Origin of the sequence: Amycolatopsis thermophila (genome assembly GCF_030814215.1) — a bacterium.
GTDB classification, from domain to species: domain Bacteria; phylum Actinomycetota; class Actinomycetes; order Mycobacteriales; family Pseudonocardiaceae; genus Amycolatopsis_E; species Amycolatopsis_E thermophila.
Window position 1 is genome coordinate 2,873,289 of the sequence record NZ_JAUSUT010000001.1, and the last position, 110,847, is coordinate 2,984,135.

Below are 110,847 nucleotides of genomic sequence, written 5' to 3' on the forward strand. Positions count from 1 at the left end.
AGGAGGAACCGTCCGGCGCGTCCGAAACCGCCACGACGGCGCCGAGCAGCCCCTGAGAGCACGACCGTGGAACGGGCCCTTCGCAAGATCGCGGAGGGCCCGTTGTCTTGGGATCGGGCGAGCACTTCCGGCGGCTGCCGCGCGTCGAGCGCGGGTCGGGCTTCGCTGGTGGCCTGCCGGCGGTGGAGGGCTGGCGTCGCGGTCCAGCCCGGTGAGACAGCTGGGTCACGCGCCGCTGCCCGGGATCGCTCGTAGCGGCCACTGCTTCCGGCGGCCGGCCCGCGGCGGTCGCGGGCGGCGCCGCCCTGCCGCGGGCGCCGGCGGGCGCGGGTCGGGGGTCGGCCAGCTCGCGCCGCCGGGCACCTCGGGCGGCCACTCCGCACGTGGGGCGTGGGTGCTGGTCAGGGCAGCTGCGCCCGCAGCGCCCGGGCGGCCGCCCCGGGGTCTTCGGCCTCGCTGATCGCCCGCACCACCACCACGCGCGACGCGCCGGCCGGGGCCTGCGGCGGTTGTTGCGGGTCGGGCTTCGCTGGTGGCCTGCCGGCGGGTAGAGGGCCGGCGTCGCGGTCCAGTCCGGTGAGGCAGCTGGGTCACGCGCCGCCGCGCGGGGCGTGGGCGCCGGTCAGGGCAGCTGCGCCCGCAGCGCCCAGGCTGCCGTCCCGGCGGCTTTGGCCGCGGTGATCGCTCGCACCACGACCCCGCGCGACGCGCCGGCCGCCGGGCCTGCGGCGGTTGTTGCGGGTCGGGCTTCGCTGGTGGCCTGCCGGCGGGTGGAGGGCCGGCGTCGCGGTCCAGTCCGGTGAGGCAGCTGGGTCACACGCCGCCGCGCGGGGATCGCTCGTAGCGGCCAAGGCTTCCGGCAGCCGCTCGGCGGGGGGGCGCGTCCGGCAACCGCCCCGCAGGGGCGCGGCCGCCAGCCGCCCCGCGGCGGGGGCGGGCCCGGCGGGCGCCCTGCGGCGGGCGCTGGGTCAGCAGCGGCCTCCGGTGGGCGCGGGTCGGCGGGCGCGGGTCGGGGGTCGGCCAGCTCGCGCCGCCGGGCGCTCGGCCACCCACTCCGCGCGTGGGGCGTGGGTGCTGGTCAGGGCAGCTGCGCCCGCAGCGCCCGGGCGGCCGCCCCGGGGTCTTCGGCCTCGGTGATCGCCCGCACCACCACCACGCGCGACGCGCCGGCCGCCAGGACCTCCGGCAGCCGCTCCGCGTCGATGCCGCCGATCGCGAACCAGGGCCGCTCGGCGCCGGACCCCGCTGTCGCCCGCACCAGGTCCAGGCCGGGCGCCGGGCGTCCCGGCTTGGTGGGCGTCGGCCAGCAGGGGCCGGTGCAGAAGTAGTCCACGCCGTCCTCCACGGCCGCCGCCCGGGCCTGGGGGACGTCGTGCGTCGAGCGGCCGATCACCGGCTCGTCGCCGATGATCCGCCGCGCCAGCGGCACCGGCAGGTCGTCCTGCCCCAGGTGCAGCACATCCGCGTCCACCACCGACGCGATGTCCGCCCGGTCGTTCACCGCCAGCAGCGCGCCGTGCCGCGCGCACGCCTCGGCCAGGACCTCCAGCGCCGCGAGCTCCTGCCGGGCCTCCAACGGCGCCCCGCCGCGCTTGTCCCGCAGCTGGATGATGTCCACCCCGCCGCCCAGCGCGGCATCCGCGAACTCGGCCAGATCCGGCCGGTCCCCGGTGCACAGGTACAGCCGCGCCCCGTCGAGGCGCTTCCTGATCTCGTCACCACTCAGCCCTGGCATGGCCCGAACCCTATCTCGCGCGTTAGGGTGGTGATGTCCGCACGGGAGCCCGAGCCACGGGCTGAGAGGGAGCTGCCAGCGCTCCGACCGTGGAACCTGATCCGGATCATGCCGGCGCAGGGAGCGTGAAAGCACTCATGACCCACCACCACGTAGCCGTCGTCGGCGGCGGCGTCATCGGCCTGTCAGTGGCCTGGCGTGCCGCGGCGGCCGGGCACCGCGTCACCGTCGTCGACCCCGCGCCCGGCCGCGGCGCGTCCTGGGTGGCCGGCGGCATGCTGGCCCCGGTCACCGAAGCCTGGCCCGGCGAGGAAGACGCCCTCGCCCTGGGCGAGGCGTCCCTGCGGCGCTGGCCGGAGTTCGCGCAAGCGCTTGCCCTGGACGCCGGCGACCCCGGCCTGTCGGACGCCGGCACCGTCGTCGTCGCGCTCGACCGTGGCGACGCCGACCAGCTGGAGGTCGTCGCCGGGTACCTGCGGTCCGTCGGCCGCGAGGTCGAGCAGGTCACCGGACGGCGGCTCCGTTCGCTCGAACCCGGGCTCGGCCCGGTCCGCGGCGGCCTGCTCGTACCCGGCGACCTCGCCGTCGACAACCGGAAGCTCCTGCGCGCACTGGAGGCCGCCGCCCTGCGGCACGGCGCCGAGTTCACCGGTGACCAGGCCATCGCCGTCCAACCCGGCCGCGTCCGGACCGCGCACTGCGAGGTGCCCTGCGACGTCGTGGTGATCACCGCCGGTGCCGCCAGCGCGAAACTCCACCCCGTGCTCGCGCGAGGTGTCCGCCCGCTCAAGGGCGAGATCCTGCGCCTGCGCGCCCGCCGCACGAGCCTGCCACCTCCCACGCGCACGGTGCGCGCGGTCGTCGAGGGGCGACCGGTGTACCTCGTGCCGCGCGCGGACGGCGAACTCGTCCTGGGCGCCACCCAGTACGAGGCCGGTTTCGACGAGACGGTCACCGCGAAGGGCGTCCGCGAACTCCTGGAGAGCGCCGAGCGCATCTTCCCGAGTGTCGGGGAGTACGAGCTGGCCGAGGTCGCGGCGGGTCTGCGCGCGGCGAGCGTCGACACGCTGCCGTTCATCGGTGACCTGGGCGACGGTGTCCTGGCCGCGACCGGTCACCACCGCAACGGGCTGCTGATGGCGCCGGTCACCGCCGACGCGGTGCTGGCGTTGCTGGCCGGGGAGAAGCCGCCCGAGGAGGCGCTCGCGGCGGACCCGGCACGGCTGGGAACAGGAGGGGTCTGATGGAAGTGCAGGTCAACGGAGAGTGGCGCGCGTTCGACGACGGCGCCACGGTCGCCGAGGTGTTGCGGGCGATCGACGCGCCGGAGCGCGGGGTGGCGGTCGCCCTCGACGGACAGGTCGTGCGCCGCGGCGAGTGGGCCGCCAAGCCCGTGCCGCCCGGCGCCCGGCTGGAGATCCTGACGGCGGTGCAAGGTGGGTGAGGTCATGTTCGACGGCGACCAGCTGGTGATCGGCGAGCACAAGTTCGGCTCCCGGCTGATCATCGGGACCGGTGGTGCGGGGAACCTGTCCGTGCTGGAACGGGCGCTGGTGGCGTCCGGCACCGAACTGACCACGGTGGCGCTGCGCCGCGCCGACGCCGAGGGCGGTTCGGGTGTCCTGGATCTGCTGCGCCGCCTGGGCATCCGGCTCCTGCCGAACACCGCGGGCTGCCGCAGCGCCGCCGAAGCGGTGCTGACCGCGCGCCTGGCCCGTGAGGCGCTGGAGACCGACCTGATCAAGCTCGAGGTGCACGCCGACGAGCGCACCCTGCTGCCCGATCCGGTGGAGACCCTGGACGCGGCCGAGCAGCTCGTCGCGGACGGGTTCACGGTGTTCGCCTACACCAACGACGACCCGGTGCTGGCCCTGCGGCTGGAGGAGGCCGGGTGCGCGGCGGTGATGCCGCTGGGCGCGCCGATCGGCACCGGGCTGGGCATCCGCAACCCGCACAACATCGAGCTGATCGTGGCCCGCGCGGGCGTGCCGATCATCCTCGACGCGGGCATCGGCACGGCGTCGGACGCCGCGCTGGCGATGGAGCTGGGCTGCGACGCGGTGCTGCTGTCCACCGCGGTGACCCGCGCCCAGGACCCGGAACGGATGGCGTACGCGATGCGCTCGGCGGTGGTCGCGGGGCGGCTGGCACGCGCGGCGGGGCGCATTCCGCAGCGCTTCTGGGCGCAGGCGTCCAGTCCGCCGCGCTGAATTCCCCGCCTTCACCTCGGTTCGCCCCGTGGAGCACGTATGGTTTAGCGCACCCCGAGCGGTCGGCGAGGTGAAGGAGCTCGAGAGTGGTTGAGTCAACCGAGGACGTCGCTGGGCGGCTGTTCCTGGCTGTCGGCCGGCTGTCCCGGTCGTTGCGGCAGGCGGGCACACCCGGTCCGGGCCACGGCTCCATCTCGGCGCTGTCGACGCTGGTCGCCACCGGGCCGATGCGGCTGGGCGACCTGGCGGCGAAGGAAGGCGTGGCGGCCGCGACGATGTCGCGCATCGTCGCCTCGCTGGTCGACGCGGGCTGGGCGAGCCGCGAGCCGGACCCGGTCGACCGCCGTGCCTGGCTGGCCACGGCCACCCCGGAGGGCGAGCGCATGCTGCTCGACCTGCGGTCCACGCGGGTGCACGAGCTGCAGAAGCGGATCGACCGGCTGTCGCCGGAGCACCAGGCCGCGCTCGGCCAGTCGCTGCCGGCGCTGGAAGCGCTGCTGGCCGGCGAGGAGAACTGACCAGGAGCGGACTTCTAGCGGTCCTCCGGCGCAAGGCGCCAGAAGGCGGACACCGGGCCGACCTTCGCGCCCATCGGGTAGGAGTTCGCGACCGCGTTGCTGACGAACCACTTCCCGAACCGCGCGGCCTCGGGCATCGACATGCCCCGCGCCAGGCCCGCGGTCAGCGCCGACGCCATCGCGTCCCCGGCGCCGTGTGTGTGCGGGGTGGAGAACCGCGGCCCGGGCAGCTCGATGAAGTCCCGGCCGTCGTAGAGCAGGTCGACGCACTCCGGGTCACTGGTCAGGTGCCCGCTCTTGACCAGCACGTACTTCGGCCCCAGCTCCTTCAGGGCCACGGCCGCGTCGTGCATGCCCGCGCGGTCGGTCACCTCGAGCCCGGTCAGCAGGCGCACCTCGTCGAGGTTCGGTGTGATCACCGCGGCCCGCGGCAGCAGCAGGTCCCGCAGCGCGGCCAGCCCGGCCGAGTCGAACAGCGGGTGCCCGTGCATCGACGCCGCCACCGGGTCGACCACGAACGGCACCTTCGCGTCGCGCCCGATCTCCGCCCGGTCGCACGCGGCCGCGACCGCTTCGATGATCTCCGCTGAGGCCAGCATGCCGGTCTTCGCCGCCTGCATGCCCATGTCCGCGGCGACGGCCTCGATCTGCCCGGCCACGATCCGCGCCGGGATGTCGGACCGGTCGTGCACGCCCAGCGTGTTCTGCACCGTCACGGCCGTCACCGCGACCAGGCCGTGCACCCCGCAGGTCAGGAACGTGCGCAGGTCCGCCTGCAGCCCCGCCGCACCACCGGAGTCGGATCCGGCGATGGTCAGGGCGGCGGGCGGACTCGCGTTCTGGCTCATGCCTCCAGTGTCGCAAACGGGCCGATCACGCCAGCCGCCAGAACGGGGACACCGGGCCGACGCCCTCGCCCAGCGGGTACGCCTCCGCCACGCAGCGTTCGATGAACCGCTTGCCCTCGTCGACCGCGTCCGGCACGCCCAGGCCCTTGGCGAGGAACGCGGTGATCGACGACGCGAGCGTGTCGCCGCCGCCGTGCGTGTGCTTGGTGTCCACGCGCCGCCCGGTCAGTTCGATGTGCTGGACGCCGTCGGAAAGCAGGTCCACGCACTCCGGGTCGTCGTAGAGGTGCCCGCCCTTGACGAGCACCCACATCGGACCCAGGTCGAGCAGCGCTCGCGCGGCGTCGCGCTGGCTGTCCCGGTCGGTCACCTCGACGCCGGTGAGCAGCCGGACCTCGTCGAGGTTCGGCGTCACCAGCGTCGCGCGCGGGAACAGCTCGGTGCGGATGGCCTCCAGCGCCTCGTCGCGCAGCAGCGCGTCGCCGGTCATCGAGGCCGCCACCGGGTCCACGACGAACGGCACGGACGCGTTCCGTCCGATGTGGACCTCGTCGAGGGTCTTCGCGACCGCGGCGATGATCTCGGCGGTGGCGAGCATGCCGGTTTTGGCCGCGTTGACGCCCATGTCGCCGGCGACCGCCTTGATCTGGGCGGACACGACCTCCGGTGGGATCTCGGTGAACCCCTGCACGCCCAGCGAGTTCTGCACCGTCACCGCGGTGATCGCGGTCATCCCGTGCACGCCGCAGGCGAAGAACGTGCGCAGGTCGGCCTGGATGCCCGCACCACCGCCGGAATCGCTTCCGGCGATGGTCAGGGCGGTCTTCGGGGTCGCGCTCATTACGGCTGGACCACCGGCAGGTAGACCTGGTTGCCGCTCTTGGCGAACTCCGCCGACTTCTCCTGCATACCCGCCTCGATCGCGTCCACAGTGGACAGGCCGTGCTCCTCGGCGTACTTGCGCACGTCCTGGGTGATGCGCATGGAGCAGAACTTCGGCCCGCACATCGAGCAGAAGTGCGCGGTCTTGGCCGGCTCGGCGGGCAGGGTCTCGTCGTGGAACGACCGTGCGGTGTCCGGGTCGAGCGACAGGTTGAACTGGTCGGTCCACCGGAACTCGAAGCGCGCCTTGGACAGCTCGTCGTCCCAGTCCTGGGCGTACTGGTGGCCCTTGGCCAGGTCGGCGGCGTGCGCGGCGATCTTGTAGGCGATCACGCCGGCCTTCACGTCGTCCCGGTTGGGCAGGCCCAGGTGCTCCTTCGGCGTGACGTAGCACAGCATCGCCGTGCCGTACCAGCCGATCTGGGCGGCGCCGATGGCCGAGGTGATGTGGTCGTAGGCCGGCGCGATGTCCGTCGTGAGTGGACCGAGCGTGTAGAACGGGGCCTCGCCGCAGAGCCGTTCCTCCAGCTCCACGTTCTCCTTGATCTTGTGCATCGGCACGTGGCCGGGGCCCTCGATCATCACCTGGACGTCGTGCTCGCGCGCGATGTGCGTCAGCTCGCCCAGTGTTTCCAGCTCCGCGAACTGGGCGCGGTCGTTGGCATCCGCGATCGAGCCCGGGCGCAGGCCGTCGCCGAGGGAGAACGTGACGTCGTAGTCGCGCAGGATCTCGCACAGCTCCGCGAAGTGCGTGTAGAGGAACGACTCGCGGTGGTGCGCCAGGCACCACGCGGCCATGATCGAACCGCCGCGCGAGACGATGCCGGTGACGCGGTTCGCGGTCAGCGGGATGTAGCGCAGCAGGACGCCGGCGTGCACGGTCATGTAGTCCACGCCCTGCTCGCACTGCTCGATCACGGTGTCCCGGTAGACCTCCCAGGACAGTTTTTCCGGGTCGCCGTCGACCTTCTCCAGCGCCTGGTAGATCGGCACGGTCCCGACCGGGACGGGCGAGTTGCGCAGGATCCACTCGCGGGTTTCGTGGATCCGCTTGCCGGTGGAGAGGTCCATGATCGTGTCGGCGCCCCAGCGGGTCGCCCACACCATCTTGTCGACCTCCTCCTCGACCGAGGACCACACGGCCGAGTTACCCATGTTCGCGTTGACCTTCACCAGGAAGTTCTTCCCGATGATCATCGGTTCGCTCTCCGGGTGCCTGCGGTTGACCGGGATCACCGCGCGCCCGGCGGCGACCTCGTCGCGCACGAACTCGGGCGTCACGCGTTCCCGCGCCGCGATGAACTCCATCTCGCGGGTGATCACGCCGGCCTTCGCGAAACCCAGCTGTGTGTTGTGCTCGCGGCCGTCCAGCCAGCCGGAGCGGGTCGGGAACAGTCCCTTGTGGACGTCGATGGTGACGTCGGGGTCGGTGTACGGGCCGGAGGTGTCGTAGACGTCGAAGTGGCCGCCGTTGGTCAGTTCGATGCGGCGGGCCGGGACGCGGAGCCCGTTCTCGGTGTGGTGGTAGACCTTCGTCGAGCCGGTGATCGGCCCGGTGGTCACGGTCGGCGCGACGGTCTTGCCGTTGTCCAGCGTCGTCACTGAAGAGTTCACTCCCTACGCCGGCATTACCCGGTCAGGTTCAGCGGTCGGCGGCACCGGGTCCCAATGGACACCAGCCGCCCTCTCAGCCCGCCAAGGCGCGAGCTCCCGCGTTGTTCGGTTGTCGGTCCGACCATGCCACGCCGGAGGGCAGACCTCAAGAGCGCGGCGGTGAGACCGCTCACCCGGGGCCGGGTCCGGCACCGGTGTGAGACCGGGGTCCTGCCTCTTCGTCGTCGGCCGGACGGTTTCGAGCGGCGGCCCGTGCCCGTGGTGCAGCCCCACGGGACGCCGTCGGAGGTGCGGGAACTGGCGACGGGGCACGGCTGCGTGATCACGGCGCCGGGTTGACCTCGCCGAGCTCCTGCTCGAGCTCGGCCGACCGCCGCGGAATGACGTGCTGGGCCGTGGCTGACCACGGCAAACGCTGTTCTACGGTGCTGTTCCCACGACGGATGCCGCTTCCTGACGAAGCCGAGCGAGGAGGTAGGGCAGATGAGCAGCGCCACGACGAGCTACGGCTGGGAGTGGGAAGGCCTGTTGCGTGCCTGGCAGGAGCTCGACGTGCCCGAAGGGTGGCGTGCGGAGATCACCGAGGGCGGAGTGACGATGACGCCGCCGCCCGGGAACGGGCGCAACAGGATCGCGCACCTGGTCCACCGCGCCCTGGGGCGTGCGGTCGCGGATGACCGGGACATTCTGCAGACGCTCGGCATCGCCATTCGCGGAGCGAGCAGGCTCTACCAGCCCGACCTGGTGGTGGTTCCGGACCGGGAGCTGTCCGCGCGCCCGGACAACGTTCCCGTTCCGGCGAAGAGGGCCGAGCTGGTGGTGGAGATCGTTTCGCAGGGCAACGCGCGCACGGACCGCGTCGAGAAGCTGTGGGCTTACGCCCAGGCGCCGGTGCCGCTGTACCTCCTGATCGACCGGTACGCCGAACCCAAGCCCTCCGTCACGTTGTTCTCCGATCCGGTCGACGGCCACTACCGCCGCTTCGAGCAGGTCGCGTTCGGGGAAGAGATCCGCCTGCCCCCACCGTTCGACCTCACGCTCGAGACCGCCGGCTTCTAGCCCACCAGCTCGCTCGGCGTGGCGTACACGTCGACCATCGCGCCGTTGCGCAACACCGTGACGGCCAGCCGGGTCCCGATCACCTCGGCGAACAGCTGCCGCTGGATGTCCTGCGCGTCGGCGATCCGTTCGCGGCCCACGGTCAGCACCAGGTCACCCGGCCGCAGTCCGGCGCGCTCGGCCGGCCCGCCGCGCACCACCTCCACGATCCGCAGCCCCGCGCGCTGCCCGGTGTGCTCGGCGACCTCGTCCGGCAGCGGCGCGGGCACCCCGACCACCCCCAGGTAGGCCCGCCGCACGCGGCCCTCCACCAGGAGCGTGTCGATGATCCGCCGGGTCGTCTCGTTGATCGGCACCGCCAGGCCGAGCCCGAACCCGGCCACCGCGGTGTTCACGCCCACCACCCGCCCGGCCGAGTCCGCCAGCGCGCCACCCGAGTTGCCGGGGTTGAGCGCCGCGTCGGTCTGGATCACGTTCTCGATCACCCGCCCGGCGCTGCGCGTCTGCACCGGCAGCGACCGGCCGAGCGCGCTGACCACCCCGGCCGTCACCGATCCGGCGAGCCCGAGCGGGCTGCCGATCGCCACCACCAGCTGCCCGACGACCAGCTTGTCCGCGTCCCCCATCCGGGCGGCGGGCGGCGCCTCCGACGCGCGCAGCACCGCCAGGTCGGACAGCGGATCCGCGCCGACCACCGTGAACCGCGCCTCGGTGCCGTCCGAGTACCTCGCCACCCCGCGCGAGCCGTCGCCCACCACGTGCGCGTTCGTCACCAGGTGGCCGTCGTCGGCGAACACGACCGCCGAGCCGCTGCCCCGGGACATCCGCACGCTCGCCACGTGCGGGGTCACCTCGGCGGCCACCGAACTGACCGCGCGCGAGTAGGCGTCGAGGGCATCCGTGTCGTCCACCGCGACCACCACCCACCGATCACACCGTTGCGCCCACCCGCCGGGCCGGCCACCACCCCCGGTGGAAGCCGCGCGGCTGCCGTGCTGTCACCAGTGTGCGCTCGCGCGGCCGCGAAGGCCGCCCCGTTCACCGAGGGCGAAAGCTCACTCGGAGCCGGGCAGCCAGGACAGTCCCGGCACACCCCACTTGTTCCGCTTGAGCATGCGCTTGGCGTCGCGGGCGTGGCGGCCGACCAGGCGGTCGAGGTAGAGGTAGCCGTCCAGGTGATCGGTCTCGTGCTGCAGGCACCGCGCGAAGTAGCCGGTGCCCTCGACCTCGATCGGCTTGCCGTCCAGGTCGAAACCGGTGACCTTCGCCCAGCTCGCGCGCCCGGTCGGGTACGACTCGCCGGGCGCGGACAGGCAGCCCTCCCAGTCGTCGTCCGGGTCGGGCATGGTCTCCGGGATCTCGGAGGTCTCCAGCCGGGGGTTGACCATCAGGCCCTTGTGCCGCTCGCCCTGGTCGTCGGGGCAGTCGTAGACGAAGACCCGCAGGTCGATCCCGATCTGGTTGGCCGCGAGCCCCACCCCTTCGGCCGCGTACATCGTCTCGAACATGTCCTCGGTGAGCGTGCGCAGCTCGTCGTCGAACTTCTCCACCGGGCGGGTGGGCTGGTGCAGCACGGGGTCGCCGGCGATCCGGATGGGGTGGATGGTCACAACCGGCGATCGTACCCAGCGGACCACCCGTGACGCGCCGGGCCGTGATCCCACAACCAGACCCTCGACCCGTGGTTGAATGGCGCCCGCGGGATCACAACCGTGTGGTTTGCGATTTGAGGAGTCAGATGGACGCCGCGGAGTCGATGGCCGAGGGCGACCGGCCGTCGCCCGAGCCCACCGGCGACGAGGGTGGGCTCACGCCCCGCGAGCTCAAGGTACTGGCGTTCGAACGCCAGTGGTGGCGGTACGCGGGTGCCAAGGAGCAGGCCGTCCGCGAGGAGTTCGGCCTCTCGCCCACCCGGTACTACCAGCTGCTCAACCAGCTCCTCGACAAAGAGGAAGCGATGCGCGCCGACCCGATGCTGGTCAAGCGGCTGCGCAAGATGCGCAGCACGCGCCAGCGCAAACGGGTCGCCCGGCGACTGGGGATCGAGGGGGCGCTATGAACTTCCTGCAGGGCCTGTCCCGCCCGCTGCGCCTGGCCGGAGTGGTGCTGATCGGGGTCGCTCTCGTGGCGGTCGTGATCGGCGGCATCACCGCCCTCGACAACACCGGCGAGAACGGCAACACCGCGGCGCCGCCCCCGGCCACCACGGGTGAGACGGCCGCGCCGACCGAGACCACCGGCGTGAGCCCCACCGAGCCGGCTCCTCCGTCGGGCCCCGCGGCGCCACCCACCGGCACGCCCGCGCCCGGCCAGCCCACCGGAACCGCCGAGCCGGGCGGTCCGGGCGGCACGGCGACCCAGCCCGGCGGCACCCCCGGCGCGCCGGGAGGGCCGGGCGGCGGCGTGCCGGCCGACCAGGCGGCGGCCAAGTGGGTCCCGGTGCGGGTCTACAACAACAGCACGATCCACGGCCTGGCCGCGCGCGCCGCCGACGAGCTGCGCGCCAACGGCTGGAACGTCGTCAAGGTCGACAACTACTCGCAGGGCGTCATCCCGACCACCACGGTCTACTACACGCCGGGCACGGACGAGGAGACCGCGGCGCGCGCCCTGGCCGACGCGTTCGGCATGAAGGTCGAGCCGCGGTTCCCGGGCATCCAGGACGCCAGCCCCGGCGTCATCGTCATCGTCACCAACGACTACCAGGGCTCCCAGGTCAAGGGTTCCTGATCAGGCGCGGTTCTTCGCGTAGGCCTCCAGCGCGGCGAGCTGCGCCGGGTCCAGGGACGGGCGCACCGTCTTCCGGGCCGCGTCCAGGTGGGCCGAGGTGACCTCGGTGGCTTCGATCGACTCGCGCATCGCGGTCAGCGCCGCCTCGCGGATCAGCGCCGCGCAGTCCGCGGCCGAGTAGCCGTCCAGGCTCACCGCGACGGCGTCCAGGTCCACATCGGACGCCAGCGGTGTGTGCCGGGCGGTCGAGCGGAGGATGTCGGCGCGGGCCTCGGCGTCCGGCGGCGGCACGTACACCAGCCGCTCCAGGCGCCCCGGCCGCAGCAGTGCGGGGTCGACCAGCTCCGGGCGGTTCGTCGCACCGAGCACGACCACGTCGCGCATCGGCTCGACTCCGTCCAGTTCGGTCAGCAGCGCGGCGACCACGCGGTCGGACACGCCCGAGTCGCCGGACTGCCCGCGGCGGGGCGCCAGCGCGTCGATCTCGTCGAGGAACACCAGCGACGGCGCCGCGTCGGCCGCCTTGCGGAACAGCTCCCGCACCGCGCGCTCGGATTCGCCGACCCACTTGTCCAGCAGCTCGGCGCCCTTGACCGCGAACACGTTCAGCGCGCCGGTGCCGGCCAGCGCGCGGACCAGGAACGTCTTGCCGCCGCCGGGCGGGCCGTAGAGCAGCACCCCGCGCGGCGGGGCGATGCCCAGCCGCGAGAACGAGTCCGGGTAGCGCAGCGGCCACAGCACCGCCTCGGTCAGCGACTGCTTGACCTCGGTCATGTCGCCCACGTCGTCCAGCGTCAGCCCGCCGGTCGCCAGGTTGTCCGAAGTGGACATCGAGATGGGGCGGACGGACTGCAGCGCGTCGAGCAGGTCCTGCTGCGAGATCCGCGGCTCGGCGACCTCGCGCTGGCGCAGCGCGGCGCGCACCGCGGCGTCCCGGCGCAGCGCCAGCAGATCGGCGGCGACGAAACCCGGTGTGCGGTCGGCGATCGCGCCGAGATCCACGGTGGACTCCAGCGGCACGTCGCGGAGCAGGACGCGCAGCAGCTCGGTGCGCGTCCGGGCGTCCGGCTGCGGGATCGCCAGCTCGCGGTCGAGCAGGTCGGCGGCGCGCAGTCGCGGATCGCACGCCTCCGGGCGCGCCGTCGTGGCGACGACCGCGAGGCCCGGCCGGGCCAGCGCGCCGCGCAGCTCGTCCAGCACGACGGTGGCGACCGGGGGCGGCTGGGTGGCCGGGAGGAGCGTGTCGACGTCGGTGAGCAGCAGCACTGCCGGGCCGCCGGACGAGGCCGCCTCGACCGCCTCGCGGAGGCGGGTGGCGATCGCGTTCGGCTCCAGCACCGCGATGGACGGCGCGGCCAGCGTGACCAGCCGCAGGTTCTCGGCGGCGGCGACCGAGCGGACGAGCGTCGTCTTGCCGACGCCCTCCGCGCCGGACAGCAGCACCCCGAGCCGGGCCGACGTGCCCAGCCGGGCGAGCAGGTCCGGGCGCCGGAACGCCAGGTCGGCCCATTCGGCGAGCTTGCCGGCCTGGTCCTGGGCGCCGCACAGGTCGCTGACCGGCGGGGCGGGTTCCTCCGGCGCTGCCACGACCCCGGGCTCCACGCGCGGGGCCGCCGGGACGGCCGGTGCCGGCGCCGCCGCACTCGCCCCGTCCCGCCAGCCGACCACAGTGGACGGACCGATCACGACCGGGCCGCCGGGTTCGGTGGCGGTGACGGTGAGCAGTTCCGTGGTCCAGCCCGCGCCGATCGCCCGGGACAGCTGGCCGCGCACGGACGTGACGTCGGAGCCGGGCGCGGGTGCCAGGTCCTGCGGGAGCAGCGACACGGCGTCGCCGACGGTGAGCACCTTGCCGGTCAGCGCGAGCCGCAGCGTGTTCGGCGACAGCGACGCGCTGGCCAGCCGCGACCCCGCGACGGTGACCGAGCGGGCCTGGGTGACGTCCGCGGGCGCGACGACGACCTCCGACCCCTCGGTGATCCCCAGGTTGGACAGGGTCACATCGTCGGCGTACACGACGCCCGGTGTCCCGCCCGCGTCGCCGGGCGCGGCGAGCGCGGCGCTCGCGCGGGCGCCGGTCAGGTGCACCGCGTCCCAGGCGCGCAGGCCGAGCGCGTCGAGGACCTCCGGGTGCAGGCGCACGATGCCGCGGCGCGTGTCGAGGGCGGACGGCGTGTGCCGGATGGTCAGCGTGATCTGCGGTGCGCTCACGCCCTCACTCTAGGGTGAGACCGGCCGGGAGAACGGCGAAGGCGCGCTCGACCAGAACCGGGAGCTGGGTCCGGTTCGGCGGACGGGCCGGAAGTCCTTCTGGGTCGTGTCGGCGACCGGCGGTAGGGCCACCTGCGTGACGTCCGCGGTGATGCCCTGGACGTAGGCGATCTCCTCCTTGTGGCCGATGAGGTGGCAGCCGAGCAGGCGGAGCGGGTGGCCTGGCCGCCGAACGCGACGAGTCACCCGCGGAGTGGTTCCGCCGCGCGGTGACCCCGGAGCGGCACCTCCAGCCTGCACCGCGTCCTGCCGTCCCTGTCCGGGATCGGCTGCGTCCTGGACTTCCGCTACCAGCTCGAGCTGCTGATCAAGGGCCCGCTAACGGTTGCGCTGCCGCAGCCCGATGCGGCGCCAGCTGCGCCGCCGCGAGCGGTCCTGGCCGTCCGACGAGTAGGTGCGCACCCCGCGCACCACGTGGTCCTGCGTGCTGCGCCGGACCGCGAGCCGCTGGTTGCCCGCCACCCGGGGGAACCGGGGCCGCCGCAGGCGCAGGCGGCTCGTGCTGCGCCGGATCGCCCGGCGTTCGCGCAACGGCACGCCCCACGCCTCCGGGTGGTTGGCCAGCCACTGGTAGCGCCGGATCGCGTACGGGATGTGCACCAGGTACAGCAGCAGCGCCACGGCCAGTGCGATCAGCGGGTACTGGATGATCGCCGCCGCCGCGAGGCCGACCCCGACCAGCAGCGGCGCGGCCGCCTTCGCCGGGACCCGCACCGACTTCAGCGACAGCGTCGGCAGCCGGCTGATCAGCAGCAGCGCGATGGCCACCGTCCAGACGTAGACGACCGGCGCGCTGCCCCACCAGCCGTCGCCGAACTCCAGCGTCAGGATCACCGGCATCAGCGCGCACAGCCCGCCCGCCGGTGCCGGCACGCCGACGAAGAACTCCTTGGCGTACGGCGGTTGTTCGACGTCCAGCAGCGTGTTGAACCGGGCCAGCCGCAGCACGATGCACACCGCGAACGTCAGGGACACGATCCAGCCGATGCCGGACGTGTCGCCGAACCAGATGTAGAGCACGAGGGCCGGTGAGACACCGAAGGAGATGGCGTCGGACAGCGAGTCCAGCTCCGCGCCCATCTTCGAGGTCGCGTCGAGCAGCCTGGCGATCCGGCCGTCCAGGCTGTCCAGCACGGCCGCCACGCCGATCGCGCCGATCGCCAGCACGAAGTTGTGGTTGAGCGCGAACTGCGCCGCCGACAACCCCGCGCACAGGGCGAGGACCGTGATCGCGTTCGGCAGCAACCGCACCGACGGTGTCATCACGCGGACCATGGTCAGGCTCCTCGCTCCGGCAGCGCCGCCAGCGGCGTCTCGCCGCCGATCGTCCGCTGTCCCCTGCGCACCAGCACCGCACTGCCCGGCGGCAGGTAGATGTCGACGCGCGAGCCGAACCGGATCAGCCCGTAGGTGTCGCCCGCGCGGACCTTCTCGCCGTCGGCGACCTGGCACAGGATGCGGCGCGCGACCAGGCCCGCGATCTGCACGACCACGAGCTCGTGCCCGTCCTCGGTGCGCAGCAGGACCGAGTTGCGCTCGTTGTCGTCGCTGGCCTTGTCCAGGTCCGCGGACAGGAACTTGCCCGGCCGGTAGGCGACGCGCTCGACCACGCCGGTGGCCGGTACGCGCTGCACGTGCACGTCGAAGACCGACAGGAACACGCTGACCCGCATCCGCGGTTCGGCGGGCAGGCCGAGCTCCGGCGGCGGGGCGGCCTCCTCGATCAGCGACACGAGCCCGTCGGCCGCGGCCAGCACCAGGCCCTCCCGCTGCGGTGGCACCCGCTTGGGCTCGCGGAAGAACGCGGCGGTGGCCAGGGTTGCCAGCGCGCCGACGCCGCCCAGCGGCTTCCACAGCCGCCGCAGCAGCAGCGTCGCCGCGACACCGCCGGCGACGAAGGGCCGCCCGGCGGGGTGCATCGGCGGCAGCGTCTCGCGCGCCAGGTTCAGCGCATGGGTGATCGGATTGCTCGCCTTGTCCGGCGTGGAGCTGCTCATCGAATCGGAGTCCCGGGTATTTCGTGTCCAAGGTGTGACCGGTCCGTGACGCCAGGCCAGGCGTGGCGAATCACCGATCCGGGTATCCACGCTACCGCCAGGTCCGTCCGGGCCGTTCCGCGTCCCGCCCAACGGCGTGCCGGTCGCTCACCGAGCGTGGCGGCAACCGGACGCGGACCGTAGTAACAGCAGAGAGGAACCGGCATGTCGGCGGCCCCGGAGCGCATCCGCGAAGAGCGCCTGTCCGAGCTGTTGGACGCCTGGCGCGACGACGTGAACAGTGTTCCCATTCCCCGTTTGGTCTCGCCCGAAACAGCGGTCGCGCTGGTGCGGTGCGCGATGGCGCTCGACGCCTCGCACCGGGCCGCTGAACCCCCCGACGGCCCAGCGGCCCGGTGCGGACGGGTGCCGCAAGAGGACGAATTTTAGCTTCCACAAGCGAATTTGTAACCAGCCGTAGGGCAACTGTTACACGAAGTCACGCGGTAGGACCATCGGGCAACAGGAGCACCTCGACCTCGCTGCCCTCCGGCGCGTCGACGACGTCCTCCGGGAGTTCGATCAGACAGTTGGCCTGCGCGAACGCGGCCAGCAGGTGCGAACCGGGCCCGCCGCGCGGGCCGACCTGACCGGTCACCTCGCCGTCGGCCTGCGAGTAGAAGCCGCGCCGGAACTGGCGCCGGCCCGCGGGGGAGCGCAGGCCCTCGGTCAGCCGGGCGCGCACCCGCTGCCGGTCGACGTCGCGGTGGCCGAGCGCGGTGAGGATCGCGGGGCGCAGGAACACCTCGAACGACACCAGCACGCTGACCGGGTTGCCGGGCAGGGTCACCACCGGCACGCCGTTCCACCGGCCGTTGCCCTGTGGCCCGCCCGGCTGCATCGCGACCTTCACGAACTCGACCCCGGCCCCGGTCAGCGAGTCCTTCACCACCTCGTAGGCCCCCGCGCTGACGCCGCCGGAGGTCACCACGAGGTCGGTCTCGGCGAGCCGCGGCTCGATGATCGAGCGGAACTCGGCGACGTCGTCGACGACGCTGCGCACGACCTCGACGCGGCAGCCCAGGGCGCGCAGGCCCGCGGCGAGCATGATGCTGTTCGACTCGTAGATCTGCCCGTGGCGCAGCTCGGCGGGCGGGGTCACCAGCTCCGAGCCGGTCGAGACCACCAGCACCCGCAGCGGGGCGTGCACGGTCAGCCGGTCCAGGCCGACCGCGGCGGCCAGCCCGAGCTGGGCCGGGCCGAGCACGGTGCCGGCCGGCAGCGCGATCGTGCCCGCGGCGACGTCTTCACCGGTGCGGCGCAGGTGCGTGCCGACCGGGGCGGGCTCGCGGATCGACACCTTCCGGGTGCCGCCGTCGGTGTCCTCGACCTTGACCACCGCGTCCGCGCCCGGCGGCATCGGGGCGCCGGTCATGATGCGGTGCGCGGTGCCCGGCAGCAGCGGCGGCACGTCCGTCCGCCCCGCCGGGATGTCCTCCGCCACCGGCAGCTCCACCGGCGTCGTCGCGGTCGCCGACGCGACGTCGACCGCACGCACGGCGTAGCCGTCCATCGCCGAGTTGTCGAACGGCGGCAGCGACACGCCCGCGGGGACGTCCTCGGCCAGCACCAGCCCGGCGCACCCGGCCAGCGGCAGGGCGGTGGGCGGGGCGACGCCGAGCAGTTCGGTGACGGTCGCGCGGTAGCTGTCCACGGAAATCACGCGGACCATCCTGCCTGGCCGGGGTGTCCGTGCAACACTTCCCCCGCTTGTCGATCTGGAGGGGAAGCATGCAGGTCCGCACCCGGCACACGCCCGCGTTCGGCGTGGCCCGAGTGATCCTGGGTCCCGGCGAGGCGGTGCAGGCCCCGGGTGAGTCGATGTTCGCCAGCAGCTTCGGGCTCACCGAGGTGACCAACGGCCGGAGGTCGCCGTCGGTGTTCACGGCGCCGAAGGAGGGCGGGTGGCTGGACCTCGCGCCGTCCGGGGCGGGCGACGTCTACCCGCTGGAGTTCGACGGCCGCACCGGCTGGTGCGTGGCCCGGCACGCCGTGCTCGCCCGCCCGGCGAGCGTCCGCAGCGACCCCTGGCCCGGCCTGCAGGCGATGTTCGGCGCCGAGCGCGGCTTCCTCGAGCACTACGCCGGGACCGGCCCGCTCGTGCTCGCCTGCGCCGGCCCGGTGGACCAGTTCCAGCTCGCCGCGGGGGAGCTGATCTCCGTGCGGCCGGGCCACTTGCTGGCCTACCCGGACACCGTCCAGTGCCGTCTGCGGGCGTTGGACCCTTCGGGGCAGCAGTCGATCCGGACGGGTGAAGGACTCATGCTCGACTTCGCCGGACCGGGAACGCTATTGGTGCAAGCGCGTAAATCTCGCTGAAAATTGTTGATCCCGCGCGTTTCTCCGGTACCGTGACATCCACTTCGGGAGCCGGGCGGGCACGGCTCCCGGTGTTTTCCGCAAGGAGGAAGCCGTGGCTGTTGGCACGGTCAAGTGGTTCAATTCCGAAAAAGGCTACGGGTTCATCGCGTCCCCCGAGGGGCCCGATGTGTTCGTGCATTACTCGGCGATCCAGTCGGACGGATTCCGCACCCTCGACGAGGGGGATCAGGTCGAGTTCGAGATCGAGGCCGGCCGTGACGGCCGGACGCAGGCAGCGGACGTCCGCAAGGTGTCGTAGTACGGCCGGCCGCCCCGCCACCACACGCAACGGAGACGCTTCGCGTCGCTGTGTATGCCGGCAGTAGGCTGCGCTGTGTGACAGGCGATGTGTCGGGGGACCTCACCGGTCGCCGGCTGGGCAACTACCGCATAGACGGGGTGCTCGGCAAGGGTGGCATGAGCGTCATGTACAAGGCCACCGACGTGCGGCTTGGTCGCAAGGTGGCCTTGAAGGTGATCGGCGAGCACCTGGGTGCCGACGCCGAGTTCCGCGAGCGGTTCGTGGACGAGGCGCGCAACACCTCCGCCGTGGATCACGCGAACGTCGTGCCGTTGTACGACTTCGGTGAGCTCGACGGGATGCTCTACATCGCCATGCGCCTGGTCGACGGTGCCGATCTGGCGAGCCTCATCGCCGGCGGGCCCATCGCGCCCGAGCGTGCGCTGAGGCTGCTCGACCAGGTCGCCGACGCACTCGACTGCCTGCACGAACGCGGCCTCGTCCACCTCGACGTCAAACCGGCCAACGTGCTGGTCACCAGCCGGGAGTCGGCGCGTGAGCACGTCTACGTCGCCGACTTCGGGCTGACCCGGCGCGGCGCGACCGGGCACCGCACCCGCGGCGGGGACTTCCTCGGGTCGCCGACCTACGCCGCGCCGGAACACCTGCGCGGGGAGCCGCTGGACGGGCGCACCGACCAGTACGCGCTGGCGTGCGTGCTGTACGCGTGCCTGACCGGGCAGCCCCCGTTCAGCGGCGACGTGCCGACGGTCATCAAGGGGCACCTGGCGGTCGAGCCTCCCGCGGTGTCGGGCGCCGTCGGCCTGCCGGCGGGTGTCGACGAGGTTGTGCGCAAGGGCATGGCCAAGAACCCAGCGGACCGCTACGACAACTGCGTCGAACTGATCACCGCGGCGCGCAAGGCGCTCGGCCCGGCCGCCGCCTCGACGGAGCCGCCCGGCCCCCCGCGGACCGAGGCGTCCCGGGAGGCCGGGATGGAGCCGCACCCGCCGCAGGGTCAGCCGGGCCACGGCTCGCCGGGTCAACACGGCGGGCCGGGTCAGCCGGGCCAGCCGGGGCAACCCGGCCAGGCCGGTTCCCCGGGCCAGCCGGGCCAGACCGGCCAGGCCGCGTGGCAGGGCCAGGCGGGTCAGCAGGGGCGACCGGGTCCGCACGGCGCCGGCCAGCCTGGCCACGGGCCGGGCGGGCAGCCGGTCGCACCCGGCCCGCAGGGCCAGCCCGGCGCAGCGGGCCAGCCCGGTCCCTACGCACCGGCCGGTCCCCAGAGCCACCAACCCGGACAGGCCCCACTCCCGCCCGGCGGCGCGCCGGGCCTCTCGCCGTACGGCCACCCCGGCCTGCAGAGCCACCCGGGCATGCCGGTGCCGCCCCGGTTCCACCCGAACCCGCCTCCGCAGGGGCAGCCGTGGCACCACCAGCCCGGCTGGCCGCAGCAGCCGGCCTACCAGCCGTACGGCCCCTACGGCGCCCAGCAGCCCCAGCAGAAGAGCGGCGGGCTCAAGTGGTTGTGGGCCGGTCTCGCGGGGCTCGTCGTCGTGGCGGCGGTCGTGGTGACGCTCGTTCTGGTGAATCGCGACAGCGGCACCTCACCCGCGCCGACGACGGCGCCCAACATCCCGGTCGGCCCGACCGGCGGCCCGGCCTCGCAGTCCACCGGCAACAACCCGCCGCCCCCGACGATCTCGATCAAACCGAGCCCCTGACGTGCGGTTCTTGCACTCTCGGCCGGAGAGTGCTAAACACGGCGTTGGCACTCGACACTGCCGAGTGCCAACCATGGTCGGGACGGTGAGGCCGGCTCGGGGCTCCGAGCAGGTCGTCCGTCGCGGGCACCGAGCCTGGCCGAGCTAAGTGTCCTGCTGCCAGTCCTGAAGCAGGTCATGGCAGCGACCACTACCGGAGGACAACACCCCAATGGCCAAACTGATCGCGTTCGACGAGGACGCCCGCCGCGGGCTTGAGCGCGGACTCAACACCCTGGCCGACGCCGTCAAGGTGACGCTTGGCCCCCGTGGCCGCAACGTCGTGCTCGAAAAGAAGTGGGGCGCGCCCACGATCACCAACGACGGTGTCTCCATCGCCAAGGAGATCGAGCTCGAGGACCCGTGGGAGAAGATCGGGGCGGAGCTCGTCAAGGAAGTTGCCAAGAAGACCGACGACGTAGCCGGTGACGGCACCACCACGGCGACCGTGCTGGCCCAGGCGCTCGTGCGCGAGGGTCTGCGCAACGTGGCCGCCGGTGCCGACCCGATCGCCCTGAAGCGCGGCATCGAGCAGGCCGTCGAGGCCGTCGTCGAGCAGCTGCACAAGGCCGCCAAGGAGGTCGAGACCAAGGAGCAGATCGCTGCCACCGCCTCGATCTCGGCCGCGGACCGCACCATCGGCGAGCTGATCGCCGAGGCGCTGGACAAGGTCGGCAAGGAAGGCGTCGTCACCGTCGAGGAGTCGAACACCTTCGGCCTCGAGCTCGAGCTCACCGAGGGTATGCGCTTCGACAAGGGCTACATCTCGGGCTACTTCGTCACCGACGCGGAGCGCCAGGAAGCCGTCCTGGAGGACCCCTACATCCTCCTGTTCGGCTCGAAGGTCTCCAACGTCAAGGACCTGCTGCCGGTCCTGGAGAAGGTCATGCAGTCGGGCAAGCCGCTGCTGATCATCGCCGAGGACGTCGAGGGCGAGGCCCTGGCCACCCTGGTGGTCAACAAGATCCGCGGCACCTTCAAGTCCGTCGCCGTCAAGGCTCCGGGCTTCGGTGACCGCCGCAAGGCCATCCTGCAGGACATCGCGATCCTGACCGGTGGCCAGGTCATCTCCGAGGACGTGGGCCTCAAGCTGGAGAACGCGGACCTCAACCTGCTGGGCAAGGCCCGCAAGGCCGTCATCACCAAGGACGAGACGACCATCGTCGAGGGTGCCGGCGACGCGGACCAGATCCAGGGCCGCGTGAACCAGATCCGCGCCGAGATCGAGAAGTCGGACTCCGACTACGACCGCGAGAAGCTGCAGGAGCGGCTGGCCAAGCTGGCCGGCGGCGTGGCCGTCATCAAGGCCGGTGCCGCCACCGAGGTCGAGCTCAAGGAGCGCAAGCACCGCATCGAGGACGCCGTTCGCAACGCGAAGGCCGCCGTCGAGGAGGGCATCGTCGCCGGTGGTGGCGTGGCCCTGCTGCAGGCGTCCAAGGCTGCCTTCGAGGGCCTGCGCCTGACGGGCGACGAGGCGACCGGCGCGAACATCGTCAAGGTCGCCGTCGAGGCTCCGCTCAAGCAGATCGCGGTCAACAGCGGTCTCGAGGGCGGCGTCGTGGCGGAGAAGGTCAAGGGCCTGCCCGAGGGTCACGGCCTCAACGCCGCGACCGGCGAGTACGAGGACCTGGTCTCGGTCGGCGTCATCGACCCGGCCAAGGTGACCCGTTCGGCGCTGCAGAACGCGGCTTCGATCGCGGGCCTGTTCCTGACCACCGAGGCCGTCGTCGCCGACAAGCCGGAGAAGGCCGCCGCCGCTCCGGCCGGTGACCCGACCGGTGGCATGGGCGGCATGGACTTCTGATCCATCGAGTCCGGCGGAAGCCCGGGTGCGCCTCGCGCGCATCCGGGCTTTTTGCTGTCTACTCCGACGGCATGAGGAACCAGCAGATGGCGTAGAGCAGGATCGGGGCGCCGAACCCGAGCAGGGTGGCGGCGACCAGGACGATCCGGATGATCGCCGCGTCGACGCCGAGCAGCCGGGCCCAGCCGCCGCAGACACCGGCGATCCACTTGTCGGTCGTGCTGCGGCGGAGCTTGCTGGTGGTCACATCGTTCGTCATGGGTTCATCGTCGGCCGCGACGGGGCCCGGCACATCGGGGACGAACCCGGAGCGGACCCGGAAAACCTGGTTCCGGGTCCCGGGGTGTGTATAGGGTCGATCACATGGCGGGATCGTTGCTCGGAACCGAGGTCCGGCGGGTCGAGGACCCGGATCTGGTTCGTGGTCGTGGAACCTTCGTGGACAACCTGAAGTTCGACGGCGTCTGTTACGTCGCTTTTGTACGGTCGCCGTTCGCGCACGCGCTGATCAACGGCATCGACACCACCGAGGCCGCGGCGGCGCCCGGGGTGCTCGCGGTGTTCACCGCCGCCGACCTGGACCTGCCCGAGCTGCCGGTGTTCCTGGAGCTGAACCCGCGGGCTAAGCGGCACGCGCTGGCCGTCGACCGCGTGCGGTTCGCCGGTGAACCGGTGGCCGCGGTGGTGGCCGAGAGTGCGACGGCCGCGGCGGACGCGCTCGAACTGGTCGACGTGGACTACGAACCGCTGCCGGCGGCGGTCGACCCGGAGCAGGCGCTGGAGCCGGATGCCCCGGTGCAGTTCCCCGAGATCGGCTCGAACATCGCGGCCGGGGAACGGGACGAGGCCGGTGCGGAGGTCCTCGACGGCGCCGACGTGGTGGTGCGGGCGCGGATCGAGAACCAGCGGCTGGCCGTGGCGCCGATGGAGGGCAACGCGATCGTCGCCCTGCCCGGTGACGACGAGTTCGACCTGACGGTCTACGTCTCGACCCAGATGCCGCACGGTTTCCAGGCCGCGGCGGCCAAGTTGTTCGGCCTGGACGGTGACCGGATCCGCGTGGTGGCCCCGCACGTGGGCGGTGCGTTCGGCGGCAAGGTCGGCGTGACGGCCGAGCACGCGGTCGTGATCGAGACGGCACGCCGGTTCGGGCGGCCGGCGAAGTGGACGGAGACGCGCTCGGAGAACCTGCAGGCGTCGCCGCAGGGCCGGGCGCAGGTGCAGTACGCCGAGCTGGGCGTGCGGTCGGACGGCACGATCGTCGGCCTGCGGTGCCGGGTGATCGGTGACGCGGGCGCCTACGGCGGCTTCGGCGGTGGGCTCGCGCTCGGCCCGACGCGGACGATGGCGCAGGGCGTGTACCGGATCCCGAAGATCAGCTACGCGGCGATCGCGGCGCTGACGAACACGGCGCCGGTCGGCGCGTTCCGCGGGGCGGGGCGCCCGGAGGCGGCGGCGATGCTGGAGCGGCTGATGGACCTGGCGGCCGCCGAGCTGGGCATGGACCCCGCGGAGATCCGGCGGCGCAACTTCCTGCGCCCCGACGAGTTCCCGTACACGACGATCAGCGGGGCGAGCTACGACAGCGGCGATTACGACCTGCCGCTGCGGAAGGCGCTGGAGGTCGCCGGGTACGAGGAACTGCGGGCCGAGCAGGCGCGGCGCATCGAGGCCGGCGAGCCGCGGTTGCTGGGCATCGGGGTGAGTGCGTACGTCGAGATCACCGGCGGTGGCAGCGGCGAGTTCGCCTCGGTGGAGGTCCGGGCGGACGGCACGGCCGCGATCAAGGTGGGCACGTCCGGGCACGGGCAAGGGCACGCGACGTCGTTCTCGATGCTGGTGGCCGACGCACTGGAGATCCCGCTGGAGTCCGTCGAGTTCGTGCAGTCGGACACGGCCGCGGTGCCGCGCGGCGCCGGGACGGGCGGTTCGCGGTCGCTGCAGATCGGCGGCAGCGCGGTGCGGCAGGCGGCGGAGGCGGTGCTGGAGCGGGCCCGCGCGCTGGCCGCGTCGCGCCTGGAGGCCGGTGTGGACGACATCGTGCTGGCCGACGGCAGGCTCGGTGTGGCGGGCGTGCCGCAGGCGACGATCGGCTGGGCGGAGCTGGCCGCGGCGGCCGAGGAGGAGGGGCGTCCGCTGCTGGAGACGACCGATTTCAAGCCGGGCGGGGCGACGTTCCCGTTCGGGGCGCACGTGTCGGTGGTCGAGGTCGACGTCGAGACGGGTTTCGTGAGACCGTTGCGGCACGTCGCGGTGGACGACTGCGGGCGCGTGCTGAACCCGATGATCGTGCGCGGGCAGCAGCACGGCGGGGCGGTGCAGGGGATCGCGCAGGCGTTGTGGGAGCAGGTGTCCTACGACGAGGACGGCAACCCGGTGACCGCCACGTTCGCCGACTACCACCTCCCCTCGGCGGCTGACGTGCCGGCGCTGGAGGTCAGCAACACGGAGACGCTGACCACGCGGAACCCGTTGGGTGCGAAGGGAATCGGCGAATCCGCAACGGTCGGCTCGACGCCGGCGGTGCAGAACGCGGTGGTCGACGCGCTCGCCCACCTGGGCGTGCGGCACATCGACATGCCGGCCACGCCGCAGCGCGTGTGGCGCGCCGTGCAGGGCCGGGGACCATCCCCGTGGCGCGAGCCGCCCGCGGCGTTCGAGACACTGCCCGTACGGGCGTCGGGAACCACCTCCGACGCCGACGAGGCAGTCGCCTAGCCAGGACGCTCGCGCCCGGGCTGTTGCCCGGGACACGCCCTGGGCACGGTTGCCCGCGGGGCGCGTCCGCCGCGCGCTGCTGGCCGGCTGCCCCGGGGTGCGGCTGTCCACGGCGTGCGGCTGGGCTGTTGCTCGCCCCGCGCTCCCGCCTGCCGCGCGTCGCTCGGCGGCTGCCGGCGCTGCTCGGCGGCTGCCGGGCGGCTGCCCGCCGTGTTCTGCTGGTCTCCTGCCCGCCGCGGGTTGCGACCTGCCCACGGCGCGTTTCGTCCGCCGCGCACTGCTGGCCGGCTGCCCCCAGGGTGCGGTTGCCCACGGCGTGCGGCTGGGCTGCTGCCGGCCACGCGCTGCTTGGCGTCTGCTGGCCGGCTGCCCGGCGTGTTGCTGGGCAGCCGCCCGCCGCGCTCCCGCCCGCCGCGTTCCCGCCCGCCGCGCGCCGCTCGGCGGCTGCCGGGGGGGGGGGGGGGGGGGGGCTGGTCTCCTGCCCGCCGCGGGTTGCTCGGCGGCTGCCGGCGGGGTGCTGCTGGGCTGTTTCCCGCGGTGTGCGGCTGGGCTGCTGCCCGCCCCGCGCTCCCGCCCGCTGCGCGCCGCTGGCCGCCCCCCGGGGGGCGGCTGCCCGCCGCGCTGCTGGCTGGCTGCCACGGTGTGCGGCTGGCTGTTGCTCGCCCGCGCTCCCGCCCGCCCGGGCTGCTCGGCGGCTGCCCGGGCGCGTTGCTCGCCCGCGCTCCCGCCCGCCCGGGCTGCTCGGCGGCTGCCCGGGCGTGTTGCTCGACAGCCGCCCGCCGCGCGCCGCTCGGCGGCTGCCCGTCCCGCGTGGCGGTCCAGCCGCTACGCCCACGTGTGCGCGGCGGACCGGGGCGGCACCGAGGGCGCGCCGGGCGGCACCTCATCCACTCGCCGGCCCCCGGTACTCACCCGGCACCTGGTCGGGCCGGCCTAACCGCCCACGCGCTTGAGCCGCTCCAGCCATGCCCGGGTCGTGACCTCGTCCGCGGCATGCTCATGGGCCAGGTCGGGCTCCGGCGCGGCGGTCAGCACCGGCAGGTAACCGTCCACAGGCGACAGCGTCCGGCTCGAGATGTCCTTGACCAGCAACGACATCGTGCCCAGGCCGCACGCGAAATCGAGCTCGGGGAGCGCCCCCGCGAGTGCCAGTCCCGCCGCCAGCCCCACGCTCGTCTCGACCGCCGACGACACCACGCACGGCAACCCGCAGGCCTCGGCCACCTCGAGCGCCCGCCGGACGCCGCCGAGGGGGGCGACCTTGATGACGGCGACGTCCGCGGCGCCCGCGACCGCCACCTTGAGCGGGTCCTCGGCCCGCCGGATCGATTCGTCCGCCGCGACGCGCACCTCGACCTTCTTTCGCACGGCGGCCAGTTCCTCGATGCTCGGGCACGGTTGCTCGACGTACTCGAGCCCGTTCGCGGCCCGGTCGAGTTCGCGGATGGCGGCGACGGCGGTGTCGACATCCCACGCGGCGTTCGCGTCCACCCGGACAGCGCCCCGCGGACCGAGCGCGTCCCGCACCGCCGCGACGCGCTCGCAATCGTCCTGAATGGACGTTCGCGGGTCCGCGACCTTCACCTTGGCGGTGCGGCAGCCCGACTCCGCGACCATCCGGTGGGCCTTCTCGGGCTCCACGACCGGGACGGTGGTGTTGACCTCGACCCGCCGCCGCACCGGCGCCGGCCATCCGCGGTGAGCGGCTTCCAGTGCCGCTTCAAGCCATGGCGCGCTCTCGCGGTCGTCGTAATCGGCAAAGGGGCAGAACTCGCCCCAGCCGGCAGGGCCCCGTAGGAGCACCCCTTCGCGCACGGTGATTCCGCGGAACCGGTTGCGCAGGGGGATCGCGTAGACCAGGGGTTCATCCACGCCCCCATCGTCGCACGGCCGCTGCGTCCGGCAGATCGACGTGACGAGGTGCTACCGGAGCCGTACGCCCAACTAATGGACTAAATGGTTAATTAGCGGCTAGCATGCAGGTGCGGACACGTGGAGGTACCTGATGAAGGCCGTTGTGCTGGCCGAGCCCGAGGTGATGCGGCTCGTCGACCTGCCCGAACCCGATCCCGGGCCGCGCGAGGTGCTCGTGCGGATGCGGGGCCTCGGCCTGTGCGGGTCGGACCTCGGCGTCTACCGGGGCGCCCGGGAGGTGCCCGAGCGGCCGTGGCTCATGGGCCACGAGGGTGTCGGCGAAATCGTGGCCGTCGGCGCCGACGTCGAGAACCGTACCGTCGGGCAGCAGGTCGCGATCGAGCCGAACTACTGCTGTGGCCGGTGCGCCGCGTGCACCAGCGGATTCACCTCCGCCTGCACCGAGCGCGTCATCGTCGGCATGAACCATCCGGGCCTGCTGGCCGAGTACGTTGCCGTCCCGGCCGAGTTCGCCTGGCCGGCGGACGAGACGGTCGCGCTCGAGGACCTCGTCTGCACAGAGGCCCTGACCGTCGCGCGTTCGGCGATCCGCCGCTCGGGTGTTGTGCCTGGTCAGCGCGTGCTCGTGGTCGGTGCGGGTTCCCAGGGGCTGCTGCTGTGCCTGGCGTTGCGCGCGCTCGGCGCCACGGTCGTCGTGCAGGAACCACACGAGGGTCGCGCGGAACTGGCCCACTCGTTCGGTGCCGAGACCGCCGTCGAGGGCGAGTTCGACCTCGTCTTCGAGACGTCCGGCGTGCCGCAGGCGCTGCGTGCCGGGCTGGACCGCCTGCGTCGCGGCGGCACCGCCCTGCTTGTGGGCATCGACCCGCGCTCGCTCGACCTGTCCACCGCCGACCTCGTGTACCGCCAGCACACCCTGAAGGGTTCGCTGATCTACGACCACCCGGTCGATTTCGAGACGACCGTGGACCTGCTCAACCGGGACGAGGTCCGCCCGGGCAAGGTGCTGCAGGCCCGCTTCTCGCTCGAGGAGGCCGCGCAGGCGTTCGCCTCGGTGCAGTCGGTGGCCGGCAAGTCCTGGATCAGTTTCGACTGACGCTCACTCCGGCAGGTTCGCCAGGTCCGCCTCGATCGACCAGGCCGCACGCAACAGCTCGGGCACGTAGTCCCGTTCCACCACGCCGTGCTCGAGCCGGTCCGGGTGAACCGACGCGTTCACGGCCGCGACGACGCGGCTGTGCCGATGCCGCAGTGGCGCCGCGATCGCCCGCAGGCCCTCGCCGAGGTCGTAGTCCGTCAGCGACCATCCCCGCTCGCGGACGCGGTCGATCTCCGCGACGAGGTCGGCGTCCGCCCCGAGCTCGTCCACCCGCCTGCGCAGCTCGTCCTCGGGCAGCCCGGCGAGCAGGACCTGACCGCCGGACGTGGTGCGCGCCGGCTGCCGCGCACCGACCGTCAAGGTCGGTGGGGCGTGCCGATGTCCCGGCACGACGGCCACGTACACCACGTCAGCCCGGTCGAGCAGGGTCAGCGAAGCCGTCTCGTCCAGCTTGTGCGCCAGGTCGTGCAGGTGCGGGTGCGCGACCTCGGGCAGCGCGAGAGCCGACAGGTACCCGTAACCGAGGTCCAGTGTGCGTGGCGTCAACCGGAACGCCTGGCCGTCGTGCCAGACGTAACCCAGGTCCGCGAGCGTGAGCAGCAACCGTCGCGCGGTGGCGCGGTCCAGCCCCGTCTGCTTGGCCGCGGCGCTCGCCGTCAGAGCGGGACGCTCGGCGCCGAAACACCGCAGGATCGCGAACGCGCGCCCGACGGCCTGCACGAAATGTGGGCCGTGACCAGGACCTTCGCCGGGAGTCGTGCTCGTCATCGAACCCTCCGACTGCCACCCGATCGGCTCGTCCCCATCGTACGTCCGGATGTTTCGGTCCCGCCGCCGCGCGGGTAGTTCACCCTCTGAACCCCTGAACGGAAGGAGTGCAATCGTGGCGAACACACTCTCCGGTAAGCGAGTGGCTTTCGTCGTCGCACCCGAGGGCGCCGAGCAGGTCGAGCTGACCGAGCCCTGGAAGGCGGTCCAGGACGCGGGCGGCCAGCCGGAGCTGGTGTCCACTTCGCCGGGCAGCATCCAGGCGTTCAACCACCTCGACAAGGCCGACACCTTCCCGGTCGACAAAGTGGTCTCCGACGTCTCGCCGGACGACTTCGACGCACTCGTCCTGCCGGGCGGCGTGGCGAACCCCGATTTCCTGCGCACCGTCCCGGACGCCGTGCGCTTCGTCCGCGGGTTCTTCTCTCAGCAGAAGCCCGTCGCGGCGATCTGCCACGCGCCGTGGACCCTCATCGAGGCCGACGTGGTCCGGGGTCGCCGCATGACGTCCTGGCCGAGCCTGCAGACCGATCTGCGCAATGCCGGCGCCGAGTGGGTGGACGAGGAGGTCGTCACCGACTCCGGTTTCGTCACCAGCCGCAAGCCCGATGACCTGCCCGCCTTCTGCAGCAAGCTCGTCGAGGAGTTCGCGGAGGGCAAGCACCGCGCCCAGGCGAAGAGCGCCTGACCCTGTTTTCAGGACGCCCGGTCGGCTTGTCAGGACGGCAGGTCGATCGGGCGGCTCGTGACCCCCAGCCGGGTCGCGAGCGCGATGGCGTCGCCGGGCGCCTTCACCTTGATGTCGTTGTCGAAGTAGACGTAGACATCACGGGTCTTCCCGCCGCCGCCACGCCAGCGGCGGATCTTCTCGGCCCAGCGGTCCAGGGCCTCGTCGGTGTAGCCGCTCGCGTAGAGCTCCTCGTCGCCGTGCAGCCGGACGTAGACGAAGTCCGCTGTCACCTCCTCGAAACTGGGCCAGGTTCCGGCCGAGTCAGCCGCCACCAGGGCGATGTCGTTGTCCCGCAACACCTTCCGGCACTCGTCCGAGTGAAAACTCGGATGACGTGGCTCGAGCGCGTAGCGCAGCCGCCGGTTCTTCCCGGCTTCGGTGTGGGCCTCTCCCTTCAGTTTGTCGTCGTGTTTCCCGGCCAGAGCCGCGGCCGCCCGGGTGTCCCGCGGGAGGCTCCGGAAGAACATCTCGAACCGGTCGGGTTCGAACGCGAAGTTCGCCGGCAGCTGCCAGAGGATGGGGCCGAGCTTGTGGCCCAGCGCCAGCACCCCGGAGGCGAAGAAGTTCGCCAGCGCGGTCTCCGTGTCCGTCAGCCGCTTCATGTGGGTGATGAAGCGACCACCCTTGACGGCGAACACGAAGTCGTCCGGCGTCTGCTCCGCCCAGGCCCGGTACCGCTCCGGCCGCTGGAGTGAGTAGAACGAGCCGTTGATCTCCACGGAGTTCACCTGCCGCGAGATGTACTCCAGCTCGCGGCGCTGCACCAGGCCCTTCGGGTAGAACGTGCCCCGCCACGGCGGGTAGCGCCAGCCCGAAGTGCCGACCCGGATCTCGGCGATGGTGACCTCCTTCGTCCGTCGGTCAGTCCCAGGAGAACCTCCAGTGGCGCCGGTGCACCAGGCCCGCGGCGTACTCCCGCAGCGTGCCCGGCTGCCCGGAGAAACTGCGGATGCTGAACGCCCGGTGCTCGGCGGCGAGGATGAGGGAGCGGCCCTGGTTGCGGGGCGGCGCGGCGACCGAGAGCTCCAGCTCGTCGAAGCCGAGCACGATGAGCGTGGCCCCGAAGCGGTCCTCCCAGCTGCGCAACACCGCGGAGATGGCGGCGACGTCCTCGGTCGACTTGATCATCCCGGTCCAGCCCAGCGCGGCGGGGACGTCGGCAGGCCGCTCGACGGGCACGAGCCCCAGCCGGTAGGGCGCCCGCCGGGCGAGGATCGAACCGGTGTTGCCCGCCTCGGCGAGCGGATCCACCCGCAGCGGGGATTTCTTCGCCAGGCCGGGGAAAGCCGCGCCGTAGGGCCGCAGGCAGCCGGTGCCGTCCGGGCAGCAGAACGGGTCCCACCACCGGGCCAGGGTCGCGCTCACGTCCACGTCGGCAACGTGCTCGACGGCGGGCGCGAGGCGGCCCCGGTCGGTGAGCCAGTCCTCGCCGTTCGTCGCGAAGCGGGCGTCGTGCGGGACGAGCACGGGCCACAGGCCGGAGCGCTCGAACCCGGCGATGCAGGACCGGTACAGGCCGGGGTCGGCGAGTGGGCCGGCGGAGACCCACATCGGGCCGACCCGGTGTCCGGGCGGCAGGTCGATGCCGGCGAGGGCCTCGCTGACGAGGCTTTCCTCGGAAACGGCGGTGGTGGTCACGGGACCTCCTCGGGATGGACTGCGTCGATGAGGTCGAACAGTAGTTCGAGGGTATGACAGTTTCCGGTCCCGAGGACGAGTTTTCGCGGCTTCACCCGAACGGTCGAACGGCTGTTCGAGGTTTGTGGTAGCTTCGGTCACGAGGAGGTCTCATTCCGCCTCTGAACTGGGGTTTCCCGCCGCTCGCCGGCGCCGTCGGCCCGCGTCGAGCGCAGGTGCAGGACCAGAGCCAGCAGCCAGACCCCGGTCAACGCCAGCGACAGCGGCAGCAGCATCACCAGGCGGTCCCACGCGACCGCGATCGAGAGCGAAACCAGGAGGCAGAGGGCCAATGACACCGGCACCAGACGCGGGAACCGGTACCCGGCGAGCACGGGCGCCGCGGACAACACCAGGCCGCCGAGCCCTGCGAGCGCCTTGGCTTGCCCACCGGACAGCCAGAGGACCAGCCACACCGTGCTGGGCACGGCGGCGAGCACGAAACCCGTCCACGACCACAGGCGCGACAGGTGCCGCAGGACGGCCGGAGCCGCGCCGCGGGCACGCCGCAGCATCGCCGCGGCGGCCACGAGGAACGCCACGACGACGAAGACCACCCCTGCCGTCACCACGCGTCCGGGGTTCCACGAGTCGAGCCGGACTATGCCTGGCGCTCGCCGGTGGGCGGCTCGGCCACGCGGTGCTACAGGTAGGCGTCCGCGTCGTGGATCGTGTACGCGTAGCCCTGCTCGGCGAGGAACCGCTGCCGGTGCGCGGCGTACTCGGTGTCCAGGGTGTCCCGCGAGACGACCGAGTAGAAGTGCGCCTGCCTGCCGTCGGCCTTGGGGCGCAGGAGCCTGCCGAGCCGCTGCGCCTCCTCCTGCCGGGACCCGAACGTGCCGGAGACCTGGATGGCGACGGTCGCTTCCGGCAGGTCGATCGAGAAGTTCGCGACCTTCGACACCACGAGCTTGTCGATCTCGCCGCGGCGGAACGCGTCGAACAGCGCCTCGCGTTCCTTGTTCCGCGTGGAGCCCTGGATGATCGGCGCGTCCAGCTCGGCGCCCAGTTCCTCGAGCTGCTCGAGGTAGGCGCCGATGACGAGCGTCTGGTCGCCGGCGTGCTTGTCCAGAATGGACTTCACGACGGGGATCTTCGTGCGCGCGGTCGCGGCGAGCTTGTACTTGTCCTCGGCCTCGGCCGTCGCGTACAGCAGGCGTTCGTTGTCGGTCAGGGTCACCCGCACCTCGATGCACTCGGCGGGGGCGATCCAGCCCTGTGCCTCGATGTCGCGCCAGGGTGCGTCGTACCGCTTCGGGCCGATGAGCGAGAACACGTCGCCCTCCCGGCCGTCCTCCCGCACGAGGGTCGCGGTCAGGCCGAGGCGCCGGCGCGACTGCAGATCGGCGGTCATGCGGAACACGGGCGCGGGCAGCAGGTGCACCTCGTCGTAGACGATCAGGCCCCAGTCCCGCGAGTCGAACAGCTCCAGGTGCTTGTACTCGCCCTTGGACTTGCGCGTGATCACCTGGTACGTGGCGATCGTGACCGGCCGGATCTCCTTCTTCTCCCCGGAGTACTCGCCGATCTCGTCCTCGGTCAGGGACGTGCGCGCCACCAGCTCGCGCTTCCACTGACGCCCGGCCACGGTGTTGGTGACCAGGATGAGGGTGGTCGCCTGTGCCCGGGCCATCGCCGCCGCTCCGACAAGGGTCTTGCCCGCACCACAGGGCAGCACGACCACGCCGGAACCGCCGGCCCAGAACGCTTCCGCGGCCTGCCGCTGGTAGTCGCGCAGTCCCCAGCCCGTTTCGGCCAGGTGCATCGGGTGCGCTTCGCCGTCCACGTAGCCGGCGAGGTCCTCGGCCGGCCACCCGACCTTGAGCAGCGCCTGCTTGAGCCGTCCCCGCTCGGACGGGTGCACCACGACGGTGTCGTCGTCGATGCGCGCGCCCAGCATCGGGCTGATCTTCTTGTTGCGCAGCACCTCTTCCAGCACCGCGCGGTCGGTGGTGGTCATCACCAGGCCGTGGGCGGGATTGTTGGCGATCTGCAGCCGGCCGAACCGCGCCATCGTGTCGACGATGTCGATCAGCAGGGGCTGCGGCACCGGGAACCGGGAGTAGGTGGTCAGCGCGTCGACCACCTGCTCGGCGTCGTGGCCCGCCGCACGGGCGTTCCACAAGGCGAGCGGGGTGATCCGGTAGGTGTGCACGTGCTCGGGGGCCCGTTCCAGTTCGGCGAACGGGGCGATCGCGATCCGGGCGTCGTCGGCCATGGCGTGGTCGACTTCGAGCAGCACGGTCTTGTCGGATTGGACGATCAACGGGCCATCGGTCACGTACTCCTTTATACGGCGTCGCCGGTGGCCGCGACGCCGAACCAACGGGAGAGCGCGGCTTCGAGGGGGCCGCCCACGGGGGACCAGCACCGGTAACCGTCCGGGCGGAGGAGGAGGGCGGCCTCGGTGAGCTGGTGGTCCGGCTTGGCGTGAACGCGGTCCACGCGGTCCGACCAGCCCGGCGGCAGTGGGTGGCCGCCGGTGAGGTCGAGCAGCAGGCCGCGTCCCGAGCGCAACAGGGCGGACAGGCGGGTGGTGCCTTCGTCGGTGACGAGTTCGGCGTCCGGCACGCGGCCGGGGGCGTCCAAACCGGACATCATCCCGGCCAGGCGGTGATTGGTGTCGGGCAGGCTCAGGAGGTCGGTGAAGATGTCGCGCAGCGCGGCGACGTCTTCGGCCGGGTTCGGGCCGGCGAGCACGCGCTGGGCCGACGTGTGGTGCAGCACGCGAGCCGCCGCGGGATGCCGTTCCTCCTGGTAGGTGTCGAGCAGACCGTCCGGGGCCCAGCCGTGCAGGGTCGCCGCCAGCTTCCAGCCAAGGTTGATGGCGTTCTGCACACCGAGGTTCAGTCCCTGGCCGCCGAGCGGCGGGTGGATGTGCGCGGCGTCGCCCGCGAACAGGATCCGGCCGTGACGGTAGTGGTCGAGTTGCCGGGTCGCGTCGCTCCAGCGGGACGCGGCGAGGACATGCGCCAGCCGGGTGTCCTCGCCGTAGACAACGGTCAGCGCGTCGACGATCTCGCTTTCCGTGACGGGGCCGCTGAGGGCGGCGGCCTCGTCCTCGGGAGCGAACGTGAGCCGGTAGCGGTCGCCGCCGACGGGCACCAGCATCGACCAGTAGCCGCCGGCGGCCCGGGTCAGTCCGCTGATGTGGCCGGCCCGCTCGGGCACCAGCGCGGACACCGACGCGAGCCGGATCTCGGCGAGCACGGCCTGGAACGTGCCAGGGCGTCCGGGGAACGGCAGCCGGAGCAGCTTGCGGACGGTGCTGTGCCCGCCGTCGCAGGCGACGAGGTAGCGGGCGCGGAACGTGCGTTCGGTGGTCGTGACCGTGACGCCTTCGGTATCCTGCTCGGCGTCCGTGACCGGGTGGCCGCGCCGCAGCCCGGCACCGCGCGCGAGAGCGGCGTGCTCGAGCACCTCTTCGACGAGGTCCTGACGAATGGACAGGGGGTAGGGGTGCCGGGTCTGCCAGCGTGAGCAGTCCAGTGGCACCGGCAGCGTCGCGAAGTGGCCGCCGACGGGTTCGCGGTCGACTGCCCGTGCGTGCATGGCCTCCAGCAGACCGCGGAGTTCGAGGAGTTCGGCGGTGCGGGGCTGGATGGTGCCGCCTTTGGTCTGCTCGACGCGTTCGGCCAGGGATTCCACGACCACGGTCCGCACGCCGGCCAGCGCCAGTTCGTGGGCGAGCGCGAGACCGGTGGGGCCCGCCCCGGCGATGACCGTGACCGAACCCGCCGGACTCCGCGAACGGAAGAAGCAGCGCACCCGGGAGGCGATCTCGAACGCGGCGATCGACCTCTTCTTCGAGCACGGGTTCGACCAGGTGTCGATCGCGCAGATCGCCGAGGCCGCGGAGGTCTCGCGACGCACCCTCTTCTCCTACTTCCCGACGAAGGAGTCGCTGGTCGTGCACCGGTTCGCCGACCACGAGACGGAAAGCGCGCGGGTGGTCCGCGGCCGGCCGGACGGGCAGACGCCACTGCAGGCGCTCCGGCAGCACTTCCTGGACGGGCTCGGCCGGCGGGACCCGATCACCGGTCTCAACGACGGGCCGGAGGTCCTCGCGCTGTACCGGATGATCTTCGCCACCTCGGGCCTGCGCGCCCGCATGCTGGAGTTCAACCAGACGGCGGCGCAGGCGCTGGCCGAGGCCCTCGTCGAGACGGCCGGGGTGAGGGCCGCCCAGGCGCGGGCCGCCGCGGCGGCGATCGTCGCGGTGCTCTCGACCCTCGCGCAGGACAACCACGCGGCGGTCGCCGCGGGGAAGTCCGCCGACGAGGTCCATGCGCAGGCCAGGTCGGAGGCCGAGGAGGCGTTCGCGCTGCTGGCGGACGGCTTCGGCGGGCTCGGCGCTCGCTGAACCGTGGTGAACGACACAACCGGGAACGCCACGCGGCGTGTGTGGCGTCTTGCCCAGCGAAAGATTTCGGGCGGCGGGTAGAACCCGCGGTCCGCGGCCAATACGATCGCCGACGGACTGCATCACGAGCAGCGCGGGCGGGGCGTGTGTGTCCGGGGTCGCTACCCTCTCCGGGGTTGGCGACTCCGCCGGTGCCGATCCGAGTCCGGCAAGGCGGCTAGAGAAGGAAGTCAGGTGGCCCGGCGGCACAAGCGTCCCGAAAGCGGTGAGGCGCTGGACCGGCGGCCGGACACCCGGGCAGGAAGCCGGTGGCGGCTGCGGAACTGGCGGCTGCGCACCAAGCTGATCGCCGTCCTGCTGATCCCGATGCTGACCGTGCTGGCGCTCATCAGCCTGCACGTGCGCGCCGACCTGCAACACGCCGACCAGCTCGCCGAACTCGCCGCGCACAGCCGGGTCGACGCGGGCGTCAACGCGGTGGTCAACGAGCTGCAGCGCGAGCGCGACCTGACCGTCCGTTACGTCGCGGGGCAGCGCCGGAACGGCCTGGCGGAGCTGCGCGATCAGCGCGCCCGCGTGGACGAAGCCGCCGGGGCCTTCGCCCGGAATCTGGCCGACCAGCAGTCGATGCTGTCCGCGTCGAGCGCCGCGGAGCTGAAGGAGGCCCAGTCGCGGCTGGAAGCGTTGCCGGGCCTGCGCTACTCGGGCGAGTTCTCGAACTCGTCGGCGGATTCGATCCTGACCTCCTACAGCGATCTCATCTCGGGCATCCTCGACCTGTCCGACCAGGCCGTCGCCGAGATCGCAGACGCCGACGTGGCCCGCCTCCGGCTCGCCGCCAACGCGCTCGCCCGGGTCAAGGACCAGATGTCGGTCAAGCGGGCCGTCCTCGGGCAGGCGTTCGCCGAAGGCGAGGTGTCCGACGACCGGTTGCGCGCGCTCCTCGGCGCCGACGCACAGGTGATCGCCGCGCAGAACGACTACCGCAAGTTCACCACCGCCGCCGAGCAGCGGTCCTACGAGCAGACGGTGTCCGGGCCGGCCGTGCAGACCGCGAACACCCTGTTCGAGCTCGCGATCACGAGGGCGGAGAACGGGCAGAGCCTGTCCGGGCTGGACTCCCGGCAGTGGGACCAGGCGATCAGCGGCACCATCGACCTCGCCTACCAGTCCCAGCAGGCGTTGCAGGTCCAGACACAACACCGCTGCGACGCGCTGGCCACCGATGCCCGCCGCTCCGCGATAGTCAACGCCGCGGTCGTGTTCGGCGCGCTGCTGTTGTGCGCGGTGCTTGCCGTGGTCATCGGCCGGTCGTTGCTGCGGCCCCTGCGGGTCCTGCGCAACACCGCGTTCGACGTCGCCGAGCACCGGCTGCCCGCGGCGGTCGACGAGATCCTCGCCGACCCGCATCCCGACTTCATGGCCGCCCACCGCGGGGTCGCCCCCGTCCCGGTGTTCACACGCGAAGAAGTCGGCCAGGTCGCGCGCGCGTTCGACGCGGTGCACGGCCAGGCGGTGCGGCTGGCCGGTGAGCAGGCGCTGCTGCGGGAGAACATCAACGCGATGTTCGTCAACCTGTCCAAGCGCACCCAGGACCTGGTGGAACGCCAGCTCGGCGTGCTGGACCGGATGGAGGCCGGCGAGCAGGACCCGGAGACCCTCGGTGGCCTGTTCGAACTCGACCACCTGGCCACCCGCATGCGCCGCAACAGCGAAAACCTCCTCGTGCTGTCCGGGCACGACTTCGGCGACGCGCAGTCCGAACCGGTCGCGGCCGAGGAGATCATCGGCGCGGCGTTGTCGGAGGTCGAGCACTACCAGCGCATCGAACTGACCGAGATGCCGGAGATCGCCATCCGCGGCGAAGCGTGCAACGACCTCGTGCACGTCATCTCCGAGTTGCTGGAGAACGCGACCCTGTACTCGCCGTCGGAGAAGACCGTGACGGTGGTCAGCTCGCTCGCCGAGGACGGCGCCTGGCACGTGCACATCACCGACCAGGGCGCGGGCATGCCGCAACCGGAGATCGACCGGGCCAACAAGCGACTGGCGAACCCACCCGAGGTGGACGTCGAGGTGTCCCGGCGGATGGGCCTGTTCGTGGTGGCGACGCTCGCCAAGCGGCACGACATCCAGGTGCGGCTGCGGTCCGCCGACGGCGGCGGGCTCGTCGCGACCGTCAGCGTCCCGGCCGCGCTGGTGATCGAGCACGTCGCGCCGGTGCCGGAGCCACTCCCCGCGCCGGCCGCCGCCCCGGAGCCGCCGCCGGTGCCGGTCGCCCTGCCGTCGTTGAAGCCGATCCCGCTGCCGGAACCGGAGCCGGCACCGGAGCCCGAACTGGACGACACCGTTTCGATCCCGGTGGTGCGCGACGAGCCGCGCCGGGCGCCGGTCGAGTCCGAGGACGGTGTGGACTGGCCGACCGCCGACAACGACACCTTCCCGCCCGAGGACGAGGAGCCGACCGAGCGGATGCCGGCGTACCAGGCTGTGTTGTCGCGGTGGTTCACCACCGGCGAGCACTGGCCGGTGAGCCGGGCCTCGGAACCGGCGGAGGTGCCGGAGTGGCCGGCGGAGCCGCAGTGGCCGTCGGCCGACGACGACGTCGCGGTCGACGGGCGTCCGCCGAGGTTCCCGCAGCAGGTGCGGCGCCACGCGGAGTCGTTCGACCCGCCTACGCTTTCACTCGACCCCGACGAGGTGCGTCACCGGATGTCGCGGTTGCAGAACGGATTCGCCCGAGCCCGCGACGTGCGGGGGACGGAGAGCTGACCGGCTCGTACCGGCCGCTCTGGCGCTGACGGGCGTCGATGGTGCGGGCCAGGCGGGACAGCGCGTAGTTGATCGCGAAGTAGAGCAGCGCGATGATCAGGTAGGTCTGGATCAGGAGCCGGTTGTAGCCGGCGAGGACCTTGGCGCTCTGCAGCAGTTCGGCGTAGCTGACGACGATGCCGAGCGAGGTGTCCTTGACGACGCCCGCGGTCTGGCTGATGAGCGCCGGGACCACGCGGCGGACGGCCTGCGGGAAGATGACGTGCCGCATGGACTGGGAGGGCCGCATCCCGAGCGCGGCGGCCGCCTCGCCCTGGCCGGCCTCGAGTGAGCGGAAGCCGCTGCGGAAGATCTCGGCGAACTGGGCCGAGCGCGACACCGCGATCGGCAGGACGAGTTTCCACAGCAGGGGCAGGTCCAGGCCGTACCGGGGCAGCGCGAACATCGCGAAGTAGATGAGCAGCAGCAGCGGGATGACGCGGATGACCTCGACGTACGCGCGGGCCGGCGCACGGAGGACGAGGTGCCGCGAGACCCGCCCGAACGCCACGAGGAGACCGGCAGCCATCGCGAGCGCCACGGCCAGCACCGCGGCCAGGGCGGTGCCGCCGAGGCCGCCGAGGAGGTAACGCCACATCGGCCAGGAGCCGTAGGGAGCCCACCGCTGCGCGGCGAGTTCCCCGTTGACCGCGAACTGCCGCACCGCCAGCGCGAGGAGCACGAGCCCAGCCGCGATGGCGACGACGGTCGCGACGCGGACACGGCGCCTCGCCCGTGGGCCGGGAACGTCGAAGAGCACGGAGGTCATGGCAAGCCTGCCTGGTTCGGTACGGGGTTGCGGTTCGTGGGGTGTTGGGTCGGGGTGGCGAGCGGCGGTCTGTTGGCGGCGCGACGGTCACGAAGGGCGCGTTTCGTGTTGGTTGGGCTGGGGACTGAGCGCGGATCCGGGGTTGGGTTGGCGAGCCGGTGCGCGTTTCCGGGGCGGGGGCTTGAGCTCGTGGGTGCGGGGCCGGTTTGGTGCGGGTCTCGGTCGGCTCGTGATCAGAGGCCCGTTCGCGGGCGGCGATCAGGCGGTGGCACGACTGGTCATCGCGGGATCACCAGTTTCCGCTCCAGGACCCCGGCCCCCGAGGAGATCACCATCGCCAGGACGGCGTAACAGACTCCCGCCCCCACGTACAGCGGCAAGGGCTCGGCGAGAACGAGGTTCACCCGGTTCGTCGCCTCGGTCAGTTCGACCACACCGACCGCCGCGGCGAGCGCGGTGTTCATCAGCAGCTGGATGGTCACGTTCCCGAGCGGCTGGATGATCGTCCGCAGCGCCTGCGGCAGGATCACCGCTCGCAGTGACTGTCCGAAGCCGAGTCCCAGTGCGCGGGCCGCCTCGGCTTGGCCGCTGCTCACCGCGTTGATGCCAGACCGCAGCGTTTCCGCGTAATACGAGGCCATGTACAGAGCCGTCGCGAGCACCGCGGTCGGGAACAGCTCGAAACTGATTCCGACCATCGGCAAACCGAAAACGAACAGCACCAGCCACACGGCGAGCGGAATGTTCTGGAACAACTCGACATAACCGGTCCCGAACGCGCGCAGCGGGCGAACCGGGCAAATCCGGAACGCGGTGATCACCAGGGCGACCAGCACCGCGCCGAGGGTGCTGAACACGGTCAGCAACACCGTGTTCAGCACCCCCTCGGCGAACTCCCCGAGGTGATCGGTCCACCCGCTCACGAGCCGGGCACGAAACCCGTCGCCGGCGGCGTCGGTGCGTCGCCCGGGATGACGGTCCCCAGCGTCTGCTTGTACGCCTCCTGCCACAGCCCCGCGGCCTGGATCTTCTTCAACCAGTCGTTGATGAACTGCTTGAACGTCTCGTCCCCGTGGTGGATCCCGATGCCGTACGGGTCCTGCCCGAACGTCCCGCTGTTGACCTGCACCTTGTCGTTCGTCTGGGCGTTGCCGGCCAGTTGCGTCAGGTCGTTCACGTAGGCGTCCGCCCGGCCCTGCTCCAGCGCGGTCACGCACTCCGAGTTCGTGCCCAGCGTGATCACCTGCGCCGGCTCGTACTGCTGCACCAGCGCGGCCCCGGTCGAGTTCGTCACCGCCAGCACCTTCTTGCCCTTCAGGTCCTGCGGCTTCGTGATGCTCGAATCACCCTTGCGCGCCATGATCGCCGGTCCGGACACGAAGTACGGCCCCGCGAACGACACCTTCTCCGCGCGCGGCAACGTGATCGAATATGTGTGCAACACCACATCGACGGTGTTGTTCTGCAGCAGCGCCTCGCGGATCTGCGACGTCGAGTTCACGATCTTGACGTTCGGCCGGCCCAGGATGTACTTCGCCAGCAGCCGGCCGAGGATCGCGTCGAACCCCTCGGTCTGCCCGGTCGTCGGGTTCTGCTGGGACAGCAGCGGCGTGTCCAGCTGGCTGCCGATGAGGATCTGCCCGCGCTGCTTGATCGCCTGCGCGGTCGGGCTCGCCGCGAGGTCCGCGTCCGAAGCCACCGGCGCCCGGTCGAGCAGGCTCTGCTCCTGTCCGGCGCCGCCGGCGGGCGGGACCGCGGTCCCGCCCGAGGTGCAGGCCGTCACCGTGCCCAGCGCGACCGCGGTGAGCAGCGCCGCGAGGCGTCGTCGTCGTAGTGATGCCGTCATGGTGTGCGGGGATCCCTCCTGAACGTCCACCGTGCCGCGTTCATCTACTCTCGGTAACGCAAGGGGCACCCGATCGGGTGGGAGTAGATCACGGGTTACGGCGCAGGATTGTGCAGCTCCAACGCCCGCGTCAAGACCTCGTAAAGGTGAGCGCCCGGCTTGTGAGACATTCACCAGTTGGTTGTCACGCGTCTGTTCGCGGCGTTCGCGAGTGAGATGGGTAACACTGGACAACGCGTGGTTCGATACACGCAGCGCGACGCGGGTGGGCCGTCCCATGGGGACAGTTGGTGAGATTTCGCCGCCAGGGTGACCGGCAAAGTTCGTGGTGAGAGCCATCTGCCCGGCTTCCTTTTCGTCCCGGTAGCCGATAGCCTCTACCCCCAATCGGGTGGCCCGTGTTAACCATTCACGTCCTGGTTCTCCTGGCGCGGGCCCCCGGAGCGGAAACGCGGAAACTGGACAGCTCGAACCGGGAAGGAAGTCCCTCGGTGCCCCAGCCCACGAGCGGGGAGCGCGGTCGCAAGGCAGTGTCCCCGGCGGAGTCGCCTGTCGCGCAGAGTAACGACGTCAGCGCGCAGGACAACGCGATCGGAGCATCGACCGGTGGTGACCGCGGACGTCGCGCCCGCGGCCTGGCGAACTGGCGCGTCACCGCCAAGATCGCGGCGGTGGTCGCCGTGCCGACGGCGGCCGCGCTGTCGCTGGCCGGCCTGCGCGTGTACGACAGCTTCGCGACGATGACCGTTTACCAGCACGCCGAACAGCGCATCGAACTCAGCGAGAAGGTCGCGGCCGAGATCGACGCGCTCCAGCGCGAGCGGGACGCGATGTCGGCCTGGATCGCCTCTGGCCGCCCGGCCGACCGCAGCGAGCTCGACAACGCGATCAGTACCTCCGAAACCGCCGCCGACGTGGTGCGCGGAGCCGTCACCGAGGTCTCCTCCATCAGCGACGAGGCCACCTCCGCGCGCTACCACCAGGGCGTCGCGCGGCTCGACGGCCTGAGCCAGCTGCGCTCCTCGGCCGGCGCCGCGGACTTCCCGAGCCTGGCCGCCCAGGCCGGGTACACCGGTGTCGTCGACGCGCTGCAGCTGATCGCCGACGAGTTCGACGCCGACATCACCGACCAGGGCCTGCAGGACCGCCACGAGGCGCTCGGCTTCCTCGCCGACGCCAAGGAGTACTCCGCCCAGCAGAACTCCTACCTGCGCAGTGCCGCGATCCGCGGCAAGTTCGACCCGGCCGAGCTGAAGAACCTGACCACGGCCCAATCCAACCTGGTCGCCGCGATCGACCGGTTCAACGCGGTCGCCACGCCGCAGGCCCAGCTGGACTACTCGACCACGCTGTCCGGCCCGCAGGTCTCGCAGCGGTTCACGCTGCAGCAGCTGGCGTTGCTGCGCGCGCAGGCCAACCCGCCGCTCCCGCTGGCCATCGACCCCGCCGCGGTGGTGCAGTCCTCTTCGGACACCCTCGGCCTGATCAGCCAGGTGCAGAACCGCCTGCTGGCCGACGCCTCGAGCTACACCGACGGTCTGATCAGCGCGCAGCAGAAGAGCCTGCTGGTCACCATCGCGATCATCCTCGCCGGGCTGCTGATCGTGCTCGCACTGATGTACGTGGTGGCTCGCTCGCTGATCCGCCCGCTGCGCACGTTGCGGACGAACGCGCTGCAGGTCGCCGAAGTGCACCTGCCCAACGCCGTGGAGCGGATCATGCGCGAGGCCGACCCGGCCGCGGCCGCGAAGGCGATCGAACCGGTCCCGGTCCACACCACCGAGGAGATCGGCCAGGTCGCCCGGTCCTTCGACGTCGTGCACGGGCAGGCCGTCCGGCTCGCCGCCGAGCAGGCGCTGCTCCGCGAGAACGTCAACGGCATCTTCGTCAACCTCTCGCGCCGGTCGCAGCGCCTGGTGGAGCGCCAGCTCGCGGTGATCGACCTGCTGGAGGCCGACGAGCAGGACCCGGACCACCTCGCGAGCCTGTTCGAGCTGGACCACCTGGCCACCCGGCTGCGCCGCAACGGCGAGAGCCTGCTGGTGCTCTCCGGCGCGGGGCTGAGCAAGTCGGTGCCCAAGCCGGTCTCCGCTGCCGACGTCATCGGCGCCGCGGTGTCCGAGATCGAGCAGTACGCGCGGGTCGACGTGGGCGCGATCCCGGAGGTCGCGGTGCGCGGGCCGTCCGTGCACGACCTCGTCCACCTGCTCGCCGAGCTGCTGGACAACGCCACCTACTTCTCCGAGCCGGAGACGAAGGTCAGCGTGCGCGCGGTGGTGACCCGCAAGAAGGCGCTGGCCATCCAGATCACCGACCGCGGTGTCGGCATGTCGCCCGAGCAGATCACCGAGGCCAACGCCCGCCTCGCCGATCCGCCCGACCTGGACGTGTCGGTGACCCGGCGGATGGGCCTGTACGTGGTCGCGCGACTGGCCCAGCGGCAGGGCATCGAGGTGCGGCTGCGGGAGAACGAGGACATCGACGGCGGTGTGATCGCCCGTGTCGTCGTGCCGCCGGACCTGCTCGGTGCGGTCGCCCGGGAACCACTGCCGCGGCCTGCGGAAACGTCGTCGCCGAGCCTGCCGCCGGTCCCGGCGCAGCGCACGCCCGCCAACCTGGCGCGCCGCGAACCGGCCGAGCCACCCCGGCCGCAGGAGCAGGCGCAGACCGGCGTCCTGCGCCCGCTCGACCAGCCGATCAGCCTCGACGACCTGGTCGCCGGCTCCTCGGACGCGGCGTTCCTCAGCCGGGGCAAACCGCGCTCCGAGGAGCCGCCCGCCAACGGTGCCACCGCGCCCCAAGAGGAGGAGCCGGACCGGTTCGGCCCGCTGGCCCTGCCCAAACGCGAGCCGCAGTACGTGCCGGTGACCGAACAGCCCGCCGAGGAGCCGCTGCCGCCGACCGAGAGCATGTTCGACGACGACGTCCCCACCAAGCGCCTGCCGATCTACCAGTCGGTTGTGTCGCGGTGGTTCAGCGCGGAAGGGGAGGAGCCCGGCGTGGTGGCCGGTGACCTCGAACGGGAACCCGCACCGGCCGTCGACGAAGCTCCCCCGGCCGAGGACAAATCCGGCGATGTTTGGCACAGTGTGTCCGACGACGGCTGGCGCGCGGCGCAGTCCCTGCTCGAGTCGCGGGAGGAGGAGATCACCCCGGCCGGATTGCCCAAGCGGGTGCCCAACGCCCACCTCGTCCCCGGTTCGATCCCGGTGGGCGACACCGACGCCTTCACCGACACCACGGTCGGCCGGCCCGGGCAGGGGGCACTGGCCCGCTCCGCGGAGGCGGCGCGCGAACGGATGGCGAGCTTCCAGCGCGGCTACACCAGTGGTCGTCATGCGCTGCAGGAGAGCACGCCGGGCCCCTCTGACCAGGGAGCTCCGGTGAGCGGCGGGGGAACCACCCCGCCGGACACGGCAGTGAGGAGTGAGGAGTGACACGGGCGGGATCGCTGCAGCCGGGAGGCTCGACGCCGCCGGCGCCGCGAAACGGGTTCGCGTGGCTGATCACGGACTTCGTGCACCGGGTGCCAGGCGCGGCGCACGCCGTCGTGGTGTCGGCGGACGGTCTGCTGCTGGCCGCGTCGCGGGGGCTGCCCAAGGACAGAGCCGACCAGCTCGCCGCGGTGGCGTCGGGGCTGACCAGCCTGGCGCGGGGCGCGTCGAAGGTCTTCGAGGGCGGGCCCGTCGCGCAGACGGTCGTCGAGATGGCCAACGGCTTCCTGTTCCTCATGTCGGTTTCGGACGGGTCGTGCCTCGCCGTTCTGGGGGCCCCGGACAGCGACATCGGCCTGGTGGTGTATGAGATGACGCTTCTGGTGGATCGGGTCGGTCAGCAGATGACGCCCGAGATGCGGGCACAGCTCCAGGGAGCCGCGCGCGGTTGAGCGCGCCGGGCACGAGAGGGACTGCAGTGGACGGTGGGCAGCCGACGGGCGTGGGCCCGGGCCGGCTGGACGACGACGCCGATGCCGCCTGGCCGGACGAGGCGCAGGCGGCGCGGACCGAGGACTGGACCAGGTTCCGGGCCAAGGTCGACCGCGCCTGGCGCCTGCGCCGGGCCGCGGCGGGCGAGAAGCCGTCCAGCGGCCTGAGCGACGCCGAGCCCCCTGGCTACGGGGCGACCGAGTACCCGGAGTTGTCCGGCGACCGGCTGCTGTCCGGTCCCGCGTCGCAGCTGTTCGGGGACTCGGGCGTACCACTGGCTCCGGCCGGTGAGCTGCCGTCCACGCCCACCGCGGAGAGCCACCCCAGCTTCCCGCCGGTGCCGGCGCCGGTCGCCGCGGAGGAGACCTCCGGTCTGGTCCGGCCGTACTTCCGCACGCGCGGCCGGACCCGTCCCAGCTACGATCTGGCGATCGAGGCGCTGGTCTCGACCAGTGAGCGGGGACGGATGCTCGAGCGCGTCCGGGTGCCCGAGCACCGGTCGATCTGCGGCCTGTGCCTGGACACGCGCTCGGTGGCGGAGGTGGCGGCGTACCTGCGCATGCCCCTCGGGGTCGCGCGGGTGCTGATCGGCGACGTCGTCGACCAGGGCCTGGTCATGATCCATTCCACGACGTCGGTCGTCGGCGATCGTCCCAGTATCGAGTTCATGGAGAGGGTGCTCAGTGGGCTTCGGAGAATTTGACTCCGACGCGAACACGTCGGCCGCGGCGGGACCGACGCAGTCGGCCAAGATCGTGGTCGCCGGCGGCTTCGGTGCGGGCAAGACGACGCTGGTGGGCGCGGTCTCGGAGATCGATCCGCTGACCACCGAGGCGGTCATGACCGAGGCGAGCGTCTCGGTCGACGACGTCTCCGCGACCCCGAACAAGGCGACCACGACGGTGGCGATGGACTTCGGCCGCCTGTCGCTCGACGACGACCTGGTGCTCTACGTCTTCGGCACGCCCGGCCAGCACCGCTTCTGGTTCATGTGGGATGACCTGGCGGTCGGCGCGATCGGGGCGGTCGTGCTGGTCGACACGCGGCGGTTGTCGGACGCGTTCCCCTCGATCGACTTCTTCGAGAACCGGAACCTGCCCTACATCGTGGCGATCAACTGCTTCGACCGGCTGCTGCACCACCAGATCGAGGACGTCCGGCACGCGCTGACGATCTCCGACTCGGTGCCGATCATCGCGTGCGACGCCCGGGAGAAGGAGTCGGCGAAGCAGGTGCTGATCACCGTCGTCGAGCACGCGATCAACCGGGACCGGGCGTTACAACCGGGGTGATCGGGTAACCGTGCCGCCGGAAGGGTGAATCGATGTGAGATGACCCCGGACGGCGGGCGGCCAGGGCCTGGTGCGGCAATACCCTGGTCGGAATAATCGCAGAACAGGCTCGACCGGTGAGGAGGCACATGACGGCATCGGCACAGCAGCCGAGCGGCTTCGGCTTCGGCTGGCTGATCACCGACTTCGTGCGACGGGTCCCGGGCGCGGCGCACGCCGTGGTCGTCTCCGCGGACGGCCTGTTGCTGGCCGGGTCGGACGGGCTGCCCAAGGACCGGGCGGACCAGCTGGCCGCGGTCGCGTCCGGGCTGGTGAGCCTGACCTCCGGTGCCGCCCGGTGCTTCGAAGCGGGTTTCGTGAACCAGACCGTGGTCGAGATGGAACGGGGGTACCTGTTCCTGATGGGCATCAGCGACGGGTCGAGCCTGGCTGTGCTGGCCGCGCCGAACTGCGACATCGGGACGGTGGCGTACGAGATGACGCTGCTCGTCGACCGCGTCGGCATGCAGATGACACCGGAGCTGCGCAGCCAGCTCCAGGGCGGCGTGCGGTAGCCGATGAGGGGACTTTCGCAGGGGGCCGGTAGCCCCGTGGACGCCTGGGACCGGCTGCACCAGGGCACCGACCGCGAGGGCTTGGACTCGCCGGCGCGGTTCGTGCTGAACAAGAAGCCCCTGGTGCTGCAGGTTCGCGTACCCGGCCGGACGGTGCTCGGGCCGGCTTCCGGTGGAGCCCGTCCTGGTGCGACCGGTGCTCGATCCGGCGCGGCACGAGTGCCTGGTGCCCGTGCCCCCGAGGCCGGGGCTCCCGCGACGCCGGGGGCGCGGACGGTGCCCGGCAGGCGGGCGATGCCGGACGGGCCGGGAGCGCCCGCGGCGCGTCCGGTGCCGGCCGGGCGGGGCGTGCCTGGTGCGCGACCGGCACCGGTACCCGGCGCCCGGGCGATGCCGGAGGAGCCTGCCCACCACGCGGCGGGTTCGTCCGTGCGGACGCGGATGATCATGCGCCCCTACGCCCGCACCGGCGGGCGGACGCGGCCGGACTACGAGCTGGCGCTCGAGGCGCTGGTGTCGACCAGCGAGCGGGGACGCGTCCCCCAGGCCGTAACGGGCGTGCAGCACCGGCGGATCTGCGGGCTGTGCGCGGAGCCGCGGTCGATCGCGGAGATCGCCGCGTACCTCAACCTGCCGCTCAACGTCGTGAAGGTACTGGTGAGCGACCTCGACAACGCCGGGCTGGTGATGATCCACCAGTCCGGGCTGTCCTTCGGGGACCGCTCGTCGCGCGAGTTCATGGACCGGGTGCTGCAGGGCCTGCGACGCCTCTGACGAGCACGTGCCGCGCGGGGCCGGCCGCCGGACCCGTGCCGAGGAGTTCTGACGATCAGTCGTCGACCAGTGCGGCCGACGTGATCCGGTGCAGCGGGTACCGCTCGTCGTCCGTGCTGGTCAGCATGCCGCCACCGACGTGCGCCGGCGTGACGATCCGCTGGCTGGCCGTCCCGTGGGCGTCGACGTACCCGATCCACACCTCGCGCCGCTCGCGGTGGGCGCGGGCCAGCAGCGCCATCGTGGCCGCCGTGTCGGAACCGCCGCCGCCTCCGGGCAGCCGCACCGTCGCACCCTTGCGGCTCGCCGCCGCGCGGTCGCCCGCCCGGATGTGCGCGACCACCGACGCGGCCTGCTCCCCGTTCAACCCGCTGGGCTCGGCGATCACCCGCCGCGCGGCCCGCGGGCGCGCCGGGATCCGCCGTCCGGCGGGGCGCAGGTCCACGACCCGTCCGTCCGGCCCCTCGGCCGCCGGGGCGAAACCGGCCGCCCGCAACCCGTCCAGCACCTCGGCCAGCGGGTACGGGCTGATCAGCACCGTCGGGGCGATCTTGCGCAGCTCGTACTCCTCCGACGCCGGACTGCCGAGCACCTCCGCGAGCAGCACCTCGTCGTCGCAGCGCAGGAACGATCCGGCCGCCCCGCCGCGGAGCCGTCCGTGTCGCCGCGCCACGTCGTCGATCAGGTACGTCAGCGACTGCGGCACCTCGGTCGCCGAGCGCTTCCGGAACAGTTCGTGCAGCTCATCGGCCGTGCGACCGGTGTCGAGCGCCCGCCGCACGGACGCCTCCGTGATCCGGTAGACCGTCGCGTGCCCCGCCGACTCCACATCCGCCACCGCGGCGATCTCCGCGGCGAGGTCCATTTCCAGCGGACCCGGTGCGACCACCGTCAGGTCGGCCTGGACCAGCACGTACCCGATCGGCTTGGGCATCGCCTCGTACATCGCGGTCAGCGCCGCCGCGCGATCGCCCTCCAGCAGGGCCGCGCAGGCCGTCGTCACCGCACCGAGAGCGATCACCCCCAGCGCCGACGCCTCCGCGAACGCCCACCGCACCGTCTCGTCGCGCAACCGCCCGCCCCGCCGCGGCGCCCGCCACGCGAGCAGCTCGACCAGGTCGTCGCTGCCGTGCACGCCCGCACCGCGCGGCAGTTCGGCGAGCGTGCCGAGCACCCGCCGCCGCACCGCCGGCGCCAGCGGCCGCCGCAGGTCGTCCGACAGCGGCACGATCGGCTTGTCCTTGGCGTCGCGCTGACCCGCCAGCGCGGGCAGCCGCGGCAGGTCCAGCCAGGCTTCGGCGAGGATGACCCAGCGCTGCGCGGGCTCGGACGCCAGCCACGAGTCCGCCAGTGTCGTCGGTACCCACTCGGGCGCGGTGCTCTGGCTGTCCGCGACCAGCCCGGCCGCCACCGCCAGTTCGGCCAGCAGCGTCGCGCGGGTGTCGTCGACGTCCAGTTCGCGCGCCAGTTTGCGCAGCTCACGGACACCGAGGCCGCCGGACTTCAGCACCGGCGGCGGCTGGCCCGACCACTGCGCGAGCAGGGACTCCAGCTGCCGCAGGAACTCCATCGCCTCGCCCGCGGCCGCCTCGTCCACTGTGGACTGCTGGTGCGGCCGGGTCGGCAGCTCCGGCTCGCGCAGCGCCTTCGGCGAGCAGATGCGGCCACCGCGCAGGGCGATGGCGACCTCGCGCGGCAGCTCGACGGTCTCGTCGTCCCGGCGGATCAGCAACTTGCGCGCGAGCAGTTTCTGCACCGGTTTCGCGTCCGCGGCCAGCGACGGTTCGGCGCCGGCGTCCCGGGTCCGCCCGATGGGCGGGCCGGCGGCGAGGGCGCCGAGCAGGCCGCGTTCGTCGTCACCGACCTCGGCGAGCGCGGACTCGACGTCCAGGCCCGGTACGGAAGCGCCGAGCCCGGCCGGGAACGGCCCGGCCAGCTCACGCGCGGCGGGAATGACGCGGACGGCGTCGTCGTCGCCCCAGGCCAGCACCCGCGACCGCAACCGGTCCACGGCCGGCCGCACGTCGGCGCCGACCAGCCCGGCGACCGTCGCCAGCGGGACGGCCTCGGTGTCGGCGTCGGCGACCAGGAGGGCGTCCAGCACCGCGAGCGTGAACGTGTCCAGGTCCTCCATCGCCCTGGCGACGGATCCGGCGGTGCCGGCACGGGTGGCCAGCACCGTGCTGTCGGAGGGCGGCGGGGTCGCCAGATCGCGCCTGGCCTGCAGGAGCGCGGCCAGCTCGTCGTCGGACGCGGATCGCAGCCAGTCGGCCAGGGAGGTCGCGGGCATCACAGTGAGGATACCTGCCCTGACCATCGGGTTCGGGCGGCTGTGAGGCAAACTGGGGACCGTAGGTGCCGAGCACTGGAGGATGAAGTGGCGAAGGGCGACAAGGACAAGAAAAGCGGTCGTATCGACCCCACCTGGCCGCATCTGCCGGACGGTGAGCACCCGGTCACCGAGCTCTCCTCGGACCGCCAGGGCGCGCTGTCGCCGTTCGGGAACGTGACGTTCCCCCTTGACACCGTGCCGTACGTGCACCCCGAGACCGAGATCAACAAGTAGACAGCAGGGGGTTACTGCCGTGCCCGTTCCCGGCCCCGGCTATTCGATCACCGTTCGTGTCGAGGCGCCGCCGTCGGCGAGCGCCGCGGGCGACCTCACCTCGGCGGTGGGCCGGGTCGGCGGTGTGCTGACCGCGTTCGACGTGGTCGAGTCCCACGCGGACGCGATCGTCGTCGACATCACGGCGAACGTCTCCAACGCCGACCACGTCGAGCACGTCACCGACGCGCTCGACGCCCTGCCCGGGGTGCGGGTGCGCAAGGTCTCCGACCGCACCTTCCTCATGCACCTCGGCGGGAAGCTGTCGGTGTCGCCCAAGGTGCAGCTGCGCAACCGTGACGACCTCTCCCGCGCGTACACGCCGGGCGTGGCGCGGGTGTGCCAGGCGATCGCGGCCAACCCGGCCGACGCGCGCCGGCTGACCATCAAGCGCAACACGGTCGCGGTCGTCACCGACGGTTCCGCCGTGCTCGGCCTGGGCAACATCGGCCCGGCCGCGGCGCTGCCGGTGATGGAGGGCAAGGCGGCGCTGTTCAAGAAGTTCGCCGACGTCGACGCGTGGCCGGTGTGCCTGGACACCCAGGACACCGAGGAGATCATCAAGATCGTCAAGGCGCTGGCGCCGGTGTACGCGGGGATCAACCTCGAGGACATCGCCGCGCCGCGCTGCTTCGAGATCGAGAAGCGGCTGCGGGAGCAGCTCGACATCCCGGTGTTCCACGACGACCAGCACGGCACCGCGATCGTCGTGCTCGCCGCCCTGCGCAACGCGCTGCGGGTGGTCGGCAAGGAGATCGAGGACTGCAAGGTCGTGGTCAGCGGCGCGGGTGCGGCCGGTTCGGCGATCATGCGGCTGCTGATGCACAAGAAGCCGGGCGACATCATCGCCGCGGACATCAACGGCATCGTCCATCTGGGACGGTCCGATTTGGACGACAACCTGCGGTGGCTGGCGGAGAACACCAACAAGGACAACGTGTCCGGCACCCTGCACGACGCGCTCGTCGGTGCCGACGTGTTCATCGGCGTGTCCGCGCCGAACCTGTTCGGGGCCGAGCAGGTCGCGACCATGGCGGACAAGGCGGTGGTGTTCGCGCTGGCCAACCCGGACCCGGAGATCGACCCGCTCGAGGCCCAGAAGCACGCGGCGGTCGTGGCGACCGGGCGCAGCGACTACCCGAACCAGATCAACAACGTGCTCGCGTTCCCCGGTGTGTTCCGCGGTCTGCTCGACGCGCAGGCGCACGAGATCACCGACGACATGCTGATCGCGGCGGCGAACGCGATCGCCGACGTGGTGGACGACCGGTTGAACGCGTCCTACATCGTGCCGAGCGTGTTCGACTCGGCGGTGGCGCCGGCGGTGGCCGAGGCGGTCAAGGCGGCGGCGCGCAGGTCCGGCGCGGCCGGCTGAGTTCCGATGAGCCGCGCCGTCGAGGAGTCGAATCGCCGGATGCTGCGGGCCCGTGACGCGATGGACCGGGCCTTCGCGCAGCCCCTCGACGTCGCGGCACTGGCCCGTTTGGTGCACGTCTCGGAGGCGCACTTCATCCGCACGTTCCGGGCGACCTTCGGCGAGACGCCGCACCGCTACCTGCAGCGGCGCCGGGTGGAGCGGTCGATGTTCATGCTGCGGGAGACGCAGCAGAGCGTCACGTCGATCTGTTTCGCCGTCGGGTTCACCAGCCTGGGCACCTTCAGCCGCACGTTCCGGGAGATCGTGGGGCAGTCGCCGTCGGAGTACCGCCGGGGCGCCGGGGGTTCGGTCGCGGCGCCGACGTGTTTCGCGATGGCGTGGACGCGACCGAGCAGTTTCGGAGAAGCCAGGGGTGTCGCGGGCTGAATAGGCTTCCGAGCATGTTCAACGCGATCACACTGTCCCAGATTTTCGTCACCGATCAGGATGAGGCGCTCGAGTTCTACTGCGGGAAGCTCGGGTTCGAGGTGAAGGTCGACCAGGACCTGGGTTTCATGCGCTGGCTGACGGTCTGCGTGCCGGGCGAGCCGGGGCGCGAGATCCTGCTGGAGAAGCCCGGGCCGCCCGCGATGGACGAGGGGACCGCCTCGCAGGTCCGGGAGCTCCTCGCCAAGGGCGCGACGGGCGGCTGGATCGGCCTCACGACCGACGACTGCCGCAAAACGTACGAGGAACTGCTGGCGAAGGGCGTGGAATTCACGCAGGAGCCGACCGAGCGGCCCTACGGCATCGACTGCGGCCTCCGGGACCCCTTCGGCAACGCGATTCGCATCAACCAGCCGGTGCAGGTGGACTGAGGGTTGCGTTGAGCGCGGGTCGGCTCCAGTCAACCGGCGCCGACCTGCGTGGGGTTGGGTTTCGGAGCGGCTGGTGCGGGCCGGTGGGGGTTGGGTTTCGGACCGGCTGGTGCGGACCCGCGTGGGCGGGCTTCGGATCGGCTGGTGCCTACTCGTGGGGTTGGGTTCCGGTTGGCTGGTGCGGACCCGCGTGGTGGGTTTGATCGGCTGGTGCCGGCCCGAGTCAGTTGGGTTTGATCGACTGGTGCGGGCCTGCGTGGGCCGGCTTCGGACCGGCTGGTGCCGACTCGCGCGGGTTGTCCCAGTTGGCTGGCGTCGACCCGTGGGGGTTGGGTTTCGGTTGGTTGGTGGGGACCCGCGTGGGTGGGTTTGACCGGCTGGTGCCGACCGGAGTCGGTTGGGTTTGATCGGCTGGTGCGGACTACGTGGGCGGGCTTCGGACCGGCTGGCGCCGACCGGACTCGGTTGGGTTTGACCGGCAGGTGGCGACTCGCGCGGGTTGGTCCCAGTTGCCTGGCGCGACCCGTGGGTTGGGTTTCGATTGGCTGGCGTCAACCCGTGTGGATTGGTTCCGGTTGGCTGGTGTGGACGCCGGCGGCCGCCTGATCGTCGGCGGCTGCGGCACCACCCTGGCCGGTCTTTTGTCGGGTTCCGTTTGTGGGTCGTGGTAGCAGGCCGCGCTTGTCACGCGGAGAGTCCGCTCGTGCGACCGTGACCGGTCCGATCGCTTGGTCGTCAATGGTCCGTTCGCGACCGGGCGAGGGGCCCAGTCATGCGGCGGCGAAGAGTTCCCTCCGGTGGTCGCGAGAAGTCCACTCGCGCCCTTGCGAAGACTCCACTCACGCGGTCACGAATGGACCATTCGCGTGGTCGCGAACGGACCACTGGTGCGGTCGCGGAGGGGCAAGTCGCGGCGTCACGAAGAGCCCGCTCGCGTGGTCGCGAGAAGTCCGCTCGCGTGGTCAGGAAGGACCGTTCGCGCGGCGGTCTACTCGTGCGGTCGCGAACGGTCCGTTCACAGGGCCACGAAGGGGCCAGTCAGGCGGTGGCGAAGAGACCGCTCGCACGCCATGAAAGGACCAGTTGCGCGGTCATGAAAGGCCCGCTCGTGCGGTCGCGAAGGGCCCGCTCGCGTGGTCGCGAAGGGCCCGCTCGTGCGATGGCGACGGGCCGCTCGTGCGGTGGCGACGGTCCCGATGGTGTGGTCGAGAAGGCCTCAGTCCTGCGGTGGCGACGGGCCCGCTCGCGCGGTCACGAAGTGCCCACCAGCGCGTCCCAACCGGACGAGCCCCGTTCAGTAAGAGCGCGAGTGACCGCCGAGTGAACGGGCCGTTCGTCCCAGCGCGAGTGGTCCGGTCGTGTTCGTGGTGGCGCGAGTGGCGCGGTCGCGAGTGTGCGAACGGTCCGTTCGTGAGGGCGCCAGTGGTGTCCGCGCGAATTGACCGTTCAGCCGGGGGCCGGTGGACCACCGGTGACGGCTACTGGCTGACCGAGGTGCGGGTCCGGCGATTAGCCTTGTCGGCGTGAGTGAACTCAGCCACGTCGACGAGGCGGGCGCCGCGCGGATGGTCGACGTCTCCGGCAAGGAGGCCACGGCCCGTACGGCCGTCGCGACCGGTGTTGTGCGCACCACCGCCCACGTGATCGACCTGCTGTCCCGCGACGGGCTGCCCAAGGGCGACGCCCTGGCCACCGCGCGGATCGCCGGGATCATGGGCGCCAAGAAGGTGCCCGAGCTGATCCCGCTCTGCCACCAGATCGCCCTGTCCGGCGTCAAGGTCGACTTCGACCTCGGGCCCGCCGAAATCCGCATCACGGCGACGGCCAAGACGACCGACCGGACCGGCGTCGAGATGGAGGCGCTGACCGCCGTCGCGGTCGCGGGGCTCACCGTGCACGACATGATCAAGGCCGTCGACCCCGCGGCCACCCTCGACGGGGTCCGTTTGGAACGCAAACTCGGCGGCAAAACCGGTGTCTGGGAGCGGCCATGAACAACGACAAGCGCACCGCGCGGGTGATCGTCGCCTCCAACCGGGCGTCGGCGGGGGTCTACGAGGACCGCACCGGGCCGGTGATCGTCGACTGGCTTGCTGAACACGGCTTCGACGTTCCGCCGCCGCAGGTCGTCCCCGACGGGGAACCGGTCGCGAACGCCCTGCGGGAGGCGCTGGCCGACGACGTGCACGTCATCATCACCACCGGCGGCACCGGCATCTCGCCCACCGACCGCACCCCGGACGTGACGGCCCCGCTGCTCGACCACCAGCTCCCCGGCCTCGCCGACGCCATCCGGCGGGCCGGGCTGCCCAAGGTGCCCACGGCCGTACTGTCCCGCGGCCTGGCCGGAGTGGCCGGACGGACGCTCGTCGTGAACCTGCCCGGGTCGCGCGGTGGCGTGAAGGACGGGCTCGGCGTGCTCGACGGGGTGCTCACCCACGCCGTCGACCAGCTCGCGGGCGCGGACCACCCGCGCCCGACACCGGCGCCGGAAACCAAGGAAGCACCCCCGCAAGTGGTGCGAGCCGAGGTGACCGAACAGCCGTTGTCCGTCGAGGAGCATGCGGCGCTCGTGGACGACCAGTCCGCGGGGGCCGTGGTGACGTTCGGCGGCGTGGTGCGGGACCACGACGGTGGCAAGGGCGTGAAGGCCCTCTACTACGAGGGACATCCCAGTGCGGGCGATGTGCTGGCTCGGGTGGTCGCCGAGGTCGCCGGTCGGCGCGCCGGGGTGCGGGCGATCGCGGTGAGCCATCGGCTGGGTGCGCTGGAGATCGGCGATGTGGCGCTCGCGTGCGCCGTGTCGGCCGACCACCGGGCAGAGGCCTTCGCGACCTGCGCGGAACTGGTCGACGAGGTGAAGGCCCAGCTGCCGGTGTGGAAGCACCAGCACTTCACCGATGGGTCGGACGAGTGGGTGAACTCGCCCTGACGCCGCGGCCCGTTGGTGAGGCCGACTGACCTGAGGTGAGCGGGACGGCCCGGTGGGGTGAGCCCGCCTCCCGGGAGAAGTGAGGCGCGCCAACTGGGGCGGTGGTCCGGGCGCTGGAAGGCTAGCTACCCGGACGCCACGGGTGAAGCCGCCAGGGTGCCGTGGTCAGGGTGCTGGCTGTGGTCGTCACGGCCCAAGGTGCTTGCCCCCGGGATCCACTGCCGGGAGTGCGGCTGCGATGGCACCTGCCGGATGCGGCGGCGAGGGCGCTTGCGGTCTGGCCACCTGCGCCAGGGGTGGAGCCACTCGGGGACCGCGGCCGGAGTCGAACCGCTTGGGGACTGCGGCCGGGGCAAGGACGCTGGAACCATGACCAAGGGGCGCTGGCCACCATGGATGCCGTGGTCACGGCGCTTGTCTTCTGGAAACGACGGCCGGGTTCGAGCCTCCCAGGGAACGTGGCCGGGCGGGCGAGGGCCCTGGAGACCGCGAGCCGGGTGGAGCCACCCGGAGAGCGCGGCTCGGGCGAACCGTCTGGGGACCGCGGCCGGGTGGGTAACCCCTGGACCTTGGACACCTCGGCTGGGCAATCACACCGCGCGGAGTTGGTGGCTGTGGTCGTGTTGGGGGGCGCCGCCGTGCGGGCCTTGACTCTGGCCGCGTCGGTTGGGCAATCACATCGCCCGGAGAGCGCGGCTCGGGCGAGCCGTCTGGGGACCGCGGCCGGGCGGGTAACCCCTGGACCCTGGCCACGTGGGCTGGGTAATCACTCCGCCCGGAGTTGGTGGCTGTGGTCGTGCTGGGGGGCGCCGGCGTGCGGGCTAGAACCGTGGCCGCGTGGGCTGGGTAATCACTTCACCCGGACGTGGTGGCTGTAGTCGAGCCGACTGCGGACCGCGGCCGGGCCGGGCCGGCCGGTAAAGCCTGGACCCTGGCCAGGTCGGCTGGCAATCACTCCACCCGGAGACCGTGGCTGTGGTCGTGCTGGGCGGATCACCGCCGCGGCGGGCCAGAACCCTGGCCACCGCAGGCGGCCCATCACTCCACCCGGAGAGACCGCAGGGGGGCGGTCACAACGATCCGGAAGAGCCACGGCCAGGGCGCCGGCTGCCCCACCACCCGGGGGATTGCGGTGGGGCTTCCGGCGCCCGAGGCGTCACTTCGTGGCGATCTTCTGCCCGACCAGGATCAGGTTCGGGTTCGAGATGTACTTCGAGTTCAGCTCCTGCAGCTTCTGGTAGCCGCCCTCGACGTTGAACTTCTTGGCGATCCCGGACAGCGTGTCGCCGGCCATGATCGTGTAGTCACCGTTCGGGTTGGAGCTCGGCACGCTGACGGCCGGAGCCGGGGTGCTCTTCTTCGGCGCGGCCTTCGGAGTCGTGCTCTGCTTCGGCGCGGTCGACTTCTTCGGCGTCGAGCCCTTGGTGTTGCTGCCCTTGTAGCTCGCCGACGAGCCGGCCTTCTTGCCGCACACCGGCCAGGCGCCGATGCCCTGGCCCTGCAGGACGCGCTCGGCGACGGCGATCTGCTCCTCCCGCGAAGCGTTCTGCGGGCTGCCGGTGCCGCCGTAGGCCTTCCAGGTGCTGGCGGTGAACTGCAGACCACCGTAGAAGCCGTTGCCGGTGTTGGTGCTCCAGTTGCCACCGCTTTCGCACTGCGCGATGGCGTCCCAGTTGACGCTGGAGGCCTGCGCGGGGGTCGCGGCGATGGCCAGCGGGGTGCCGACCGCGATACCCGCGACAGCGACGCGGGCGATGTTGCGAGCGGCGGGGGACATCTTGCGGTGCTTGCCTCGGTAGGACATTCCATCGACTCGGTTCTCGCGCCGACGAGCTCACGCTGCGAGGCGAACCCTGAGGGGTCCTGCTCCACCCGGCGGGGTCCGGGCGAGCCAATCGGGCCTTCGCGAGAACGCTCGGGTCCGACCCTCTCCGTCCCTGTCCGGAAAACCTTCTTTCGCTCGGGGTTTGGTCCGGGATTCCGCCGGACAGGATTTGGCGCTCGGAATCCCGGTGTTGCCGTGGCCGGTCGGGGCCAGCCGAAAAGCGACGGTACGTAACGGCGAGCGTGATCGGAAATTATTCGGGCTGTGACCTACATCACAGTAACATCGAGCAACCTGTGCCGATCTCGGTGTTTCTCCTGGTCAGCGTGCCGTTACCTGGCCGTTTCCAAGTCGAGATATTTCACCGATCGTGAGGTCTGGATCACGTCGTTTCGGCACCGTTGGGCCGTTCGTGAACCCCGTTCAACCGCCGGCGAAGGGCGGTAGGACGTCCAGTTCCGCCCCCGCGGGGAGGGGCCGCGAGGGGTCGCGGACGGCAACCCCGTCGACGAGGAAACTGGCCGCCTGGAGGATCCGGGGCAGCCGCTCCGGATGAAGATCACGGAGAGCGACGACGGCCTCCGCGACGGAGGCTCCGGCCGGCAGGTGGAGTACCTCTTCTTCCACGCCCGCGGCCGCGCGCGCGGACGCGAAATAGCGCACCAGGACGCTCATGGTCAAGATCTATCCCCCGATCGCGCTCATCGGCCGGATCGGCTGGGCGAAGCCGGCGTCGTTGATCTCGTGGCCGGCGAGCTTGCCCCACATGGTCATCCGCCAGGTCTGCGCGATCTCCTCGTCGTCCGCCCCGCCGCGCAGCAGGGCGCGCAGGTCGGTCTCGTCGTTGCTGAACAGGCACGACCGCACCGCGCCGTCCGCCGTCAGCCGCGTGCGCTCGCACGCCGCGCAGAACGGGCGGGTGACCGATGCGATGATCCCGACGTCGCCCGGGCCGCCGTCGACGAGCCAGCGCTCGGCGGGCGCCCCGCCGCGCTCGCCCGGGCTCGGTGAGAGCGTGAACTCCTTGCTGAGCAAGGAAAAGATCTCCTCCGCGGTCACCATCGACGAGCGGTTCCAGCCGTGCTGGGCGTCCAGTGGCATCTGCTCGATGAACCGGAGGTGGTAGCCGTGCTCGAGGCAGAACCGCAGCAGGGACGCCGCCTCGTGCTCGTTGATCCCGCGCAGCAGCACGGCGTTCACCTTCACCGGGTCCAGCCCCGCGTCGCGCGCGGCGGCGAGCCCGTCCAGGACGTGCCCGAGCCGGTCGCGGCGGGCGATCCGCACGAACGTCTCCCGGTCGACGGTGTCGAGCGAGACGTTGATCCGGTCCAGGCCCGCCTCGGCGAACGCGTGGGCCCGCTTGGCGAGCCCGATCCCGTTGGTGGTCATGGACAGCCGGGGCCGCGGGCGCAGGGCGGCGATCTCGGCCACCAAGTGCTCGAGCCCGGGCCGCAGCAGCGGTTCGCCGCCGGTGAGGCGGATGTCGGTGACGCCGAGGCGTTCCACCGCGATCCGCAGCAGGCGCACCAGCTCGTCGTCGGTGAGCACCTCCTCGCCCGGCAGCCACGGCAGGCCCTCGGCGGGCATGCAGTAGGTGCAGCGGAGGTTGCAGCGGTCGGTCAGCGACACGCGAAGATCCGTCGCGACCCGGCCGAACGTGTCGACGAGGGCGGGGTTGTCGGGGCGGGGCTCACTGGTTCCGCGTGTGCCCGGCACGCGGGGGAGCCCGAGATTTACCGCACTCATTGACACCAGCCTAACCCGCCGACGGCCCTGTGGATCGTCACTAGAATGTCTCGTGAGCGAAGTGTTTCAACCGCGAAGACTACTTGGGAAGGGACGCGCCGGATGCCCGACGGGAAAAGGTACCCGGTGCCCGCGGACGTACTCGCGCGCTTCGCCGAGATCGGGCGCGAATCCAGCACCCTCGCGGTCCTCCGGCACGCCCAGATCGCCGAGAAGATGGGCCTGTCCGCGACCGACCACAAGGCCCTCGACCTGGCCGCCCGCGCCGACGGGCCGCTGACGGCGGGCGAGATCGCCAAGCTCACCGGCCTGTCCACCGGCGCGGTCACCGGCGTGATCGACCGGCTGGAGCGCGCGGGTTTCGTCCGCCGCGTGCGCGACGCGAAGGACCGCCGCAAGGTCCTCGTCGAGGTGCTGCCGCTGGACGAGGAGAAGGTGGCGCCGTTGTTCGAGTCCGCGCTCATCGTCACCGAGAAGGTGCTGGAGAAGTTCACCCCGGCCGAGCGCGAGGTCATCGAGCGTTACCAGAACGAGCTGATGGCTTTGTTGCGCGCGGACGTTCTGGGTGGCAACCCATAGCTTTTCCGCAAACGCGGGGATAATCTCCGGTGCATGCCGCAATTCCGGTTATCCGAAGCTGCCGAGCTGCTCGGCGTGAGCGACGACACCGTCCGGCGCTGGGTGCGGGGCGGGCAGCTCACCGCCACCGCGGACGCGGCCGGCCGCAAGGTCGTCGACGGCGCGGAACTGGCCGCGTTCGCCCGTGAGCAGGCCGCGCGGCCCACCGACCCCTCCGGTGTCGGCCGGTCGGCGCGCAACCGGTTCGTCGGCCTGGTCACCGAGGTGACGGCCGACAAGGTGATGGCGCAGGTCGAGATGCAGTGCGGCCCGTTCCGGGTGGTGTCGCTGATGAGCACGGAGGCGGTGCGGGAACTGGGGCTCAAGCCCGGCTCCCTCGCGGTCGCCGTGGTGAAGGCGACGACGGTCGTCGTCGAAACTCCAGGAGGACAGAGTTGAAGAAGCTGGGTGCCCTGATCGCCGCGGCCGCGCTGCTGGTCGCCGGATGCGGGTCCTCCTCCGGGGGGAGCGGGAACACGACGCTCACCGTGTTCGCCGCGGCGTCGCTCACCGAGTCGTTCACCGCGCTCAAGACCGCCTTCGAGAGCGCCCATCCGGGCACCGAGGTGAAGTTCAACTTCGCCGGCTCGTCCTCGCTCGTGCAGCAGATGTCCAACGGCGCGCGGGCGGACGTGTTCGCCTCGGCCGACCAGGCCAACATGGACAAGGCCGTGCAGGCGGGCGTGATCGACGGCTCCCCGGCGCTGTTCGCGACCAACAAGCTCACCATCGCCGTCGCGCCCGGCAACCCCAAGCGCATCACGTCCTTCGCCGACCTCGCCGAGGGCGGGCTGACCGTCGTCGTGTGCGCCCCGCAGGTGCCGTGCGGCTCGGCGACCCAGAAGGTCGAGCAGAAGACCGGCGTCACGCTCAAGCCGGCCAGCGAGGAGCAGGACGTCAAGCAGGTGCTGAACAAGGTGCAGACCGGGGACGCCGACGCCGGCCTGGTCTACGTCACCGATGCCGCCGGCGCCGCCGGCAAGGTCGCGCAGGTCGACTTCCCGGAGGCCGCCCAGGCCATCAACAACTACCCGATCGCGGTGGTGAAGAACGCGCCGCAGAGCGACCTGGCCAGGCAGTGGGTCCAGTTCGTGCTGGGCGCGCAGGGCCGGGCCGAGCTGCAGAAGGCCGGTTTTGGCGCTCCGTAGGACCCGGCGGGTGCCGTGGGTTCTGTGGGTACCCGCGGCACTCGCCCTCGCCCTCGTCGTGCTGCCGGTGGTCGGTCTCCTCGTGCGGACCGACCTCCGCCGCGTTCCGGGCCTGATCGTCTCCGAGGCCTCGCTCACGGCGCTGCGGCTGTCGCTGGAGACGGCGGCGGTGTCGACGGCGGCGTGCATCGTGCTCGGGGTGCCGCTGGCCGTCGTGCTGGCCCGGTCGGCCGTGCCCGGCATCCGCGTGCTGCGGGCGGTGGTGCTGCTGCCCCTGGTGCTGCCACCCGTGGTCGGCGGGCTCGCGCTGCTGTACCTGCTGGGGCGCAAGGGTTTTCTCGGGTACGTGCTGGACGTGACGGCCGGGGTGCAGGTCCCGTTCACCACGGCCGCGGTGGTGATCGCCCAGACCTTCGTCGCGATGCCCTTCCTCGTGGTGAGCCTGGAAGGCGCGCTGCGCAGCGGCGGCGACCGGTACGAGCAGATCGCCTCGACGCTGGGCGCCCGCCCGTGGACGGTGTTCCGCCGCGTCACCCTGCCGTTGCTGCTGCCCGCCCTCGGGTCGGGCGCGGTGCTCAGCTTCGCCCGCGCGCTCGGTGAGTTCGGCGCGACCATCACCTTCGCCGGCAGCCTGGACGGCGTCACGCGGACGCTGCCGCTGGCCGTCTACACGCAGGCGGAGGTCGATGTGGACAGTGCGGTCGCACTGGCGCTGCTGCTGATCGTCGTCGCGATCGTGGTCATCGCGGTGGCCCGGCCCCGCGCGCTGGAGGGGAACGTCCGGTGAGCCTGCACGCGGAGATCGAGCTGACGCGCGGCACGTTCGGCCTGTCGGTCGCCTTCGACGTGCCCGCCGGTGCCGTGCTGGCGATCCTCGGGCCGAACGGTTCCGGCAAGTCGAGCATCCTCGGCAGCCTGGCCGGGCTGTTCCGGCCGGACCGCGCGGTGATCACCCTCGGCGGGCGGGACCTGCACGACCTGCCCGCGCACGAGCGTGCGGTGGGGCTGCTGTCCCAGGACCCGCTGCTCTTCCCGCACCTGTCCGTTGTGGACAACGTGGCGTTTTCCCCGCGGTCCACTGGCAAGAGCCGGGCGGAATCCCGCGAGATCGCCCGGCGCTGGCTGGCCGAGGTGGACGCCGCCGAGTTCGCCGAGCGCAAGCCGGGGCAGCTCTCCGGCGGGCAGGCGCAGCGGGTCGCCGTCGCGAGGGCGCTGGCCGGCAGCCCGGACCTGCTGCTGCTCGACGAGCCGCTCGCCGCGCTCGACGTGGACGCGGCGCCGGCGATCCGCGGCCTGCTGCGACGGGTGCTGGCCGCCGACCCGCACCGCGCGACGGTGCTGGTCACGCACGACCCGCTGGACGCGCTCGCCCTGGCCGACCACGTCGTGGTGCTGTCCGCGGGCCGAGTGGTCGAGCGCGGACCGACGCGCGAGGTGCTCGCGGCGCCGCGAACGGCTTTCACCGCGCGGATCGCGGGGCTCAACCTGGTTCCCGGCACCGCGGTCGCCGACGGGCTGCGGACCGCGGACGGCAGCCTGGTGGCCGGGATGCTCGCCGCCGACGCGGTCGCCGGTGAGCCCGCGGTGGCGGTGTTCGAGCCGAGCGCGGTCTCGGTCTACCCCGCGCAGGACGGCCACCCGGGCAGCCCGCGCAACACGATCGGGGCGGTCGTCGGAGCGCTGGAACCACACGGACCGGTGATCCGGGTCCGCGCCGCCGGCGCGGGCTGGGCGGCCGGGCTGTCCGCCGACCTCACCCCGGCCGCGGTCGCCGACCTGCGGCTCGAGCCGGGCGTCGGCGTTCGGCTGGCGATCAAGGCCACCGCGGTGACGGTGCACCCGGCTAGTCTTCAGACATGAGCCGTTGGACGTACCTGACCGACATGGACGGCGTGCTGGTGCACGAGGAGCACCTGGTGCCCGGCGCCGACGAGTTCCTCGCCGAGCTGCGCGCCAACGACACCCCGTTCCTGGTTCTGACCAACAACTCCATCTACACCCCGCGTGACCTGCGGGCCCGGTTGTTGCGCACCGGGCTGGACGTGCCCGAGGAACGCATCTGGACCTCCGCGCTGGCGACCGCGAAGTTCCTGCACAGCCAGCGGCCCGGCGGCTCGGCGTTCGTCATCGGCGAAGCCGGCCTGACCACCGCGCTGCACGAGGCCGGGTACGTGCTCACCGACCGCGACCCGGACTACGTCGTGCTCGGCGAGACCCGCACGTACAGCTTCACCGCCATCACCCGCGCCATCCGGCTCATCGAGGCCGGGGCGAAGTTCATCGCGACCAACCCGGACGCGACCGGGCCGAGCCTCGAGGGCAGCCTGCCGGCGACGGGGTCGATCGCCGCGCTGATCGAGCGGGCGACCGGGCGGCAGCCGTACTTCGTGGGCAAGCCGAACCCGCTGATGATGCGCTCGGCCCTGCGCAGCCTGGGCGCGCACTCCGAGGGCACCGTCATGATCGGCGACCGGATGGACACCGACGTGCACTCCGGGATCGAGGCCGGCCTGCAGACCGTGCTGGTGCTCACCGGCATCTCGACCAAGGAGTCGGCCGAGCGGTACCCGTACCGGCCCACGCTCGTGGTGGATTCGATCGCGGACCTGGTCGGCCGCACGCAGGACCCGTTCGGGGACGGGGCGGTGCTCACCTGACCTGCGGCAACCGCCTATCGTCGAAGGATGAGTGACCATCAGCGCCCCGATGCCCGCACCTACGTCGTCGGCGACGTGCACGGGCATCGGGACGAGCTGGCGGCCGCGCTGCGCCGGATCGGGCTGATCGACGAGGCCGGCGACTGGTCCGGCGGAGACGCGCACCTGTGGTTCCTCGGGGACTTCGTCGACCGCGGCCCGGACGGCATCGGCGCGATCGACCTGGTGATGCGGCTGCACCGGCAGGCCGCGGAAGCCGGCGGGTCGACGCAGACCCTGCTCGGCAACCACGAGATCCTGCTGCTGGGCATGCACCGCTTCGGTGACACCGAGGTGCCGTCCGACTTCGGCCCGCGCAGTTTCGCGCGCAGCTGGGAGATCAACGGCGGGCAGCTGTCCGATCAGGACGCTCTGACCGACGAGCACGTCGAGTGGCTGACCAGCCGCCCGCTCATCGCGCACGCGGCGAACCACCTGCTGATGCACTCGGACACCGTCGAGTACCTCGACTGGGGTGACGACGCCGAGGACATCAACACCACCGTACGGGAGATCCTGGCCGGCGACGACCTGGCCGAGTGGTGGGACGTGTGGCGGCGCATGACCACGCGCTACGCCTTCCGCGGCCCGCACGGCCCGGACATCGCCGACTACCTGCTGGAACAGCTGGGCGGCGAGCGGATCGTGCACGGGCACAGCGTGATCGCCGACCAGCTGGGCATCCACCCGAGCCAGATCGAGGCGCCCTACCTGTACGCGGGCGGGAAGGCCCTGGGCATCGACGGCGGCCTGTTCGTCGGCGGGCCGTGCCTCGTCGTACCGCTGCCCTGGAGACCCGAGGACTAGGGGATGCACGCGGCGGGGTTGATCGACTGGTCGGTCCCGGTCGACTCCACCGCCGCCGCAACGTCATCGAGCGCGGCGTCAACCAGCTCGAACAACGGCGCGGCATCGCCACCCGGTTCGACAAACCCGCCACCGTCCACCGCGCCGCCGTCCTCCTCCACGAGGTCATCACCTGGACAAAGGCTGTGTCAGACACGCTCCAGCTCACTGGTTGAGGTAGGCCAGGACGGCGCGCACCCGCCGGTGGGTGTCGTCGGACGGGGGCAGGTCGAGTTTGGTCAGGATGTTGCCGATGTGCTTCTCCACCGAGGCCGGGGCGAGGACCAGCTCGGCGCAGATGGCCGAGTTCGACAGCCCCTGCGCGACGAGACCGAGCACCTCACGTTCCCGCGCGGTCAGCGCCGCGATGCCCTGGTCGCCGGTGTTGCGGGCGAACAGCTGCCGCACCACCTCCGGGTCCATCACGGTTCCGCCGCCAGCCACGCGCTCCAGCGCGTCGAGGAAGTCGTCCAGCGCGGTCACCCGGTCCTTCAACAGGTAACCGACCGCGCCCTGGCCGTCGGCGATCAGCTCGGCGGCGTACACGCGCTCGACGTACTGCGACAGGATCAGGATCGGGGTCCGCGGCTCGCGCGCGCGGATCGCGAGCGCGGCGCGCAACCCCTCGTCCCGGAACCCCGGGGGCAGCCGGACGTCCACGATCGACACGTCCGGCCGCTGGTCGGCGACCGCCCGTTCCAGCTCCGGCGCACTCGCCACGGCGGCGACGACATCGTGCCCGGTGTCGGTGAGCATCCGGACCAGGCCGTCCCGCAACAACAACAGGTCCTCGGCGATCACAACGCGCATGGCAGCTCCGCTCGAACGGTGGTCGGCCCGCCGGCCGGACTGGTGACCGACAGGGTGCCGTCGAGCGCCTCGACCCGGCGGCGCAGGCCGTCCAGCCCGCTCCCGGTCGCGTCGGCGCCACCCCGGCCGTCGTCGTGGACCGCGACGGAGAGCGTGTCGCCGCCGCGTTCGATCGTGATCGTGCACGCCGCGGCGGCGGCGTGCTTCACGGCGTTCGCGAGTCCTTCCGCGGCGACGAAGTACGCCGCTGACTCGACCGCGGGAGGGAGGTCCCCCAGCTCGGACGCGCGCACCTCGACCGGCAGGGGCGCGTCGCCCGCGAGCGCGGCGAGCGCGGCGGTCAGGCCGCGGTCGGTCAGGATCGGCGGGTGGATGCCGCGGACCAGCCGCCGCAGCTCGGCCAGCGCCTCGTCCAGTTGCCGCCGCGCGGTCCCGATGTCCGCACCCGCCGTCTGCCCGGTCTGCCGCAGCTTGCGTTCCGCCAGCGCGAGGGTCATCCCGGCGGCCACGATCCGCGCCTGCGCACCGTCGTGCAGGTCGCGCTCGATCCGCCGCAGCTCGGCGGCCTGGGCGTCGACCACCCGGCGGCGCGTCACGGCCAGTTCGCGGGCGCGCCGCGCGAGGCGCTGCCGCGGGCCGGGTTCGAGCAGCGCCGCCGCGGCCGTGGCCTGCAGGCGGGCCGCGGTCGTGACCAGCCACCACACCGCCGGCGCCAGCAGCAGCCCGATCACCGTCAGCACGAACCGGCCGCCGGTCGTGTTGAACAACCAGTCCACGACGGGCGGCAGGTACGGGTTGGGCACCGCCCACAGCCACACCGGCGCGAGGATCGTCCCGAGGTCGACGAGCCCGACGAGCACGCCGGCGAGCCCGCCCGCGAGCCCGGCCGGGAACAGCAGCACCAGCCACGCCAGGTCGCGCCAGGTGGCCGGTTCGCGCACCAGTGCGCGCCCGCGCGACCACGGGTTTCCGCGCAGCGGAGCGGAATACGGCGATTCGACCGGCCGTCCGAGCACCAGCGCCGCCCGCAGCCGCTCGAGCCCCGCGATCCGCCGGGTCATCCAGGTCACCAGGAGGAACGCGGGCGGCGCCAGGTAGGTGAACGACAGCACGCCGCTGACCAGCGTGGTGAGCAGGGCCCACACGAAGGTGGCGGGCCCCAGCACCAGGCTGGTCAGCAGGTGGGCCAGGGCGTGCGCCCCGCGGCGGATCACGTGTTCAAGCTATCCGTCGGCCCGGCCGGTGACGGCGGGGAGTGACCGGCGGCGGATCACCACCCGGGCCGGCACCATCCCGGCGACCATCCCCAGCAGACCCACACCGCCGAGCAGCGTCAGGTACCGCAGTGGCTCGGCGAACAGCCGCCACCGGCCGTCCTGGGCGATGCTGAACGTGCCGACGACGGCCCCGCTGATCACGCAACCCAGCACCAGCGCGACGGCCACGGTGATCAGCGCCTCCCGGCCGAGCATCCGGTGCAGCTGCCGCGGGGTGGCGCCGGCGAGGCGCAGGTCGGCGAATTCGCGGCGCCGGGCGCCCGTGGCGACGGCGAACGTGTTCAGCACGGCGATCGCGGTGAAGCCGAGCGAGATGACCACCATCAGCTCCCACGCGGCCTGCTGGTTCTGGACGTCCGCCGGGCCGCCCCGCGGGTCGGCCGCGTCGGTCGCCACGAGGGCCGGCCACCGGTGCGCGACGGTCTCGGCGACGTCCGGCGCGCCGCGCAGGTACAGGGCGCCGACCACACCGCGCGGGTCGTGCGTGGCGATGAGGTCGGCGGGCAGCACCACATCGCCGAAGCCGCGCCAGTTCCTGTAGATCGCCACCACGGTGAGCTCCGTCCGGGTGCCGTCGGCGAGCCAGAAGACCGGGCGGTCGCCGAGGTGCCAGCTCCGGGCGGCGGCGAGCGGGCCGCTCACCGCGACCGTGCCCGGGCGCACGCCGGCGAGGTCTCCGTCGGTCACGCCGAGGTTCACCGCCGGTTCCCCCGACGCGCGCAGGCCCTGCGCGGCGTAGTCCTCCGGCTTGCCGCTCTCGTCGACGACGACCCGGGTGGGCAGGGTCGCCGCGGAACCCGTCACACCGGCGAGGGCCGCGACCTGCTCCGCCGTCCCCAGCGGGATCCCGCTCGCCGCGGCGACCCGGACGGTGGCCGGTGCGGTGCGGGCGGCCTGCTGGTCGGCGGTGACCGCGGTGAGGATGTCGCCGTTCACCAGCATCGTGCCGTTGATCGCGAACACCAGCGTCAGCGGGATCGCGACGCCGGCCACGCGGCGGGAGTCGGCGCGGGCCACCGCGCTCGCCACCCGCCCGACGACCCCGGTGAGACCGACCAGCCGGGCCACCACCGCCGTGAGCGCACCGACCAGGACCGGGCCGAGCGCGGCGACCGCGCACAGCAGCAGGGAGCAGGAGATGAAGCCCATGCCCATGCCGAACGGCCCGCCGAGCGGCACCAGGCCCAGCACCGCCACCGCGCCGCCGACCAGGATCGCCGCGAGGACGATCCGGGGCAGCACCCCGACCCGCCCCGCCGTCACGGTCTCCCGCATCGCCTGGGTGGGCGCGATCCGGACCGCCCGACGGGCCGCGATCGCGGTGGCGAGCACCGTCACGCCGAGCCCCAGCACGACGGCGGCGATCAGCACCACGGCGTTGAGCGACACGGTGAACTGCGGTGGCACGGCGTCGAGGTCCCGGAATCGGGCGGCGATCAGGTGAGCGGCCACGATCCCGGCGGGCAGCCCGGGCACGGCCGCGGCCAGCGTCACGAGGGTGATCTCCAGCCGCAGCATCCGGCGCAGCTGCCGGGGCGTCGCGCCGGCAGCGCGCAGCAGCGCGAGTTCCCGCAGCCGCTGCCGGACCGCGAGCGACACCGTGCCGGTGAGCACGAACACCGCCGCGAACCCGGTGATGCCGAGGACGAACCCGAAGACGGAGACGGCACCGATGTAGTCCGGCACTGCGCCCGGCAGGTCCGCGGCCGGCCGGTCCGCTCCGGTGTGGACGGTCGCGGTCGCGCCGATCCCGTTCCGGAGAGCCGTGAGCACGTCGCCGCCCTCCGCCCCCGGCTCCAGGCGCACCGCGACCGCGGTCGGGCCCGGCAGCCCGGACAGCTGCGCGACCTGCTCGTCGGCGACGAACACCGCCGCCTGTCCCGGCACGTTCCCGTCGGCGACACCGGCGACCCGCAGCTCGGCGGTGCCCGTCCGGCTGGTCATCCGCACCGCCTGGCCGACGTGTGCGCCGAAGGAACCCTGCAGCACCACCTCGCCCCGACGCGGGGCGGCGCCCTCGCGCAACGGGTACGGGGTCAGTGCAGCCGACGACCAGCCGTGCGCGACCGTCGCCGCGTCCGGAGCCCGCAGCGGTTTCCCGTCGGCGTCGAGCGCGACCGGGAACGCGTAGTCCGCGACCGCCTCGGCCACACCCGGCGTCGCCGCGACCCGTCCGGCCAGCTCGGCCGGCAGGGGCTGCGCACCGCTGAGCCGCTCCTCCTTCGTCTTGACCTTGACCTTGTCGCCCTTGTCGGTCGCCGTGGTCAGCACGACCGAGCGATCGCCCGCCACCACCGCGTCGGCGGCGGCGAACCGGTCCCCGTCCGGACCCGCGGTCAGGACCGACCACAGCAGCAGCCCGCTGCCCGCGATCAGCGCGATCGCCAGGAACGCGGTGAGGAAGGTGCCGGCGAACGACCCGAGCCGGTGCCGCATGCTCGCCGCGGCCAGTTTCCCCATCATCGGGTCAGCTCCATCATCCGGGCCGACACCTGCTCGGCGGACGGCGAAGAGAGCTCGCCGGCGATCCGGCCGTCGGCGAGGAACACCGCCCGGTCCGCCCAGGCGGCCGCGGCCGGGTCGTGCGTCACCATCACGATGGTCGCGCCCAGCTCGTCCACGAAGCTGCGCAACAGAGCCAGCACGTCGCGGCCCGTCGTCAGGTCCAGCGCGCCCGTCGGCTCGTCACCGAAGATCACCTCCGGGCGCCCGGCCAGTGCCCGGGCGAGGGCGACCCGCTGCTGTTGGCCGCCGGAGAGCTGCCCCGGCCGCGCCTTCTCCCGGCCGGCCAGCCCCACGCGCGCCAGCAACTCGCGCGCCCAGCCGCGGTCGGGCCGGGTGCCGGCGAGCCGCTGCGGCAGCAGGACGTTGTCCCACACCGACAGCGAGTCGACGAGGTTGAACGACTGGAACACGAACCCGACGTGCGCGCGGCGGACCGCGGTCAGCTTCGGCTCGCGGAGGGTCGCGACGTCCTGGCCGGCGAGCACGACCCGTCCCGACGTCGGCCGGTCCAGGCCCGCCGCGCAGTGCAGCAGGGTCGACTTGCCCGACCCGGACGGCCCCATGACCGCCGTGAACGATCCCCGCGCGAAGCCGACCGACACGCCGTCGAGCGCCCGCACCCCACCCGGGTGCACCTTCGTGACACCCGTCAGCTCGACCACGTCCCGCGGCGGAGCTTGCCGCACATCCCGTACCTGAACCATGTCTGCCAGCCTGGCCGGGCGCGGGCGCCGAACCCACCGGGCGGGCACTGATCCGCGGGGTAGGGCTGTCCCTACCCCCGCACCCGGCGGTCGCGGCACAAGATCGCCAGCGCGATGCCGAGGCCGGCCACCGTCACCGCGGCCGCGGCGGGGTAGCGGGCGCGTGGGCCGACGCCGGTGATCAGCTGCCCGCCCAGCCACCCGCCGGCGGCGAGCTGGAAGCCCGACGCGTTGACCGCGACGGCCAGGGTGGGCGCGGCTCCCGCCGCGGTGAGCACGCGCGTCTGCATGCCCGGGACGATCGCGAACGCCGGCGCGCCGAGGACGAACGTGAGGACCGCCGCCGCCGCGCGATGGCCCGCGGCGAGCCAGAACAGGACCAGCGTCATGGCCAGCGCGGTCAGCATCCACGCCGGCGACGGCATCAGCGCCCGGTCCGCCAGCCGCCCGCCGGCCACGTTCCCAATCACCGCGCCGGTGCCGTACACCAGCAGCAGCACCGGCACGGCGTCCGCGTCGAACCCGCTCACCTCGGTCAGCAGCGGCGCGATGCAGGTGAAAACCGTGACCGCGCCGAGGTTTCCGACCGCCGTCAGGACGATGCCGAGCTGCACCCCGCGGTCGGCGAGCACGCGGAGTTCGCCGGTCGCCGAGCCGCCGGGTGCGGGGAACGCCGGGACGAAGCGGAGCACCAGTAGCAGCGCGAGCAATGTGATCACCGCGACCGCGACGAACGTCGCCCGCCAGCCGAAGTGGTGGCCGACGAACGTGCCCAGCGGCGTGCCCAGGACGATGCCGAGGTTGAGGCCCAGTGCGACCTTGGCGATCATCCCCGCCTGCCCGCCTTCGGGCGCCATCGCGGCGGTGGTCGCGATGGCCAGCGCGAAGAACGTCGCGACGATCAGGCCGGCGACGAACCTCGCCAGCACCAGGACGACGTAGCCGGGCGCCACCGCCGACCCGGGGTTCGCCAGCACGGAGACCGCGACCAGCCCGGTGATCAGCGGTTTCCGGCCGGCCCGCGCGGTCAGGGTGGTGACCACCGGGCCGCCGGCGATCATGCCCGCGGCGTAGGCGCTCACCAGCAGACCGGCCGCCGGCACGGAGACGGACAGGTCCGCTGTGACGTCGAGATCGATCGCGACGTGTGCGAACTGGTGCACGAATTCGCCCACCGGCTCGACGTGCACGTCCGCCGCGTCGCCGAAGAGGTGGGCCTGACGCCGGCCCAGGTCGTCGCGCTGCGCGAGCTGTCCGAGCCGATCACCGCGCGGGAGCTGGCGAAGCGGATGTCCTGCGAGGCGTCCAACGCGACGTTCGTGATCGACCGGCGGGCGAAGGGATCGTGCTGACCGACGCCGGGCAGGAGTCGCGAACCGGGGTGGTGGAGCGGCTCAACCGGGCTTCGCCACTCGTTTCACCGCGTCAGGACCAGCAGGAGTCGCTGGTCGAGCTGCTCCGGGCGCTCGCCGGGCCTCAGGGGCGGTAGTAGGCGTCGGTGCCGCGATCGACGGGCACGATCGCCTTGCCCAGCGGCATCAGCGAGACCGGGATCAGCTTGAAGTTCGCCAGCCCCAGCGGGATCCCGATGATGGTGACGCACAGGACGATGCCGGTGAGCACGTGCCCGATCGCGAGCCAGATCCCGGCGAACACGATCCAGATGACGTTGCCGATCAGCGAGCCCACGCCCGCGTCGCGGCGGTCGACGATCGTCCGGCCGAACGGCCACAGCGCGTAGTTCGCGATGCGGAACGACGCGATGCCGAACGGGATCGTGACGATCAGGACGCAGCAGATGATCCCGGCGACCAGGTATGCCACGGCCATCCAGAAGCCGGCGAACACCAGCCAGATCAGGTTCAGGATCAGGCGCATCAGACGTGCAGCTCCCCACTGACGACGGTGACGGCCTGTCCGGACAGCGTCACCCGGTCCCCGTTCAGCAGGACCCGGACGATCCCGCCGCGTTCCGACGCCTGCTCGCCGACGAGCTCGGTCCGCCCGAGCCGGTCCGCCCAGTACGGCGCGAGCAGGCAGTGCGCCGACCCGGTGACCGGGTCCTCCGGCACGCCGACGGCGGGCCCGAAGACGCGGCTGACGAAGTCGGCCTCGTCGTGGTCGCCGGGCGCCGTCACGACGAGGCAGCGCGCGTCCCAACCCGCGATGACGTCCAGGTCCGGCTTCAGCTCGCGCACCTGTGTCGCGTGGGCGACCTCGACGAGGATGTCCCACCTGCCGCGGGCGACGCCCTCGATGGTGACCCCGGCCAGGGCGTCGAGCACGTCGTCGTCGGCGCTGCGCGGCGGGTCGCTCGGGAAGTCCATGCTGACCCAGCCGTCCTCGGCCCTGGTGCGCAGTTCGCCGCTGCGGGTGGTGAACACCTGCTCGCCGCCCAGGACGTGCCCGGTGGCCAGGGTCGCGTGCCCGCACAGGTCCACCTCGACCGCCGGGGTGAACCAGCGCAGCGACTTGGGGCCGTCGCCGGACACCTCCACGAACGCCGTTTCCGAGTGCCGCAGCTCGGCGGCCACCGACTGCATCCACGCGGTCTCGGCCGGTTCGTCGAGCAGCACGACACCGGCGGGGTTGCCCGCGAACGGGGTGCCGGTGAACGCGTCGACGATCGAGAGCCTCATGCCACCCACTCTAGGGGGTGTCCGGGAGGGGCCGGGATTTCTAAACTCGGCGGGAGTCAGTGTCGACCGCGTCCGAGGAGGCGTCATGCCAGCCCTGCCGAGTTATGCGTCGGGTATCTCCGAGGTGCCCCTGCTCGGGGACACCATCGGCGACAATTTCGACCGGACCGTGGCGGCGTTCGGCGAGCGGGACGCGCTGGTGGACTGCGCCGCCGGCCGCCGCTGGACCTACCGCGAGCTGGCGGCCGAGGTCGACGCGCTGGCCGCGGGGCTGGCCGGGCGCGGGATCGTCAAGGGCGACCGGGTCGGCATCTGGTCGCCCAACTGTGCCGAGTGGACGTTCCTGCAGTACGCGACGGCGAAGATCGGGGCGATCCTGGTCAACATCAACCCGGCCTACCGGTCGCACGAACTGGAGTTCGTGCTGAACCAGGCGGGGGTGCGGATGCTGGTGGCGGCGCGGACGTTCAAGACCTCCGATTACGCCGCCATGATCGAGGAGGTCCGGCCGCGGTGCGCGAGCCTGGAGCAGGTGGTGCTGCTGGGCTCGGCCGAGTGGTCCGAGCTGCTGGAGTCCGGGCGCGGCAAGCCGTTGCCGGAGGTGGGGTTGTCGGCGGACGACCCGATCAACATCCAGTACACCTCGGGGACGACGGGCTTCCCGAAGGGCGCCACGCTGTCGCACCACAACATCCTCAACAACGGCTTCTTCGTCGGCGAGCTGTGCCACTACACCGAGGCCGACCGGGTGTGCATCCCGGTGCCCTTCTACCACTGCTTCGGGATGGTGATGGGCAACCTGGCGGCCACCTCGCACGGGTCGTGCATGGTGATCCCGGCGCCCGCGTTCGACCCGAAGGCCACCCTGAAGGCGGTCGAGTCGGAGCGGTGCACGTCGCTGTACGGGGTGCCGACGATGTTCATCGCCGAGCTGTCCGAACCCGGCTTCGAGGACTACGACCTGTCGTCGCTGCGGACCGGCATCATGGCCGGCTCGCCCTGCCCGGTCGAGGTGATGAAGCAGGTCATCGAGCGGATGGGCATGTCCGAGGTGTCGATCTGCTACGGCATGACCGAAACGTCACCGGTGTCGACGCAGACCCGCGCGGACGATTCGATCGAACGGCGGGTGTCGACCGTGGGGCGGGTGGGGCCGCACCTGGAGGTCAAGATCGTCGACCCGGAGACCGGCCTGACCGCCCCGCGCGGCGAGCCGGGCGAGCTGTGCACGCGGGGTTATTCGGTGATGCTGGGCTACTGGGACCAGCCCGACAAGACGGCCGAGGTGATCGACGAGGCACGGTGGATGCACACGGGCGATCTCGGCGTGATGGACGACGAGGGCTACATCCAGATCACCGGGCGCATCAAGGACATGGTCATCCGCGGCGGGGAGAACATCTACCCGCGCGAGATCGAGGAGTTCCTGTACACCCACCCGGACGTGCTGGACGCGCAGGTGATCGGCGTGCCGGACGAGCGGTACGGCGAGGAGCTGATGGCGTGGATCCGGATGCGTGAGGGCGCGCAGCCGCTGACGGCGGAGTCCCTGCGGGAGTTCTGCACCGGGAAGCTGGCGCACTACAAGATCCCGCGGTACGTGCACATCGTCGACGAGTTCCCGATGACCGTGACGGGGAAGATCCGGAAGGTCGAAATGCGGGAAAAGGCAGTGGAGATCCTGAAACTGACGTAAGCGACGGTGGCGATGCGAGTGGCGCGGGCAGGCCCCGCGCCACCCGCGCATCTGTGGCAGGACCCTTCAGCCGGCTAGGGAGTGTCCTGTAACTGATCTACCTGCAGGCCTGGTTTGATCTTGGGTTGTGGTGGGTCGGGGTGAGGTGACGGATCGGGCGTGGGCGCGTATTGAGCCGTTGCTGCCGGTGTCGGGTCGGGGGCGGCAGTGGCGGGATCACCGGCAGGTGCTCAACGCGATTCTGTGGAAGCTGCGGACCGGGGCGCCGTGGCGTGACCTGCCCGAGCGGTATGGGCCGTGGAAGACCGCGCATGAACGGTTGCGGTTGTGGACCGCGGATGGCACCTGGCAGAGGATCCTGGACGAGGTGATCGTCAAGGACGACTCGATCGGTGAGGTCGAGTGGGTCATCTCGGTGGACTCCAGTGTGGTGCGAGCACACCAGCATGCTGCTGGGGCTCGGACAAAGGGGGCTGCGCGCCCGTCGTCGAGGCGCTCGCGGTCGACGGGGAAGGACTCGGCCGGTCCCGGGGCGGACTGAGCACGAAGATCCATCTTGCGGTCGATGGGCGCGGGTTACCGATGCGGGTGCTGCTCACCGGCGGCCAGGCCGGCGACAACCCACAACTGCTGCCGCTGCTGGATGGCATCCAGGTGGCCCGAATCGGGCCGGGCCGCCCGCGCTGCCGGCCCGAGATGGTCATCGCGGACAAGGCCTATTCGCATCCCTCAACCCAGCAGGCGATGCGGAACCGGCGAATCCGGTTCACCAGTCCAGAGCGGGAGGACCAGATCGCCCGCCGCGCCGCCGAGGGCTTCCGCGGCGGGCGTCCTCCCGCCTTCGATGCCGAGGCCTACCAGCGGCGCAACGTGGTCGAACGCTGTTTCAACAGGCTCAAACAGTTCCGCGGCCTGGCCACCCGCTACGCCAAACGCGCCGCCTACTACCAGGCCGAACTCACCATCGCCGCCATCGTCCTCTGGCTCAGATGACTTACAGGACACGCCCTAGCTTGAGTTTTAACTTTCGGGTGGTGCTTGCCTACCCCTGTTGATCATGAACGCAGCCCTTGGTCGATCATTCCTTCTTGCGACAGTTGGAAGATCGATCAGGGGCTGCGGTGATCAGTTTGCCGGATGCCAGTACCAGGCGTGCCGATGGGGAGCTGTCGAGGTTTCGGCGGCGGGTGTATGAGTCTTTGAACCGGCGGGCGGACGCGTTGTTCGAGCTGGCCGACGCGGTGTTGTGTGCTGATGGGCCGGTGCGGTCGGTCGCGGAGTTGTCCCTGGCGGGCGAGCATCGCCGAGGGTATGGCAGTGGGTATGCCGCACTCGCGCGCGGCAGGATGGACATACCGCGGTTACAGACCGCGCTGAGCGCGGCGCCGATCCCGCGGGCCGCGGACGGGCGGCTGGTGCTGGCGGTCGATGTGACCTGCTGGTTGCGTCCGGAAGCGCACACCTGCCCGCAACGGATCCTGTGTCACACCTACGGCCGCGGCAAAGACCAGCACATGATGGTGCCGGGCTGGCCCTACTCCGTCGTCGTCGCGCTGGAATCAGGGCGTGGTTCGTGGACCGCGCCGCTGGACGCGGTCCGGCTCGCGCCGGGCGACAACGCCGCGAGCGTGACCGCCCGGCAGATCCGCGGCGTGGTGGACCGTCTGGTCGCGGCCGGGCACTGGCGGCCGGGAGACCCGGACATCCTGCTGGTCGCCGATGCCGGCTACGACGGCCCCCGGCTGGCCCACGTGCTGGCCGATCTTCCGATCACCGTGCTGGTGCGGATGCGCACTGATCGGGTCCTGCATCGCCCGGTCCCGCCGCAGCCGCCCGGCACGCTGGGCAGACCCCGTCGCCACGGCGACGCGTTCGCTTTCGGTGACCCGGCCACCTGGGGGCATCCCGACGTCGTCACCGAAACCACGACCCGGCTCTATGGTCCCGCGCTGGTCCGGGCGTGGGATCGGCTGCACCCACGGCTGACCCACCGCATCGCCTGGGCCGGCCACGTCGGCACTCTGCCGATCATCGAGGGCACCGTGATCCGGCTCGAAGTCCACCGGCTGCCCTCCGGGGCGATCCCGAAACCGGTGTGGCTTTGGCACTCCCGCATCGGCCTGGACGCCACCGAGGTTGATCTGGCCTGGCAGGCGTTCCTGCGCCGGTTCGACATCGAGCACACCTTCCGCATGCTCAAGCAAACCCTCGGCTGGACCACCCCAAAACTTCGCTCACCCGAAGCGGCCGACCGCTGGACCTGGCTGCTGCTGACCGCCTACACCCAGCTGCGCCTCGCCCGTGACCTCACAGCGGACCTGCGCCGTCCTTGGGAGAAACCCCGACAAGCCAGGCGGCTCACCCCGGCCAGGGTCCGCCGAGGGTTTCGGAACCTACGGCCACAACTCGCCTGCCCCGCCGGCGTCCCGAAACCCTCGCGGCCAGGCCCTGGACGTCCAGCCGGAACACCCAACCAACGACCCGCCTCACGCCACGACGTCCACACCGTCACCACCACGAACACACCAAAGCCGAAACACAGCAAGAACACCAAATCGAGCAACCCACGACCCCGCCGACCCGGTTAAAACTCAAGCTAGGCCGAAACCTCCCGGCGCCCGGCAACGCCAGGTGAGACGCGACGTCACCAGACCGCCCCCGCCCCCGATCCCAGCCCGCCTTTGGTCGCCGATCAGGCGTGTCAAGGTACTCTTTCCCGCCTTGACACGCCTGCTCGGCGACCGAAACCCTCCAACCGGAGGGGACGGGGGAGGCCAGCACCCAAGGCGACCACGCCGGACGGCCTCAGGCGACGGGATGACCCAGCTCGCGTTGCGAGCACGGGCGCTGGGCGCCCGTGCTCGCAGCTACTGCACCGCCTCGGCGAGGGCCTTCGCGTCTTCCTCGCCGAACGTTTCTTCCAGCTGTTCCGGCGAGTAGTCCACATCGATCTGGGCGACGGGCACCCCGCGCGCCGATTCGATGGCTCCCAGGCGCCGCTGGGCCCGGTCGGCGGCGTAGTCGATGAACTCCTGCGGGTCGTTGTCGAAGGGGCGCGGCTCCTCGAACTGGTCCTGCACCCATTGGATCATCCCGAGGGCGTGCGGCAACAGCTCACCCATGCGCTGCTGCACCGCGTCCCACAACGAATCGTCCGCGGCGATGTGCCTGCGGCAGGTGAAGGTGCCCCACGCCATGTGCCGGCGCTCGTCGTCACCGATGTGCTTCACGAGTTGCTGCATGCCGGGCAGGATGCCGCGCGTGGTGCACACCTTCTGCCAGGCGTAGTAACCCGTCAGCGCCAGGCTTCCCTCGATCACGTGGTTGTAGGTGACGCTCGCGCGGATCTGGTTGAGCGGGCTCGGTTCGCGCTCGAGGACGCTCAGCGACTCCGGCAGCTCCTCGTAGAACAGCTTGCGGTAGTGCGGGTTCTCGCTCACGTACGACGTCAGGTCTTCCGTCAACCCGACCGCGTCCATCCAGCGCCGGAAGACCTCCGTGTGCTTGGCCTCCTCGAAACAGAACTGGGTCAGGTACATCTCGTCGCCGAAGCGGCCTTCGGCGGCCATCGCCTTCATGAACGGCTGGATGTCCTCCGTCACCGCCTCCTCGCCGGCGATGAACTGCGCGCACAGGTACGTCGACGAGCGGCGCTCCTCGTCGGTCAGCGTCTGCCAGTCCTCGGCGTCCTGGCTGAAGTCGATGTCCGCCGGGTTCCAGAACTTCCGGTTCCCCTTCACGAACAACCGCAACGGGAACGAGTCCCAGTTCAGCCCGCCCCGGCGCAGCGAGGCGAAACCGGTGCGGTGCACGGGCAGTGTGCCAGTCATGATCGTCACTCCATTGTGGACGCGTAGTGGGTGATGGCCGGTGCGATCGCGGCGCAGATCAGCTCCGCCGCCTCGGTCGCGGAATGGGTCGGCAGCACCAGGTGGCTCAAGGACAGCCGCACCACGGTCTCGGCCAGCAAGTTCGCGGCGTCGGTGCTGAGGGCGGGCAGGAACTCGCGGTAGTGCGTCGCCGCGGTCTCCATCGCCGCGGACAACACGGGTTCACCCCGGGTGGTGAGCAGCGGCAGCAGATCCTCACCCTGTGGTGTGCCCAGCGCGGAAGCCACCAGCCGGTTCTCCCGCGCGTGCTCGATCGTGTAGGTGACCGCATCCCGGATGCCGGTCAGCAGATCGGGTGCGGAGGCGAACCGGTGGTGGATGCCGTCCAGGAACTCGCCCGTGGTGCGCAGGACGACCGCCTGCACGAGTGCGTTCTTGTTGCCGAACTCGTTGTAGACCGTCTGGCGGCTGACCCCGGCCGCCGATGCGACGTCCGCCATCCGCAGGGCTGCGTAGCCCCGCGCCGCCAGGATGTCGGCCGCCGCGTCGAGCAGTGTCTCCCGCAGCGAGGTCCTGGTCCGCGCCGCGAACGAGTCGGTGATCCCAGTCACAAGCCCAGCTTGACACAACAGCTCCTGATGTCAAGAACCTTGACCCGATCGGCGTCACTGTAAAGTCGAGGTGAGATGGCTGCCGGAACTGCCGGTGCTTCCGGCTACCGTGGCCGCGTGGGGATCGTCGTCGGCTTCGACCTGGACATGACGCTCATCGACCCGCGGCCGGGCATGGTCGCGGTGATGAACGCACTCGGCGCGGAGGCGGGCCTGCCGCTGGACGGTGAGCACTTCGCCGCCAACCTGGGCCCGCCGCTGGATCAGGTGCTGCGCGAATTCGGCGCGCCCGAACACCGGATCACCGGCCTCGTCGACCGGTTCCGCCAGCTGTACCCGGAGATCGTGGTCCCGGAGACCGTCGCGCTCCCGGGCGCGCACGAGTCACTGGCCGCGGTGCACGAGGCGGGTGGCCGCACGGTCGTGGTCACCGGCAAGTACGGGCCGAACGCGGCGCTGCACGTGAAGGCGCTCGGCCTCGCCGTGGACGTCCTGGTGGGCGAGCTGTGGTCGGACGGCAAGGCAGTGGCCCTGCGTGAGCACGGCGCGTCGATCTACGCCGGCGACCACCTGGGGGACGTGCGGGGCGCGCTCGCCGCGGGCGCGGTGCCGGTGGGTGTGACCACCGGACCGTGCAGCCGGGCGGAGTTGCTGGAAGCCGGGGCGGAAGTCGTCTTCTCCAGCCTGGCGGAGTTCCCCGGCTGGCTCAGCCGGCAGCCGCTTTCCGGTGCTCGCGGACCAGGGAGATGAGCGACAGGGCGATGCCGAGGGGGGTGGCCACGCCGGCCAGGGCGCTGAGCCAGACCGGGAGGTCCCGCAGGCCGAAGGCGAACATGACGAACACGGCCAGCACGGCCAGCACGCCGATGGCGAACACGCCGATCCCGAGCCGCATCAGGAACGGCTTCCGGGGGGAGGTCTTGGCCGGAGTATCCATGCCACAAGGTTAGAACCCATATCTTCTTCACCCCAGGGCGCATACCGGGATAGGCTGGCGGATACGCGTCCTGGGTACGCCCAGGGCGCGTTCGTCGTGCAGGGCGGTCACGTGCCGCCGGTACGCGAGATGACGTAGTGCAGAGCGAAGGAACGGTGAGGGCAGTGCCGACCGGCAAGGTCAAGTGGTACGACGCGGAGAAGGGGTTCGGTTTCGTCACCCAGGATGGCGGCCAGGACGTCTACATCCGCAAGACCGCGCTCCCCCAAGGGGTCGAGGCACTCAAGGCCGGCCAGCGGCTGGAGTTCGGCGTCGCCGACGGCCGGCGCGGCCCGCAGGCCCTGTCCGTTCGCCTGATCGACAGCCTGCCCTCGGTCGCCGAGGCGCGCCGTCGTCCCGCCGAGGAGCTGCACGGCCTGATCGAGGACATGATCAAGCTGCTGGAGATGAAGGTGCAGCCGGACCTGCGCCGCGGCCGCTACCCCGACCGCAAGAACACCAAGCGCATCGCCGAAGTGATGCGCGCGGTCGCGCGCGACCTCGACCCGTAACTCCCGGCCGGACCAGGTGGGGCTCCTCGCATCGAGGGGCCCCGCTTCGTCGTCAGCCGGGCTGGACCTGCAGCGACCACAGGCCCCGCACGACCAGCTGCGGGTTGCCGTTCTCGTCGACGATCGGGTTGCCCGCCGGGTCCACGGCGTAGGCCGCGCCGAGCTGCTGCACCTCGACCACCACGAGCTGGTCGTCCGGCGCGTTGCCGGTGGCCGTGTAGGCGAGCTTGGAGCCCGGCGTGAAGAACTGCTGCTTCACCGGCTGCAGCTCGCCCTTGGCGTTGGCGTACTGGACGTTCACCAGCCACGGGGTGTCGCCGATGTCGGACGGGACGGAGATCTGCACCGGCTTGCCCCGCCGGACCTTCAGGGTCACGGCGGCGTCCGGGGACTCGTCGCAGGACTTCAGGAGCGCGTCGCAGTGGGCGATCGGCTCGGCGTTCACCGTGTGACCGTCGCCGAAGAAGGTGACCTCGGGCGGTCCGACGGAGGCGGAGCATCCGGTTAGTGCCAGCGCCCCGGCCGCGAGCAACAGCAAAGTTCGCCGCATGCCGGAAACACTACGGGTCGGCTCACTGCACGCGGGGAGCGGCCCCGGTGCCGGTGCGGGCGGGCTGACGGGCCCGCCGCGCGCCCAGTCCGGGCAGGAGTGACGAACCTCTCTGCAGCAGGAACGTCTGGGCCAGGCCGAGGGCGAGCAGGATCGACACGACCAGGAACCCGATCCAGTACGTCGGGGGCAGCAGCAGGCCGACCGCGCCGCCGAACACCCACGCCAGCTGCAGCACGGTTTCCGAGCGGCCGAACGCCGACGCCCGCGACTCCTCGGGCAGGTCGCGCTGGATCACCGCGTCGAGGCTGATCTTCGCCAGCGCGCTCGCCGTGGAACCGACCAGGCCGACGACCGCGGCTGTGACGATCCCGGCCATGACGGCGGCCAGGACCGTCGACGCCAGCGTCGCCCCGACGCACCCGAGCACCACCTGGCTCGCGTGCCCGAAGGTCAGCCGCGACCCGAGCGCGTTGCCGACGAACCCGCCGATCCCGGCCGCGCCCCCGATCAGTCCCAGCATCAGCAGTTGCATGAACGGCGTCTGCCCGCCCTGTTCCGCGTGCGCCTTCACGGCGAACGCGGCGAACATCATCAGGAAGCCGGTGAGAACCCGGATGGTCCCGTTGCCCCACAACGCGACCACGACCTCGCTGCCCATCGGCTGGCGTTTCTTCTTCTTCGCCGGGTGCGCTTTCAGCGTGGTCGGGACCTCGCCCTCGGTCACCTCGACCCACGCCGGGATCCGCATCGCCTGCACGGCACCGACCGCGCAGATCAGGCCGGTGAACCACAGCGCGCCCGCGGAGCCGAACACCGAGTTGACGCCGGAGGCGACGGCGCCGAACACACCACCGGCGACGAGCCCGAACACGGTGAGGCGCGCGTTGGTCTTCGACAGCGTGATGTCCGGCGGTACGACCCGCGGCGTGACCGCGGACTTGAGGACCGTGAACGACTTGGACAGCACCATCTTGCCGAGCGCGGCGGGGTAGAGCCCCCAGTCGTTGAAGTGCAGGGCCATGATCACGGCCATCAGCACCTGGCCGACCGACGTGAGGCACATCGCCAGACGCCGGCCGCGCTGGATGCGATCCAGCAGCGGGCCGATGACCGGGGCCACGAGCGCGAACGGCGCGATGGTGATCAGCAGGTACAGCGCGACCTTGCCGCGGCCCTCGCCGCTGGTGGCCGCGAAGAACAGGGTGTTGGCGAGCGCGATGGCCATCGCCGCGTCACTGGCGTAGTTCAGCATCACCGCGTACGTCAGCGAGGTGAGGCCGGACTTGTCGGCGCCGTCGGCCTTGGTCGCGCGCTGGAACGCGCCGACCGCCTTGCCGCCGAGCTCCCGGCTGCGCAGCGCGGCGACCCGGGTGACCGTCAGCTTCTTCGGCATCCGGGGCAGTGGGCCCGCGGTGGCCTCGGTGCGGTGTTCCGTGGTCGCCTCGGGCTCGGGCGGCGGCTCCTTCGCGTAGCCGTCGGTGCGGTAGTGGTCGTAGAGCGGCTCGGTGCGCCGCGGCGGCGGCTCACCGCCGGGCGGGGGCTCGGTGCTGCGCGGCGGTTCGCTGTGCCAGGGGCGCTGCGGCGGCGGGTTGTGCCGCGGCGGGTACGGGCGCGCGCCGCGCGGAGGCGGCGGCGTGCGGCTGCCCGCCGGGAACTCGCTCGTCGGTGCCTCGTCGGCGTCCGGGACCGAGGACCGATCCGGGTAGAAGCCGCCCTGGGCGCGCCACGAGTGACCGGCCCCCGGTGCCGGTGTCCACTTCCGTTTGCGCCCCACGGGTCAATCTTGCCGTATTCCTGGGCCGCCGCGCTGAACGATCAGGCAGTGGGGACGAATTTCACCCGGAACATCAGCGGCCACAGCTTCCCGGTGAGGAGGAACTCGTCGGTGCCGGGGATCGCGGCGATGCCGTTGAGCACGTCGGCCGACGCCGCCTGGGCCGCGGTGAGCAGGCCGGACGCGGTGATCTGGCCGGTCACCTCGCCGGTCGCGGGGTCGATGCGCAGGATGCGGTCGGTCTGCCAGACGTTGGCGTAGACGGCGCCGCCCGCGCACTCCAGCTCGTTGAGCTGCGCGAACGTCTGCGCGCCGTGGTGGACGGTGACCTGGCCGGTGACCTCGAACGTCGACGGGTCGCGGAAGGTGAGGCGGTCGGAGCCGTCGCTCATCACCAGCCGGCCGTCGGCGTGGCACAGCCCCCAGCCCTCGCCGTCGTAGGACACCCGCCGCAGCTCGGCGAGCGTTCGCGCGTCCCGTTCGATCGCGACGCCGTTCTGCCAGGTCAGCTGCCACACGGTCGGGCCGGTGACGGTGATCCCCTCACCGAACAGCGGTGACGGCAGGTCCACGCGCGTGGCCGGCGGCTGCCCGGGCGCGCCGGCGCGCAGCGACGACCGGCCGACCAGGCCGGTGCCCTCGTAGAGGGTGGGGCCGGAGAACTCGAGCCCCTGCGTGAACGCCGACGGATCGTGCGGCAGCGTCTCCAGCACCTGCACCGTGAGCTGTGGAACCGTGCTCGGGGCAGGGGGTGTCGAGGCCGCGCAGCCGCTGAGCGCGGCGGCCGCGGCGAGGGTGAGGGCGATCAACGTGCGCACGGCTCCACCCTGACACGGAGGCGTTGAGCGCGCGGGGCACAATTGGGGTATGACGCTGCTGCTCACCCTGGACGACGGCTCCGTGGAGCGCGCCCTCGCCGAGGCGGTCGACCTCGCTCGCGGGGCCGCGGTCGAAGAGGCGGGCGCCGACCAGGTCGGGGAGCACGTCGGCGTGTCGCGGGAGGACGCGGTCTCGGCGAGCCACCTGTTCGAGGCGCGGGTGCCCGGCTACCGCGGCTGGCGCTGGTCGGTGACCGTCGCGAACGCGGGCCCGGACACGCCGGTGACGGTGAGCGAGGTCGTGCTCGTGCCCGGCCCGGACGCCCTGATCGCCCCGCAGTGGGTGCCGTGGGAGCGCCGGGTGCGCGCCGGTGACCTGGGCGTCGGCGACCTCCTCCCGCCGGACAAGGACGACCCGCGCCTGGTGCCGGCGTACCTGCAGTCCGACGACCCGGCGGTCGAGGAGGTCGCGCACGAGGTCGGCCTCGGCCGGGTGCACGTGCTGTCCCGCTACGGCCGCGAGGAGGCCGCCACGCGGTGGCACCGCGGCGAGTTCGGCCCGCGGTCGGACATGGCCCGCAGCGCGCCCGCCCACTGCGGCACGTGCGGCTTCTACCTCCCGCTCGCCGGGTCGCTGCGCGCGGCGTTCGGCGTGTGCGGCAACGAGATCGCGCCGGCCGACGGCACCGTGGTGCACGCCGAGTACGGCTGCGGCGCGCACTCCGAGGTCGAGGTCGAGGTGACCTCGTCGGTGCCGGTCGCCGAGCTGGTCTACGACGACTCGCTGCTGGACATGGAGCCGGTCGAGGAGCCCAAGGCCGAGACGGGCGCCACCGCGGACGTCGAGACGGCGAGTGAGTCAGCTGAGTGATCCGTTCGGCACCGGGGCGCTGCGTGCCTCGGTGCTGCGGGCCTGGCGGGACTCGCCGACCCGGTTCACCGAGGACCTCAACGCCGAAGGCGACCTCCGGGCCGGCGGTTACCGCGACCGGCTGTTCGTCGAGCTGGCGCAGAACGCGGCCGATGCCGCCGCGATGAGCGGAACCCCCGGCGCGCTGCGGGTTTCCGTCGTCGACGGGGAACTGCGCGTCGCCAACACCGGTGCGCCGCTCGACGCCGCCGGGGTCGCGTCGCTGGCTTCGCTGCGAGCGTCGGCCAAGCAGGGCGGCACCGTCGGTCGGTTCGGCGTCGGGTTCGCCGCGGTGCTCGCGGTCAGCAGCGAGCCGCGGGTGATCTCGCGCACCGGTGGTGTCGCGTTCTCCGAGGCGCGGACGCGTGCGGCCGTCGAGCGCGACGGCACCGTGCCCGTGCTGCGCCTGCCGTGGCCCGCCGACGAGGACGTCCCCGACGGCTTCGACACCGAGGTCCGCCTCCCACTGCGGGACGGCGTCGACCCGGACGACCTGCTCGCGCGCCTGGCCGACGAGGCCGAGGACCTGCTGCTGTCGCTGCCCTGGCTGGCGCGGATCGAGGCGCCCGCCGGGGTCTGGACGCGCTCCCAAGTGGACGGTGTGGTCGAACTGGGCACACCGTCCGGCACGGTCCGCTGGCTGACCCAGGCCGGTGAGCACGCGGTGTGGGCGAAGCCGGTCGACGGGCGGCTCACCGAGGACGTGCTGCACGCGCCGACGCCGACGGACGAGCGGTTGTCGTTGCCGGCCCGGCTGATCGCGACCGTGCCGCTGGAGCCGTCGCGGCGCCGGGTGCTGCCGGGTGCCGACGCCGCGCTCGCCGCGGCCGCCCGCGAATACCCGGCGCTGGTGCGCAAGCTCGCGCCGGAGGACCGGCTGGACCTGGTTCCCGAGGCCGGTTTCCCGCTGTCCGAAGTGGATGGAACCCTGCGCGAGCTGGTCGGCCGCCAGCTGGCGACCCAGGCCTGGCTGCCCGCCGCCCGCGGCGACGATCTCGTGCCCTCGGGCGCCCGCGTGCTGGCGGTCGAGTCGCCGCGGCTGCTGGAGCTGCTCGCCGACGTCGTCCCCGGGCTCGCCGGCATCAGCGGGTACGAGCCGGCGCAGGTCCTCGCGACCGTCGGCGCCGACCGGCTCGACGTCTCCGAGCTGGCCGACCTGCTCACCGGCGTCGACCGCGACCTTCAGTGGTGGGTCGAGCTCTACGACGCGTTCCTGCCGTTGCTGGACAACCACGAGGTGACCGCGGACGACCTGGGCGCGCTACCGGTGCCGATGGCCGACGGGCGGACGCTGCCCGGCCCGCGCGGCGCGCTGTTGCTGGGTGCGTCCGAACTGCTGGACCTGCTGGCCGACGCCGACGTCGGCGGCCTGCGGCTGGTGCACCCGCGGGCCGCGCACCCGCTGCTCGAACGCCTCGGCGCCAAGCAGGCGGAGGCCACAGACCTGCTCGAAGCGCCCGCCCTGCGCGACGCCGTCGAGCGCAGCGTGACCGATGCCGAGTCCGGTTTGGACACGTCACCGCTGGCGAAAGCCGTGCTGCGCCTGGCTTCCGAGACCTCCGGCGAAGGGCTGGGCGCGCTCGCGCTGCCGTCCGAGGACGGCTGGCGCCGGGCCGACGAACTGGTGCTGCCGAACTCGCCGCTGCGCGAGGTGTTCGACCCCGAGGTGTTCGAGGAGGACGGTCCGTTCTCCGTGCTGGACGCGGAGTTCGCCGAGCAGTGGCCCGCGCGGGTGCTCATCGAGCTGGGCGTGCTGGACGAGTTCCTGGTCGTGGAGAACCCCGACGAGCGGCCGGAGATCCGCGACCTCGACCTCGTGGCCGACGACGCGTGGCCGCGCGCACTGGCGCTGATCGCCGGACGGCGCGAGACGTGGGCGGCCCTGACGATGCCGGACAGCCCGTCGGCGGCCTGGCTGGCACGCAACGCGCTGCTCGCCGGGCGCCCGCCCGCGGAGTGGCGCCTGCCCGGCGCCGAGTCCCTGGCCGGGCTGTACGACCCGGTGCCCGACGTCGGCGTGCGCCCGGACGTGCTGGCCGCGGCCGGGGTCCGGGCGGAGCTGGCCGTGCGGAACCTGGACGACGCGGCCGACCTGCTCGACCGGCTCGGCGATCCGGACCGCGAGGTGTCGCCGGGACTGGTCCTGCGCGCGCACGCCGTGCTCGCCGCCGCCGACCTGGACTGGTCCGAGCTGGACGCGCCGGAGCGGGTCCGCACCGTGGACGGTTCCGTGGTGGACGCCGAGCGGACCGCGGTGCTCGACCTGCCCTGGCTCGGCGCGGTGTGGGCGCCGGAACGCCTGGTCGCGGCCGCGCCGGGGGCGGACCCGGCCGCGCTGGCCGAGTTGCTGGACATCCCGCTGCTCAGCGAGCACGCGGACGCCCGGATCAGCAGCGACGGCGAGTTCGTGCCGTGGCCGGAGATGACCGCGCTGGTCCTGGCCGCGGAGCTGCTGGACATCCGGCTGCCGGACGGTGGCCTGGTCGTGCACGACGAGTTGACGGTCGAGGTCGACGGAGTCAAGCGCGCCACGCCGTGGTGGGTCGAAAGTGGGACGTTTCACGGGGAACATCACGCGGAGGACTCCCCGGAAGGGCTGGCCCGCGCGTTCGCCTGGGCGACCGGCCGCTGGGCGGACCGGCACCTGGTCGAAGCCGTGCTGAACGACCCGGCGACGACGACCTACCTGCTCTAGAGGCCCGTCTGGGCGCTGCGGCTGCCGCGCCGGCGGGCCCAGCGCTGCCAGCTCATGATGCCCATGCCGATCAGGCCCAGGACGACACCGGACAGGCACGTCCACATCCACACGCCCGCCGGCCCGCCCGTGCCGAACAGGCGGATCGCGCCCAGCACGAGAAAAGCGGCCAGCCAGACGAGTGTGCCGACCACGACGACCGGGTAGAGCGTCACAAGTCGCGGCGGTAGCTCGGGCACCGGAAGCAACGGACGTTTAACATCCCCGGCGTTGATGGGATCGGCCACGTCAGGAAGGCTACCCGCGAGGTAGCGGACAGAGGCAGGACGCATGACGGAACAGCAGACCCGGACCCGCACCCAGGCTGCGGCCAGGACCGGACTCGACCGGTTCTTCAAGATCAGTGAGCGCGGGTCGAGCGTCGGCCGCGAGGTCCGCGGCGGGCTCGTCACGTTCGTCACGATGGCCTACATCGTGGTGCTCAACCCGCTGATCATCGGCAGCTTCTCGACGCAGGACGCCGGCGCGCACAAGGACCTGTTCGGCAACATCCTGCCGGTCCCGCAGGTGGCGGCGGTGACCGCGCTGGTCGCCGGCGTGATGACGATCCTGATGGGTCTCGTGGCGAACTACCCGTTCGCGATGGCCACCGGCCTGGGGATCAACTCGATGCTCGCGGTCACCATGGCGCCGCGGATGAGCTGGCCGGCGGCGATGGGGCTGGTGCTGCTCAACGGCCTGATCATCCTCGTCCTGGTGCTGACCGGTGTGCGGACGATCGTGTTCCGGGCCGTGCCCGCCCCGCTCAAGGCGGCGATCGCGGTCGGGATCGGCCTGTTCATCACGCTGATCGGCCTGGTCGACGCCGGTTTCGTGCGGCGCATCCCGGACGCGGCGAACACGACCGTGCCGGTCGGCCTCGGCATCGGCGGCTCGATCTCGAGCTGGCCGACCCTGGTGTTCGTCATCGGGCTCCTGATCACCGGCATCCTGGTGGCGAAGCGGGTGCGCGGCGGAATCCTGATCGGCGTCCTGGTGACCACCGTGATCGCGATCGTCCTGGAGTCGATCGTCAAGGCCGGCCCGTCCAACGGCACCAACCCGAAGGGCTGGAACCTGGGCTACCCGGCGCTGCCGGACAAGGTCGCCGGGCTGCCGGACCTGTCCCTGCTGGGCCGGGTCAACTTCGACGCGTGGGTGCAGGTGCCCGCGATCACCGCGGCGCTGCTCGTGTTCACGCTCATCCTGACCGACTTCTTCGACACGATTGGGACGATGACCGGCCTCGGCAAGGAGGGCGGCCTGCTGAACGAGAAGGGCGAGTTGCCCAACACCGGCAAGGCGCTGTTCGTGGACAGCCTGGGTGCGGTGGCCGGCGGCGTCGCCTCGTCGAGTTCGAACACCGTGTTCGTCGAGTCGGCGTCCGGCATCGCCGAGGGCGCGCGCACCGGGCTGGCCAACGTGGTCACCGGGCTGCTGTTCATCGCCGCGATGTTCTTCACCCCGCTGTACGAGGTAATCCCCGTCGAGGCCGCGGCGCCCGCGCTGGTGATCGTCGGCGCGCTGATGATCAGCCAGGTGCGCGAGATCGACTTCACCGACTTCCGGATCGCGCTGCCCGCGTTCCTGACGATCGTGGTCATGCCGTTCACGTACTCGATCACCAACGGGATCGGCGCCGGGTTCATCACCTACGTGGCCATCCAGATCGTGACCGGCGGGGCGCGGAAGGTGCACCCGCTGCTGTGGGTGATCGCGGTGGCGTTCGTGGCCTACTTCGCGGTCGGCCCGATCCAGGAGGCGCTCGGCTGAGCCACGAGTCGCTCGACGGCGGCGGTGACCAGCTCGTCGCGCTCGGCCTCGGAGAAGACGTCGGGCAGGGTGAGCTGCTCGACGATCAGCCAGTTGAGGGCCAGGAACAGCAGGCGCACGGCCATCGCGTCGCCGGGCAGGCCGGACGACTCGTGGTAGGCCACGTTGGCCGCGACGTCGGCGCGCACGCGTTCGGTCAGCACCTCGCGCAGCCGCGGTCGCCGGGTGGCCTCCAGGCGTAGCTCGAGCAGCGCGAGGTAGCCGCTGCGGAACGCGCTGATCCGGCTCACCAGCTCGCGCATCAGCTGGGTGTAGGTCTCCCGGTCCGGCTCGGCCGACAGCTGACGGGCGATCGTCGCGTCGTCGGGCTGGAGCCGTTCGTACACCCGCTCCCCGGCCTGGTACAGCAGGTCGTCGCGGTTGGCGAAGTAGTTCGAGGCCGTGCCGGTGGGCACGCCGGCCTTGGCGTCGACGGCGCGGAAGGTGAGGCCGCGGGCCCCTTCTCCGGCCAGGACTTCGATCGCCGCGTCGACCAGAGCGGTCCGGCGTTCGGTGTTCTTGCGCATGGTTGACACCACTCCATCTGTAGTACTAACCTTCGAACCACTACGGACATAGTACTTCAGAAGGAGTGGTTATGCGAGAACTGGTCTACTACGTCGGCGTGAGCATCGACGGCCGGATCGCCGGCCCGGGCGGTGAGTTCGACTTCTACCCGCAGGGCGACGAGGAACAAGCCGCCGAGTACGTCGGGTGGATGACCGAGCGCTACCCGGAGACCCTCCCGACGTCCTTCCGGTCCGCGCTCGGGATCACCGGAGCTCCCAACCGGAGCTTCGACACGGTCGTGATGGGGCTCGGCACCTACCGTCCCGCCCTGGACGAGGGGATCACCAGCCCGTACGCGCACCTGCGCCAGTACGTCGTGTCCAGCACGCTCGGACCCGGACCGGATCCGGCGGTGACGGTGGTCGGCGGCGATCCGCTCGGTCTGGTGCGCTCGCTCAAGGAGGAGGACGGCCAGGACATCTGGTTGTGCGGCGGCGGACGGCTGGCCGGCGAGGTCTGGCCCGAGATCGACCGGCTGGTGATCAAGAGCTATCCGGTGGTCGCCGGTGCGGGGATCCCGGTGGTCGACGGCGAGTTCGATCCCACCCGGTTCCAGGTCACCGACCGCCGGTCCTTCGGCAACGGCGTGACGGTCACCTGGCTGGCGCGGCGGTAGGTGCGATCGATTTCACCCGGTCGTCCCGCCGATCGTGAGGTATGCTAACTATGTGTCCGATGTGCGGGAGCCTGCCCTGGCGAGCCGGTTGCGGCTCGCGGTGGTGCGGCTCAACCGCAAGCTCCGGGCGCAGCGCACCGACGAGAACGTCTCGCTGACGCAGCTGGCGGCACTGTCCACACTGCACAAATGCGGGCCGCTCACGCCGGGCAGGCTGGCGGCCAGGGAAGGTGTCCAGCCGCCGTCGATGACGAGGGTCATCGCGGCGCTGGAGGATTTCGGGTTCGTCGAGCGGAGCCCGCACCCCACCGACGGGCGGCAGTCGATCGTCGCCCTCACCGAGCGGGGTCGCGCGTTCGTCGGGGAAACGATCTCGGTGCGCGAGGCCTGGCTGGACCGGAAGCTGGCAGAACTGAGCGGTGACGAGCGGGAAGTCCTCGCTCGCGCCGCCGAGATCATCGACAGGATGGCGGGGAACGAATAACGGTGCGGGCCAACACGGGTACTGACAGACAGTCCGATCAGACGACCACAGCTACCCGAGGCCAGGCACCTCCCGCCGAGAACGTTCCGGCGGACCGGTCCTGCACCGCGCCCGCGGGCCGGGTGCGCAGCCGGACCCCCGGGCAGCCGCCGGCCGCGCAGGCCGAAGCCGCCACCGAGCAGGCGACCGGCGCGGCCACCGAGCCGGAGCACAAACCCGAGCCGAAGGCGAGCATGTTCGCGTCCCTGCGGGTGCGCAACTACCGCCTGTTCTTCTCCGGCCAGGTCATCTCGAACATCGGCACCTGGATGCAGCGCATCGCGCAGGACTGGCTGGTTTTCCAGCTGTCCGGCAACAACCCGGTGGCGCTCGGCATCGCGGTGATGCTGCAGTTCCTGCCGACCCTGATGCTGTCGCTGTGGGCCGGCGTGCTCGCCGACCGCGTCGACAAGCGCAAGCTCTGCATCGCGATCCAGAGCGGCATCGGGGTGCAGGCGCTGGTCCTCGGGCTGCTCGACGTCGGCGGCATCGTGACCCTGTGGCAGGTCTACGTCCTGTGCTTCGTGCTCGGGATCTTCAGCTCGCTGGACGTGCCGGCGCGGCAGTCGTTCGTCGCCGAGATGGTGGGGCGCAAGCAGATCAGCAACGCGGTCGCCCTGAACTCGTCGGTGTTCAACATGGCGCGCATCGTCGGGCCCGCCATCGCCGGGTTCGCGATCACCTGGGTCGGCACCGGCTGGATGTTCCTGGCCAACGCGGTCAGCACGCTCGCCGTCATCACCGGCCTGCTGCTGATGAACCCCGACCAGCTCTTCCGCGGCCCCGCGGTGGCGCGCGCCAAGGGACAGCTGCGCGAGGGCCTGGCCTACGTGCGCGGCCGCTCCGACCTGGTGTCGCTGATGGTGCTGGTGTTCTTCGTCAGCACGTTCGGCATCACGTTCTTCACGTCGCTGGCCATCGTCGCGGGCAACGTGTTCGGCACCCAGGCCGACGGCTACGGCCTGCTGTCCACCCTGATCGCGGTCGGCACGTTCACCGGTTCGCTCATGGCCGCCCGCCGGGGCGCCCGCGGCAAGCCGAGGGTGCGGCTGCTGCTGCTCGCCGCCTTCAGCCTGGGCGCGGTCGAGTTCGTGGCCGCGTTCATGCCGACCTACCTGGCCTTCGGCATCGCGCTCATCCCGCTCGGCTTCGCCACGATCACGTTCCTCAACACCGCCAACGCGCTGGTGCAGACGTCGGTCTCGCCGGAGATGCGCGGCCGCGTGATGGGGCTGTACGTGCTGGTGCTGATCGGCGGCAACCCGATCGGCGGCCCGATGGTCGGCTGGATGGCGGACACCTTCGGCGGCCGGTCCCCGTTCTACATCGGCGGCGTGATCTCCGTGATCACGGCCGTGGCCTGCGCGATCGTGCTCGCCCGGCGCGGCGGGATGACGCGGCCGGCTCGGCTGGCCGGGCTGCGGGTGCTCAGCGCCCGAGGAGAGCGGGCAGCACGGACTCGGCGAGCGCTCTGAGGTCCCGTCCCGTCCCGGTGAAGGACAGCTCCTGGCTGGTGTCGTCGTCCAGCTTGACGGCCACGACGTCCGGGGTGACCAGGGCGGGACGTCCGGCGACGGTGTCCGGGTAGGCGCGCGGGGTCACGTCGTCGCTCAGCGCGGCCTGCACCGTGCGCACCGTGCAGCGGCCGTCGAACTTCGGTTTCGCCGCCGACACGCTCGTGCCCAGCGTCTTCGCGAGCTGGGTGCACAGCTGCCACGACACCACCGGCCACGGCGAGCCGAGGATGCCGTACCCCGCGACCGGCTCGGTCTCCTTCATCGCGATCGTGCCGTCGCGGTTCGCCTCGGGCAGGTCCGGTCCCGGAGCCATGGTGGCGTCGATGACCCCCCGCGCGATGGACGTCGCCAGCTCGTCGAGCGCGAGACCGGGGCGCGTCACCGCGTACCGCGTGATGTCGACCCGCAGGTACGGGTGGATCTCGCCGTTGGGTTCGTCGTCGACCAGGTGGACGTTGAGGCGCGCGTTGACCGCGCCGCTGGTCTCCACCTCGGCGGCGCGGCCGGAGACGGTCAGACTCTGCGGCGAGCGCAGGGTGGCGGGCAGGTTGTCGAGCCGGAGGACGACGTCCAGGCTGCCGGTCACGAGGTGGCAGCCGCCGCCGCGCACCTCGCGGAGCGTCGCGCCGCCGAGCACGGCCTGCCAGCGCTGCTCGGACAGGGCCTGGCACAGCACGTGGCCCGAGCTGCCCGCGGGCAGGGCGGCGAGCATCTCGCCGGAGGGCATCGGAACCCGGCGGGGCAGCTCCCCGTCCCTGCTCGGCCAGACGGCGGGCAGGCCCGGTGCGGCCGGCGGCGCGGCGCTGCTCTGCGACCACCAGTAGCCGGCCGCGCCGGCGACGCACGCGAAGGACAGCAGCACGCCGATCACGATGGCGATCACGGTCGACGTCTTCACGCGCGCAACGCTATCCGGTGACCGGGCGAGTTCGATCAGTGATCCCCTTCCGGGCCGCTGAGCTGCGTGAAACGGCTCCGGGACGGCGCGTCGGTCGCCGGAACTCGCGACGGTTCTCGTCGGCGGCCATCCGGCGTCGCGCACCTACGTCCGCATGACGAGCAACCACTGCCGCACAGCTTCGCCGCCATGGGCCGATGACGATCGCCGTGTTGCCGGCGCAGACCGTCGCCACGGCGTCCGCACGATCGGGTGAGCGACCCGCCCCTTGCGCAGCCCAGTGAAGTTAGGCTAACCTAACGCTTGTCCGCTTCGTGGTGGGAGCGGCAGTCAGTTCGGGAACGGGCGGAGCCCCGGTGCCGGGAAGTGTCCCAGCACCGGGGCTTCGTTCACGTGTATCCCGAAGTGCACCCGGTACGCCTCGACCTTCTCCGCGGCGGTCAGGTCCCGCTCGGCCCGCTTGCCGTCGACCGTTTCGATCAGCTTGTCGCCGGCCAGGGTGATCCGCCCGGACGGCGTCGAGATCGTGCACACGACGTTCTGCGTGAAGTGCGAGTCCGGCGAGGTGGCCTGCCACCAGCAGGTCGGGACGAAGTCGGCCAGCTCCCGCGCCCGGGGCTCCAGCCGGTAGGCCGGCTCGCCGTTGTGCCGGACCTCGATCTCGCCCCCCGGCGAGTCCAGCACCAGGAACTCGCCCTCGGCGTCGTCCTGCGGCTCGCACGCGCTCAGCCGCAGCGGGTGCCGGGCGAAGCGGCCGAAGCCGACGTCGGCCAGCCACGGCTCGTCCAGGTCGACCCGCAGGGCCAGGTGGTCGAACGGCGCGCCCCACCGCCCGCCGCCGAACACGCGCGCGCCCAGCAGCGTTACCGGGAACCCCAGCTCCCGCAGCAGGGCCGCGAACAGGCCGTTGAGCTCGTAGCAGAAGCCGCCGCGGCGCCCGCGCACGATCTTGTCGAACAACGCGTCCTCGTCGAGCACGATTCGCTCGGGCAGGTGAACGCTGAGGTTCTCGAACGGCACCGCCATCAGGTGCGCCACGTGCAGCTCGCGGAGCGCGTCCGCGGTCGGGGCAGCGGGCCGGGCGGCCCCGATGCGGGCCAGGTACGCGTCGACATCCATGAGCGCCAGCCTGCACCCTCCACAGTGGTCGAGGTCAAGCCAAAAAAGAAGGGCCCTGTCCGCGCGGGCGCGCGGAAGGACCCCTCGGGGCTCGCTCCAGGTCAGAGGAGCAGGCCGTTGCCGCCGGAGACGGCGTTGTCGAACCGCTTGCTGATCTCGCCCCAGTTGTAGACGTTCCACAGCGCCTTGACGTAGTCCGCCTTGACGTTCTTGTAGTCGAGGTAGAAGGCGTGCTCCCACACGTCGACCAGCAGGATCGGCACGGTCGGCAGGATCAGGTTGTTGTGGTGGTCGCGCAGCTGCTGCGTGATCAGCGTCTTGCCCACCGGGTCCCAGGACAGCGCGGCCCAGCCGTTGCCCTGGATGGTGGTGGCGACGGCGGTGAACTGCGCCTGGAACTTGTCCCAGGAGCCGAACGCGTCGTCGATCGCGGACGCGAGCTCGCCGGTCGGCTTGTCGCCGCCCTCGGGGGAGAGGATCTTCCACCACACCACGTGGTTGGCGTGCCCGGCCAGGTTGAACGCCAGCGTGGTCTCGAGACCGACGATCGAGCCGAAGTCGCCCTTGTCCCGAGCCTCGGCGAGCTTGTCCAGGGTGTCGTTGGCGCCCTTGACGTAGGTCGCGTGGTGCTTGCTGTGGTGCAGCTCGTTGATCTCACCCGAGATGTGCGGAGCGAGCGCGCCGTAGTCGTAGTCGAGGTCAGGAAGCTCGTAGCGGGCCATCAGCCCTCCTTCTTGTGCGACGCAGAGTCCCTTGCGGTTTCAAAACCTAGTCCTCGTGAGCGCGGGAAGCTAACTGGGGAGCCGCTGTCCGCACTGCGGGAACCGGTCATGGCGCCAGCCTGCAATCTCCAGCTAGATCGAGGTCAACAGCGGTGTGCCGATGATCACTGGGTCAGGTCGTCGAGCACCGCGATGTTGAACTCGAACGCGACCAGCGTTTCGGTGACGATCCGGGCGCGCTCGGCCTCGGTCCACGGGGTGTCGTCGAGGAGCGCCTTGTACCGCTTGCGGAACGCGGGGACGTTGTCGATGTCGTCGAAGTGGTAGAACAACGCGCCCGGCCCCTCGACGCCGTGCGCCTTGGCCAGCAGTTTCCGTACGGCCTGCCCGCCGGCGAGGTCGCCGAGGTAGCGGGTGTAGTGGTGGGCGACGTAGCCGCCCGCCCAGTCGAAGGCGACCGAGCGGATGCGGTGCGCGTAGTCCTCCGTGGCGGGCACCGGCCGGATGCGGTCGCGCCAGTGCTCGCCGTAGAGGAATTCCAGGTCGACGGCCAGCGCGGGGAGCCGGCGCAGCTCGTCGAACACGAACCGCCCGCCGACCGGGTCGCGCCGCATCGCGTCGGCCGCGCCCTCGATGGCCTCGTAGATGAACCAGTACTGGGCGGCCAGCCGGGCGTACTCCGGCAGGTCGAGGTCGCCGCTGAACAGGTCCCGCATGTACCGCGAGTGGTGCGCCCGGTCGTGGGCGCGGCGTGTCGACTCCCTCAGTGTGGTCGAGAACGGGGTCCGGTCCAGATCGAGATCAACCACGAGGGGAGCCACCATGAGTGGCAGCGTAAGCGAGATCTGTCACTTAGGCTACCCTAAGAAGGATGGTTCTACCCGATCAGAGCCGCAGTGATCACGCAGGGTCCACGGGCCAGGTGTGCACGGCCTCGCCGCTCCGGCTCAGCTCGAGGTAGCGGCCCAGCATCGCGGTCAGCGCCGACTCGCGGTCGGACCCGTTCTCCTCGGCCTCGGCCACCACCGCGCGCTGCCACCACGCCCCGTTGCGGCGGGTCAGGCAGCGCTGCTCGATGACGCCGAGGTAGCGGTCGATCGCCGCCTCCGACACGTCGGCGCTGCGCAGCCCGTCGACCGCGAGCGGCAGCAGTACGCGCAGCACCAGCTCGTCCGGTGGCACCCAGCCCTGGCCCGGCCAGTAGAGCTGCGCGTCGAAGCCGTTGCGGGCACCGGCGTAGAGGTTCTCCTCGGCCGCCTGGAACGACATCTGCGTCCACAGTGGACGTTCTGCCTCGGCCAGCGCCCGTTGCGCGCCGTAGAAGAACGCGGCGTTGGCCATCATGTCCAGCACCGTCGGCCCGGCCGGCAGGACCCGGTTCTCCACGCGCAGGTGCGGCTTGCCGTCGACCACGTCGTACACCGGGCGGTTCCACCGCCACACGGTGCCGTTGTGCAGCATGAGCTCGGTCAGCTTCGGCGCCTGACCGGCCTCCAGCGCGTCCAGCGGGTCCTCGCGCACGGTCTCGGGCAGCAGGCCGGGGAAGTAGCGGACGTTCTCCTCGAACAGGTCGAAGATCGAGGTGATCCAGCGTTCGCCGAACCACACCCGCGGCCGGACACCCTGGTTGCGCAGCTCCTCCGGTCGCGTGTCGGTGGCCTGCAGGAACAGCGGGATGCGCGTCTCGTGCCACAGGGCCTTGCCCAGCAGGAACGGGGAGTTCGCGCCGACGGCCACCTGCACGCCGGCCAGGCACTGCGCGGCGTTCCAGTGCGTGGCGAACTCCTCGGGCGCCACCTGGACGTGCAGCTGCACGGAGGTGCACGCGGCCTCGGGGAGGATCGACTCGGCGTAGGTGCGCAAGCGCTCCGGGTTGTGCCCGCCGAGCGCCGCGCCGTCGAGCGACAGCGTGATGTCCTCGCCGCGGGCGGCGAAGATCTGGTCGTTGAGCAGGGTGTAGCGGGTGTTGTTGGTGATCCACTTCTGGTCGAAGTGGTCTTCCGCCAGCGTCGGCAGGATGCCGATCACGGCCAGCCGCGAACCGGTCGCGTTCGCGTGCGAGTCCGCGTCGGCGAGGTAGCCGACGAGGTCGTCCTCCAGCTCGATCGCCGACCGGCCGGCGAGCGGGCGCGGCGGCACGTTCAGCTCGATGTTGTGCTGCGACAGCTCGGTGGTGAAGGATTCGTGGTCCAGGGACTCCAGCACGGCGCTGTTGGACATCGACGGCCGCAGGCGGTCGTCCACCAGGTTCAGTTCGACCTCGAGCCCGATGTGTCTTCGCGGGAACGAGAACCCGTCGTCGGCCAGCATCCGGGCGAGGGTGTCCAGGCAGCGCTGGAGCTTGTGCCGGTAGCGCGCCCGGTCCCGCGGGGTGAAGCTGTCCGCCGACACTTCCTTGCCCATGCCATCCCTGCTTCTGTGGTGTTTCCGGCCGCCAACGGTCGCACAACGATCGCCGCCGGTCATCGGCCAAAACGGTGGCCTCGCCGTGACGTGCTGCACTCCGCGTCACACTGCTCCGTTCGGGCCAGTGGTACGCATGACGTTCGGAGCACGCACCCCGACTGCGGAGGATCTACCCCGGAGCCGCAGACTTCATGCCGTGGCGCAGATCGTGCGAACCGAAGACGAGGGTGATCCGCGGCTCGACGACTTCCGGGACCTGTCCACGGCCGACCGCCGACCGGACCGTCCCGGGGGGCGCGGCCTGGTGATCGCCGAGGGGACCGTGGTGGTGCGCCGGCTGCTCGCCTCAGCGTACCCACCGCGGGCGCTGCTGGGCGTGCCGCGGCGCATCGACGAACTCGGCCCCGACCTGGCCGGGGTGCCGGTGCCGGCGTACGTGACGTCGGCCGAGGTGATGGCGAAGGTCGTCGGCTTCCACCTCAACCGCGGGGTGCTCGCCGTGGCCGACCGGGCGCCGCAGCCGGACGCCGACGAGATCCTGGCGCGGTCGCGGGTGATCGCGATCCTCGAGGGCGTGGGCGACCACGAGAACATCGGCGCGCTGTTCCGCAACGCGGCCGCGCTCGGCGTCGACGCGGTGCTGCTCGGGGCCGGCTGCGCCGATCCGCTGTACCGCCGCAGCGTCCGGGTGTCGATGGGCAACGTGCTGCGGGTGCCGTTCGCGGAGCTGACGCCGTGGCCGTCCGGCCTGGAGCGGGTGCGGGCGGCCGGGTTCCGGGTGGCGGCGCTGACCCCGCGGGCAGACGCGGTGACGTTGCGGGAGCTGGCCGCGCGCGGCGGCCGGACGGCGCTGCTGCTCGGTTCGGAGGGGCCTGGACTGACCGGCGAGGCGCTCGCGAGCGCCGACGTGGCCGTCCGGATCCCGATGGCCGAAGGCGTCGACTCGCTCAATGTGGCCACGGCCGCGGCGGTGGCCTTCTACGAACTGTCCGCAGCGGTAAATTGACGACGTAGCGGGCGGCCGGCCGGAAAGGTGCATGCGTGGAACTGCGGGTCCGCGGCGACCGCGCCGTGCTCAAGGGGCACGGCGAGGTGTACACGCGCGAAATCGACCCCCACAGCCTGGCGCTGGGCGTGGATCTGGCCGACGCGCTGCACGAGTGGGCGCAGGTCGCTGCCGCGCTGCGGCGTTCCGCGAACGATCCGGACGAGGCCGCGACCGTGGTGTCCCGGCGCGGGCAGCAGCTCGCGTCGCGGGTGGCCGGGGTGATGGGCACGCCGGTGCACTACGTCGACCCGGTGACGGGCGAGCAGGTGGTCGTCCCGCCGCCTCCGCCCGTCGAGGCGCCGCACCGGCTGTTCGCGGGGGTCGGTGACGAACCGACCCCGTGGGCGACCGGTCTGGTGGTGGCGGGGTTCGTCGCGGCCGTGGTGATCGTCGCGATGATGGCGCTGGCGGTGGCGCTGGCCGCGGAGACCACCGGGTGGCTGGTCCTGGTCGCGGCGCTCGTGGTCACCGGCGGGATCGCGCCGTCACTGTGGCTGGCCCGGCGGCTGCCGATCATCCGATGGGTCGCCCTCGGCGCGGCCGCCGGGATCGTGCTGTCCTGGTTCGGCGTGCTGGCGGTCGTGTTCTGATGGGCGCGCTCGAGTCGCTGCGGGAGGTCTGCCTGGCGTTGCCGGAGGTCACCGAGCGGCTCAGCCACGGCGAGCCGACGTGGTTCGTGCGGGGTCGCAAGACGTTCGTGATGTACGCCGACCACCACCACGACGACCGGCTGGGGTTCTGGTGCGCCGCCCCGCCGGGCGTGCAGGAGGAGATGACCGGCGCGGAGCCGGACCGGTTCTTCCGGCCGCCGTACGTGGGGCATCGCGGGTGGCTCGGGGTGTACCTCGACGTGCCGGTGGACTGGGACGAGGTCCGGGCGGTCGTGCGGGAGGCGTATCGCGTCGTGGCGCCGAAGTCACTCGCCGACCGCGTGCAGGGATGACCAGCGGCGCACGCCCGCGCCCTGCGCGTAGGACAGGTGCCCGCCGAGCGCGCCGCCGGCGGTGAGTGCCAGCAGGCCGCCCAGGCCCCACATGCGGGCGGCGGCGGTGCGGCCGGAGCGGTTGGCGGCGAGGAAGCAGCCCGCGGCGACCGTGTTGCTGAGCGCGTGGATCGCCCCGACGCGGCGTTGTTCGGCGTCGAGACCGGAGAACTCGGCCAGCCCGGTCAGGACCGTGGGCGGTGTCGCGGCCAGGCCGATCGTGACCAGGCGGCGGGCGGTCGCGGGCTGGCCGGTCAGGTCGAGCACGGCGGCGGAGGTCCAGGCCCCGATCGGGAGCGTGACCAGCAGGGGGTGCACGGGGTGGCCGAGCCAGGCGCCGCGCAGCAGGCGATCGGCGGCGCCGTGGCCGACGACCTTGCGCAACCCGCGGGCGACGGCGGTCGTGGCGGGGTCGAGCGCGCGAAGCGACTCGGCGGCTTCCAGGATGCGGCGTGGTTTCACCCCGTGGCAGTACCCCGTCCCGGCGATTCGACGCGCGCCGGGCGGGTAGCCGTGCCGTCATGTGGGGTCGGGCTGCGGTGCAGGGAGCGGTCGCCGGATTGGCGGGCGCGGCGGTGATGACGGTCGTGGAGAAGACCGAGCAGCGCTGGACGGGCCGGCCGGACTCGCACGTGCCGGCCCGGACGCTGGAGCGGCTGACCGGCCTGCCGGATCGACGGCGCCGCTCGGTGAACCTCGCGATGCACTTCGGGCAGGGTGCGCTGCTCGGCACGCTCCGCGGCGTGATGGCGACGGCCGGCCTGCGGGGCCCGTGGGCGTCGGCGATGTTCTGGGTGGTGCGGTTGACCAACGACCAGACCCTGGAGAACGCGACCGGCGTCGGGGCGCCGCCGTGGACCTGGCCGCGGGGTGAGCTGGTGATCGACCTCGCGCACAAGGGCGTCTACGCGGCGGGGACGGGGCTGGTGGCGGACTGGCTCGCCGGCCGGCAGGGGGCCGGGCCGGGGCAGCGGCACGCTTCGCTGGTACCGGGGCGGAGGTCCGATGTGGGGCCGGTGCCGCGGCGGTTCGGGCGGCGGGCGGGGAAGCGTCGAAAGACGTCCTCGTCGCACGGGCAGGCCCCGGGATGGCAACCCGGCTCCGATTGAGGGCACGGCGCTGACGCACCGCTCCCGCGCGACCGGTACTTCCCGCGCGATCAGAGGCAGCTGCCGCCCGCGCCGCGCCCCGCTCCTGGCGCTCGGCGCGCCGCTACTGGTGCCGCGGACGTTGCTCCTGGTGCCGCCGCTGCTACCGGCGCTCCGCGCGGGTGCTACCGGCGCCGCCGCTGCCACCAAAGCCGCGGGCGTTGCTCCTGGTGCCGCGCGCTGCTACCCGCGCGGCGGCCGGCTGCTACCCGCCCCGCGCCGCTACCCGCCGCAGCAGCGCGGCGCCGCTACCGGCGCCGCGCGCGCTGCTACTGGCGGTCCGGCGCTCTGCGCGCCGCTATTGGCGTTCCGTGCGCGCGGCTACCGGCGCCGCCGCTGCTACCAATGCCGCGGGCGTTGCTCCTGGTGCCGCGGGCGCTGCTACCCGCGCCGCGCTGCTACCCGCCGCGCGCCGCCGCTGCTACGCGCGCTACTACCCGCGCGGCGGGCGGCTGCTACCTGCGCGGCGTGCCGCTACCCGCCCGAGCCGCAACCCGCCGCTGCTACCTCCGCCGCGCGCTGCTACCTCCGCCGCGCGCCGCCACCCGCCCCGCGCCGCTACCCGCCGCTGCTGCCCGCGCCGCCGCTGCTGCCCGCGCCGCGCCGCTACCCGCGTTGGCTGCGGACGCCCAGCAGCACGTCTTCCCACGCCGGGACGGCCGGGTGGTTTTTCTTCGTCTTCGGTTTGGGTTTCGCGGCCGCGGGGTCGGGGTGGGCGTCGATGTCCAGCGTCGGCTGCGCGTCCTCCGCGGCGGGCTCCGCCGCCGGCTCCGGGGTGACCACCGCCGGCTCGGCTTCGGCTCCCACGGCCCGCAGGGTCCGGGGCGTGCGCTGCGGGTCCAGCAGGTCCTCGGCGTGCTCGTCCAGCGCCGTGACCGTTCCACCGTGCGCGCCGGCCGAGAACTGCCAGTGCGCGGCGTTGTCGGAGCGGCCCGCGGTCCACCGCAGCGCCACGATCCACCGTCCGTCGTCGCCGCGCCAGGCGTCCCACTCCGCCTGCGAGTAGTCCTGCCCCCGCACGCCGAACGCGAACGCCACCACCTCGCCCAGCGTCCGGACGTCCGGGCCGTCCTCGCGGACCGGGTGCGCCGACTGGGCCAGCTCCGCGGTCCGCGACCGCTCGAGCAGCACCGGGTAGGCGAACCGCTCGACCCGCTCCACCGTGGCCCCCGCCGCGTCCGCGACCTGCTGCACCGACTCGCCGGCCCGGATGCGGGCCTGGATCTCGCGTGGTCGCATCTGGCTCTCCGTCTCGATTTCGATCTGCCCGAGCCGGGGGACGTCGCCCCGCACGGCCGCGCGCAGCTTCTCATCGGCGGGCAGGAGGAAACGCTCGCGCCGCGCCGGGTCTTCGCACACGATGGACTTACCGTCCTCGTGCAGCCCGACCACCCTCAGCGTCCGCATCCGCTGCCTCCTCCTGGCTTCACCTCTTAGGGTGCTCACGGTAGGTCGGCGCGTCCGCTTGACGGGGCAGGCGCGCCGACACTTTTCGCCACTTGCTGTTGATCTTGCAAGAATTTCGCCCGTTCGGCCACCCGGAAAGCCCGGCTGTGACCGTCTCCGCCAGGATTGCGCGGTGGGGCGGAGGGTTCTGGCCACGGGAGTGGCGATCGAAGTGGTGCTGGTCGGGATTCTGCTGGCCTGGAAACGGTTGGACGGCCTGGATCTGGACGTCTACCGGCTCGGTGCGCAGGCGTTCTTCGACCGCGGTGACCCGTACGGGGTATTGCCACCCACCCGAGACGGAACGCTGCTGCCGTTCACCTATCCGCCGTTCGCCGCGTTCGTTTTCGCGCCGTTGCTGGTGATACCGCCCGATGTCGCACTCGTCGGGATCACCGTCGTGTCGGTGCTCGCGCTCGGCGCGGTTCTCGCGTTGTGCTTCGCGCGCTACGACCGGCGGTTGCACGTGTTCGGCGGCCTCGCGCTGGTGGTGCAGGCGGTCGCGTTGTTCAGCGAACCGGTGCGGGCCACGCTCGGCTTCGGTCAGGTCAACCTGCTGCTGATGCTGCTCGTCGCGGTCGACGCGCTGGGCCCGGTCCGCCGTCGCGGCGTCCTGATCGGGCTCGCCGCCGCGGTCAAGCTGACGCCCGCCGCGTTCGTGCTGTTCTTCCTGCTGCGCAAGGACTTCCGCGCCGCCGCGCGGGCCGTGGCCACCTTCGCCGGTTGCGCGCTCCTCGCGTGGGCGCTGGCCCCGCGGGCCTCCGTGACCTACTGGACGAAGCTCGTGTTCCAGGGCGAACGCGTCGGCGACCCCGGTTACATCGGCAACCAGTCGCTGCACGGTCTCCTCGCCCGGCTCGGCGCGCCCACCTGGGCGTGGTTGATCGCCGTGGCCGTCACCCTCGTCCTCACGGTGCTGGTGATGCGCCGCGCGGACGCGGTGGTGGCGCTGCTGGCCTGCGCACTCGGCGCCCTGCTCGTCTCACCGGTGTCGTGGACCCACCACTGGGTGTGGGCGGCGCCGGTGATCGGGGTGCTGGCGTGGCGAGGGCGGCGGTTCCGGCCGCTCGTGCTCGGAACCGCCGCCCTCGCGACAGTCGTGTTCGTGATCAGCCCGCTGTGGGACCACCGCGGCGTCTGGCCGCTCGCCGAGAGCTACGTCCTCGCCGGCGTGCTGCTGCTCCTCGCGCTGGGACTAGTCGCCCATCCGCTCGACGACCCACTCGATGCAGCTGGTCAGCGCCGTGACGTCGCCCGGCTCGATCGCGGGGAACATGCCGACGCGTAGCTGGTTGCGGCCCAGCTTCCGGTACGGCTCGACGTCGACGATGCCGTTCGCGCGCAGCACCTTCGCCACCTTCGCGGCGTCGATCTCGTCGACGAAGTCGATCGTGCCGACGACCTGCGAGCGCAGCGCCGGGTCCTTGACGAACGGCACCGTGTAGCTGGTCTCCTCGGCCCACTCGTACAGCCGCGTCGAGGAGTCCTTGGTGCGCGCGACCGTCCAGTCGAGGCCGCCGTTGGCCAGCATCCACTCGATCTGGTCGGCCAGCAGGAACAGCGTCGCCACCGCCGGGGTGTTGTACGTCTGGTCCTTGCGCGAGTTGTCCAGCGCCGTGGTCAGCGACAGGAACTCGGGGATCCACCGGCCGCTCGCGCCGATCTTCTCGACCCGCTCGATCGCCGTCGGCGACATCAGCGCCAGCCACAGGCCACCGTCGGAGGCGAAGCACTTCTGCGGCGCGAAGTAGTAGACGTCGAAGTCCTCGGCCTTGACCGGCAGGCCGCCGGCGCCCGACGTGGCGTCGATCGCGACGAGCGCGCCCTCGCTGCCCTCGGGACGGCGCACCGGCACCGCGACACCCGTCGAGGTCTCGTTGTGCGCCCAGCCGACCAGGTCCGCGCCCTGCTCGTAGGCGATCTCCGGGGCGCTGCCCGGCTCGGCCTTGACGACGATCGAGTCGCCGAGGAAGGGAGCGTCCGAGGTCACCTTGGCGAACTTCGACGAGAACTCGCCGTAGGTGAAGTGCTGCGCGCGCTGGTCGACCAGGCCGAACGCCGCCGCGTCCCAGAACGCGGTGGTGCCGCCGTTGCCGAGCACGACCTCGTAGCCCTCGGGCAGGCCGAAGAGCTGGGACAGACCGGAGCGCACCCGTCCGACCAGGGACTTCACCGGCTTCTGCCGGTGGGAGGTGCCCATGAACGCCGCACCCTCGGACGCGAGGTTCGCCAGCTGCTCCGCCCGGACCTTGGACGGTCCGCAGCCGAAGCGCCCGTCGGAGGGCTTCAGTTCTGCCGGAATGGTCAGCTCATCGGTCATGGACCCAGTCTCGCAGGTCGCGTGTCCGCCGTGTAACGGCGGTGGCGCTCCCACTATGCGGTACGCCAGCCCTCCGGATCGACGCCGCCGGGCACGGGCGCGGCCGGGTCGTAGGGGGTGCGCGTGAAGATGAACGTGGCCAGGTCGAGGTGCCGGGGGGCGCCGTCGGGGTCGCGGCCGACGCGCAGGGTCTCGCCCGCGTAGTAGCCGTCCAGGCCCAGCCACTCGTCCTCGCCGGCCGGGCGGAAGCGGGACGCGCGGCCCGTGCCGTTGACCGGTGCGAGGCTCAGCATGCCGTCCGGGATCAGCCGCAGGTGGTAGGGCGTCGGGCCCCAGTGCCACAGGCCGGTCAGGGGCAGCAGGCTTCGGTCGACGTCGGCGGGCCGCCACTCGTCGGGCAGGTTCGGCTCGTGTTCGTCGGCGATGGAGATCAGGTCGACCGCCAGACCCAGGATCGCCGGGCCGGAGGTGGTGTTGGCGAAGGTCAGCGCACCGGTGCCGGTGCCCTCGTCGACGAGCGTGCAAGCGAGGAACCCGGGCATCGACCCGGTGTGCCCGGCCAGCCGCCGGCCCTGGTGGCGCACGAGTTGCAGGCCGAGGCCGTAGCCGGCGGTCCACGCGTCGGCGTCGTCGACCGTGGCGACCGCGCGCATCTCCGCGACCGTGTCCGCGCTGAGGACGTCGCCGGTGTCGCCGCCGATGAACGCCGTCCAGCGGGCCAGGTCGCGGACGGTGGACCACAGCTGGCCGGCGGGCGCCATCGCGCCGGCGTCCGGGCTGGGTTCGGGCAGCAGCAGGTCGGCGAACGGGTGCACGGCCCAGCCGCGCGCGTGCCGGCCCTGCGGGTGCGCGGTCGTGCGGGTCATGCCGAGCGGGTCGAGGATCTCGCGGGTCAGCGCGGTGAGCCAGTCCGTGCCGCGGTGGCGGGCGACGAGCTCACCGAGCACGCCGTAGCCGACGTTGGAGTAGTGGAAGCGGCTGCCCGGACGGTTCTTCAGGGCGTCCTGGGCGAGGCTCGCTTCCAGGGAGGCCCAGTCGCCGCCCTCGCTGCGCTCCCACCACGAGCCGGGCGACTCCGAGGTCAGGCCGCCGGTGTGCGACAGCAGCTGCCCGACGGTCGAGGACCCGAAGCTGGTGCCCGGGACGTGCTTGTCCAGCGGGTCGTTGAGGTCGAGCCGGCCTTCGTCGCGCAGGCGCATGACGAGCGCGGCGACGAGCGACTTGGTGATCGACCCGAGCCGGTACTGGGTGTCGTCGTCGGGCGCGGCGCCGTCCACGGTGCCGCGCGCACCCCACCAGGCCACCTCGCCGTCGCGGACGACCGCCGCCACCATCGACGGCGCTCGGCCGCCCGCCTGGGCGAGCGACAGGCGGCGGAGCAGGGCGAACTCGGTGCTGGGCAGCATGGAGTCATTCTGCCGCGCGCGGTGCGAGCAGCTCCGCGGGGATCGACGAGAGCGCGACACCGGCCCGCTGTGCGCTTCGCTTCGACAAAGGCCCCGGAACCACGTCGGTTCCGGGGCCTCGACGAACCACCTACAGCGGCTTGACCGCCCGCCAGCCCTCGACCTCCTCCGGGGACCGCGGGCCCGGCCCGACGTAGCTCGCGGAGGGGCGGACCAGCCGGCCGGTCTGCTTCTGCTCCAGGATGTGCGCCGCCCAGCCCGCGGTGCGCGCCGAGGTGAACATGGCCGGCATCATGCTCGTCGGGACCTGCGCGAAGTCCAGGATGACCGCCGCCCAGAACTCGACGTTCGTTTCGATCGCGCGGTCCGGGCGGCGCTCCCGCAGCTCCGCCAGCGCGGCCTGCTCCAGCGCCTCGGCCACCTCGTACCGCTCCGCGCCCAGCTCGCGGCACGTCCGGCGCAGCACGCGCGCCCGCGGGTCCTCGGCCCGGTACACGCGGTGCCCGAAGCCCATCAGGCGCTCCTTGCGGTCCAGGATCCCCTTGACGACCTTGCGCGCGTCGCCCTCCTTCTCGACCGCCTCGATCATCGGCAGCACCCGCGCCGGTGCGCCGCCGTGCAGCGGGCCGGACATCGCGCCGATCGCGCCGGACAAGGAAGCCGCGACGTCCGCACCGGTCGAGGCGATGACCCGCGCCGTGAACGTCGAGGCGTTCAGGCCGTGCTCCGCCGCGGACACCCAGTACGCGTCGACCGCCTTGACGTGCGCCGGGTCCGGTTCGCCGCGCCAGCGGACCATGAACCGCTCGGTGATCGTCTGCGCCTCGTCGACCCGGGACTGCGGCACTGCGGGCAACGCGGTCCCGCGTGCGGACTGAGCCACGTAGGACAGGGCCATCACCGACGCGCGCGCCAGGTTGTCCCGGGCCTCCTCGTCGCTGATGTCCAGCAGCGGCCGGAAACCCCAGATCGGCGCGACCATCGCGAGCGCGGCCTGCGCGTCGACCCGGACGTCGCCGGTGTGCACGGGGATCGGGAACGGCTCGGCGGGCGCCAGCCCGTTGCCGAACCTGCCGTCGACCAGCAGGCCCCACACGTCGCCGAAGCTGACCTTGCCGGCCAGGTCCTCGATGTCCACGCCCCGGTAGCGCAGCGCGCCGCCGTTGCGGTCCGGCTCGGCGATCTGGGTGCGGAAGGCGACGACGCCTTCGAGACCGGGTTTGAACCCGTCGTCCGGTTCTGTGTTGTTCGCAACGGGCGCTGAGGTAGTCACTGGGAGAAACCTTTCGCTGCGCAATTCCCCGACAGGAGTCTGTTACGCGCGTGGCGCGCTCGGGGCGCCCCGTCGCACGGTGCCCACACCATGCCCCTCGGACCGGCCGGTAGCAATCGAAGAAAGCGGTGGTTTCGGTCACGATTACGAGAACGATTCAGTCGTGGGGGCCGTTCGGGCGGAAAATCTGTGTTTCCGGCGGGCTGCGACCCCTGCCCCGCGCCGGACGCGGTGATCACTCCGGACCCGCCGGCCCGGGCGCTGAGCCGTGGCAGGTGTCACCGTTCGCTGGCTTTCGGAGCGGCCGCACAGGCCTTAACGTGGGCTGTTACGGGTGAGTAAGCGGGTCGGAGGTTGGCACATGCCAGAGGTCGAGAACATCGACGACGTTGCGGTACGCCTTCCCGGCATGCGGGTGGCCTATGACGGTGAGGCGCTGGACGAGGCCGATCTGGCCGCCAGCTGGACCGAGCAGTTGCAGGACTGGCTGAACCACGCCATCGCGGCTGGGGTCGCCGAGCCCAACGCCATGGTCCTGGCCACCGCCGACGCCGAGGGCCGCCCGTCCTCCCGCACCGTGCTCTGCAAGGGCCTCGACGAGCGCGGCGTCGTGTTCTACACGAACTACACCTCGAAGAAGAGCCACGACCTGACCGTCACCCGGTACGCGTCGGCGACCTTCCCCTGGTACGCGCTGCAGCGGCAGGTGACCGTGCGCGGCGAGGTCGAGAAGGTCGACGTGCGCGAGACGGCCGAGTACTGGAAGCAGCGGCCCCGCGGCTCGCAGCTCGGCGCGTGGGCCTCGCCGCAGTCGAAGGTCGTCTCCGGGCGACGCGACCTGGACGTCGCCCTGTCGTCGATCGAGCGCCGCTTCGGCGATGTCGAGGAGGTGCCGCTGCCGCCGCACTGGGGCGGGTGGCGCATCCGGCCCGAGATCGTCGAGTTCTGGCAGGGCCAGCAGAACCGGTTGCACGACCGGCTGCGGTACGTGCGCGGAAATGACGGCTGGCGCATCGAGCGCGTCGCTCCTTAGCCGTTCTGCGGACGTTCCCGCTGCGCGGGTTTCTGCGCCCGGGCGAGCTAAATCACCGCGACCTGGTTAGTTAGCACGGCTAAACTGGCCGGTTGTGAGTGTCGAGGCCGGGTCGCAACGGGGTAAGAAGCGCAAACTCCTGAGGTCCGTCGTCGTCGACGTGCGGCCGCTGCGGACGCCCGCATTCCGCCGCCTGTTCACCGGCACCGCGATCACCGCGATCGGCAGCCAGCTCACCACCGTCGCCGTGCCGAAGCAGGTCTTCGACCTCACCGGGTCGTCCGCGTACGTCGGACTGACGGGCATCGTCGCGCTGGTGCCGCTGCTCGTGTTCGGCCTGTGGGGCGGAGCGATCGCCGACACCGTCGACCGGCGCAAGCTGCTGATCGTCGGCAACGCGGGCATCGCCGTCGTCTCGGCCCTGTTGTGGGCGCAGGCGTTCTTCGACGTCGGCTCGGTGTGGCTGGTGTTCGTGCTGCTCGCGTTCAACCAGGCCTGCTTCGCGGTGAACATGCCGACCCGCAGCGCCATCGTGGCCCGGCTGATCGAGCCGGAACTGCTGCCGGCGGCCGCCGCGCTGTCGGGCACCGTGAACACGTTCGGCATGGTGTTCGGCCCGATGGCGGCGGGCGCCCTGATGCCGGTGCTCGGGCTGCCGACGCTGTACCTGATCGACACGATCGCCCTGGTCATCGCTCTGTACGCGGTCTGGCGGCTGCCTTCGCTGCCGCCGCTGTCGGGCACCGTCCGGGCCGCCGGGCTGCGCGACGTCCTCGACGGCTTCCGCTACATGGGCACCCAGAAGGTGCTGCTCGCGTCGTTCGTGGTGGACATCATCGCGATGGTCGCCGGCATGCCGCGGGCCCTGTTCCCGGAGATGGCGGAGCGGACCTTCGGCGACCCGCCCGGCGGTGGCCTCGCCCTGGGCTGGCTGTACGCCGCGATCCCGATCGGCTCGGTGGTCATCGGCCTGTTCTCCGGCTGGCTCGGCCGGGTGCGCAGGCAGGGTGTCGCGGTGACGATCGCGATCTGCGCGTGGGGTGCGGCGGTGATCGGCTTCGGGCTGTCCAACTCGTTGTGGCTGGCGGTCGTGTTCCTGTGCCTGGCCGGCGCGGCGGACATGGTCAGCGCGATCTACCGGCAGGCGATCCTGGTGATGGCCGCGACCGACGAGATGCGCGGCCGGATGCAGGGCGCGTTCACGGTGGTCGTCGCGGGCGGGCCGCGGCTGGCCGACCTGACGCACGGCTGGACCGCGGCCGCGGTCGGCACGGCCGCCGCCGCGAGCGGTGGCGGCGTGCTGGTGATCGTGTTCATCGCGATCGCCGTCGCACTGCTGCCCGCGTTCTGGCGCTACCGGGCCGCGGCCGTCGCCGAGTAGCGCGGTCACGCGGACTGGAACGCCTCGGTGCCGGCTTGGGCGCGGTGCGGTTCGAGCAGTGCGCGCTGACCTGCGGCGCGCTCGATCAGGGCGTCGAAGTTCACGTCGGGCAGCCGCTCGGCGAGGCCGGCCTGGTCGCGCAACGTCGTCCACAGCTGCTTCTTGCCGTCGATCCCCATGGTCAGCACTTCCAGTTCGAGGAAGCGGCTCAGCGGTGAGTACGACAGCAGCCGCCCGTTCGGTTTGATCCGGGCGATCCGCTCGGCGCCGAACGCCGCCGCCGTCTTGAGCGGGTTCTGGCGAACGCCGAGGCGGTCCATGATGGACCGGAAGGTGCCGACGTCCTCGGCGATCTCCGTCGCCACGTGGTCCAGTGCCTCGCCGGCCGCGGTTCCGCGGTTGTTGCCCGCGGCGCGCCGGGCCAGCTCCCGCCACCCGACGCCGAGTGCGAGCTGGTCGTTGAGGTAGATCGCCAGGTACCCGTCCACGCCTCCGGTTACCCCGAGCGCGCCGCACCACACGGGGACCGGTGCCGGAGGGCGTCGGGATCGCCCTCCGGCGCCGGCCGCGGCGCGGCGCGGGTGCGCTCGGCCATTCGGCGGTGGCTGCTCCGCGTCCCGCCCGCGAGCAGCCGGTGTGGAGCCGCGGTCGGCACCGGTGTTACCCGCTCGCGTTGATCCAAACGGCGGGCATTCCCCCGAAAGCGTGGCCGGGCAAATCGGATTGCGGCACACTTCCCGGACATGGCTGAGGCGAGCACTTCTTCCACGGAGCCGGCGCTCAAGCGGGTCATGGGCCCGAAGCTGCTGCTGTTCTTCGTGGTCGGGGACATCATCGGCACCGGTGTGTACGCGTTGACCGGGCAGGTCGCGGGCCGCGTCGGCGGCGCGTTGTGGCTGCCGTTCCTGCTGGCGTTCGTGGTCGCGTTCATGACCGCGTTCAGCTACCTGGAACTGGTCGGCAAGTACCCGAAGGCGGCGGGCGCGGCCCTCTACACCAACCGGGCGTTCCGCCTGCCGTTCCTGACGTTCCTGGTCGCCTTCGCCGTCATGTGCTCGGGCATCACGTCGGCCTCCTCGGCCGCGATCGCGTTCGCCGACACCTACCTGAAGGAGTTCGTGGATCTACCCGGATGGCTGATCGCGCCGCTGTTCATCGTCGGCCTGGCGGCGGTCAACTTCCGCGGCGTGAGCGAGTCGGTCAAGGCGAACGTGGTGCTCACCTGCATCGAGCTGTCCGGTCTGCTGATCATCATCGGCGTCGGCGTGTGGGCGGTGCTCAACGGGGCCGGGGACGCCGGACGCCTGGTCGAGATCGACACGGCCGACCAGACCGCCCTCGTGGCGATCACGTCCGCGACCTCGCTGGCGTTCTTCGCGATGGTCGGGTTCGAGGACTCGGTCAACATGGCCGAGGAGTGCCACGACCCGGTGCGGATCTTCCCGAAGGCGATGCTGTGGGGCATGGTCGTGGCCGCCACGATCTACGTGCTGGTGTCGCTGACCTCGTCCCTGCTGGTGCCGGCGGGCGAGCTGTCCGCGGCGAAGAGCGACGCGCTGCTCAAGGTGCTCGACGTGGGCGCGCCCGGTTTCCCGCGCGAGGTGTTCTCCGCGATCGGCCTGTTCGCGGTCATCAACTCGGCGCTGATCAACATGCTGATGGCCAGCCGCCTGCTCTACGGCATGGCCAACGAGCGCATCATCCCCAAGGTGCTGGGCACCGTGCACCCGGCGCGACGCACGCCGTGGGTGTCGATCGCGTTCACCAGCGTCGTCGCGATCATCCTCGTCTCCACTGTGGACATCAGCGTGCTGGGCGGGACCACCGCGCTGTTGCTGCTGGTGGTGTTCGCGATCGTCAACACCGCGGTGCTGGTGCTGCGCCGGGAGAAGGTGGACCACCCGCACTTCCGGGCGCCCACCGTCATCCCCGTGCTGGCGGCGGTGTTCTGCCTGTACCTGGTGAGCCCGCTGTCCGGACGTCCCGCGCGGGACTACGGGATCGCCGCGATCCTGCTCGCGGTCGGCGTCGTGCTCTGGCTGGTCAACCGGCGGGTGATGCGCGCGTCGGAGAGGAAGGACCGCGCGCCGTCCGCGCCGTGACCCGTCACCCCTTCGTGCGCCGGATCTCCTCGGAGGCCGCACGGTAGGCCGGTGCGGCGCGGGCGAAGTAGTCGAACAGCACCTCCTGCTGCTCGGGGGTGTACCGCGCGATCACCTCGGCGATGTGGTGCCGGGCCGGGCCGACGATCGCCTCGATCCCGGCCAGCGCGTCCGGGACGGGCTCGACGATCACCTTGCGGCGGTCGGCCGGGTGCGCGGTGCGACGCACGTACCCGGCGCGTTCGAGGCGG

Annotated in this window: 112 protein-coding genes, 1 pseudogene and 1 riboswitch (2 of these 114 running past the window's edge); of the genes and pseudogenes, 58 read left to right on the forward strand and 55 right to left on the reverse strand. The window is 72.0% G+C overall.

Features of this window, described 5'->3' with window-relative positions:
• A protein-coding gene (locus tag FB470_RS14290) for a hypothetical protein (protein WP_306991859.1) crosses the window boundary here: on the forward strand, nt 1-56 show its final stretch. Its footprint begins 847 nt before the window's first position; 56 of the gene's 903 nt are visible here — the last part of the coding sequence; the start codon falls outside the window, past its left edge; it ends in the stop codon at nt 54-56.
• A gap of 345 nt (nt 57-401) precedes the next feature.
• Here FB470_RS14290 and FB470_RS14295 read toward each other — a convergent pair.
• A pseudogene (locus tag FB470_RS14295) lies at nt 402-509 on the reverse strand (thiamine phosphate synthase); the annotation flags it as partial.
• Nucleotides 510-1,078: 569 nt separating this feature from the next.
• Entirely contained in the window at nt 1,079-1,735 is a 657-nt protein-coding gene (gene thiE, locus FB470_RS14300; protein ID WP_306991861.1) for a thiamine phosphate synthase, read from the reverse strand.
• A gap of 31 nt (nt 1,736-1,766) precedes the next feature.
• Nucleotides 1,767-1,875: riboswitch (TPP riboswitch) on the forward strand.
• Between thiE and thiO the strand changes: the two genes are divergently transcribed.
• The 4 genes from thiO to FB470_RS14320 all read left to right on the forward strand — a co-directional run bounded on the left by thiO (nt 1,873) and on the right by FB470_RS14320 (nt 4,463).
• On the forward strand, nt 1,873-2,979 hold the full coding sequence (thiO, locus tag FB470_RS14305) for a glycine oxidase ThiO (RefSeq protein ID WP_306991863.1): 1,107 nt from the start codon (nt 1,873-1,875) through the stop codon (nt 2,977-2,979). (Overlaps the previous riboswitch by 3 nt.)
• The gene (thiS, locus tag FB470_RS14310; RefSeq protein ID WP_306991865.1) at nt 2,979-3,179 is read left to right on the forward strand and encodes a sulfur carrier protein ThiS; all 201 of its coding nucleotides are present in this window, start codon (nt 2,979-2,981) and stop codon (nt 3,177-3,179) included. The genes thiO and thiS overlap by 1 nt, the downstream gene beginning before the upstream one ends.
• 4 nt (nt 3,180-3,183) lie before the next feature.
• The gene (gene thiG / locus FB470_RS14315) at nt 3,184-3,945 is read left to right on the forward strand and encodes a thiazole synthase (protein ID WP_306991867.1); all 762 of its coding nucleotides are present in this window, start codon (nt 3,184-3,186) and stop codon (nt 3,943-3,945) included.
• Nucleotides 3,946-4,031: 86 nt separating this feature from the next.
• A complete protein-coding gene (locus tag FB470_RS14320) occupies nt 4,032-4,463 on the forward strand; it encodes a MarR family winged helix-turn-helix transcriptional regulator (protein ID WP_306991868.1) in 432 nt (143 codons plus the stop codon).
• A 14-nt stretch (nt 4,464-4,477) separates the two neighbouring features.
• On the opposite strand, the gene thiD (FB470_RS14325) is transcribed toward FB470_RS14320, so the two are convergent.
• From thiD (FB470_RS14325) to thiC, 3 genes are read right to left on the reverse strand one after another with little or no spacing between them, the layout of a single operon-like run.
• Nucleotides 4,478-5,311 (reverse strand): bifunctional hydroxymethylpyrimidine kinase/phosphomethylpyrimidine kinase, encoded by an 834-nt coding sequence (thiD, locus tag FB470_RS14325; protein WP_306991869.1) that lies wholly within the window; start codon nt 5,309-5,311, stop codon nt 4,478-4,480.
• Between the two features lie 25 nt (nt 5,312-5,336).
• Nucleotides 5,337-6,152 (reverse strand): bifunctional hydroxymethylpyrimidine kinase/phosphomethylpyrimidine kinase, encoded by an 816-nt coding sequence (thiD, locus tag FB470_RS14330; protein ID WP_306991871.1) that lies wholly within the window; start codon nt 6,150-6,152, stop codon nt 5,337-5,339.
• Complete coding sequence (gene thiC / locus FB470_RS14335) at nt 6,152-7,795, reverse strand: phosphomethylpyrimidine synthase ThiC (RefSeq protein ID WP_306991872.1); 1,644 nt, start codon at nt 7,793-7,795, stop codon at nt 6,152-6,154. Before thiC ends, thiD (FB470_RS14330) begins: the two co-directional genes overlap by 1 nt.
• A gap of 495 nt (nt 7,796-8,290) precedes the next feature.
• Between thiC and FB470_RS14340 the strand changes: the two genes are divergently transcribed.
• Nucleotides 8,291-8,866 carry a Uma2 family endonuclease gene (locus tag FB470_RS14340; protein ID WP_306991874.1) on the forward strand — a complete coding sequence of 192 codons (576 nt, stop codon included), beginning with the start codon at nt 8,291-8,293 and terminating at the stop codon, nt 8,864-8,866.
• On the opposite strand, the gene FB470_RS14345 is transcribed toward FB470_RS14340, so the two are convergent.
• Complete coding sequence (locus FB470_RS14345; RefSeq protein WP_306991876.1) at nt 8,863-9,777, reverse strand: S1C family serine protease; 915 nt, start codon at nt 9,775-9,777, stop codon at nt 8,863-8,865. The genes FB470_RS14340 and FB470_RS14345 overlap by 4 nt on opposite strands.
• A 144-nt stretch (nt 9,778-9,921) precedes the next feature.
• The gene (locus tag FB470_RS14350; protein ID WP_306991878.1) at nt 9,922-10,476 is read right to left on the reverse strand and encodes a peptide deformylase; all 555 of its coding nucleotides are present in this window, start codon (nt 10,474-10,476) and stop codon (nt 9,922-9,924) included.
• 128 nt (nt 10,477-10,604) lie between these two features.
• On the opposite strand from FB470_RS14350, the gene FB470_RS14355 reads away from it, so the two are divergent.
• Nucleotides 10,605-10,925: a DUF3263 domain-containing protein gene (locus tag FB470_RS14355; protein WP_306991880.1), complete on the forward strand. Its 321-nt coding sequence runs from the start codon at nt 10,605-10,607 to the stop codon at nt 10,923-10,925.
• On the forward strand, nt 10,922-11,596 hold the full coding sequence (locus FB470_RS14360; RefSeq protein WP_306991881.1) for a LytR C-terminal domain-containing protein: 675 nt from the start codon (nt 10,922-10,924) through the stop codon (nt 11,594-11,596). The genes FB470_RS14355 and FB470_RS14360 overlap by 4 nt, the downstream gene beginning before the upstream one ends.
• On the opposite strand, the gene FB470_RS14365 is transcribed toward FB470_RS14360, so the two are convergent.
• The 4 genes from FB470_RS14365 to FB470_RS14380 form a co-directional block, all read right to left on the reverse strand.
• Complete coding sequence (locus FB470_RS14365; protein WP_306991882.1) at nt 11,597-13,807, reverse strand: AAA family ATPase; 2,211 nt, start codon at nt 13,805-13,807, stop codon at nt 11,597-11,599.
• A 9-nt stretch (nt 13,808-13,816) separates the two neighbouring features.
• The gene (locus FB470_RS14370) at nt 13,817-14,053 is read right to left on the reverse strand and encodes a hypothetical protein (protein ID WP_306991884.1); all 237 of its coding nucleotides are present in this window, start codon (nt 14,051-14,053) and stop codon (nt 13,817-13,819) included.
• 132 nt (nt 14,054-14,185) lie between these two features.
• Nucleotides 14,186-15,142, reverse strand: coding sequence for a CDP-diacylglycerol--serine O-phosphatidyltransferase (pssA, locus tag FB470_RS14375; RefSeq protein ID WP_306991885.1), 957 nt, complete (start codon nt 15,140-15,142; stop codon nt 14,186-14,188).
• A 2-nt stretch (nt 15,143-15,144) separates the two neighbouring features.
• Nucleotides 15,145-15,864: a phosphatidylserine decarboxylase gene (locus FB470_RS14380; RefSeq protein WP_306991886.1), complete on the reverse strand. Its 720-nt coding sequence runs from the start codon at nt 15,862-15,864 to the stop codon at nt 15,145-15,147.
• A gap of 204 nt (nt 15,865-16,068) precedes the next feature.
• On the opposite strand from FB470_RS14380, the gene FB470_RS14385 reads away from it, so the two are divergent.
• Complete coding sequence (locus FB470_RS14385; protein WP_306991888.1) at nt 16,069-16,293, forward strand: hypothetical protein; 225 nt, start codon at nt 16,069-16,071, stop codon at nt 16,291-16,293.
• A gap of 49 nt (nt 16,294-16,342) precedes the next feature.
• Here FB470_RS14385 and moeA read toward each other — a convergent pair whose 3' ends face one another.
• Nucleotides 16,343-17,566: a molybdopterin molybdotransferase MoeA gene (gene moeA, locus FB470_RS14390; protein WP_306991890.1), complete on the reverse strand. Its 1,224-nt coding sequence runs from the start codon at nt 17,564-17,566 to the stop codon at nt 16,343-16,345.
• Nucleotides 17,567-17,634: 68 nt separating this feature from the next.
• Between moeA and FB470_RS14395 the strand changes: the two genes are divergently transcribed.
• The 4 genes from FB470_RS14395 to groL all read left to right on the forward strand — a co-directional run bounded on the left by FB470_RS14395 (nt 17,635) and on the right by groL (nt 22,072).
• Nucleotides 17,635-18,222 carry an AIM24 family protein gene (locus FB470_RS14395; protein WP_306991891.1) on the forward strand — a complete coding sequence of 196 codons (588 nt, stop codon included), beginning with the start codon at nt 17,635-17,637 and terminating at the stop codon, nt 18,220-18,222.
• 94 nt (nt 18,223-18,316) lie between these two features.
• Nucleotides 18,317-18,523 (forward strand): cold-shock protein, encoded by a 207-nt coding sequence (locus FB470_RS14400; protein WP_306991893.1) that lies wholly within the window; start codon nt 18,317-18,319, stop codon nt 18,521-18,523.
• Between the two features lie 77 nt (nt 18,524-18,600).
• Entirely contained in the window at nt 18,601-20,229 is a 1,629-nt protein-coding gene (locus tag FB470_RS14405) for a serine/threonine-protein kinase (RefSeq protein WP_306991894.1), read from the forward strand.
• A gap of 211 nt (nt 20,230-20,440) precedes the next feature.
• Nucleotides 20,441-22,072, forward strand: coding sequence for a chaperonin GroEL (gene groL, locus FB470_RS14410; protein ID WP_306991896.1), 1,632 nt, complete (start codon nt 20,441-20,443; stop codon nt 22,070-22,072).
• 58 nt (nt 22,073-22,130) lie between these two features.
• Here groL and FB470_RS14415 read toward each other — a convergent pair whose 3' ends face one another.
• Nucleotides 22,131-22,331, reverse strand: coding sequence for a PspC domain-containing protein (locus FB470_RS14415; RefSeq protein WP_306991898.1), 201 nt, complete (start codon nt 22,329-22,331; stop codon nt 22,131-22,133).
• Between the two features lie 104 nt (nt 22,332-22,435).
• Here FB470_RS14415 and FB470_RS14420 point away from each other — a divergent pair, with 104 nt between their 5' ends.
• Nucleotides 22,436-24,790 (forward strand): xanthine dehydrogenase family protein molybdopterin-binding subunit, encoded by a 2,355-nt coding sequence (locus FB470_RS14420; protein ID WP_306991900.1) that lies wholly within the window; start codon nt 22,436-22,438, stop codon nt 24,788-24,790.
• A 933-nt stretch (nt 24,791-25,723) separates the two neighbouring features.
• Here FB470_RS14420 and FB470_RS14425 read toward each other — a convergent pair.
• Nucleotides 25,724-26,662 carry an o-succinylbenzoate synthase gene (locus tag FB470_RS14425; protein ID WP_306991902.1) on the reverse strand — a complete coding sequence of 313 codons (939 nt, stop codon included), beginning with the start codon at nt 26,660-26,662 and terminating at the stop codon, nt 25,724-25,726.
• 133 nt (nt 26,663-26,795) lie between these two features.
• Between FB470_RS14425 and FB470_RS14430 the strand changes: the two genes are divergently transcribed.
• A complete protein-coding gene (locus FB470_RS14430) occupies nt 26,796-27,761 on the forward strand; it encodes a zinc-dependent alcohol dehydrogenase (RefSeq protein WP_306991904.1) in 966 nt (321 codons plus the stop codon).
• A 3-nt stretch (nt 27,762-27,764) separates the two neighbouring features.
• Here the strand turns inward: FB470_RS14430 and FB470_RS14435 are convergent, their stop codons facing one another.
• Nucleotides 27,765-28,532 carry an IclR family transcriptional regulator domain-containing protein gene (locus FB470_RS14435; RefSeq protein WP_306991906.1) on the reverse strand — a complete coding sequence of 256 codons (768 nt, stop codon included), beginning with the start codon at nt 28,530-28,532 and terminating at the stop codon, nt 27,765-27,767.
• A 115-nt stretch (nt 28,533-28,647) separates the two neighbouring features.
• Between FB470_RS14435 and FB470_RS14440 the strand changes: the two genes are divergently transcribed.
• On the forward strand, nt 28,648-29,220 hold the full coding sequence (locus tag FB470_RS14440) for a type 1 glutamine amidotransferase domain-containing protein (protein ID WP_306991908.1): 573 nt from the start codon (nt 28,648-28,650) through the stop codon (nt 29,218-29,220).
• Between the two features lie 29 nt (nt 29,221-29,249).
• Here FB470_RS14440 and FB470_RS14445 read toward each other — a convergent pair whose 3' ends face one another.
• From FB470_RS14445 to FB470_RS14465, 5 genes are all read right to left on the reverse strand, one after another.
• Entirely contained in the window at nt 29,250-30,101 is an 852-nt protein-coding gene (locus FB470_RS14445; protein ID WP_306999267.1) for a DUF72 domain-containing protein, read from the reverse strand.
• A gap of 22 nt (nt 30,102-30,123) precedes the next feature.
• Nucleotides 30,124-30,900, reverse strand: coding sequence for a DUF4253 domain-containing protein (locus FB470_RS14450; RefSeq protein WP_306991909.1), 777 nt, complete (start codon nt 30,898-30,900; stop codon nt 30,124-30,126).
• 137 nt (nt 30,901-31,037) lie between these two features.
• Entirely contained in the window at nt 31,038-31,508 is a 471-nt protein-coding gene (locus FB470_RS14455) for a hypothetical protein (protein WP_306991910.1), read from the reverse strand.
• A gap of 74 nt (nt 31,509-31,582) precedes the next feature.
• Complete coding sequence (locus FB470_RS14460) at nt 31,583-33,220, reverse strand: DNA repair helicase XPB (RefSeq protein WP_306991912.1); 1,638 nt, start codon at nt 33,218-33,220, stop codon at nt 31,583-31,585.
• A gap of 8 nt (nt 33,221-33,228) precedes the next feature.
• On the reverse strand, nt 33,229-34,707 hold the full coding sequence (locus FB470_RS14465; RefSeq protein ID WP_370876468.1) for an FAD-dependent monooxygenase: 1,479 nt from the start codon (nt 34,705-34,707) through the stop codon (nt 33,229-33,231).
• Here FB470_RS14465 and FB470_RS14470 point away from each other — a divergent pair.
• On the forward strand, nt 34,658-35,302 hold the full coding sequence (locus FB470_RS14470) for a TetR family transcriptional regulator (protein ID WP_306991917.1): 645 nt from the start codon (nt 34,658-34,660) through the stop codon (nt 35,300-35,302). The genes FB470_RS14465 and FB470_RS14470 overlap by 50 nt on opposite strands.
• Nucleotides 35,303-35,536: 234 nt before the next feature.
• Entirely contained in the window at nt 35,537-38,074 is a 2,538-nt protein-coding gene (locus FB470_RS14475) for a sensor histidine kinase (protein ID WP_306991919.1), read from the forward strand.
• On the opposite strand, the gene FB470_RS14480 is transcribed toward FB470_RS14475, so the two are convergent.
• The 3 genes from FB470_RS14480 to FB470_RS14490 all read right to left on the reverse strand — a co-directional run bounded on the left by FB470_RS14480 (nt 37,977) and on the right by FB470_RS14490 (nt 40,728).
• The gene (locus FB470_RS14480; protein WP_306991921.1) at nt 37,977-38,882 is read right to left on the reverse strand and encodes an amino acid ABC transporter permease; all 906 of its coding nucleotides are present in this window, start codon (nt 38,880-38,882) and stop codon (nt 37,977-37,979) included. The genes FB470_RS14475 and FB470_RS14480 overlap by 98 nt on opposite strands.
• A 278-nt stretch (nt 38,883-39,160) precedes the next feature.
• Nucleotides 39,161-39,805: an amino acid ABC transporter permease gene (locus FB470_RS14485; RefSeq protein ID WP_306991923.1), complete on the reverse strand. Its 645-nt coding sequence runs from the start codon at nt 39,803-39,805 to the stop codon at nt 39,161-39,163.
• The gene (locus FB470_RS14490) at nt 39,802-40,728 is read right to left on the reverse strand and encodes a glutamate ABC transporter substrate-binding protein (RefSeq protein WP_306991925.1); all 927 of its coding nucleotides are present in this window, start codon (nt 40,726-40,728) and stop codon (nt 39,802-39,804) included. The genes FB470_RS14485 and FB470_RS14490 overlap by 4 nt, the downstream gene beginning before the upstream one ends.
• A gap of 530 nt (nt 40,729-41,258) precedes the next feature.
• Here FB470_RS14490 and FB470_RS14495 point away from each other — a divergent pair.
• From FB470_RS14495 to FB470_RS14520, 6 genes are all read left to right on the forward strand, one after another.
• A complete protein-coding gene (locus FB470_RS14495) occupies nt 41,259-44,165 on the forward strand; it encodes a sensor histidine kinase (protein WP_370876667.1) in 2,907 nt (968 codons plus the stop codon).
• Nucleotides 44,162-44,614 carry a roadblock/LC7 domain-containing protein gene (locus FB470_RS14500; RefSeq protein WP_306991930.1) on the forward strand — a complete coding sequence of 151 codons (453 nt, stop codon included), beginning with the start codon at nt 44,162-44,164 and terminating at the stop codon, nt 44,612-44,614. Before FB470_RS14495 ends, FB470_RS14500 begins: the two co-directional genes overlap by 4 nt.
• Nucleotides 44,615-44,640: 26 nt before the next feature.
• Nucleotides 44,641-45,357, forward strand: coding sequence for a DUF742 domain-containing protein (locus tag FB470_RS14505; RefSeq protein WP_306991931.1), 717 nt, complete (start codon nt 44,641-44,643; stop codon nt 45,355-45,357).
• Nucleotides 45,338-45,946: a GTP-binding protein gene (locus FB470_RS14510; protein WP_306991933.1), complete on the forward strand. Its 609-nt coding sequence runs from the start codon at nt 45,338-45,340 to the stop codon at nt 45,944-45,946. The genes FB470_RS14505 and FB470_RS14510 overlap by 20 nt, the downstream gene beginning before the upstream one ends.
• Nucleotides 45,947-46,074: 128 nt before the next feature.
• Nucleotides 46,075-46,500 (forward strand): roadblock/LC7 domain-containing protein, encoded by a 426-nt coding sequence (locus FB470_RS14515; protein WP_306991935.1) that lies wholly within the window; start codon nt 46,075-46,077, stop codon nt 46,498-46,500.
• 36 nt (nt 46,501-46,536) lie between these two features.
• A complete protein-coding gene (locus FB470_RS14520) occupies nt 46,537-47,274 on the forward strand; it encodes a DUF742 domain-containing protein (RefSeq protein ID WP_306991936.1) in 738 nt (245 codons plus the stop codon).
• 55 nt (nt 47,275-47,329) lie between these two features.
• Here FB470_RS14520 and FB470_RS14525 read toward each other — a convergent pair whose 3' ends face one another.
• The gene (locus FB470_RS14525) at nt 47,330-49,564 is read right to left on the reverse strand and encodes a helicase-associated domain-containing protein (RefSeq protein ID WP_306991938.1); all 2,235 of its coding nucleotides are present in this window, start codon (nt 49,562-49,564) and stop codon (nt 47,330-47,332) included.
• Nucleotides 49,565-49,651: 87 nt separating this feature from the next.
• On the opposite strand from FB470_RS14525, the gene FB470_RS14530 reads away from it, so the two are divergent.
• The 6 genes from FB470_RS14530 (at nt 49,652) to FB470_RS14555 (ending at nt 55,046) form a co-directional block, all read left to right on the forward strand.
• Nucleotides 49,652-49,840, forward strand: coding sequence for a hypothetical protein (locus FB470_RS14530; RefSeq protein WP_191246027.1), 189 nt, complete (start codon nt 49,652-49,654; stop codon nt 49,838-49,840).
• Between the two features lie 19 nt (nt 49,841-49,859).
• Nucleotides 49,860-51,254, forward strand: a complete 1,395-nt coding sequence (locus FB470_RS14535) for an NAD-dependent malic enzyme (protein WP_306991941.1) — start codon at nt 49,860-49,862, stop codon at nt 51,252-51,254.
• Nucleotides 51,255-51,260: 6 nt separating this feature from the next.
• Nucleotides 51,261-51,683 (forward strand): helix-turn-helix domain-containing protein, encoded by a 423-nt coding sequence (locus tag FB470_RS14540; protein WP_306991943.1) that lies wholly within the window; start codon nt 51,261-51,263, stop codon nt 51,681-51,683.
• Nucleotides 51,684-51,697: 14 nt separating this feature from the next.
• The gene (locus tag FB470_RS14545) at nt 51,698-52,114 is read left to right on the forward strand and encodes a VOC family protein (RefSeq protein WP_306991945.1); all 417 of its coding nucleotides are present in this window, start codon (nt 51,698-51,700) and stop codon (nt 52,112-52,114) included.
• A gap of 1,523 nt (nt 52,115-53,637) precedes the next feature.
• Nucleotides 53,638-54,108, forward strand: a complete 471-nt coding sequence (moaC, locus tag FB470_RS14550; protein WP_306991947.1) for a cyclic pyranopterin monophosphate synthase MoaC — start codon at nt 53,638-53,640, stop codon at nt 54,106-54,108.
• The gene (locus tag FB470_RS14555) at nt 54,105-55,046 is read left to right on the forward strand and encodes a molybdenum cofactor biosynthesis protein MoaE (RefSeq protein ID WP_306991949.1); all 942 of its coding nucleotides are present in this window, start codon (nt 54,105-54,107) and stop codon (nt 55,044-55,046) included. Before moaC ends, FB470_RS14555 begins: the two co-directional genes overlap by 4 nt.
• A 1,156-nt stretch (nt 55,047-56,202) precedes the next feature.
• Here the strand turns inward: FB470_RS14555 and FB470_RS14560 are convergent.
• From FB470_RS14560 to moaA, 3 genes are all read right to left on the reverse strand, one after another.
• The gene (locus FB470_RS14560; protein ID WP_306991951.1) at nt 56,203-56,850 is read right to left on the reverse strand and encodes a transglycosylase family protein; all 648 of its coding nucleotides are present in this window, start codon (nt 56,848-56,850) and stop codon (nt 56,203-56,205) included.
• 444 nt (nt 56,851-57,294) lie between these two features.
• Nucleotides 57,295-57,546, reverse strand: a complete 252-nt coding sequence (locus FB470_RS14565) for a MoaD/ThiS family protein (RefSeq protein WP_306991953.1) — start codon at nt 57,544-57,546, stop codon at nt 57,295-57,297.
• A 9-nt stretch (nt 57,547-57,555) separates the two neighbouring features.
• Entirely contained in the window at nt 57,556-58,617 is a 1,062-nt protein-coding gene (gene moaA, locus FB470_RS14570; protein WP_306991955.1) for a GTP 3',8-cyclase MoaA, read from the reverse strand.
• A gap of 126 nt (nt 58,618-58,743) precedes the next feature.
• Here moaA and FB470_RS14575 point away from each other — a divergent pair, with 126 nt between their 5' ends.
• The 7 genes from FB470_RS14575 to FB470_RS14605 are packed head-to-tail and all read left to right on the forward strand — an operon-like array spanning nt 58,744 to nt 63,886.
• Nucleotides 58,744-59,196 (forward strand): MarR family transcriptional regulator, encoded by a 453-nt coding sequence (locus tag FB470_RS14575; RefSeq protein WP_306991957.1) that lies wholly within the window; start codon nt 58,744-58,746, stop codon nt 59,194-59,196.
• A 33-nt stretch (nt 59,197-59,229) separates the two neighbouring features.
• Nucleotides 59,230-59,634, forward strand: a complete 405-nt coding sequence (locus tag FB470_RS14580; RefSeq protein WP_306991959.1) for a TOBE domain-containing protein — start codon at nt 59,230-59,232, stop codon at nt 59,632-59,634.
• A complete protein-coding gene (modA, locus tag FB470_RS14585; RefSeq protein ID WP_370876469.1) occupies nt 59,631-60,383 on the forward strand; it encodes a molybdate ABC transporter substrate-binding protein in 753 nt (250 codons plus the stop codon). Before FB470_RS14580 ends, modA begins: the two co-directional genes overlap by 4 nt.
• 10 nt (nt 60,384-60,393) lie before the next feature.
• Nucleotides 60,394-61,170, forward strand: a complete 777-nt coding sequence (locus tag FB470_RS14590) for an ABC transporter permease (RefSeq protein WP_306991961.1) — start codon at nt 60,394-60,396, stop codon at nt 61,168-61,170.
• Nucleotides 61,167-62,243, forward strand: coding sequence for a sulfate/molybdate ABC transporter ATP-binding protein (locus FB470_RS14595; RefSeq protein ID WP_306991963.1), 1,077 nt, complete (start codon nt 61,167-61,169; stop codon nt 62,241-62,243). Before FB470_RS14590 ends, FB470_RS14595 begins: the two co-directional genes overlap by 4 nt.
• Nucleotides 62,240-63,040 (forward strand): HAD-IIA family hydrolase, encoded by an 801-nt coding sequence (locus FB470_RS14600; protein WP_306991965.1) that lies wholly within the window; start codon nt 62,240-62,242, stop codon nt 63,038-63,040. The genes FB470_RS14595 and FB470_RS14600 overlap by 4 nt, the downstream gene beginning before the upstream one ends.
• A 27-nt stretch (nt 63,041-63,067) precedes the next feature.
• Nucleotides 63,068-63,886, forward strand: coding sequence for a metallophosphoesterase family protein (locus FB470_RS14605; protein ID WP_306991967.1), 819 nt, complete (start codon nt 63,068-63,070; stop codon nt 63,884-63,886).
• Here FB470_RS14605 and FB470_RS14610 read toward each other — a convergent pair.
• The 6 genes from FB470_RS14610 to FB470_RS14635 form a co-directional block, all read right to left on the reverse strand.
• Nucleotides 63,883-64,047, reverse strand: coding sequence for a hypothetical protein (locus FB470_RS14610; protein WP_306991969.1), 165 nt, complete (start codon nt 64,045-64,047; stop codon nt 63,883-63,885). The genes FB470_RS14605 and FB470_RS14610 overlap by 4 nt on opposite strands.
• Nucleotides 64,048-64,090: 43 nt before the next feature.
• Nucleotides 64,091-64,735, reverse strand: coding sequence for a response regulator transcription factor (locus FB470_RS14615; RefSeq protein WP_306991971.1), 645 nt, complete (start codon nt 64,733-64,735; stop codon nt 64,091-64,093).
• Nucleotides 64,723-65,949, reverse strand: a complete 1,227-nt coding sequence (locus FB470_RS14620; protein WP_306991973.1) for a sensor histidine kinase — start codon at nt 65,947-65,949, stop codon at nt 64,723-64,725. Before FB470_RS14620 ends, FB470_RS14615 begins: the two co-directional genes overlap by 13 nt.
• A 9-nt stretch (nt 65,950-65,958) precedes the next feature.
• A complete protein-coding gene (locus FB470_RS14625; RefSeq protein WP_306991975.1) occupies nt 65,959-68,475 on the reverse strand; it encodes an ABC transporter permease in 2,517 nt (838 codons plus the stop codon).
• Nucleotides 68,472-69,221: an ABC transporter ATP-binding protein gene (locus FB470_RS14630; protein ID WP_306991977.1), complete on the reverse strand. Its 750-nt coding sequence runs from the start codon at nt 69,219-69,221 to the stop codon at nt 68,472-68,474. The genes FB470_RS14625 and FB470_RS14630 overlap by 4 nt, the downstream gene beginning before the upstream one ends.
• 71 nt (nt 69,222-69,292) lie before the next feature.
• The gene (locus FB470_RS14635) at nt 69,293-70,384 is read right to left on the reverse strand and encodes an MFS transporter (protein ID WP_306991979.1); all 1,092 of its coding nucleotides are present in this window, start codon (nt 70,382-70,384) and stop codon (nt 69,293-69,295) included.
• Here FB470_RS14635 and FB470_RS14640 point away from each other — a divergent pair.
• Nucleotides 70,379-70,573 carry a helix-turn-helix domain-containing protein gene (locus FB470_RS14640; RefSeq protein ID WP_306991981.1) on the forward strand — a complete coding sequence of 65 codons (195 nt, stop codon included), beginning with the start codon at nt 70,379-70,381 and terminating at the stop codon, nt 70,571-70,573. The genes FB470_RS14635 and FB470_RS14640 overlap by 6 nt on opposite strands.
• Nucleotides 70,567-70,710, forward strand: coding sequence for a hypothetical protein (locus FB470_RS14645; protein WP_306991983.1), 144 nt, complete (start codon nt 70,567-70,569; stop codon nt 70,708-70,710). Before FB470_RS14640 ends, FB470_RS14645 begins: the two co-directional genes overlap by 7 nt.
• Here FB470_RS14645 and FB470_RS14650 read toward each other — a convergent pair.
• Together FB470_RS14650 and FB470_RS14655 are read right to left on the reverse strand one after the other, a co-directional pair.
• Nucleotides 70,698-71,099 (reverse strand): YccF domain-containing protein, encoded by a 402-nt coding sequence (locus FB470_RS14650; protein WP_306991985.1) that lies wholly within the window; start codon nt 71,097-71,099, stop codon nt 70,698-70,700. The genes FB470_RS14645 and FB470_RS14650 overlap by 13 nt on opposite strands.
• A complete protein-coding gene (locus tag FB470_RS14655) occupies nt 71,099-71,860 on the reverse strand; it encodes a PhzF family phenazine biosynthesis protein (RefSeq protein WP_306991987.1) in 762 nt (253 codons plus the stop codon). The genes FB470_RS14650 and FB470_RS14655 overlap by 1 nt, the downstream gene beginning before the upstream one ends.
• Before the next feature lie 85 nt (nt 71,861-71,945).
• On the opposite strand from FB470_RS14655, the gene FB470_RS14660 reads away from it, so the two are divergent.
• The 3 genes from FB470_RS14660 (at nt 71,946) to FB470_RS14670 (ending at nt 76,144) form a co-directional block, all read left to right on the forward strand.
• A complete protein-coding gene (locus FB470_RS14660) occupies nt 71,946-73,556 on the forward strand; it encodes an AMP-binding protein (protein WP_306991989.1) in 1,611 nt (536 codons plus the stop codon).
• A gap of 130 nt (nt 73,557-73,686) precedes the next feature.
• Nucleotides 73,687-74,549 (forward strand): IS5 family transposase gene (locus FB470_RS14665; protein ID WP_370876470.1). Its coding sequence is split into 2 segments (ribosomal slippage): nt 73,687-74,052 and nt 74,055-74,549, totalling 861 coding nucleotides; the frame shifts between segments, so codons are not numbered across the junction.
• 95 nt (nt 74,550-74,644) lie between these two features.
• The gene (locus FB470_RS14670) at nt 74,645-76,144 is read left to right on the forward strand and encodes an NF041680 family putative transposase (RefSeq protein WP_306991991.1); all 1,500 of its coding nucleotides are present in this window, start codon (nt 74,645-74,647) and stop codon (nt 76,142-76,144) included.
• 279 nt (nt 76,145-76,423) lie between these two features.
• On the opposite strand, the gene FB470_RS14675 is transcribed toward FB470_RS14670, so the two are convergent.
• Both FB470_RS14675 and FB470_RS14680 read right to left on the reverse strand, forming a co-directional pair.
• Complete coding sequence (locus tag FB470_RS14675; RefSeq protein ID WP_306991993.1) at nt 76,424-77,386, reverse strand: R2-like ligand-binding oxidase; 963 nt, start codon at nt 77,384-77,386, stop codon at nt 76,424-76,426.
• A gap of 5 nt (nt 77,387-77,391) precedes the next feature.
• Complete coding sequence (locus FB470_RS14680) at nt 77,392-77,997, reverse strand: TetR/AcrR family transcriptional regulator (protein ID WP_306991995.1); 606 nt, start codon at nt 77,995-77,997, stop codon at nt 77,392-77,394.
• A 117-nt stretch (nt 77,998-78,114) separates the two neighbouring features.
• Here FB470_RS14680 and FB470_RS14685 point away from each other — a divergent pair, with 117 nt between their 5' ends.
• Nucleotides 78,115-78,747 carry an HAD family hydrolase gene (locus FB470_RS14685; protein WP_306991997.1) on the forward strand — a complete coding sequence of 211 codons (633 nt, stop codon included), beginning with the start codon at nt 78,115-78,117 and terminating at the stop codon, nt 78,745-78,747.
• On the opposite strand, the gene FB470_RS14690 is transcribed toward FB470_RS14685, so the two are convergent.
• Nucleotides 78,704-78,934: a hypothetical protein gene (locus FB470_RS14690; RefSeq protein WP_306991998.1), complete on the reverse strand. Its 231-nt coding sequence runs from the start codon at nt 78,932-78,934 to the stop codon at nt 78,704-78,706. The genes FB470_RS14685 and FB470_RS14690 overlap by 44 nt on opposite strands.
• Before the next feature lie 164 nt (nt 78,935-79,098).
• Here FB470_RS14690 and FB470_RS14695 point away from each other — a divergent pair, with 164 nt between their 5' ends.
• Complete coding sequence (locus FB470_RS14695; protein ID WP_017985244.1) at nt 79,099-79,485, forward strand: cold-shock protein; 387 nt, start codon at nt 79,099-79,101, stop codon at nt 79,483-79,485.
• Between the two features lie 52 nt (nt 79,486-79,537).
• Here the strand turns inward: FB470_RS14695 and FB470_RS14700 are convergent, their stop codons facing one another.
• From FB470_RS14700 to FB470_RS14710, 3 genes are read right to left on the reverse strand one after another with little or no spacing between them, the layout of a single operon-like run.
• Entirely contained in the window at nt 79,538-80,035 is a 498-nt protein-coding gene (locus FB470_RS14700; protein WP_306992000.1) for a DUF2771 family protein, read from the reverse strand.
• 22 nt (nt 80,036-80,057) lie between these two features.
• A complete protein-coding gene (locus FB470_RS14705; protein WP_306992001.1) occupies nt 80,058-81,812 on the reverse strand; it encodes an MFS transporter in 1,755 nt (584 codons plus the stop codon).
• A gap of 41 nt (nt 81,813-81,853) precedes the next feature.
• Nucleotides 81,854-82,630 (reverse strand): glutaminyl-peptide cyclotransferase, encoded by a 777-nt coding sequence (locus FB470_RS14710; RefSeq protein ID WP_306992002.1) that lies wholly within the window; start codon nt 82,628-82,630, stop codon nt 81,854-81,856.
• Nucleotides 82,631-82,679: 49 nt separating this feature from the next.
• Here FB470_RS14710 and FB470_RS14715 point away from each other — a divergent pair, with 49 nt between their 5' ends.
• Together FB470_RS14715 and FB470_RS14720 are read left to right on the forward strand one after the other, a co-directional pair.
• Entirely contained in the window at nt 82,680-83,501 is an 822-nt protein-coding gene (locus FB470_RS14715) for a DUF3027 domain-containing protein (protein ID WP_306992004.1), read from the forward strand.
• On the forward strand, nt 83,485-86,235 hold the full coding sequence (locus tag FB470_RS14720; RefSeq protein ID WP_306992006.1) for a sacsin N-terminal ATP-binding-like domain-containing protein: 2,751 nt from the start codon (nt 83,485-83,487) through the stop codon (nt 86,233-86,235). The genes FB470_RS14715 and FB470_RS14720 overlap by 17 nt, the downstream gene beginning before the upstream one ends.
• Here the strand turns inward: FB470_RS14720 and FB470_RS14725 are convergent.
• Nucleotides 86,232-86,522 (reverse strand): DUF2530 domain-containing protein, encoded by a 291-nt coding sequence (locus FB470_RS14725; protein WP_370876471.1) that lies wholly within the window; start codon nt 86,520-86,522, stop codon nt 86,232-86,234. The genes FB470_RS14720 and FB470_RS14725 overlap by 4 nt on opposite strands.
• A 43-nt stretch (nt 86,523-86,565) precedes the next feature.
• On the opposite strand from FB470_RS14725, the gene FB470_RS14730 reads away from it, so the two are divergent.
• On the forward strand, nt 86,566-88,047 hold the full coding sequence (locus FB470_RS14730) for an NCS2 family permease (RefSeq protein WP_306992008.1): 1,482 nt from the start codon (nt 86,566-86,568) through the stop codon (nt 88,045-88,047).
• Here the strand turns inward: FB470_RS14730 and FB470_RS14735 are convergent.
• On the reverse strand, nt 88,008-88,613 hold the full coding sequence (locus tag FB470_RS14735) for a TetR/AcrR family transcriptional regulator (protein WP_306992010.1): 606 nt from the start codon (nt 88,611-88,613) through the stop codon (nt 88,008-88,010). The genes FB470_RS14730 and FB470_RS14735 overlap by 40 nt on opposite strands.
• Nucleotides 88,614-88,684: 71 nt before the next feature.
• Between FB470_RS14735 and FB470_RS14740 the strand changes: the two genes are divergently transcribed.
• The 3 genes from FB470_RS14740 (at nt 88,685) to FB470_RS14750 (ending at nt 91,270) form a co-directional block, all read left to right on the forward strand.
• Nucleotides 88,685-89,272, forward strand: a complete 588-nt coding sequence (locus FB470_RS14740) for a dihydrofolate reductase family protein (RefSeq protein ID WP_306992012.1) — start codon at nt 88,685-88,687, stop codon at nt 89,270-89,272.
• Between the two features lie 61 nt (nt 89,273-89,333).
• Nucleotides 89,334-89,756, forward strand: coding sequence for a MarR family winged helix-turn-helix transcriptional regulator (locus FB470_RS14745; RefSeq protein WP_306999275.1), 423 nt, complete (start codon nt 89,334-89,336; stop codon nt 89,754-89,756).
• A 233-nt stretch (nt 89,757-89,989) separates the two neighbouring features.
• Nucleotides 89,990-91,270: an MFS transporter gene (locus tag FB470_RS14750; protein WP_306999277.1), complete on the forward strand. Its 1,281-nt coding sequence runs from the start codon at nt 89,990-89,992 to the stop codon at nt 91,268-91,270.
• Here FB470_RS14750 and FB470_RS14755 read toward each other — a convergent pair.
• From FB470_RS14755 to FB470_RS14775, 5 genes are all read right to left on the reverse strand, one after another.
• Complete coding sequence (locus FB470_RS14755) at nt 91,224-92,210, reverse strand: hypothetical protein (RefSeq protein WP_306992014.1); 987 nt, start codon at nt 92,208-92,210, stop codon at nt 91,224-91,226. The genes FB470_RS14750 and FB470_RS14755 overlap by 47 nt on opposite strands.
• Before the next feature lie 330 nt (nt 92,211-92,540).
• Nucleotides 92,541-93,329 (reverse strand): arylamine N-acetyltransferase family protein, encoded by a 789-nt coding sequence (locus FB470_RS14760; protein ID WP_306992016.1) that lies wholly within the window; start codon nt 93,327-93,329, stop codon nt 92,541-92,543.
• A gap of 101 nt (nt 93,330-93,430) precedes the next feature.
• A complete protein-coding gene (locus FB470_RS14765; protein ID WP_306992018.1) occupies nt 93,431-94,051 on the reverse strand; it encodes a superoxide dismutase in 621 nt (206 codons plus the stop codon).
• Nucleotides 94,052-94,215: 164 nt separating this feature from the next.
• Nucleotides 94,216-94,875, reverse strand: coding sequence for a biliverdin-producing heme oxygenase (locus FB470_RS14770; protein WP_306992019.1), 660 nt, complete (start codon nt 94,873-94,875; stop codon nt 94,216-94,218).
• A 76-nt stretch (nt 94,876-94,951) separates the two neighbouring features.
• A complete protein-coding gene (locus FB470_RS14775; protein ID WP_306992021.1) occupies nt 94,952-96,454 on the reverse strand; it encodes a glutamate--cysteine ligase family protein in 1,503 nt (500 codons plus the stop codon).
• A 199-nt stretch (nt 96,455-96,653) separates the two neighbouring features.
• On the opposite strand from FB470_RS14775, the gene FB470_RS14780 reads away from it, so the two are divergent.
• From FB470_RS14780 to FB470_RS14790, 3 genes are read left to right on the forward strand one after another with little or no spacing between them, the layout of a single operon-like run.
• Nucleotides 96,654-97,463, forward strand: a complete 810-nt coding sequence (locus FB470_RS14780) for a TrmH family RNA methyltransferase (protein WP_306992023.1) — start codon at nt 96,654-96,656, stop codon at nt 97,461-97,463.
• Nucleotides 97,464-97,498: 35 nt separating this feature from the next.
• Complete coding sequence (locus FB470_RS14785; RefSeq protein ID WP_306992025.1) at nt 97,499-98,095, forward strand: DUF2537 domain-containing protein; 597 nt, start codon at nt 97,499-97,501, stop codon at nt 98,093-98,095.
• Nucleotides 98,095-98,448 carry an MmcQ/YjbR family DNA-binding protein gene (locus FB470_RS14790; RefSeq protein WP_306992027.1) on the forward strand — a complete coding sequence of 118 codons (354 nt, stop codon included), beginning with the start codon at nt 98,095-98,097 and terminating at the stop codon, nt 98,446-98,448. Before FB470_RS14785 ends, FB470_RS14790 begins: the two co-directional genes overlap by 1 nt.
• On the opposite strand, the gene FB470_RS14795 is transcribed toward FB470_RS14790, so the two are convergent.
• On the reverse strand, nt 98,422-98,949 hold the full coding sequence (locus FB470_RS14795) for a DUF2231 domain-containing protein (RefSeq protein ID WP_306992029.1): 528 nt from the start codon (nt 98,947-98,949) through the stop codon (nt 98,422-98,424). The genes FB470_RS14790 and FB470_RS14795 overlap by 27 nt on opposite strands.
• Nucleotides 98,950-99,008: 59 nt before the next feature.
• Between FB470_RS14795 and FB470_RS14800 the strand changes: the two genes are divergently transcribed.
• The gene (locus FB470_RS14800; RefSeq protein ID WP_306992031.1) at nt 99,009-99,596 is read left to right on the forward strand and encodes a hypothetical protein; all 588 of its coding nucleotides are present in this window, start codon (nt 99,009-99,011) and stop codon (nt 99,594-99,596) included.
• Between the two features lie 645 nt (nt 99,597-100,241).
• On the opposite strand, the gene sepH is transcribed toward FB470_RS14800, so the two are convergent.
• Complete coding sequence (gene sepH / locus FB470_RS14805) at nt 100,242-101,042, reverse strand: septation protein SepH (RefSeq protein ID WP_306992033.1); 801 nt, start codon at nt 101,040-101,042, stop codon at nt 100,242-100,244.
• 172 nt (nt 101,043-101,214) lie between these two features.
• On the opposite strand from sepH, the gene FB470_RS14810 reads away from it, so the two are divergent.
• Complete coding sequence (locus FB470_RS14810) at nt 101,215-102,369, forward strand: glycosyltransferase 87 family protein (RefSeq protein WP_306992035.1); 1,155 nt, start codon at nt 101,215-101,217, stop codon at nt 102,367-102,369.
• Here FB470_RS14810 and serC read toward each other — a convergent pair.
• The 3 genes from serC to FB470_RS14825 all read right to left on the reverse strand — a co-directional run bounded on the left by serC (nt 102,277) and on the right by FB470_RS14825 (nt 106,080).
• Complete coding sequence (gene serC / locus FB470_RS14815; protein ID WP_306992037.1) at nt 102,277-103,401, reverse strand: phosphoserine transaminase; 1,125 nt, start codon at nt 103,399-103,401, stop codon at nt 102,277-102,279. The genes FB470_RS14810 and serC overlap by 93 nt on opposite strands.
• A gap of 53 nt (nt 103,402-103,454) precedes the next feature.
• Nucleotides 103,455-104,807, reverse strand: a complete 1,353-nt coding sequence (locus tag FB470_RS14820) for a serine hydrolase domain-containing protein (RefSeq protein WP_306992039.1) — start codon at nt 104,805-104,807, stop codon at nt 103,455-103,457.
• A 130-nt stretch (nt 104,808-104,937) separates the two neighbouring features.
• Complete coding sequence (locus FB470_RS14825; RefSeq protein WP_306992040.1) at nt 104,938-106,080, reverse strand: citrate synthase 2; 1,143 nt, start codon at nt 106,078-106,080, stop codon at nt 104,938-104,940.
• A gap of 361 nt (nt 106,081-106,441) precedes the next feature.
• On the opposite strand from FB470_RS14825, the gene pdxH reads away from it, so the two are divergent.
• Nucleotides 106,442-107,113, forward strand: a complete 672-nt coding sequence (gene pdxH / locus FB470_RS14830; protein WP_306992042.1) for a pyridoxamine 5'-phosphate oxidase — start codon at nt 106,442-106,444, stop codon at nt 107,111-107,113.
• Nucleotides 107,114-107,207: 94 nt separating this feature from the next.
• Complete coding sequence (locus FB470_RS14835) at nt 107,208-108,494, forward strand: MFS transporter (RefSeq protein ID WP_306992043.1); 1,287 nt, start codon at nt 107,208-107,210, stop codon at nt 108,492-108,494.
• 5 nt (nt 108,495-108,499) lie between these two features.
• Here the strand turns inward: FB470_RS14835 and FB470_RS14840 are convergent, their stop codons facing one another.
• Nucleotides 108,500-108,982, reverse strand: coding sequence for a hypothetical protein (locus FB470_RS14840; protein ID WP_306992045.1), 483 nt, complete (start codon nt 108,980-108,982; stop codon nt 108,500-108,502).
• Nucleotides 108,983-109,237: 255 nt separating this feature from the next.
• Here FB470_RS14840 and FB470_RS14845 point away from each other — a divergent pair, with 255 nt between their 5' ends.
• Nucleotides 109,238-110,596 carry an APC family permease gene (locus tag FB470_RS14845; RefSeq protein WP_306992046.1) on the forward strand — a complete coding sequence of 453 codons (1,359 nt, stop codon included), beginning with the start codon at nt 109,238-109,240 and terminating at the stop codon, nt 110,594-110,596.
• Between the two features lie 4 nt (nt 110,597-110,600).
• Here FB470_RS14845 and FB470_RS14850 read toward each other — a convergent pair whose 3' ends face one another.
• Nucleotides 110,601-110,847, reverse strand: partial view of a MarR family winged helix-turn-helix transcriptional regulator gene (locus FB470_RS14850; protein ID WP_306992048.1) — the 3' portion only. It continues 206 nt past the right edge of the window; 247 of the gene's 453 nt are visible here — the last part of the coding sequence; the start codon falls outside the window, past its right edge — the gene reads right to left on this strand; the stop codon is at nt 110,601-110,603.

Excerpts from the sequence above, each read along its gene's own strand:
- thiE (WP_306991861.1), bottom strand. The coding sequence starts at position 1,735 with ATGCCAGGGCTGAGTGGTGACGAGATCAGGAAGCGCCTCGACGGGGCG.
- thiO (WP_306991863.1), top strand. The coding sequence starts at position 1,873 with ATGACCCACCACCACGTAGCCGTCGTCGGCGGCGGCGTCATCGGCCTG.
- thiS (WP_306991865.1), top strand. The coding sequence starts at position 2,979 with ATGGAAGTGCAGGTCAACGGAGAGTGGCGCGCGTTCGACGACGGCGCC.
- thiG (WP_306991867.1), top strand. The coding sequence starts at position 3,184 with ATGTTCGACGGCGACCAGCTGGTGATCGGCGAGCACAAGTTCGGCTCC.
- thiD (WP_306991869.1), bottom strand. The coding sequence starts at position 5,311 with ATGAGCCAGAACGCGAGTCCGCCCGCCGCCCTGACCATCGCCGGATCC.
- thiD (WP_306991871.1), bottom strand. The coding sequence starts at position 6,152 with ATGAGCGCGACCCCGAAGACCGCCCTGACCATCGCCGGAAGCGATTCC.
- FB470_RS14340 (WP_306991874.1), top strand. The coding sequence starts at position 8,291 with ATGAGCAGCGCCACGACGAGCTACGGCTGGGAGTGGGAAGGCCTGTTG.
- FB470_RS14355 (WP_306991880.1), top strand. The coding sequence starts at position 10,605 with ATGGACGCCGCGGAGTCGATGGCCGAGGGCGACCGGCCGTCGCCCGAG.
- FB470_RS14360 (WP_306991881.1), top strand. The coding sequence starts at position 10,922 with ATGAACTTCCTGCAGGGCCTGTCCCGCCCGCTGCGCCTGGCCGGAGTG.
- pssA (WP_306991885.1), bottom strand. The coding sequence starts at position 15,142 with ATGGTCCGCGTGATGACACCGTCGGTGCGGTTGCTGCCGAACGCGATC.
- FB470_RS14380 (WP_306991886.1), bottom strand. The coding sequence starts at position 15,864 with ATGAGCAGCTCCACGCCGGACAAGGCGAGCAATCCGATCACCCATGCG.
- FB470_RS14385 (WP_306991888.1), top strand. The coding sequence starts at position 16,069 with ATGTCGGCGGCCCCGGAGCGCATCCGCGAAGAGCGCCTGTCCGAGCTG.
- FB470_RS14395 (WP_306991891.1), top strand. The coding sequence starts at position 17,635 with ATGCAGGTCCGCACCCGGCACACGCCCGCGTTCGGCGTGGCCCGAGTG.
- groL (WP_306991896.1), top strand. The coding sequence starts at position 20,441 with ATGGCCAAACTGATCGCGTTCGACGAGGACGCCCGCCGCGGGCTTGAG.
- FB470_RS14415 (WP_306991898.1), bottom strand. The coding sequence starts at position 22,331 with ATGACGAACGATGTGACCACCAGCAAGCTCCGCCGCAGCACGACCGAC.
- FB470_RS14420 (WP_306991900.1), top strand. The coding sequence starts at position 22,436 with ATGGCGGGATCGTTGCTCGGAACCGAGGTCCGGCGGGTCGAGGACCCG.
- FB470_RS14430 (WP_306991904.1), top strand. The coding sequence starts at position 26,796 with ATGAAGGCCGTTGTGCTGGCCGAGCCCGAGGTGATGCGGCTCGTCGAC.
- FB470_RS14435 (WP_306991906.1), bottom strand. The coding sequence starts at position 28,532 with ATGACGAGCACGACTCCCGGCGAAGGTCCTGGTCACGGCCCACATTTC.
- FB470_RS14470 (WP_306991917.1), top strand. The coding sequence starts at position 34,658 with ATGACCGTGACCGAACCCGCCGGACTCCGCGAACGGAAGAAGCAGCGC.
- FB470_RS14480 (WP_306991921.1), bottom strand. The coding sequence starts at position 38,882 with ATGACCTCCGTGCTCTTCGACGTTCCCGGCCCACGGGCGAGGCGCCGT.
- FB470_RS14490 (WP_306991925.1), bottom strand. The coding sequence starts at position 40,728 with ATGACGGCATCACTACGACGACGACGCCTCGCGGCGCTGCTCACCGCG.
- FB470_RS14515 (WP_306991935.1), top strand. The coding sequence starts at position 46,075 with ATGACGGCATCGGCACAGCAGCCGAGCGGCTTCGGCTTCGGCTGGCTG.
- FB470_RS14525 (WP_306991938.1), bottom strand. The coding sequence starts at position 49,564 with ATGCCCGCGACCTCCCTGGCCGACTGGCTGCGATCCGCGTCCGACGAC.
- FB470_RS14540 (WP_306991943.1), top strand. The coding sequence starts at position 51,261 with ATGAGCCGCGCCGTCGAGGAGTCGAATCGCCGGATGCTGCGGGCCCGT.
- FB470_RS14545 (WP_306991945.1), top strand. The coding sequence starts at position 51,698 with ATGTTCAACGCGATCACACTGTCCCAGATTTTCGTCACCGATCAGGAT.
- FB470_RS14555 (WP_306991949.1), top strand. The coding sequence starts at position 54,105 with ATGAACAACGACAAGCGCACCGCGCGGGTGATCGTCGCCTCCAACCGG.
- FB470_RS14560 (WP_306991951.1), bottom strand. The coding sequence starts at position 56,850 with ATGTCCTACCGAGGCAAGCACCGCAAGATGTCCCCCGCCGCTCGCAAC.
- FB470_RS14565 (WP_306991953.1), bottom strand. The coding sequence starts at position 57,546 with ATGAGCGTCCTGGTGCGCTATTTCGCGTCCGCGCGCGCGGCCGCGGGC.
- moaA (WP_306991955.1), bottom strand. The coding sequence starts at position 58,617 with ATGAGTGCGGTAAATCTCGGGCTCCCCCGCGTGCCGGGCACACGCGGA.
- FB470_RS14580 (WP_306991959.1), top strand. The coding sequence starts at position 59,230 with ATGCCGCAATTCCGGTTATCCGAAGCTGCCGAGCTGCTCGGCGTGAGC.
- FB470_RS14600 (WP_306991965.1), top strand. The coding sequence starts at position 62,240 with ATGAGCCGTTGGACGTACCTGACCGACATGGACGGCGTGCTGGTGCAC.
- FB470_RS14605 (WP_306991967.1), top strand. The coding sequence starts at position 63,068 with ATGAGTGACCATCAGCGCCCCGATGCCCGCACCTACGTCGTCGGCGAC.
- FB470_RS14615 (WP_306991971.1), bottom strand. The coding sequence starts at position 64,735 with ATGCGCGTTGTGATCGCCGAGGACCTGTTGTTGTTGCGGGACGGCCTG.
- FB470_RS14625 (WP_306991975.1), bottom strand. The coding sequence starts at position 68,475 with ATGATGGGGAAACTGGCCGCGGCGAGCATGCGGCACCGGCTCGGGTCG.
- FB470_RS14630 (WP_306991977.1), bottom strand. The coding sequence starts at position 69,221 with ATGGTTCAGGTACGGGATGTGCGGCAAGCTCCGCCGCGGGACGTGGTC.
- FB470_RS14650 (WP_306991985.1), bottom strand. The coding sequence starts at position 71,099 with ATGCGCCTGATCCTGAACCTGATCTGGCTGGTGTTCGCCGGCTTCTGG.
- FB470_RS14655 (WP_306991987.1), bottom strand. The coding sequence starts at position 71,860 with ATGAGGCTCTCGATCGTCGACGCGTTCACCGGCACCCCGTTCGCGGGC.
- FB470_RS14660 (WP_306991989.1), top strand. The coding sequence starts at position 71,946 with ATGCCAGCCCTGCCGAGTTATGCGTCGGGTATCTCCGAGGTGCCCCTG.
- FB470_RS14675 (WP_306991993.1), bottom strand. The coding sequence starts at position 77,386 with ATGACTGGCACACTGCCCGTGCACCGCACCGGTTTCGCCTCGCTGCGC.
- FB470_RS14690 (WP_306991998.1), bottom strand. The coding sequence starts at position 78,934 with ATGGATACTCCGGCCAAGACCTCCCCCCGGAAGCCGTTCCTGATGCGG.
- FB470_RS14700 (WP_306992000.1), bottom strand. The coding sequence starts at position 80,035 with ATGCGGCGAACTTTGCTGTTGCTCGCGGCCGGGGCGCTGGCACTAACC.
- FB470_RS14715 (WP_306992004.1), top strand. The coding sequence starts at position 82,680 with ATGACGCTGCTGCTCACCCTGGACGACGGCTCCGTGGAGCGCGCCCTC.
- FB470_RS14730 (WP_306992008.1), top strand. The coding sequence starts at position 86,566 with ATGACGGAACAGCAGACCCGGACCCGCACCCAGGCTGCGGCCAGGACC.
- FB470_RS14735 (WP_306992010.1), bottom strand. The coding sequence starts at position 88,613 with ATGCGCAAGAACACCGAACGCCGGACCGCTCTGGTCGACGCGGCGATC.
- FB470_RS14740 (WP_306992012.1), top strand. The coding sequence starts at position 88,685 with ATGCGAGAACTGGTCTACTACGTCGGCGTGAGCATCGACGGCCGGATC.
- FB470_RS14750 (WP_306999277.1), top strand. The coding sequence starts at position 89,990 with ATGTTCGCGTCCCTGCGGGTGCGCAACTACCGCCTGTTCTTCTCCGGC.
- FB470_RS14760 (WP_306992016.1), bottom strand. The coding sequence starts at position 93,329 with ATGGATGTCGACGCGTACCTGGCCCGCATCGGGGCCGCCCGGCCCGCT.
- FB470_RS14765 (WP_306992018.1), bottom strand. The coding sequence starts at position 94,051 with ATGGCCCGCTACGAGCTTCCTGACCTCGACTACGACTACGGCGCGCTC.
- FB470_RS14770 (WP_306992019.1), bottom strand. The coding sequence starts at position 94,875 with ATGGTGGCTCCCCTCGTGGTTGATCTCGATCTGGACCGGACCCCGTTC.
- FB470_RS14775 (WP_306992021.1), bottom strand. The coding sequence starts at position 96,454 with ATGGGCAAGGAAGTGTCGGCGGACAGCTTCACCCCGCGGGACCGGGCG.
- FB470_RS14790 (WP_306992027.1), top strand. The coding sequence starts at position 98,095 with ATGGGCGCGCTCGAGTCGCTGCGGGAGGTCTGCCTGGCGTTGCCGGAG.
- FB470_RS14800 (WP_306992031.1), top strand. The coding sequence starts at position 99,009 with ATGTGGGGTCGGGCTGCGGTGCAGGGAGCGGTCGCCGGATTGGCGGGC.
- sepH (WP_306992033.1), bottom strand. The coding sequence starts at position 101,042 with ATGCGGACGCTGAGGGTGGTCGGGCTGCACGAGGACGGTAAGTCCATC.
- serC (WP_306992037.1), bottom strand. The coding sequence starts at position 103,401 with ATGACCGATGAGCTGACCATTCCGGCAGAACTGAAGCCCTCCGACGGG.
- FB470_RS14820 (WP_306992039.1), bottom strand. The coding sequence starts at position 104,807 with ATGCTGCCCAGCACCGAGTTCGCCCTGCTCCGCCGCCTGTCGCTCGCC.
- pdxH (WP_306992042.1), top strand. The coding sequence starts at position 106,442 with ATGCCAGAGGTCGAGAACATCGACGACGTTGCGGTACGCCTTCCCGGC.
- FB470_RS14845 (WP_306992046.1), top strand. The coding sequence starts at position 109,238 with ATGGCTGAGGCGAGCACTTCTTCCACGGAGCCGGCGCTCAAGCGGGTC.